Consider the following 112,137-nt stretch of genomic DNA (forward strand, 5'->3'; position numbering starts at 1 on the left):
GCGCTCCTCGGCGTGGTCGACGATCGGCAGCGGGTACCCGTCGGGGACGCCGTCCGGCGCGAGCCACGGCTCGTGCACGTACCGGGTCGGGACGTCGCGCAGCTCGGGCACCCACCGCCGCACGTAGGCACCGTCCGGGTCGTACTCCCTGCCCTGACGGACGGGGTTGAAGACGCGGTGGTAGGGCGAGGCGTCCGTGCCGGTGCCGGCGACCCACTGCCACCCGTGGTTGTTGCTGGCCAGGTCGCCGTCGACCAGGTGGGCGAGGAAGTACCGCGCGCCGCGCCACCAGTCGACGTGCAGGTCCTTGACCAGGAACGACGCCACGACCATGCGCACGCGGTTGTGCACCCACGCCTCGCCGAGCAGCTGCCGCATCCCGGCGTCGACGATCGGGTACCCGGTGCGACCGGCCGCCCAGGCGGCGAACCGCTCGTCGGCGTCCGGGCCGGTGTCGTACGCGAGCGCACGCATCCGCCGGTCGAAGGCCTCCCGGTGCGTCTCGGGGCGGTGCCACAGGACGTCGGCGTAGAACTCCCGCCACGCCAGCTCGTCGACGTAGCTCGCCGCCGACTCGCCGGCCTCCTCCGCCAGGTCGGCCAGCAGCGTGCGGGGGTGGAGGCAGCCGTACTTCAGGTACGCCGACAGCCGGCTGGTGCCGTCGGTGCCCGGGGTGTTGCGGGTGTCGCGGTAGCCGGCCAGCCGCTGGTCCAGGAAGCGCCGCCACGCGGCCCGGGCGGCGGCCTCACCGGCGGGCGGCAGGACGACGCCGTCCAGCGGCGGGGCCTGAGGGGGCGGCTCGGAACGGACGCCGGTGCACCAGCGGGCCGACCGTGGCCGCGGCGCCGGTGCGCGCCACCCGTGCGCGCGCCAGGCCCGGGCGAAGGGGGAGAACACGCGGAACGGCGTCCCGTCGCCCTTGGTCACCCGCCCCGGCGTCACCGCGTACGGCGAGCCGGTCCGCACCAGCGGCACCTCGCCGAGGGCGTGCTCCACGGCGGCGTCCCGCCGGCGGCCGTAGGGCCCGGCGTCGGCGGAGACGTGCACGCTGCCGGCGGCGACCTCGCGGGCCAGCGCGGGGACCACCCGCGCCGGGTCGCCGGAGCGCAGCACGAGCGCTCCGTCGACCGCCGTCCCCAGGTCGGCGAGGCAGTCGAGCAGGAACCTCCGGCGTGGGGCCCCGGCGGGGTCCCACAGCCGGGGATCGATGACGAAGACGGGCAGGACGGCGCCGTCGGGACCGGCCGCGTCGCGCGCGGCCAGCAGTGCCGGGTGGTCACCGAGCCGCAGGTCGCGACGGAACCACAGCATCGCGGTCGGCACCCGCGCCAGCGTAGGGAGCCGCCCGCGGCTCCGCAGGTCAGCGGGCGGCCGTCTCCAGGCCGAAGTGTGGACGCTCGTCGTCGGCGACGAGGTCGAGCTCCTCGGGGTGCTGCTGGATGTAGTGGCGGACGAAGGAGCAGTAGGGGAGCACGTGCAGGCCGCGCTCACGGGCGGCGGCGAGGACGCCGGCGACCAGCACCTTCCCGATGCCACGCCCGCCGACGGAGGGATCCACCTCGGTGTGCGGCAGCGCCATGGTGCCGTTCTCGACGTGGTAGCTCGCCAGACCGACGACCCGGCCGTCGAGCAGCACCTCGAAGCGCCCCCGATCGGGGACGTCGACCACGCTCGTCTCCATGCTCGTGTTCCACCTCCGCTCGCCCTGGCGCCGTTGCCGGGGCTCGACATGCGTACTGGAACGGTAACGCCTCGGAGCCCCCGAGTGTTTCGCCGCGCCGGGCTCCCCCCGGCCGCGTGACCGGCGGTGGCGGCCTCCTCACGGTCGGGGGCGGGGGTCGGTCCGCGTCCAGCGCCGCTCGTCCCGGCGGGCGCCCTGGGCCGCCCGGCAGCGGCGGCACACGGCCTGGACACCCTCCGCGTGCCGGCCCGACTCCGGCTGGACGTCGGCCCAGCTGACGTGCGGGAAGCGGGTCAGCCGTGACTTGCTGAGCGACAGGCCGCAGGCCGTCTCGTTGCGCCCGCGCTCCCACGCGTGGACCTCGCCGGCGGGGTAGCGGATGCCGTCGTCTGGGTCGGTCCACTGGTCGGCGGCGGCCACCGCTGCACTGCGCGTTCCCATGGGACACCGGTACCCGCTCGCCGGTGGGAAGTGCGCATGCGCGCCGTCGCCCACCACCGCGACTGACGCGTCATCAGGGCCGCAGGCTCCCGGCGGCCGCGACCACGCGGTCGGACGCGGCCACCAGCAGGTCGCGTACCGCGTCGCACCGGCCGCCTGCGTCATCTGCCCCCGGACCGCCGACGTCGAGCCACAGGAGCTGGTTGTTCGGCTCGATCACGCGTTGGAGCGTCGCCTGGCCGGGCAGGAAGCTGCCGCCGGGGACGCGCTCCCAGGGGTGGCGGTCCTCGAGCAGAGCGCTGTTGGCGAAGGCCTCCTCGTGGAACTCGACCGCGGTGGCGCCACCGACCTCTGCTGCGGCGTCCTCGTCCTCGTAGGTCACGAAGAAGGGTCCGTAGCTGAAGTCCCGGATGGTCGCGTGGACCTGCGAGGCGCCGGTGACGCACCCCGGCACGGTGAACGGCTCCTCGCCCCGCGTGGTGAGCACGCAGGCGAGCGAGCTGGCCTCGCCGGGGATCTCCCGCACGGGCCCGGGGACCACGTCGAACGGCCCGGCCACCGGTCGTCCGGCAGCGGCCGACAGTCCCCGGTGCACGGTGTCGGGCTGGAGGGCGCTGCAGAGGGCTGCACTGCGCTGCGTGTCAGCGGCGGTCGTGACCTCCGCGGCCCGGCCGGGGATCTGCACCGCGGTGCAGCCGCTCAGTGCCGCCACCACGAGGGCGCACGAGACGGCCTGGACCGTTCTCGACATGGACCGCCCCCGCAATCGGCTCCGATGACGGTGGCGGGCCGCGCCCGCCGCTGTGGCTGGTGTACCAGGCGGGGAGCCGCGTCGGGATCGGTGCCCCTCGAAGGAGGGAGGGTGCCCCCGGCAGGATTCGAACCTGCGACACACGGTTTAGGAAACCGATGCTCTATCCCCTGAGCTACGGGGGCTCGTCGGCGGACCGACCGGGGCGTACCCGAGGAGGTTAGCGGGCGCGGGGCGAGGTCCCCCCGGGGCGGCCCCGGCGAACTACCGTCAGCGCATGGTGGTCGCGCTGGCCGAGCTCACCCTCCTGGTGCTGCTGGCCGCCCTGCTGCTGTACGCGCTGGGCACCTGGTCCACCCGGCCGGTGCTGCGCACGGGCGCGGGCCAGACCCGGTTGCCCGCCCGTGCGAAGTCCGAGATCGCCGCCGCCGTCGCCCAGGCCCGCTGGGCGCCGGCCCACGACGAGGTGGACGGTGTCACGCGGGTGCTGCTGCGGCGTTCCTACACCGGGCTCGACGGGCTGCCGGTGGTGCTCGAGGACCGCGTGTTCGAGACCTTCCCGGCGGCCGACCCGGCGTGGGAGGCGCGGTTCACCGAGGCGATGTCCGGTGCCCGGTTCCGCTGCGCCTACCTCAACGCCGAGGAGAGGCCCGGCGGCTGACGCCCCGCTGCTGACGGCCGGTCAGGCGACGGCGCGCAGGCGCTCGGGCTCCCGGCGTCCGGCGGTCTCCGACACCAGGCGGGCGATCGTCGCCGGCCGGTCGGACTGCGGGGCGTGGCCGGCCATCATCAGCGGGCTGAAGCGCGAGCCGGGGACCAGCGGCAGGTAGCGCACGGTCTGGCCCGAGGCGACCCAGTCCCCGACGCCCTGCACGAGGGTGACCGGACACGCGATCCGGTCCAGGCCGCGGGGGACGTCGAGCATCAGGGCCCACAGCACGGTGCGCCAGAAGTCGCGGGACTCCGCGAACCCCTCCCGCGCGCCGACGGCCTCCTCCGGGGAGGTGCTCCACGGGCGGGCCTTCAGCGGCGCCAGCAGCGCGGCCCGCCCGACGGCCGAGCGGGAGACGGTCTCGATCAGCGGCTGGGCCACCCGCATGGCGATCCGCGCCGTGCCCATGCCGAGGCCCTGGTGGACGCGCTCCTGCGGCACGTTGAGGCCCGACGGGGAGATCGCCACCACCGACAGGGCACGGCCGCGGACGGCGAGCTCGAGGGCGATGCGGGCGCCCAGCGAGTTGCCCAGCACGTGCACCCGGCCGAGGCCCTGGGCGTCCAGGGTCTGCTCGACGGCGTCGGCGATCGCCGCGACGGTGGGGCGCTGCTCCAGGTGCGGTGAGCGCCCGATGCCGGGCAGGTCGACGTTGACCACGTCGAAGTGCGCGCGCAGCTCGGGCAGGACGGCGGTGAAGTCGCGCCGGGAGCTGCCCATGCCGTGCAGGAGCAGGAGCGGCTCACCGGAGCCGGAACGGGTGAGGGACAGCGGAGCGGTCACCCGTCCGTGGTACCCGGCCCCGGCGGCGGGCGGTCGTGAGATCGGTCACCCGGGGTCCGTGGGGCACGCGGGTCGCGCGCCCCACGGACGACGGGTCAGCCCCGCGCGCCGACCGGCGTCGGGGCGCCCGTGCGGGACAGCCCCATCGACAGGGCGATGGCGACGACGATGCCGATCACGGGCGGGATGCCGATGCCGAGCTCGCCGCTGAGCCACGCCAGGAAGGCGGCCACCGCGTAGGCGAGGAGGTTCGGCCACCGGACGGCGGGCGGGACGGTGTCGGCGGGGATGCCGCGCCGCCGCCAGCGGGCGAGGAAGTCGCCGATGATCACGCCGCCCAGCGGCGGGATGAAGGTGCCGAGCAGGACCAGGTAGTCGACCAGGTGGTTCTGCACCCCGGTCAGGGCCAGCACGGTGGCGATGATCGACCCGCCGATGACGAACGGCGCCTTGCTGGGCCGGTTGAACAGCTCCGCGCCGGCCACGCCGAAGGCGTAGGCGGTGTCGGCGTTGCTCTTCCAGAGGTTGCCGAACAGCAGCACCAGGCCCCAGCCGACCAGCCCGAGCTGGTACAGCACGAGGACGAAGTCGCCCTCGCCGAAGGTCAGCGCCCCGACCGCGCCGAAGAAGATCATCAGCCCGTTGCCGACGAGGAACCCGATGATGCAGGCCCACACCGCGTGCGAGCCGCGCCGGGCGAACCGCGTCCAGTTGGGCGCCTGGGTGCCGGCCGACACGAAGGTCCCGACCACGGTGGTGACGGCCACGGCGAGCGCCATGGACGTCGTCGGCTCGACCCCGGCCAGGCCGCCGAACCCGCCGACCTCCTGCAGTGACCGGGCCAGCACCCAGAAGGCCAGGATCAGGATCAGCGGCGTGGAGACCAGGGACACCCAGTACATGCCGTGGTAGCCCCAGTAGGCGGTGGCGCACATGAGCGCGCTGGTCACGATCATGATCGCGGCCCGGGCCCCGTAGGAGTTCCAGCCCGTGGCCTCGGCGGTGAGGTCGCCGATCGTCCCGACGACGACGGCGTACCAGCCGATCTGCGTGCCGCCGAGCAGCACCGAGGCGAGCTTCGCGCCGCGCGAGCCCAGCGTGTAGCGGGCCATCACGACGGTGGTCAGCCCGGTCCGCGCGCCGATCCAGCCCATGACGGCGACGTAGGCCCCGAGGATCGCCGAGCCCAGGCCGATGACCACCAGCAGGCTGCCGAAGGAGAACGCCGGCCCGAGTGCGGCGCCGGCCAGCATCGTGGGGGTGAAGACGGTGAACCCGAGCAGCACGACGGCCACCGAGAAGAACGACTTGCGGGCGTGCGCCGGGACCGGCGTGACCGGGTAGTCGGGGTCGACCACCTCGGTCCCGCTGGCCGCGGGGGCGGACCGCTCCGGGGCGGTCACGACTCCTCCCCGATGTCCTCGAGCCACAGCTCCGGCCGCTCGGCCAGCATCCGCTCCATGAGCGCGACGCACTCGGCGTCGTCCAGGACGTCGACCTGCACACCCTTGGACCGGAGCAGCTCCTCCGACGCCTGGAAGTTGCGGTTCTCCCCGACGACGATGCGCGGGATGTCGTAGAGGAGCGCCGTCCCCGCGCACATGAAGCAGGGGGAGAGGGTCGTGTAGAGCGTGCTGCGGCGGTAGACCGACGCGGGCAGCCGGCCCGCCTGCTCGATGCAGTCGGTCTCGCCGTGCCGGATGGCGCTGCCCATCTGGACGCGGCGGTTGCGGCCGACGGCCAGCACCCGGTCGCCGTCGACCAGCGCGGCGCCGATCGGTACCCCGCCCTCCTCCCAGCCGATCCGCGCCTGGTCGATCGCGAGACCGAGGAAGAACCGGTCACGGTCGGCGGGATCGAGGTCAGGGGGGACGACGGGCAGGGCGGGTGTGGTCACGGGGGCTCCTCGCGGGTGGGTGGCGCGCGCTGACGTCGGCAGCGAACCGCCGGTGCGGGGTACCCGACAAGGGACACGACGTCTCCTCGGCAGGGTCCTGTGCTTGACGCGGTGCCCCGCGCCCCGGAGGCTGCTGCGCCGTGCTGCCAACCGTGTCCGAGGTGCTGGAGCTGCCGTCGCTGCGCGCGGCCGGCCCGGAGGTGCTGGCCGGGGACCCGCACGCCGCCGTCGTCCGCTGGGTGCACTCCTCCGAGGTCTACGAGATGGGCGGGCTGCTGGCCGGGGGCGAGCTGCTCCTGACCACCGGCCTCGGGCTGCACGGCCGGTCCGCGCAGCAGGTCGTCGACTACGTGGAGATGCTGGCCGACGCCGGGTGCGCCGCGCTGGCGCTGGAGGTGGGACGCACCTTCTCCGTCGTCCCGCCGGAGCTGGTCACGACCGCCCGGCGGCGCGGGGTGGTCCTCCTCGCGCTGCGCGAGGTGGTGCCCTTCGTCCGCATGGTCGAGGACTTCCACGACCTGCTGCTGCGCCGCAAGCTCTCCTGGCGGCACGCCGGAGAGCCGGTCTGGCAGGAACTGCTCGGCCTGGTGGTCTCCGGGCAGGGGCTCGCCGCGGTGCTCGACGCCGTGGCCCGGATGGCCGACTGCCCGGCCGAGCTGGTGGACGTCGACGGCCGGGTGGTCGAGCGCAGCCGCCTCCCCGGCACCGCGCACCCCACCGACCGGACCGTGGCCGAGGTGCGCGGCCAGCACGGGCCGGTCGGCCGGCTGGTCCTGCTGGGCCGGCGCACCGCCCGGCGCACGGGGGTCGCCGACCGGGCCGCGGTCGCCGTCGCGCTGGAGCTCGGCCGGCACCCGGACGTCGGCTCCCGGCCGTCGCTCGCGCAGGCCGTGGTCACCGACCTCGTCGCCGGCGTGCTGGCCTCCGAGGGCGAGCTGCGGGCCCGCCTGTCCGCCGCCGGGTGGGTGCCCGCCCCCGGCGTGCCGGTCCTCGTGGCCGCGGTCGAGTTCGACCGCCGCACCCCCACCAGCGAGGCGGTGCCCGCGGTGCGGCAGGCCGCCGAGGAGGTCCTGGGGCAGTGCCTCGTCGGCGCCGCCGGGAGCGCGGTGCTCGTGCTGGCGCGGGGCCGGCCGCGCCCCGAGCTCCGGCAACAGCGGGAGGCCGTGGCCGCCCTGCGCACCCGGCTGTGCGCCGGCCCCTTGGGCAGCGTCATCCGCACCGTCGGCGTGGCCGACGCGGTCGGCGCGCTGGCCGACGTCCCGGCCGCCGTGGCCGAGGCGCGCGAGGTGGTGGCGCTCAGCCGGCGGGTCGGCAGCCGGGAGCCCGTGGTGCTCGCCCGCGACGTCGCCGTCCACCGGCTGCTGGCCGCCGGCGCCTCGCCGGTGGAGGTCAGCCGGTTCGTCACCGGCCAGCTCGGGCCGTTGGTCGACCACGACGCCGCGCACGGCACCGAGCTGCTGCGCACCCTCGACGCGCACCTGGCCACCGGGCTGAGCAAGACGCGCACCGCGGCGGTCCTGGGCATCCGCCGGCAGTCCCTGTACGCCCGGCTCGACCGCATCGAGCAGCTGCTCGGCGCGCCCGTGGAGGACCCGGCGCAGCACGTCGGGCTGGGTGTGGCGCTGGCCGCCTGGCGGATGCGGACCGGGCTGGACCCGCAGGCGGTGCCCGGTCCCACCCGCGGCTGACGGGGGTGGGCAGGATGGGGTCCATGGGACAGGTCGTGGCCACCGCCGAACACGTCGTCAGCGCTTCCTCGGAGCGGGTGATCGCCGCCCTCGCCGACTACACCGAGACCCGGCGGAAGGTGCTGCCCGAGCAGTTCAGCGACTACCGGGTCGAGGCCGGCGGGCAGGGTGCGGGCACCCGCGCCGCCTGGCGGTTCGCCGCCACCTCCAAGCGGGTGCGCGACCAGCTGGTGGAGGTGACCCAGCCGGACGCCTCGACGCTCGTGGAGACCGACACCCGCTCGTCGATGGTGACCACCTGGACGGTGCACCCCGCCGACGCCGGCAGCAGCACCGTGCGGGTCCGCACCACCTGGAACGGCGCGGGCGGCATCGGCGGCTTCTTCGAGCGCACCTTCGCCCCCAAGGGCCTGCGCCGCGTGTACGAGGACCTGCTGGGCCGGCTGGACCGGGAGGTGGCCGCCGGCTGAGCCGGCCCCGCTTCGCGCCGCCGGCTGAGCCGGCGGCGCGAACCGGGTTCGGAGGGGACGATGGCCCGGTGACCGCACTGCCCACCGTCGTCGAGCCCCCGGCCCTCGACCCGGCGGCCCTCGACGACCTCGCCGCGCTGGTGGACGACGGCGACGTCGTCGTCCTCTCCGGCGCGGGGCTGTCCACCGACTCGGGCATCCCCGACTACCGCGGTGCCACCGGCTCGCTGCGCCGGCACACGCCGATGACCTACCAGACCTTCCTGCGCGACCCCCGCGGCCGGCACCGCTACTGGGCGCGCAGCTTCGTCGGCTGGCGGCAGATCCGCGCCGCCCGGCCCAACGCCGGGCACCGCGCGGTCGCCGACCTGCAGGCCGCCGGCCTGGTCACCGGCGTCATCACGCAGAACGTCGACGGGCTGCACCAGGCGGCCGGGGCGCGCGACGTCCTGGAGCTGCACGGCGGCCTGGACCGCACGGTCTGCCTCGCCTGCGGGGACGTCGCGGACCGGGCCGCGCTCGACGAGCGGCTCCGGGCGGCCAACCCGCACTTCGGACCGCACGCCGACGAGGTCAACCCCGACGGCGACGCCGAGCTGCCCGACGAGGTCCTCGACGGGTTCGTGATGGTCGACTGCCTGGCCTGCGGGCGCGGGCCGCTCAAGCCCGACGTCGTGTTCTTCGGCGAGACCGTGCCCCGCGACCGGGTCGACACCTGTTTCGCGATGGTCGAGCACGCCGGTGCCCTGCTGGTCCTCGGCTCCTCGCTGACCGTCATGAGCGGCTACCGGTTCGTGCTGCGGGCGGAGAAGCTCGGCATCCCGGTGGGCCTGGTCAACCTCGGCCCCACCCGCGGGGACGCGAAGGTCGACGTCCGGGTCGACGCCCCGCTCGGCACCGTCCTGCCCGATCTGGCCCGCCGCCTGGTCGCGTGAGCCGCGAGGCCGGCCGCACCGCCGGCGGTTGGCCCCACGCCGGCCCGGGAAGGACCGACGGCGATGCAGACCTTCCTGCCCGTCGCCGACTTCGAGGACAGCGCCCGGCTCCTGGACTCGCCCCGCCTCGGCAAGCAGCGGGTCGAGACCCTGCAGGTGCTGCGCGCCCTCGAGCTGCCCGACTACGGCTGGGTGTCGCACCCCGTCGTCCGGATGTGGCGGGGGCGGACGCCGGCGCTGGTCGCCTACGGGCTGGCGATGGTCCGGGTGTGGCGCGAGCGCGGGTTCGCCGACAGCACGTACTCGCTGATCTCGGAGTTCGCGCCCGACGTCGCCGGCGTGCCCCAGGCGGAGCTGGCCGGCGCCGGGTTGCTGCCGTCGTGGGTGGGGGACGAGGCGCTGCACCTCTCCCACCGGTCCAACCTGCTGGCCAAGGAGCCGGACTTCTACCGGCCGCGGTTCACCGAGCGCTTCGGTCCGGAGCCGGACGACCTGCCCTACGTCTGGCCCGAGCCGGACGACGTCCCGCCGGCGCCCGCACCGCAGGGCGTCCGGGTCTGGGTGGTGCGACCCCGGGCGCACAACGAGCTCGGCGCGTGCCTGGCCGCCGGGGTCGTGGGGCTGGGCACCCAGTCCGGCATCGACGTCGACGCCACCGGTCTCACCCCGGCCGAGCTGCGGGCGCTGTCGAAGGAGATCTCCGGGCGGCGCCCCGCCAAGGACCTGCGCCAGCTGTCGGCCTTCCTCGACGAGGTCCGCCCCGGCGACCGGGTCGGCCTGCCGATCGAGCACGGCGCCGGCCTGCTGCTCGGGGAGGTGGTGGGGGAGTACCTCTTCCAGGGACGGGAGCTGCTGCCGCACCGCCGTCCGGCTCGCTGGGACCGTGTCGTCCCGCGGTCGGCGGCCCGCCCGCCGGCCACCCTGCAGGACCCCCGCGCGCTGTTCGAGGTCGTCCTCGACCCCGCGCACGTGCCCGCGTAACCGGGCGGCACGTCCCGGCCCGCCGTGCCAGGGTGCGCGCGTGGCCAGCCCCTCCGTGCTCACCAGCCAGTCCGCCGACTTCCCGCGGTGGTACCAGGACGTCGTCGCGAAGGCGGAGCTGGCGGAGAACGGCCCCGTCCGCGGGACGATGGTGATCCGGCCCCACGGGTACGCCATCTGGGAGCGGCTGCAACGCGAGGTCGACGACCGCATCAAGGACGCCGGCGCCCGCAACGCCTACTTCCCGCTGCTGATCCCGGAGCCGTACCTGCGCCGCGAGGCCGAGCACGTGGAGGGGTTCAGCCCCGAGCTCGCGGTGGTCACGCACGCCGGCGGCACGGAGCTGGAGGTCCCCGCCGTCGTGCGGCCGACCAGCGAGACGGTCATCGGCGAGTACATGGCCAGGTGGGTGCAGAGCCACCGCGACCTGCCGCTGCTGCTCAACCAGTGGGCCAACGTCGTCCGGTGGGAGCTGCGGCCCCGGTTGTTCCTCCGCACGACCGAGTTCCTGTGGCAGGAGGGCCACACCGCGCACGCCACCGAGGCCGACGCCGCCGCCTACGCCCGGCGGGTCCTGCGCGAGGTCTACGCCGACGTCATGACCGGGGTGCTCGCCATCCCGGTCGTGCCGGGGCGCAAGACCCGTCGGGAACGGTTCGCCGGCGCGGTCAACACGCTGACCGTCGAGGCGATGATGCGCGACGGCAAGGCCCTGCAGATGGGCACCAGCCACGAGCTGGAGCAGAACTTCGCCCGGGCGTTCGGCATCGACTTCCTGGGTGCCGACGGCGAGCGGCGGCTGGCCTGGACGACGTCGTGGGGTTCCTCCACCCGCATGGTCGGCGGGCTGATCATGAGCCACGGGGACGACGCGGGCCTGCGGCTGCCGCCCCGGCTGGCACCGGTGCAGGCAGCCGTGGTGGTGGCCCGCCCCGGGGAGGGCGTGACCGAGGCCGCCGGGGCACTCGCCGGCGACCTCCGGGCGCGCGGCGTGCGGGTGGAGGTGGACGACCGGGTCGACGTCCCCTACGGGCGCCGGGCCGTCGACTGGGAGCTCAAGGGCGTCCCGGTGCGCATCGACCTCGGCCCGCGGGACCTCGCCGAGAGGCGGGCCGTCGTCGTCCGCCGGATCCCCGGCACGTCCACGCCGGCCCCGCTGGCCGACGTGCCCGAGGTCGCCCTCCGCGCGCTCGGGGAGGACCAGGCGCGGCTGCTGGACGAGGCCCGCGCCCGGCTCGCCGAGCGGACGGCGGACGTGGCGACGGCCGAGGAGGCCCTCGCCGCCGCCCGCGACGGGTGGGCCCGCATCGGCTGGGACCGGCTCGGCCCGGAGGGCGAGGCACGGCTGGCCGAGCAGGGTGTCACCGTCCGCTGCCTGGTCCGGCCGGACGGCGGGCTGCCGGGCGACGACGAGCCGGGCTCCCTGGCCGTCGTCGGCCGCGCCTACTGAGCCGGCCGGCGGGCAGGGGCCGGGTGGCTCACCGCTGGGACGGCGCCCGCCGCCGCTCCTCCTGGTCCAGCCGGCCCTGCACCCACAGGATCAGGCAGCGCAGGGCGGCGTGTCCCTCGGGGGAGGCGAAACCCTGCTCGAACCTGGCGGCCTCGACCAGCTCGCCGCTCCGGACCGTGCCCCCGCTGTGGAACCGGTCGAGGACCTGGCCGGTCAGCGAGGGACTGCGGAAGAGCCCCGCGATGCCGAGCGCCACGGAGTCCGAGACGGTCATGCTCACCGGGGGGTGCGGCAGCGCCGCTCGCCGCTCCAGCAGCCGGGTCACCTCGGCGGCGACCTGCAGGTCCGGGGCGGGGCGCGCCCGCACGGTGATCATCACGTGGAGCTCCCTCCCGGTCCGGTACGTGCTCACCGAGCATCCGTGGCCGAGCGGGATCGCGGAAGACGACGCGGGGGTGGCGCCCTCCGAACGGGTGGAACGGCGGGGGACGGGCCGGTGCTCACGCGTCCGGCAACGGCACGTTCTGCAGCCGCACCTGACCACGGGCGACCAGCTTGCCGTCGGCGCGGGTGAGCAGCACCTGCCACAGCTGCTGCGTGCGGCCCTGCTGGACCGGTTCCGCGACGACGTCGAGCCGCTCCTCGGTGCAGGCGCGCAGGAAGTCGGTGTTGTTGTTGACCCCGACGGCGAACTGGCCGCGGTCGACCACCGCCGCGCTCGCGCCGATGCTGGCGGCGGACTCGACGACGGTGCAGTACAGCCCGCCGTGGACCACGCCCCACGGGGTGTGCTGGTCCGGCCCCACCTCCACCGTGCCGGTCACCCGGGTGCCGCTGACCTCGTCCACGGTGAAGCCGGTCGCGGCGACGAACCGGCTGGCGGAGGTCAGGTCGACGGCGGGCAGCTCGGCGCTCACGCGTCCCACACCAGGCAGAAGGGGTGGCCCACCGGGTCGGCGTAGACGCGGAAGTCGCCGCCGCTGCCGGGCAGCCTCCGCGCGCCGAGCGCCAGCGCCTTCGGCTCGGCCTCCTCGATGTCGGCCACGCGGACGTCGAGGTGGAACTGCTGGGGCCGGTCGGGGTCGGGCCAGTCCGGCGGCTGCAGGTCGGGCGCCTGCTGGAACGCCAGGCGGTGGCCCTGCCCGGTGACGACCACCCAGTCGTCGCCCGGCCGGCCCTTGCTGACCTCCATGCCGAGCAGCTGCGCGTAGAAGGTGGCGAGCGCGTGGGCGTCGGGTGCGTCGATGACGACGGAGTGCAACTGGCCGATCATGACCCCATCCTGACCGGCTGTCCCGGCTCCGACCAGCGCGGTTCCGGCCCGTTGCCGCCGTGATCCGGCCAGCGGGGCAGGATCGGGGGCGTGGCCCCGTCTCCCTCCCCCGCCCCGCAGCTGGGCTCCCTGACCTGGCTCCCCGCCGCCGACCGCCCCGATCTGCTCGCCGCCCCGGTCGCCGCGGCGCTGGGAGACCTGGCCGCGCCGTCCTGGGTGGCGGAGATCGACGACGCGCTCGCCGACACCGCCGCGTTCACCGAGGCCTACGGGGTGCCACTGGAGGCCTCGGCCAACTGCGTGGTGGTCGCGGCCCGCCGGGCCGGTCAGACGATGCTGGCCGCCTGCCTGGTGCCGGCCAGCACGCGGGCCGACGTCAACGGCCTCGTGCGCCGCCACCTCGGGGCGCGGAAGGCCTCGTTCGCACCCCAGGACGTCGCGGTCGCCGAGAGCGGCATGGCCTACGGCGGGATCACGCCGATCGGCCTCCCGCCGTCCTGGCCGGTGCTGGTCGACCCGCTGGTCGTCGCCGCGGACGTGGTCGTGGTGGGGTCCGGTACGCGCGGCAGCAAGCTGGCGCTGCCGGGAGCGGCGCTGGCCGCGCTGCCGGCCGCCGTGGTGCTCGACGGGCTGGGCCGTCCGCCGGTCGAGCCGCCCCCGCCGGCCGCCGCGGCCCGCACCGAGCGGGCGCCGGACGACCGGGACGTCGGCTGGGGCGAGCGGCCCGACGACCGCTCCGCGGACGACCGGCGCTACCTGGAGGACCGCCCTCCGCACTGGGGCAGCGTCTGACCGGTCACAGCTGCCCGGGCAGCGTGGTGGTGCCGGGGCCGGAGGGATCGGAGCCGGGGCCGGCGCCCTGCTGGGCGCGCAGCAGGTCGCGGATCTCGATCAGCAGCTCCACCTGGGTCGGCTCGGCCGGCCCGGCCTCCTCGCCCCTCTTGCGCCGCTCGATGATCGTCTTCATGGGCAGCACCACGGCGAAGTAGACGACGGCCGCGGTGATCGCGAACGTGATGACCTGGCTGAGGAACGCGCCCCAGGTGAACGTCTGACCGTTGACCTCCAGGGAGCCGCCGAGTTCCCCGCCGCCACCGACCAGGCCGATCAGCGGGGTCAGGAACGAGTCGGCGAACGAGGCCACCACCGCGGTGAAGGCGGCGCCGATCACCACCGCGACCGCGAGGTCGACCACGTTGCCGCGCAGCAGGAAGTCCTTGAAGCCCTTCAGCATGGCTCCCATCCAGCCACAGGGACGCGGTGGCGGGCGTCAGGCCGCGTCGGCGCGTCCGGGGCGCGGGCCGCGGTGGCGGCCGGTGGGTGGGCTCACGCCGGCGGGAGGCTGAGGGTGAGCGTCGCGCTGCTCGCCGCGGCGGCCAGGAGGGCGGCGGTGGCGTCGTCCACGGCGAGCAGGAGCAGACCCTCGCCGGTGCCGTCGGGCCCCGGGGCCGCCAGGACCAGCGCGCCGGCGGCCACGACGGCGGCGCGCTCGGCCCCCGGGGTGGTGGCCAGGACGTCGACCCGGTCACCGGGGCGGACGAGGGCGCTGACCGCGAGGTCGGCCGGCCGCACCGGCGCGGCCACCTGACCGCCGGAGAGCAGTGCGGTGAGGCCCGCGCCGACCAGGCGGGCGTCGGTGACCGGCTCGCCGGCCCGCAGCCCCGCCGCGAGGGTCGCGCCGACGAGGCCCTCCGGGCCGGCCGCGGCCCCGCCCGGTCGCAGCGCGGGTGGATAGCGCGCCAGCGTCAGGTCGCCGGCGGTGAGCACGGCCCCCGGCGGCAGGTCGTCGGCCGCCACGACCACCGGGACGGTGGCCGGCGGGCCGGCTGCCGCAGGCTCGGGGGCCGGCCGCAGCGCCAGGACCAGGGCGGTGCCCGCGAGCAGAGCGGCGAGCAGCTGCCGGGCGGCGTGCAGGAGGGAGCGGGGACGGCGGAGGCGGACCATGCACACACGCTGACGGCGGCCGGGCCGCGGAGGACCGGCTACCGGGCGGTTGTGGAGGAGCGGTCGGCCTGTGGACGGCGCCCTCGCGGGATCAGCCGGCGGCGGCCTTGCTGGTGGAGGCGCCGGAGGACGACGAGCTGCCCGACGTCGAGCTGCTCGAGGAGCTGCCGGACGACGAGGCTGCCGCGGCAGGCTCCTTCTTCGACGAGCTGCCGGCCGACTCGCCGGCCGAGGAGCCGGACCGGCTGTCGGTGCGGTAGAAGCCCGAGCCCTTGAAGACCACGCCGACCGAGCCGTAGACCTTCCGCACCGGGCTGCCGCACTGCGGGCACTCGCTCAGCGCGGGGTCGGTGAAGGACTGCACGACCTCGAACTCGTGCCGGGTCTCGGCGTTGGTGCAGGCGTACTGGTAGGTGGGCACGGCGGAGCGCTCCTCGTGGGACGGGCCGGGCTGGCACTCGTGCCCGGCGACTGCCAATGATGCGCGCCGATCCGCCGTCCGTCCACGTCTGCCGGCGAGCGTCACGATCGCGCCACCCGAGGGTGTGGGTGCCGCCCGGGGCTCGGCCCCTGTGCTCCGCCCCTGTGCTCGGCTACGAGGCCAGGGACCCCTCGGCCGGCTCGTCGATCGCGGCGAGCCGCTCCAGGGGCAGGTCCAGTGCCCGGGCCAGGGCCGCGACGGTGAAGAACGCCGGCGTCGGGACCCGGCCGGTCTCGATCTTGCGCAACGCCTCGAGGCTGACTCCGGAGACGGCGGCGATCTCCGCGGGGCTGCGGTCGCCCCGCGCCGTCCGGAGCAGTGCACCCAGCCGGCGTCCGCGCTCGCGTTCGGCTGCCGTCAGCGGCGGTCGCACCATGGCCGTGATAGTAATACCGGGATAGGAATACCAACCCGAGGAGTCGGTCATGGTCGAGCTGCGCACGCCGGGCGAGATCGAGGCGATGCGGGCGGCGGGCGCGGTCGTGGCGCGCGTGCTCGCCGCCGTGTGCGCAGCCGCGGCGCCGGGGGTGCGGCTGCGCGAGCTCGACGAGGTGGCCCGGCAGGTGCTCGCCGAGGCGGGCGCGGGGTCGCCGTTCCTGCACTACCGGCCGCACCGCTCGATGCCGCCGTACCCGGGGGTCGTCTGCACGTCGGTGAACGACGTCGCGCTGCACGGCATCCCGACCGCGCGGCGGCTGGCCGACGGCGACCTGCTGAGCGTCGACGCCGGCGCCACCCTGGACGGCTGGGTCGGGGACTCGGCGGTCTCCCTGACCGTGGGCGCCGGCCGCGCGGAGGACGAGGCGCTGATCGACACCACCGAGCGCGCGCTGGCGGCGGGCATCGCCGCGGCCGTGCCCGGCGGCCGGCTGGGCGACGTCTCCGCCGCGACCGCCGCCGTCGGCCGCGCCGCGGGGGTCGGCATCGACACCACGCACGGCGGGCACGGCGTCGGCCGCCGCATGCACGAGGAGCCGCACGTGCCCAACGAGGGCCGGGCGGGGCGGGGGCTCCGGCTGCGCCCGGGGTTGGTCATCGCCATCGAGCCGTGGTTCATGGCCGGCGGCGACGACACCTCGTGGACCGACGACGACGGCTGGAGCATCCGCACCGCCGACGGCAGCCGCGCCGCGCACGTCGAGCACACGGTCGCCGTCACCGAGGACGGCCCGCGCGTGCTCACCGCGCCCCTCCGCGCGGCGACGACCCCGGGTCATCGCTGAGCGAGTCGCCTCGTCTGCTCCCTGACCGCGGCCAGGAAGGTGTCGAGCGCGGGGGCGGTGGGCTGGTCGCGGGTGAGGACCACCAGCCGGCGGCCGACGACGGCGCCGGCGACGTCGCGGACGGCCAGGGCGGGATCTGCGGCCGGGAGCGTGAGGGCGGGCATCAGCGCGACGGCCCCCGCCGTGCGCACGAGCTCGAACTGGACGTCGGCGTCGTTGGAGCGGTGCCGCAGGTCGGGCTCGTAGCCGCCGAGGGAGCGGCAGGCGCCGACGACGAGGGCGTGGTGGCCGGTGCCCGCGGCCGCGGAGACCCAGACGTCGTCGCGCAACTCGGCCACCGCGACGGGTCCGCCGTGCCGGGCGCAGGGATGCGCGGCGGGGAGCACCAGCTTCAGCGGCTCCTCGTGCAGCAGCTCGGACCTGATCCCGGCCGGCCGCGGTCGCGGGTGGCCGTCGTACTCGTCGCTGATGACGACGTCGAGCGTGCCCAGTCGCAGCTCGGGCAGCGCCTGCTCGAGTTCCAGCTCGGAGATCTCCACCCGTACCCGGGGGTGGTCGGCCAGCAGGCGGACCACGGCGGGGATCAGCATGCGGCGGGTCGCCGACTGCAGGCCGCCGGCACGCACCGTGCCGCGGACCTCCCCGGTCAGGGACGCCAGGTCCGTCTGTGCCGCCTCGGCGGCCGACAGGAGGACGTCGGCGTGCCGGGCGAGCAGGCGGCCGGCGTCGGTCAGCCGCACCCCGCGGCCGGCCTTCTCCAGCAGTCGCGCCCCTGTCTCCCGCTCCAGGACGGCGAGCTGTTGCGACACCGCGGAGGGGGTGTAGCCGAGGGCCGTGGCGACCGCGGCGAGGGTGCCGCGTTCGGCCAGCTCGCGCAGCATCCGCAGGCGGCGGAGGTCGAGGCTGACCATGCAGCAACGCTAACGTGTCAGGTCCAGAAACCGTCACTGGACGTGAACGATGAGGACGTCGAGTCTCACGTCGTGGGTCCCGCACTGTGCCTGCTCTCGGCGGCGTGCTTCGGCGCCATGGCGGTCTTCGGCAAGTTCGCCTACGCCGCCGGCGTCTCGCCCGACGCGTTGCTGCTGCTCCGCTTCACCTCCGCGGCGGTGCTGCTCGGCGGCGTCCTGCTGGCGCGACCGGAGCTGCGGTCGGACCGCGAGGCGCCGGCGTCCGGGGCGCTGACCCGGCGGTTCGTGCTGACCGGTCTGGGGCTCGGGGTGTTCGGCTACGCCACGCAGGCGACGCTGTTCTTCGCCGCGCTGGAGCGGATCGACGCGTCACTGGTGGCGTTGGTCCTCTACACCTACCCGGCGCTGGTCACCGTGGCCGCCGTCCTGCTGGGGCGGGAGCGGCTGACCCCGGCGCGCGCCCTCGCGCTGGTCGTCGCGTCGGGCGGCGCGCTGCTCGTCCTGCTCGGTGCCGGCGCGCTGCGGTTCGACGCGCTCGGTGTCGGGCTGGCCCTCGGCGCCGCGGTCACCTACACCATCTACATCCTCGTCTCCGACACGGCGGTGCACCGCGTTCCGCCGGTGGTCCTGTCGGCGCTGGTGATGACCGGGGCCGCGGCGGCACTCGCCGGACGGGCCGCGGCGACCGGTGGCGTGGACCTCGGCTTCGGCCCGGGCGGGTGGCTGTGGGTCTGCTGCATCGCCGTGGTGTCCACCGTCGTGGCGATGCTCGCCTTCTTCGCCGGCCTGCGCCTGACCGGCGCGTCGACCGCGGCGATCCTGTCGACGCTCGAACCCGTCGTCACCACCGTGCTGGCCGCGCTCACCCTCGGGGAGTTCCTCACCCCGGTGCAGCTCCTCGGCGGCCTGCTGGTGCTGGCCTCGGTCGCCGTCGTCCAGCTCCGGCCCCGGCCCGCCGGCTCAGGGCCGGCCGACGTCCCGCCCCGCCCGCCGGACGCCTCTGACGCCTGGGCGGGCGGTCAGCGGCCCGTGCGCTCGCGGTAGCGCGCAGCCCGCTTGGCGGCGGCCGCGCGGCGGCGCTCGCTGTCGCGCAGGTCGCGCTGGTGGGCGGAGCGCTCGCGGTGGGCGGTGGCGGTGCCGACCGGGTAGCCGGCCTTCACGACCCGGTTCTCCGTGGTCTCCGGCATGTAGGCCAGCGAGTAGAGCAACCCGAGCGCGATGCCACCGCCGGCGACCGCGGCGCGCAGACCCAGCGGGGCCGGCAGGAAGACCACGATCAGCGCGATCGGGATCGACATCTGGACGAACGTCCGGGCGATGTGCCGCGCCCACCACGTGCCGGTGGTGGTGTCGAACAGCACCCAGCCGCGGTGGCGGGCGGGAAGTCCGCCACCGAAGGCGTACCAGAGCCAGCGGTGGGGAGCGGGCCGGACGACCGGCTCGGTCGTGTCCTGCTCGGGCGCTGTCATGAGGCCTGTGTGCTCCTGCTCGACGACGGTCACCCCATCATGGTCCCGCGAAACGATGGGTGTGCAAAGGGTTGGGGCACCAATCATCGGCGCCCCGGCCGTGCTCCTCGTCACGCAGCGGGCCGGCGTCAGGCGACCCCGGCCTCCGGTCCGGCCTGCCGGCCGGCGTCGGGGTGCGCCAGTGCCTGCTGGGAGGCCGCGATGACCTGGGTGAGCGCCTCGTGCAGGCTCATCAGCCGCTCGACCGGCATGCCGAGGCGCTCGACGATGCCGGCCGGGATCCGCTCGGCCTGCTCGCGCAGGGCCGTGCCCTTGTCGGTGAGCGCCAGTGCCAGGTTCCGCTGGTCCTTCGGGTCGCGCTCCCGGCGCAGCAGCCCCGCCGCCTCCAGCCGCTTGAGCAGGGGCGAGAGCGTCCCGGGGTCCAGTTGCAGGAGGCCGGACAACTCCTTGACGGAGAGGGTCCCGTGCTGCCAGAGCGCGAGCATGACCAGGTACTGCGGATGGGTGAGGCCCAGCGGCTCGAGCACCGGCCGGTAGACGGCGACCACGTTGCGGGCGGCCACCGACAGGGCGAAGCAGACCTGCCGGTCCAGGGCGAGCACGTCCTCGGGTCCGGGGAGGGCGGCGGGCGTCTGGCGGGTCGTCACCACCCCAGCCTAGGACTCGCGGCGCCCAATGGTTGGGCCACCAACCGTCGTCGGCCGACAGGGAGTGATCCGACCGGCGCCCGCACGGCGCACCGTTGTGTACGTTTGTTCTCATGAGCTCCCGGCCCGACGCGGGCGACTCCCGGGCCATGTGCGAGCGGATGCTCGCCGGCGACCTCTCCATCGCCGACGACCCGGAGCTCGCCGAGGCCGGCAGCCGCGCGCTGGACCTGGCCGCCACGCTGGACGCGTCCGGCCGGTGAGCGCCGTCCCCGCCCCGGCGCGCCGGGCCCGCCGGGCCCGCCGGCACGATCCGGGACGACGCGACCGGCTGGTCGACACCACCCTCGACGTCATCGCCGCTCATGGCGTCGCCGCCGCCACGCACCGGGCCATCGCCCGCGCGGCCGACGTCCCGCTGGGATCGCTGACCTACCACTTCGGCTCCCTGACCGAACTGCTCGCCGCGGCGTTCACCCGGCACGTCGACACCGTCGCGGAGCGCTTCGACGAGCGCATGCGCGCCGCACCGGACCGGGCCGCGGCGCTCGAGGCGCTGGCCGAGCACCTCACCGGCGACCTGCTCGGTTCCGGCCGCGACCTCGTGCTGGCCGTCGAGCTCTACGTCGCCGCGGCGCGCGACCCGGCGCTGCGCGCGGTCACCCAGGACTGGATGTGCCGCAGCCGCCGCAGCCTGGAGCGCCACCTCGACCCCGTCACCGCGCGGGAGGTCGACGCCCTGGTGGAGGGGCTCGTCCTGCACAGTGCGCTGTCCACCGACCCGATGGACGCCACCCAGATCCGTTCCGCCCTCACCCGGCTCGCCGGCTGAGGGACGACCCCGAGGACACCGTGCAGACCACCACGCCCGACGCCGCGCGCCTGCGCCGTGCCCGCGTCGCCGTCGCCGCCTGCTTCTTCACCAACGCCGTCTTCTACGCGGCCCTCGTGCCGCGCCTGCCGGAGGTGAAGGCGCAGCTCGGGCTGAGCAGCACGGCCCTCGGCGCGGCCCTGGCGGCCGTTCCGCTGGGCGCGCTGCTGGCCGGCCTGTCCTCGGCGGCGTTCATCCGCCGGTTCGGCTCCGGCCGGGTCGCCTCGTCCGGACTGGTGCTGCTCGGCGTCATGGTGTGGACGGTCTCGGTGGCGCCCAACTGGCTCGCCCTCGCCGCGGCGCTGCTGGTCATCGGCGCCCTGGACGCGATCGTCGACGTCGCCCAGAACGCCCACGGGCTGCGAGTGCAGCGGCTCTACCAGCGCTCGATCCTCAACGCCTTCCACGGCATCTGGAGCATCGGCGCGGTCGCGGGTGGCGTGCTCGGCTCGGTCGCCGCAGGGCTGGGCGTGCCGCTCGTCGCGCACCTCGCCGGCTCGGCCGTCGTCTTCGGTGCCCTCGCGCTGGTCGCCTCGCGGGCGATGCTGCCCGGGCGCGACGAGCCCGAGCCCACCGCCGACGAGCACCCGCGGGAGCGCCCCCGCCGGCGAGCCGCCCTCCCGGCCCTCGCGGTGCTCGGTGTGCTGGCCGCGTGCGGCGCGTTCGTCGAGGACGCCGGAGCCTCGTGGAGCGCCCTGTACCTGCGCACCGAGCTCGCGGCCGGCGCGGCCACGGCGGGGCTGGGCTTCGTCGCCCTGTCGGTGGCGATGACCGTCGGGCGGCTCACCGGCGACCGCGTCGTCGACCGGTTCGGCCAGCGCCGGGTGGCGCGGGCCGGCGGGGCCGTCACCGCGGCGGGGATGGGGCTGGCCCTGGCGTTCCCGTCGGTACCGACCACGGTGGCCGGGTTCGCCCTGGCCGGCCTCGGTGTCGCCACCCTGGTGCCGGCCGTCTACGCCGCCGCCGACGAGCTGCCGGGGCTGCCGCACGGGATGGGGCTGGCCGCGATCAACTGGCTCCTGCGGATCGGCTTCCTCGTCTCGCCCCCGCTGGTCGGTGCCGTCGCGGACGCCGTGAGCCTGCGCGCCGCCCTCCTCACCGTCGTCCTCGCCGGGATCGTCACGCTGGTGCTCGGGCGGGCCCTGCCGCGCCGGGCGGTCCTCGACCGGCCGGTGGCGGAGCCGGCGGCCGGCTGACGGGCCGTGTGCGGGACGGTGTCGATCCGATACTCATCGTTCCGACACGCGATCCGGCGAGGCGTCGGCGCAGGGACCTTTGTCCTGACTTTCCCGCGTGCTCTTTCGCAGGGTGTGAGCGCTCACCTCTCATGGTTGCGCGCTCCGACAACGGGGCCTGACCGCACGGGGGACTTCCTTGCCGCTCGCCGAGCTCGACCAGCCCAGTCCGCAGCACCAGTCCGTCGCCGTCGACCGGCGCACGCTCACGCCTCCCCGGGTGCTGGTGGTCGACGACCACCGCACCTTCGCCGAGATGCTCTGCATCGCCCTGCAGGCCGGCGGGATGGAGGTGGTCGGCACCGCGCACTCCGCCGCCCAGGCGGTCGCCATCGCGGAGGACACCCAGCCCGACGTGGTCGTCATGGACATCCAGATGCCCGGCCGGGAGGACGGCCTGTCGGCCACCCGCCGACTGCGTCAGGTGGCCCCGGACGCCGTCGTCGCGGTGGTCACGGCCCACCGGGACCCGGGATGGGTGGTGCGCGCCACCCAGGCCGGGGCGTCAGCCTTCATCCCCAAGGACGGCTCGCTGGCCGAGATGATCGACGTCCTGACCCGTGTGCAGCTCGGCCAGATGCTGGTCGCCCCCTCCACGTTCTCCGCCGCGCCGACCGCCGGCAGCACACCCGCGCAGGTGGCCGAGCCGCGCCCGCACCTGACCCGCAGGGAGCAGGAGGTGCTCGACTGCCTGGGCCGCGGCATGCAGGTCAAGTCGATCGCCCGCGTCCTCGGCATCACCGTGGAGACCTGCCGGGGCTACGTGAAGTCCCTGCACACCAAGCTCGGTGTCCGCTCGCAGCTCGAGGCGGTCGTCAAGGCCCAGGAGCTCGGCCTGCTGTCCACGTGAGCGCCCCGCGCCGGGGCGCGCCGCGCGACCGCCGGTAGTCGGCCCGGTCCGGACGGCTGCCGCGCGCCGGGCCCCGGGCGGACGCGCCGGCGACGGCGCCCGCGGGACGTCGTCCGGGCGCGGGCCGGACCACACTGCGCTCTCACGGGAGCCGGGCCGGAGACCGGAGAGGTGGGCCGGATCATGACCGAGACGCTGAGCGGCGGCATCGAGACACTGCGCTCCCAGGTGAGGGGCCCGGTGCTCGCAGCGGACGACGCGGGCTACGACGAGGCCAGGACGCTCTGGAACGCCGGCATCGACCGGCGGCCGGCCGTGATCGTCGAGTGTGCCTCGACGGCGGACGTCGTGACCGCCGTCCGCTTCGCCGAGGCGGAGGGCCTGGAGATCGCCGTCCGCGGTGGCGCACACAGCGTCCCCGGACACTCCTCGGTCGACGGGGGCCTGGTCGTCGACCTGCGGCGGATGAACGCGGTGACCGTCGACCCCGACGCCCGGCGGGCTCGGGTGCAGGGCGGCGCGCTGCTGCGGGACCTCGACCTCGCCACGCAGGCGCACGGGCTCGCCGTCCCGGCAGGCATGGTCAGCCACACCGGCGTCGGCGGGCTGACCCTGGGCGGCGGGATGGGCTGGCTGTCCCGGATGGCCGGCCTCAGCATCGACAACCTGGTGTCGGCCGAGGTCGTGGTCGCCGACGGCCGGGTGCTGCGGGCAGCGGAGGACGAGAACCCCGACCTGTTCTGGGCCCTCCGCGGTGGCGGCGGCAACTTCGGTGTCGTCACGGAGTTCGAGTTCCGGCTGCACGAGGTCGGCCCGACGGTGCAGTTCGGGCTGTTCTTCTGGGACCAGTCGCGGGCCGGCGAGGCGCTGCGGCTGATGCGGGACGTCCTGGCCGATCTGCCCCGCACGATGAACGCCCTCCCGGCGGTCGCGCTGACCGCCCCTCCGGCGCCGTTCGTGCCGGCCGAGCACCAGGGCACGCTGGGGCACGCACTCGTCCTGGTCGGCTTCGGTGACCCGGCCGAGCACGAGCAGGTGACCCGGCGCATCCGCCAGACCCTCCCGCCGCTGTTCGACGTGGTCGCGCCGATGCCGTACACGGGGCTGCAGCAGCTGCTGGACGAGGCGAACGCGTGGGGCTTCCACGCCTACGACAAGAGCGGCTACTTCGCCGAGCTCACCGACGACGTGATCGACGTGCTGACCGAGTACGCGCCCCGCAAGACCTCGCCGCTGTCGGTGCTGCTGTTCTACCGGCTCGACCAGGCCTACTCCGAGGTCGGTGAGGACGACACCGCCCTCAGTGGGGGGCGGACGCCGCGCTACACCGGGTTCTTCATCGGGCTGACCCCCACGGCGGACATGCTCCCCGCGGAGCGCGAGTGGGTCCGGTCCCTGTGGCAGGCGCTGCGCCCGCACATGATGAGCGCCGGTGGCTACGTGAACGCCGTCGAGGGCCGCGACGCCGCCGAGGTCGAGGTCGTCTACGGGCCGAAGTACCAGCGCCTGGTCGCCCTGAAGGCGAAGTACGACCCCCGCAACGTCTTCCACCGCAACGTCAACATCCCGGCGCCGAGCATCCCCACGCAGCGCGGCTGACGGCCGCGTTCCGGGGTGGCCCGTCCGCCGGGTGGGCGCAAGTACGGTCCCCCTCGTGGCGCAGGAGTGGCTGGACGAGGAGCAGCAGCGGACCTGGCGGGCGTGGCTGACCGCCGCCGAACTGGTGCCGCGGGTCCTCGACGCGCAGCTGCAGCGGGACGCCGGCATCAGTCACGCGGCGTACGTCGTCCTCGCGATGCTGTCGGAGGCGCCGGGCCGCAGCCGGCGGATGAGCGACCTCGCCCGCCGGGCCAACCAGTCGCAGAGCCGCCTGTCGCACACCGTCGCCCGGCTGGAGGAGCGGGGCTGGGTGCGGCGCGAGCGCTCGACGGACGACGGCCGGGGCAACCTCGCCGTCCTCACCGACGCGGGGTGGGACGTCGTCCGGTCGGTGGCTCCCGGTCACGTCGACGCCGTCCGGGCCGCGCTGTTCGAGCCGCTCACCCGCGAGCAGACCCGCGCCCTCGGCGAGGCGCTGGAACTCGTCGTCGACCGGCTGGACCCCGACCACAGCCTGCGCGTCGAGCACGGCGCGGACGCGTCCTGACCGGGGAAGGCCGGGCGCCCGGCGCGCGTTGCCGCCGGTGATGTCCGAGCCGCTGCCGCTGTCCGTCCTCGAGCTGGCCACCGTCGGCTCGGGGCAGTCCACCGCCGAGGCCCTCGCGGCCACCACCCGCGTCGCGCAGTCCGCCGACCGGCTGGGGTTCTCACGCCTCTGGGTGGCCGAGCACCACAACATGCCGGCGGTGGCGAGCACCAGCCCGCCGGTGCTGATCGCCCACCTGGCCGCGGTCACCGAGCGGATCCGGGTCGGCTCGGGCGGCGTCATGCTGCCCAACCACGCGCCGCTGGTCGTCGCCGAGCAGTTCGCCGTCCTGGAGGCCCTGCACCCGGGCCGGATCGACCTGGGCATCGGCCGCGCCCCCGGCACCGACCAGCAGACCGCGGCGGCGCTGCGGCGCGACCCCGCGGCGCTGTCGGCCGACGACTTCCCCCAGCACCTCATCGACCTGCTCGGCCTGTTCGGCGACCCGCGGGTCGAGGGCGGCCTCGCCGAGCGCTTCCGGGCCACCCCGGCGGCGGAGTCCGCGCCCGCGGTCGTGCTGCTGGGGTCCAGCAGCTTCTCCGCGCAGCTGGCCGGCCACCTCGGGGTGCCGTTCGCCTTCGCCCACCACTTCGGCGGCCCGAACGTGCTGACCGCCGTCGGCCTCTACCGCGAGACCTTCCGCTCCTCCCCGGTGCTGGAGGAGCCGTTCACCATCGTCACCGCGAACGTGCTGGCGGCCGAGACCGAGGAGGAGGCCCGCCGGCTCGCGCTGCCCGGTCAGCTCATGCGGCTGTCCCTGCGGATGAACCGGCCCCGGGCGCTGCCCAGCGTCGAGGAGGCCCAGGTCGATCCGGAGCGGGCCGCCGCCGAGGCGATGCCGAGCAACGCGGTCATCGGGGACGTCGCCGGCGCCGTGGCACAGCTGCGCCGGCTGGCCGCCGACACCGGCGCCGACGAGCTGATGCTGTCGGCGTCCACGCACGGGGTCGCGGAGCGGCTGCGCAGCCTGGAGCTCGTCGCCGCCGCGTGGGGCCTGGCGGGGGCGGAGAGCCCCGCGGCCTGACAGGACGGCGACGCCTCAGCGGCCGAGGTGGCGGTAGCGGTGCAGCCGGCTGCGGAAGCGCTCGCCGTCGTCCCGCCCGAGCAGGTTGGCCAGCTCCTCGCCGAGCACCCGCCCCAGCCGGCGGCAGAACTCCACCGGCTCGTCGGCGGCGTCGGGCCGCTCGGGCACCACGCGGTCGACGATGCCGGCCCGCCACAGGTCGGTGGCGCGCACGCCCTGGGAGGCGGCCATCTCACCGGCGCGGTCGACGGTGCGGTGCACGATCGCCGACGCGCCCTCCGGCGGCAGCGGGCCGAGCCACCCGTTGGCCGCGGCCAGCACCCGGTCGGCCGGCACCAGCGCCAGCGCCCCGCCGCCGGTGCCCTGGCCCAGCAGCACCGCCAGCGTCGGGGCCTTGAGCATCACGAGGTCCTGCAGGCACCGGGCGATCTCGGCGGCCAGCCCGCCCTCCTCGGCCTCCTTCGACAGCGCCGCGCCCGGGGTGTCGATGAGCGTCACCAGGGGCAGCCGCAGCTCGGCGGCCAGCCGCATGCCGCGCCGGGCCTCCCGCAGCGCCGCCGGGCCCAGCGGCGCGGTCAGCGACTGCCCGCGCCGGTCCTGCCCGAGCACCACGCAGGGCGCCCCGCCGAAGCGCGCCAGGGCCAGCAGCAGGCCGGGGTCCTTCTCGCCGGCGCCGGTCCCGGAGAGCCCGACGATGTCGGTCGCCGCCGTCCGCAGCAGCCGGCGGACGCCGGGCCGCTCCTCGCGCCGCGACGCGGTGACGACGTCCCAGGCGCTGCGGTGGTCCTCGGGGTCGTCGGCGTCGGTGCCGTCCTCGGGCCGGGGCCGCTCGGCGTCGCGGACGTCGAGGTGCCAGGTCTGCCGGGCGGCCAGCACCCGCAGCGCCCGGTCGGCGACGTCGGCGATCTCCTCGTGCGGCACGACCGCGTCGATGAGCCCGTGGGCGGCCAGGTTCTCGGCGGTCTGCACGCCCTCGGGGAACGGCTCGCCGTAGAGGGCCTGGTAGACCCGTGCGCCGAGGAAGCCGATCGAGGCCCCGGGCTCGGCGATGGTGACGTGCCCGGTCGAGCCCCACGACGCGAGGACGCCGCCGAAGGTGGGGTGCCGCAGGTAGACCAGGTAGGGCAGCCCGGCCTCCTTGTGCCGGGCGATCGCGGCGGTGATCCCGATCATCTGCAGGAAGGCGACGGTGCCCTCCTGCATCCGGGTGCCGCCGGACACCGGGGCGGCCAGCAGCGGCAGCCCCTCCTCGGTGGCCCGCTCCACGGCCGCGATGAGCCGTTCGGCGGCGGCCACCCCGATGGAGCCGGCGAGGAAGCCGAACTCCCCGGCGATCACCGCCACCCGCCGGCCGCGCAGCAGCCCCTCGCCGGTGATGATCGCCTCGTCCTGGCGGGTCTTCTCCGCCGCGCGGGCCAGCTCGTCGGCGTACTCGGGGGAGACGTCGCCCACCGTGATGGGGGAGTCCCACGTCTTCCACGAACCCGGGTCGAGGACGAGGTCCCGCAGCGATCGGGCGTCCAGCGGCTGGCTCACTGCTGGAGCCAGGCGCGGATCGCCTCGTTGGACGAGCCGAGCACGGGCGGCGCGCTGTGGTCGCGACGGGTGGTCTCGGTCTCGCCGTCCGGGCCGGGGGCGAAGAAGCGCAGCGGCGGGCCGGGCAGCTGGAGCCGGCCCAGGGTCTCGTGCTCGACGTCGACCAGCAGGCCCTGCGAGAGGGTCTGGTCCCAGGTGTAGACCTCGTCGATCGTGCGGACCTTCCCGGCCGGGATGCCGGCGGCGGCGAGCCGGCCCAGCAGCTCCTCGGGGGTGATGTCGGCGAAGGTGCGCTCCAGCAGCTCGATCACCTGCTGCCGGTTGCCCACCCGCTGGCCGTTGCTGGCCATCCCGGGCGCCTCGGGGTCCAGGTCGAACTCGGCGCACAGCTTGCGCCACAGGCCCTCCGAGCCGCAGGACAGCTGCACGCTGCCGCCCTTGCAGTGGAAGAGGCCGTAGGGGGCGATCGACGGGTGGTGGTTGCCCTGCGCGTGACCGACCTTGCCGGCCACCGTCCACGCCGTCCCCTGGAAGGCGTGCACGCCGACGATCGCGGCCAGCAGCGACGTGCGCACCACCTGCCCGCGGCCGGTCCGTTCGCGCTCGAGCAGCGCGGCCAGCACGCCGTAGGCGCCGTACATGCCGGCCAGCAGGTCACCGATCGGGACGCCGACCCGCTGGGGGTCCTCCGGGCCCGAGCCGGTCAGCGACATCAGCCCGCCCTCGCCCTGGGCGATCTGGTCGTAGCCGGCCCGGCCGCCCTCGGGGCCGTCGTGGCCGAACCCGCTGATCGACAGGGTGACCAGCCGCGGGTTGAGCGACTCCAGCACGTCGGTGCCGAAGCCCAGGCGGGCCAGGGTGCCGGGGCGGAAGTTCTCCAGCAGCACGTCGGCCCGGCGGATCAGCTCGGTGAGCAGCGCCTTGTCACCGTCGTCCTTGAGGTCGAGGGTGATCGACTCCTTGTTCTTGTTGGTCGACAGGAAGTAGGTCGACTCCCGCTCGCCCTGGGCCGGGTCGACGAACGGCGGGCCCCAGCCGCGGGTGTCGTCCCCGCTGCCGGGGTTCTCCACCTTGATGACGCGGGCGCCGAGGTCGCCGAGCATCATCCCGGCGTGCGGCCCGGCGAGGGCTCGGGTCAGGTCGACGACGAGGACGCCGTCGAGCGGTCCGGTCACGAGGGCTCCTCGCTGGCGCTCGTCGCACTCGCTCCCAGCGGTGCCGTGTCCTTGCACGACCTCGCGAGCTCGGTCATGGGCAGTTCTCCGTTCCGGTCAGAACCACGACGGGACGACGACGAACACCAGCCAGGCCAGCAGCGGCCCGACGGCGACGACGATCCCGGCGTAGGCGAGGATCTGCTTGTAGAAGCGGTCCTTGTCGACGTCCTGGGCGTTGGCCAGCACCAGCGCGCCGTTCGTGGAGAACGGGCTCACGTCGACGATGGTCGAGGACACCGACAGGGCCACCACGACGCCCACGGCGCCGATGGTCCCGGCCTGCAGGAACGGCACCGCCAGCGCGATGGCGACCCCGATGATCGCGACCGACGACGCGAACGCCGACACCACCGCGCCGATGTAGCAGAGCAGCAGGGCCACCAGCAGTGGCGCGCCCAGGCCGGTGACCGCCTCACCGACGTAGTCGATCGCGCCGGCCTCCTGCAGGACGAACACGTAGGTCAGCACGCCGGCGATGAGCAGCACGGTCGACCAGCTGATCTGGCTCACGGCGTTCTTGTGCCGCGCGGCGGCGAAGAGGGCCAGCAGAGTCGCGACGGTGATGGCGACGAACCCGATGTCGAGGTCGAACACCAGCGCCAGGACGGCGACGGTCGCCAGGCCGATGAGGGTGAGGATCTGGTCGAGCGTGACCTTCGGGGTCTCCTCCGGGGCGCCGCCCGCGCCGCCGCCGGAACCGGTCGTCCGCTCGCCGCCCGAGCCGCCGGAACCGGTCGTCCGCTCGTCGCCGGTGCCGCCGCCGACCGCGGGGCCGGGAGTCGCACCGTGCCCGCGGACGACGGTGGCCTCCGCGGGCTCGGCCTCCGCCGGCACCGTGGCGGCCACCTTCCGGCCGATGAGCTGGCGACCGCCGAGCACGAGGAAGAGGACGACGGCGATGGCGAGGTTGAAGAAGAGGCTGCCGAGGAAGACCGCGATCGGGCTGCTGGGCAGGCCCTCGTCGTCGACGATCGTGTTGACCGTGACGCCGTAGACGCTGATCGGCGAGAACCCGCCGCCCTGGGCCCCGTGGATGACCATCATGCCCATGAGCAGCGGGTTGATCCCGTGGCGGACGGCGAAGGTGAGCGCGATCGGGGCGATGATCGCCACCGCCGCGGGGGAGAGGGCGCCGATCGCGGTCAGCAGCGCGGTGACGAAGAACATGATCCAGGGGATCGCCGCGACGTGGCCGCCCACCAGGCGCACCGCACCTCTGACCAGCAGGTCGACGGTGCCGTTGTTCTGCGCGATCGCGAACAGGTACGTGACACCGATCAGCGTCACCACCAGCTCGGCGGGGAAGCCGGTCAGGATGTCGTCGGTGGTCAACCCGACCGACAGCGTCCCGACGATGAACGCCGCCGTGAAGGCCAGCGCGCCCATGTTGATGGGCAGGAACGTCGCGATCGCGAAGATCACGACGAGCGCGAGGATGGTGACGATCTCGGGTGACACGGGCGCTCCCGTGGCGTCGGTGGCGTGGGCGTGATCATGCTCTCAGGCCCCGAGCGGTACCGCCTCCCAGCCCCCTGACGGCGTCACCACCGCGGTCACCCGGTGGTCGTGCGGCTCGGCGGGCAGGTCGTCGACCAGCTCGTCGTCGAACACCAGCGCCACCAGCCGGGCGCCGGGACGGGCGTGCCGCAGCGCCCGGTCGTAGTAACCACCGCCGCGCCCCAGCCGCACCCCGTCCCGGGACACCGCCACCGCCGGGACGACGACGACCTCCGCGGTGCCGATCGCCGTCGGGCCCAGCCGGGGCCCCACCGGCTCCTGCAGCCCGAAGCGGCCGGGTGCCAGCCGGCCGGTGTCGACGGCCCAGGACAGCTCCCGGCCGGTGGCGGGCACCACGGGCAGCAGCACCCGCGCCCCGAGCCGGGTGTACGCCGCCGGGAGCCGGCCGGCGCCGGGCTCGGTGGGGTCGGGCACGAACGCGGCCAGCGTGTGGACGCCGGCCAGCCCGCGCAGCAGTGCGGTGGTGACCGCGGCCGCGGCGGCGGCGCGCTCGGCGGCCGGGCGGGCGGAGCGGCGGGCGAGCAGCCGCGTGCGGAACGCGGCCTTGCGGGCGGCCACGTCGTCCGCTGGGGTCACCGCCGCAGGCTAGCCACGCGAGCGGTGCGCCGCCCGGCGTCCCCCCGAGCGGCGTCCCGGCCGCTGGCTAGGCTCCCGCCATGCCGACTTCGAGCTCCCACCCGGCGCGCAAGGCCGTCATCCCGGTCGCGGGGATGGGCACCCGGTTCCTGCCGGCCACCAAGGCGGTGCCCAAGGAGCTGCTCCCGGTCGTCGACCGACCGGCGCTGCAGTACATCGTCGAGGAGGCCGCCCGCGCCGGGCTGGCCGAGGTGCTCATGGTCACCGGCCGCAACAAGGCCGCGATCGAGGACTTCTTCGACCGCCACCCCGAGCTCGAGACGGCGCTGGAGAAGAAGGGTGACGCCGGCCGGCTCGCCGCGGTCCAGGAGTCCACCGACGTGGCCCAGGTGCACTTCGTCCGGCAGGGCGAGGCGCGGGGCCTGGGCCACGCGGTGCTGCAGGCGGCCGCGTTCGTCGGTGACGAGCCGTTCGCCGTGTTGCTCGGCGACGACCTGATCGACGCCCGCGACCACCTCCTCGAGCAGATGCTGCAGGTGCAGGCCGAGCACGGCGGCTCCGTGGTCGCGCTGCTCGACGTCGGCCGGGAGAACATCGACAAGTACGGCGCCGTCGCCGTGGAGCCCGGTGGCACCGACGTGGTGACCATCACCGGCCTGGTGGAGAAGCCGCCGGTGGACGAGGCGCCGAGCAGCCTGGCGATCATCGGCCGCTACGTGCTGGCGCCGGAGGTCTTCGGCGTGCTGCGGGAGACCGCCCCGGGCCGCGGCGGGGAGATCCAGCTGACCGACGCGCTGGCCACGCTGGTCGAGCGCGGGGAGCCGGTGCACGGCGTGGTGTTCGACGGCCGCCGCTACGACACCGGCGACCGCCTGGACTACCTCAAGGCGGTCATCCAGCTGGCCGCCGAGCGCGACGACCTCGGCCCGCCGCTGCGGGCCTGGCTGACCGACTTCGTCGCCGACCTGCCCGCCGAGGGCGCGTCGCAGGGCTGAACCGAGCGCTTCAGGGGGGAGCATCGTCCTCCGTGGTGGACATGACCGGGGACGAGACGAGCGGAGCGCCCGCAGGGCAGCGCGACACCACGGCGATGGACCTGCGTCAGGGCACCGTGCTGCGCGAGGCACCGGCGGTGGTCCACGAGACCACGGCGATCGACCGTGGGCAGGTGCCACCGCCACCCGCGGCCGCCGAGCCGCCCGCGCCGCGCACGGTCGAGCAGCACCTCGACGAGATCCTCTCGGCCGTGCCGCAGCCGGACGCGATCGAGCTCGCCGTCCTCGACGCGCAGGGCCTGCTCTGCGCGGAGGAGGTCGTCAGCCAGCGCGCCCTGCCCGCCTTCGACCAGGCCGCGCTCGACGGCTACGCCGCCCGCGCTCTGGACGTGGAGGGCGCCTCCTTCGAGGAGCCGGCCCGCCTCGCGGTGGTGGGCGAGACCGTCGCGGGCCCGAGCGGCCCGTCGTCCATCGGCCCGGGCATGGCGCAGAAGGTCAGCGCGGGCGCGATGCTGCCCGCCGGTGCCGACGTCGTCGTCCCGGCGGTGTGGACCGACCGGGGCGTGGTCACCGTCGCCGTCCACGCGCCGGTCGAGCCCGGCGGCTACGTGCGTCGCGCGGGGGACGACGTCGCGCCGGGCACCGCCGCGGTGCAGGTGGGGACGCCGATCGGGCCGGCCCAGATCAGCCTGCTGGCCGCGGTGGGGCGCGACCGCGTGCAGGTGCGCCCGCGGCCCCGGGTCGCCGTCCTGTCCGCCGGGAGCGAGCTGGTCGACATCAGCACGCCGCCGGGCCCTGGGCAGGTCGTCGACGTCAACAGCTACGCGCTGGCCGCCGCGGCCCGTGACGCGGGCGCGGAGGCCTACCGGTCGGGGATCGTCCCCTCCGACCGGCGCCGCATGTCCGAGGTGCTGGAGAGCCAGCTGCTGCGCAGCGACCTGGTGCTCGTGTCGGGCACCTTCGCCACCGAGGGCGACGCGGTGCAGGAGGTCATGGCCGAGCTCGGCCGGATGCACTTCTCGCCCGTGACGATGCACCCGGGCCCGGTGCAGGCGTTCGGCCGGCTGGGCCGCGACTCGGTGCCGGTCATCTGCGTGCCGGGTGAGCCGGTCGCCGCGCTGGTGGCCTTCGAGGTGTTCGTGCGCCCCGCGATCCGGCTGATGCTCGGCAAGCGCCAGCTGTTCCGCCGCACCGTGCAGGCGATCGCCGCCGAGCAGCTCCTCTCGCCGCTCGGGTACCGCCAGTACCTGCACGGCCAGGTGATGCGCCACCCCGACGGCGGCTACGTGGTCGAGCCGCTCGGCGGCGGCGACGAGGCGATGCTCGCCCGCATGGCGCGGGCCAACTGCCTCATCGTGATCGACGAGGACGTCACCGAGGTGGCCGCCGGCGGGCTGGTCACCGTCATGCCCCTGCTGCTCGGCGGCTGACGGGACCCCGTGGCCGACCCCGCCCTGCACCCCGGCTGGCCCGCGCGGCTGGCGTGGGGTCCGGTGGAGCTGCTCCCACCGCGCCGCGGCGACGCCGACGAGTGGAGCCGGGTCCGGCTGGCCAACGAGTCCTGGCTGGCCCCGTGGGAACCCAGCGCCCCGTCGTCGTGGGCGGCCCGGCACTCGCCGCAGTCGTTCCGGGTGATGCGCCGCGCCGTGCTGCGCCGGGCCGCCGCGGGGACGACGCTGCCGTTCGTCGTCCACGTGGACGGGCGGCTGGCCGGACAGGTCACCATCGACAACGTCGTCCGCGGGGCGTTGCGCTCGGGGAGCCTGGGCTACTGGATCGACCGCGCCGTGGCCGGGCGGGGCGTCGCGTCACTGGCAGTGGCCCTGGCGTGCGACCACGCGTTCGGGCCGGCGCAGCTGCACCGGTTGCAGGCCGACATCCGGCCGGAGAACGGCCCGAGCCGGCGACTGGTGGAACGCCTCGGGTTCCGTCACGAGGGATTGCTGCGCCGCTACCTCGACATCGACGGCGACTGGCGGGACCACCGGTGCTACGCGCTGCTCGCGGAGGACGCCCCGGAGGGGGTCCTCGTGCGATGGCGTGCGGGTGTACCCCGCTGAGGCTCATACCATGCACGGGTCGCGTGGATGGGTGACTCTTTGTCGACACGCCGTCCCGACGGCACTCCAGTCACACAACACCTCAGTGACACGCCCGCGCGCCTCCCTCGAACGGGGTGGTCCAGGCCTTAACTTCGCCGGGCGAGTGACTCATGTGACGGGTGGTGTTCTGATGGGATCCGGCGTGCTTCTGGCCGCTCTGGTCGTGCTGTGGTTCGTCGTGCTGGTGCCGATGGTGGTGACCCGCGGTGACTCGCAGACCGTCCCCGCCGACGCGGGGCGGACGCTGCAGCGGCGGCGCGCGGTGGACCCCGTGCTCCACGCCGAGACCGAGCGGGTCTCCGTCGACCGGGCGGCGCTGCTGACCTCCGGCGAGCTCCGGGTCGACGTGCACGCCGTCCGGCGCCGCACCCTGGCCGGCCTGGTCGCCCTGACGCTGCTGGCGCTGGCCGGCGCGATCCTCTACAGCCCGTGGCTGTGGATCGCCCAGGGCCTGCTCGACGTGGCCGTCGTCGGCTACCTGATGGTGCTGCGCGCCGCCGCCCGTCGCGAGCGGCTGGCCGCCCGCCGCGCCGCGCGCGCCGCCGCCCGTGCCGCGCGCCGGCCGGCCGAGCGCCCCGCGGCGCGCCCGGTGCCGGCACCCCGTCCGGCGGTGGAGGAGGTCGAGGAGGCGCCCGTCGCCGAGGAGGTGCACCACACCGTCGGCCTGCCGCACCCGAGCCTGCCGCTCGCCCCGGTGCACCCGCTGCGCCCGGGCCGGGTGGTGGCGGCCCGCGCCGCGGCGCCCGCGGGCTGGCAGAACAGCGCGGTCGTGGGCCTCGACGACGACGACATCGGCTTCGCCGACATCGACGTCTACCAGCCCCGGAAGGTCGCCAACGGCTAGGGCGACGCTCCGGCGCCGCCCCCCGTGGCGGCGCCGGAGCACGCGGGCGGTAAGCTCTCCGTTCGTCAGGGGCTGTGGCGCAGACCGGTAGCGCACCTCGTTCGCATCGAGGGGGTCAGGGGTTCAAATCCCCTCAGCTCCACCCGACAGTCCAGCAGCCCCGCCCGGGTCCCCCCGGAGCGGGGCTGCTGCGTCTCTGCCGACCGCTGCGCGCCCGGGTGACCACGCACGGTGCCGCACCGCACGGGTCCCCGGGGTCCGCGTTTGTGGCGCGCCGACGCGTTGGGGGAGCGTCGCTGCCCATGAGCCGGCATCAGGCCCGTGCCACCGTCACGCACCTCGGCGTCGCGACGGCGGTCGTCCTCGGCACGTCCGTGGTGACCGCCGCCCCGGCCGCGGCCGTCCCGGTGCTGGCGCCGGGGTTCGTCGTCCAGGAGCTGCCGAGCGGGCAGGACGAACTGCTCACCGACTTCGCGTTCCTGCCCGACGGCAGCTACGTGACCACCGGCAAGAACGGCCGGGTGGCCTGGGTGTCGGCGGCGGGGGAGGCCCGCACCCTCGCCGAGCTGCCGGTCGTCACCCGCAACGACCTGGGCCTGGTGGCCGTCGCGCCCGCCCCCGACGGCGCCACGCTCTACACCGGCCGCGCGCTCGACGTGGACGGGCAGTGGATGCTGCGGCTGAGCGCCTGGACCCTCGTCGGCGGCCCGCAGCCGACCGGACTGGCCGACGAGCGGATCGTGCTCGAGCTGCCGGCGACGTCCGACGCGCACGGCCTCACGGGCCTGCTCGCCGCCCCCGACGGCACCCTGTGGGTGACCATCGGGGACAGCGCGGGCTACGTGGACGCCGACCCGCTGGCCCTGCGCGCCCTCGACCCCACCACCGGCTACGGCAAGCTCCTGCACGTCCTGCCCGACGGCAGTGGGGTGCCCGACAACCCGTTCTTCGACCCCGCCGACCCGTTCGCCTGGCAGAGCCGGGTCTACGCCGGCGGCTTCCGCAGCCCGTTCCGGCTGAGCCTCGACCCGGTCACCGGTGCGCCGGTCGTGGGCGACGTCGGCTGGACGGCGTGGGAGGAGGTCGACGTCGTCCGCCCGGGTGCCGGCTACGGCTGGCCCTGCTGGGAGGGGGAAGGTCCCACCCCCGGCTACGCCGAGCTGCCCGGGTGCCAGGGCGTGCCCAACACCGCCCCCCTGTGGACCTATCCGCACGGGCCGGCGGGCACCGCGGTCACCGGCGGCTTGGTCTACACCGGCACGGCCTACCCGCCGGAGTACCAGGGGGCGTACTTCTTCGGCGACTACTCGGCCCAGCGGGTCTACACCCTGCGCTCCGACGCGGCGGGCCAGCTCGTGCGCCCGCCCGAGGCCGACGGCTTCGCCGCGGAGCTCGGGGCGCCGGTCGCCTTCCGGCCGCACCCGGAGAACGGCGACGTCGTGTGGGCCGACATCCGGGGCAGCGTGCTGGACCGGCTCGTGTACGCGCCCGGCAACCGCCCCCCGACCGCGCAGGCCGCGGCCACGGTGGACGCCCCGACGCGCACCGTGACCTTCGACGGCAGCGGCTCCAGCGACCTCGACGGCGACCCGCTGACCGCGCGCTGGGACCTCGGCGACGGCGCCGTGGCCGACGGCCCGCAGGTCGTGCACTCCTACGCCGGCTCCGGGGTGGAGCCGTTCACCGCGACGCTGACGGTCACCGACCCCGGCGGGGCGCAGGACACCGCCACGATGACCGTCGTCCCGGGGAACAGCCCGCCGGTGCTGACGCTCAGCGCACCGCCGCCCGACCGGCGCTGGGTGCCGGGGGAGCTGGTGCAGGCGTCGGCGACGGCGGTCGACGCCGAGGACGGGCTGCTGACGGTCCGGTGGACCGAGGTGCTCGTGCACTGCAGCGGCGGAGGCTGCCACGAGCACCCGGGTGAGACGGTCGAGGGGCCGGACTACTCCCGGCCGTTCGTCGACCACGGCGAGGGCACCCGCATGGAGGTCACCGTGACCGCGACCGACAGCGCCGGTGTCCCGGCCTGGGAGGTCTTCGTCCTCGAACCGCAGTCGGCGGTCTGATCGGCGCTGCCGGAGGTCAGCCCATCGTCCGTGCCCGCACCCGTGCCGCGGCCGTCGCGCCTGCCCGCGTGGTCGTCGCGGCGAGTCGTCGGGCCACGAGCGACGCCTCGTGGACGCGCCGGGCCGCCCGCTCGGCAGCGGTCGGTGGCCGCGGTGCCCAGGGTCGCCGGGCCCAGAGCCGTCCGGTCCAGGTCACGTGTGCGAGCTGTCGCCGCGCCCGGGACCGCCGGACCACGGCGACGAGCGCCGCCAGGCCCGCGACCGCGCTGACCACCGGTACCGACCGGCGGCGGGCGGCGGGGGCCGCGTCGTCGACGCCGGATGGCGAGGCCGCTGCGGGGGCGCTCGTGTCGTCGGCCGGCAGCAGGCTCTCCGACGTCTGGCGCGAGTAGTCGATCCCGTAGTGCCGGTAGAGCTGTTCCTCCTGGGCCTCGGACAGCCGGCGGGTGTCGCCGACCGACGGCGCCCCGACGACCTGCGCGCGGTTCACGGTCACGCGCACCTGGTCTCCGGTCTCGGCCGCGTCGACGACCGGGACGACCGCGCTGGCCTCGTCGACCTCCACGTACATCCACTCCGGGAGCCCGGTGGCCTCGTCCGCCAGGACGGCGGTGCAGGGGCCGATCGGGGTGCCCTGGCGGTCGACGACCGTCCGCCCGACCCAGTTCCGTGCCGCGTCTCGTGCAGGTAGACCCATCGCTGCTCCCGGTGTCTGGGGCGCTCCCGTGGCCGCGGTGCGACGCCGGGCGCCTGCGGTCGGTGGCGCCCCTTCCCGATCCGGGACGCCGCGATCGGTGGTACCCGGGGCGCCGCCGGGGAACCCGCCGTCGTCGTCCCTGGACGGCGGTCGGCCGACCCGGGCTCAGGCGGTGCCGCGGAAGTCCGGCTGGCGCTTGTCGATGAAGGCACGCACGCCCTCCCGGCCCTCCGGGTCGGCGGCGGACTCGGCGATCAGCCGCGCCTCGTCGTCCAGCTGCTGCTCGAGGGTCCGGACGGCGGCCTGCCGCACCAGCGCGCGGGTGCGCACCATCGCCCGCACCGGGCCGGCCGCCACCGCGTGCGCCAGTGCGATCGCCGACTCGTGCACCTCCTCGTCCTCGACGAGGCGGGCGACCAGGCCGAACATGTGCGCCTCCGCCGCGGTCAGGGCGCCGTTGGTCAGCATGAGCTCCAGCGCCCGCGGGGCGCCCAGCGCGCGGGTCAGCGCCCACGAGCTGCCGCCGTCGGGGGAGTAGCCGATCGCCCCGTAGGCCGGGCGGATCTTGGTGGAGCGGGCACAGACGACGATGTCGCAGGCGCCCATGAGGCCGATCCCGGCGCCGGCCACCGCGCCCTGGACCCCGGCGACGACCGGGACCGGGCAGTAGAGCAGGGCCCGGATGACCTCGTGCCAGTCGTGCGCCAGCTGCCCGACGTAGCCGCCGGGGTCCTCCACCGAGGAGAACGCGCGCACGTCGCCGCCCACGCAGAACCGCTCGCCGTTGCCCAGCAGCAGCACCGTCCGGGCCGACCCGGGCCGCGCCTGCAGCGCGGCCGCGAGCTCCGCGGCCATCGCCGGGTCGATGGCGTTGCCGGTCTCCGAGCGGTCGAGGGTGATGCGCCAGACGTCGCCGTCGGCCTCGGCGAGCACCCGGGGTCGCTCCTGTGCGCTGGTCATCGCCGTCTCCTCCGTGCCGGTGCGTCGTCCTCGACCGTCACCGTACGGAGGATGCGGGGCTCAGGCGCGGGTGCGGACGGCCGCGGCCTGCAGTTCGGCGCCACCCGGTGTCAGAACCATGACGGGAACCACATGCGGTCCAGCCACTCCGCGTGCGTCAGCGGCTGCCCGCTGAGCACCGGGTGGAAGAAGACGAACGTCGCCGCGACGATCCCCACGTAGGTGGCCACCACGCCGAGCCCGAGCTGGCGGCGCCACGGCTCGGCGCCGGGCCGGCCGAGCACGTCCTGCAGCACCAGCACGACCGCGAGCACGAAGAACGGCACCACCGGCGCCATGTAGAAGATGAACATCGTGCGCTCGGGGTTGAGGAACCAGGTGCCCCACCCGGCGGCGATCGCGGTCGCCAGGACCAGCGCGGCGGGGTCCCGGCGGGCGACCAGCCGCCAGGCCAGCCAGACCAGCGCCGGTGCGAAGGCCAACCACAGCGTCGGGGTGCCCAGCATCAGGATGTAGCGGACCACCTGCTCACCCGCGGCGTCGGTGAGCCCCTGCGGGTTCCACAGCAGGATCGGCCGCCCGTCGACCAGCCACGACCACGGCCCGGACTCCCACGGGTGCGGCGTCGACAGGCTGTTGTGGAACCGCAGCCACTCGGCGTGCTGGTGCCACAGCGAGCGCAGCGCGTCGGGCACCCACGGGAACGCCGTCTCCGGGTTCTGCTGCGCCCAGACCTTGCCCTGCGACGTCTCGCCGAGGAACCACCCGGTGAAGCTGGCCAGGTAGGTGAGCACCGGCACCACCGCCAGCGCCCAGAGCGCCCCGGGCAGCCCGCGGCGGGCGGCCACGAGGGTGGGACGGCGGACGCTGGCCTCCCGCCAGGCCGCACGGTCCCAGAACACCGACAGGACGGCGAACAGCGCGAGGAAGTACACCCCGCTCCACTTCACCGCGCACGCGCACCCGAACAGGGCCCCAGCGGCCAGGCGCCAGCCGCGCGGGCCGAGCGCGAACCCCGCCGCCAGCCCGCCGGCCGCCCGGATGCGGGCGCGCACCCGGTCCCGGTCGACGACCAGGCAGGCGACCGCGCCGAGGACGAAGACCTGGAGGAAGACGTCGAGCAGGCCGATGCGCGACAGCGAGAACGCGAAGCCGTCCAGCGCCAGCAGCAGCCCGCCGATCAGGCCGAGCAGCGTGGAGCCGGTGAGCCGCCGTCCCAGCCGAGCGAGGACGACGACCGAGACGGTGCCCGCGACCGCCGACGGCACCCGCCAGCCGAACGAGTCGTAGCCGAACAGGTGGATGCCGCCGGCGATGAGCCACTTGCCCAGCGGCGGGTGGACGATGAACGTGTAGCCGCGGTTGTACTCGTGGCCCCACTCGAGCAGCTCCCGCGCCTCGGGCGGGTAGTAGGCCTCGTCGAAGAGCAGGTCGGACGGGTAGCCCAGGTCCCACAGCCGGCTGACCAGCGTCGCCCCGCCGAGCACCGCGGCCAGCGCCCAGGACAGCCACCGGTCGGGCGGCAGCGGCGGCGTCCGGTCGCGGCGCGGGCGCGGCAGTGGCCAGCGGCGGACGGGCGTCGGCCGGGGCTCGTCGGGCCCCCGGTCCGTGCGCTCGGGAGCCAGCACCGCCATGAGGGCCAGGGTAGTGAAAGGACCCCCCTGCCCCCCGGCACTCGCAGGCTCGCGCCGGGCCCCTGAGGGGGCCGACGGCACCCGCCGTGACAGGCTCGGACGTGTGAGTGGACGTCTGGTGCTCGGCGGCGCCCCCCTGGGACAGCCCGGCGACGTCGGCCCGCGACTGCGGGAGGTCATGGCCACCGCCGACGTCCTCGCCGTCGAGGACACCCGCCGGCTGCACCGGCTGGCCGCCGACCTCGGGGTGACGCTCGCCGGCCGGGTGGTGACGTTCCACGAGTCGGTGGAGCGCGCGCGGCTGCCCGGCCTGCTGACCGCGCTGACCTCCGGCGCGACCGTCCTGCTGCTCACCGACGCCGGGATGCCGTCGGTCTCCGACCCCGGCTACACCCTGGTGCGGGCGGCGATCGACGCCGGCGTCGAGGTCACCTCGGTGCCCGGGCCCTCGGCGGTGACGACGGCGCTGGCGGTCTCGGGCCTGCCGGTCGACCGGTTCTGCTTCGAGGGGTTCCTGCCGCGCAAGGGCGGGGAGCGACGGTCACGGCTGGCCGGGCTGGCCGACGAGCGCCGCACGATGGTGTTCTTCGAGTCCCCGCACCGGCTGGCCGACGCCCTGACCGACGCGGTCGCGGCGTTCGGCGCCGAGCGCGAGGCCGCCGTCTGCCGGGAGCTGACCAAGACCCACGAGGAGGTCCGCCGCGGTCCGCTGGCCGAGCTGGCCGCGTGGGCCGCCGAGGGCGTGAAGGGCGAGATCACCCTCGTGGTGGGCGGGGCGCCGGCCGGGCCGGTGTCGCTCACGCCGGCGGAACTGGCCGCGGAGGTCGCGGCGGAGGAGGCGGCGGGCGCCACCCGCAAGGACGCCATCCGCGCCGTCGTCGTCCGGACCGGGCTGCCCCGCCGCACCGTCTACGACGCCGTGGTCGCCGCGAAGTCCCCCTGACGGCTCGCGCGGGGCGGCCCCACGTTCTGTGCACGAACCGGCCTCTCGTGGGGGTGGGGACGACGATCTGTGCACACCCCGCGGGGTCCAGGTGCTCGCACCGCGACATGTGCACAGACCGTGCGCTCCGGGGCGCCCGGACGGCGATCTGTGCACAGCGCGCGGGCTGGGGACGCTCCCTGACTGCCGGTCGCCCAGCGCTGCGACGGTCGACGCATGCCCGTCGTCCCTCGTGTCCCGCCCCTGCTCGTGGGCAGGCCCTTCCGCGGCAGCGAGGCGGTCGCGCACGGTGTCGTGACGAGCAGCCGGCTGCGCGGTCCGGCGTTCCGCCGTCTCTTCCACGACGTCTACGTCGACGCGACCACGCCGGTCACGCACCGGCTGCGGTCCGTCGCCGCGGCCGGGCTGATCGTGCCCGGTGCCGTGGTGTCCGGGCCCAGTGCCGCAGTGCTGTGGGGCGTCGATCTCGCCGGCCCGGAGGACGACGTCGAGCTCACGGCGCCGCCGGGCTCCTCCGCCCGTCGCGTGGCCGGCCTGCGGGTCCGGCGGGCGCGCCTCGACCCCGAGGACGTGTGCTGCCGCGGGCGCGTCCGCCTGACCGGCCGCGTGCTCACCGCCGTCCGCGTCGCGTCGCTGCTGGCCGACGACGAGGCCGTCGTCGCGCTCGATCGCATGGTCGTCGCGGGGATGGTGGACCTCGCGGCCGTGCGTGACCGGGCGGCGCGCCCCGGGGCGGCCTCCCCGCGGGTCCGGCGGATCTGTGCGCGGGCCGACGGGCTCGCGGGGTCGCCGCAGGAGACCAGGGTGCGGCTGCTCATGGAGCGTGCCGGGCTGCCGGCCCCGGTCGCGCAGTACGTCGTGCGGCACGAAGGGCGCTTCGTCGCCCAGGTCGACTTCGCGTGGCCGGGGCTCCGGGTGGCGGTCGAGTACGACGGGCTCTGGCACGCCGAGGCGGGGCAGTTCGGCAAGGACCGCCGGCGGCTCAACCGGCTGCGCGAGGCCGGCTGGACGGTCGTCTTCGTGACCGCGGCGGACCTGCGCGACCCGCTGCGGCTGGTGGCGATGATCCGGACGGCGCTCGGCCGCTGACCACGGTTCGTGCGCAGATCGTGCTCACCGAGTCGACGAGAGCACGATCTGCGCACGAACCGTGCCCGGGTGGGCGGCCCCGGCACCGCCTCTTCAGAGCCAGCCGTTGCGCTTGAAGCCCCGGTAGAGCAGGACGCAGGCGCTGACGATCACCAGCAGCACCAGCGGGTAGCCGAAGCGCCAGTGCAGCTCGGGCATGAACTCGAAGTTCATCCCGTAGATGCCGGCGATGGCCGTGGGGACGGCGATGATGCCGGCCCACGCGGAGATCTTGCGCATGTCCTCGTTGTCGGCCTGGGAGGTCCGGGCCAGGGAGGCCTGCAGGATCGACGTGAGCAGTTCGTCCAGGGCCGCGATCTGGTCCCGCACGCGGATGGCGTGGTCCTCGACGTCCCGGAAGTAGGAGCGCATGGCCTCCGGGACGGCGTCGATGCGCCGCTCGGCCAGCTTCTGCAGCGGCACCTCCAGCGGGGAGACCGCCCGGCGCAGCGACATGAGCTCCCGCTTGAGCTGGTACAGCCGCCCGATGTCGTCGGTGCGCCGGTCGCTGAACACCGACGCCTCCAGCTCGTCGACGTCCTCCTCCACGGCGCTGGCCACGTCGACGAAGGTGTCGACCACGTGGTCGGCGACCGCGTACAGCACCGCCGCTGGGCCGTGGCAGAGCAGGTCCGGCTGCTCCTCCATGCTCCGGCGCAGGTCGGTCAGCCCGCCGTGCTCCCCGTGCCGCACGGTGATCACGTAGTGGGGACCGAGGAACACCATGACCTCGCCGGTGTCGACGACCTCGCTGGTCGCGGTCAGCCGGTCGTGCTCCACGTAGGTCGCGGTCTTGAGCACCATGAACAGTCCCTCGTCGTACCGCTCGAGCTTGGGCCGCTGGTGGGCGAAGACGGCGTCCTCGACCGCCAGCGGGTGCAACCCGTACCGGTCGGCGATCGACCCCAGCTCCACCTCCGTCGGCGCGTACAGCCCCAGCCAGACGAAGCCGCCGAGCGCGACCGCCTCGTCGAGCGCGTCGTGCGGGTGGACCGGTTCCTGGCGCTGACCGGCGACGTAGATCCCGCAGTCGACCACCGGGCTGACCCCGTCGGGCCGGGACGGCGTGGTGCGCGGCCGGCCCGCCGGGCGGGGACGCGGCGACGGCTCGGCCGGCATGCCCCCGGGGGTGCTGCGCGGGGTCTCGGTGCCGGTCATGCGCACTCCTCAGGCGGTCTGTCCGAGGTGTCAGCGTAGGCATGCGGGCTGATCGCGCCCGTGCGACGCTGCCGGGGGCGAGCAGTGCCGGCGGAGGTGCCGGCCCGCGAGGAGGGGACGCCGTGGCCGTCAACACGCGCCGGGTCAAGTCCGTCGAGGACTCCATCCGCGACACCGACGAGCCCGAACACCGGCTCAAGAAGAACCTGTCGGGCCTGGACCTCACGGTCTTCGGGGTCGGGGTGATCATCGGCACCGGCATCTTCGTGCTCACCGGCATCGTCGCCCGCGACCAGGCCGGCCCCGCGGTCGCGATCTCCTTCGTGATCGCCGGCGTGGTCTGCGGGCTCGCCGCACTCTGCTACGCGGAGTTCGCCTCGACCGTGCCGGTGGCCGGGTCGGCGTACACGTTCTCGTACGCGACCTTCGGCGAGTTCATCGCGTGGATCATCGGCTGGGACCTCGTCCTCGAGCTCGCCCTGGGCGCAGCCACGGTCTCGGTGGGCTGGTCGGGCTACCTCAACCAGCTGCTCGGCGACGTCGGCACACCGCTGCCGTCGTCGATCGCGGGAGAGACGGCGACGGTGAACATCCCGGCGATCGTGATCACGCTGGTGATGACCGGCGTCCTGATCCTGGGGATCAAGCTCTCCTCGCGGGTCACCGCGATCATCGTGGCCATCAAGCTGGCCGTCGTCCTTCTCGTGATCGTCGTCGGGCTCTTCTACGTGACGGCAGACAACTACTCGCCGTTCGTCCCGCCGGCCGAGCCCGCGCCCGCGGGGGAGGGCGGCTGGCTGCACACGCCACTGATCTCGGTGCTCACCGGGTTCAGCCCCGGCCTCTACGGCTGGGGCGGGGTCCTGGCCGGCGCGGCGATCGTGTTCTTCGCCTTCATCGGCTTCGACATCGTGGCGACCGCCGCCGAGGAGACCCGGGACCCCAAGCGGGACATGCCGCGCGGGATCCTCGGCTCGCTGGCCATCTGCACCGCCCTCTACGTGGCGGTCTCCCTGGTGGTCGTGGGCATGCAGAACTACACCGAGCTGAGCGCGACCGCACCCCTGGCGGGCGCGTTCTCGGCCAACGGGATGCCGGTCTTCTCGAGCATCATCTCGCTCGGCGCGTTGGCCGGGCTCACGTCGGTCGTCATGATCCTGATGCTCGGTCAGTCCCGGGTGCTGTTCGCGATGAGTCGTGACCACCTGCTGCCGCCCGGCTTGGCGAAGGTCCACCACCGGTACGGCACCCCGTACCGCATCACGATCGCCACCGGGATCGTGGTCGCGCTGCTCGCCGGGTTCGTCCCGCTCACCGCGCTCGCGGAGCTGGTGAACATCGGCACGCTCTTCGCCTTCTTCCTCGTGTCGATCGGCGTCTGGGTGCTGCGGCGCACCCGTCCGGACCTGCACCGGTCCTTCCGGGTGCCGTGGGTGCCGGTCCTGCCGATCGTCTCGGCGTTGGCCTCGCTGTGGCTCATGACGAACCTGCCCACCGACACCTGGCTGCGCTTCCTCGTCTGGATGCTGCTCGGCATCGGCATGTACTTCGTGTACGGCCGCCGACGCAGCCGGATGGCCACCGGAGAGCGGCTGCCGGCTGCCGAGAACATCGCCCGCCGCTGACTCCCCCGGAGGGGTGAGGCCCCTCCCCACGGGCGTTCAGCGGGCTCCCGCCCGCGCCGACCCGACCGGTGACCGTCGTCCCCGGCCAGGGAGAGCTGCACCGTGCCCGATCCGAGCACCACCCCCACGGCGCCCGTGCCCGGTCGGCCGCGGCCGCCGGTGGCGGTGCTGGCCGCCGCCGGGCTCGCCGGGCTGGAGGCCGTGGCGCTGGTCGCCGGTGCGCTGACCGGCCTCGACGGCCTCCTGCTCGTCGGCTCGCGGCCGTCCGGACCGGTGGTCGCCGCCGTGCTGCTGGGCCTGGCGACGTGGGTCGTGCTGTGCGCCGGCGGCGGGCTGCTGCTCGCCGACGGGTCCGGACGGCGCACGTACACGGGCGTGGCCACCGCCGAGATCGCCCTGGTCGCCGCCCTGCTGGTGCTGGCCCTCGGCACGCCGCTGCTCGACCCGCTGACGGCGTCGCTGCCACTGCTCCCGCTCGCGCTCCTCTTCCTCGGCGTGCCCGTGGGGAAGCTCCTGCTCGCCGGCGCACCGAGCGCCCTGGCGTGGTCGGCGACCGGGCCGCGCGCCGCCGCCTCCCGACCGGAGCCGGGGCCGGCCCGCCCCGTCCTGCGGGCGGCCACGCTGGGCGTCATCGGCCTGGCGCTGGTCGCGGTCGTCCTCGTCACACCGGTGCCGGGGACCCCGGCCGAGACCCCGGCGACGGCGGGCACCAGCCAGCCCTGAACCGGGTGGACGCCGCTTCCGTACTCTCGTCGGCGTGAGTGATCGGCACATCCTGACCGCCGTGGCCTGGCCCTACGCCAACGGTCCGCGGCACATCGGCCACGTCTCCGGCTTCGGCGTCCCCTCGGACGTCTTCAGCCGCTACCACCGCATGGTGGGGGACAGGGTGCTGATGGTCAGCGGCACCGACGAGCACGGGACGCCGATCACCGTCGCCGCCGACGCGGAGGGCATCACGCCGCGGGAGATCGCCGACCGCAACAACCGGATCATCGTCGGCGACCTGCAGTCGCTCGGGCTGAGCTACGACCTGTTCACCCGCACGACCACGGTCAACCACGCGCAGATCAGCCAGGAGATCTTCCTGGGGCTGCTGAAGAACGGCTACGTCTTCCCGCAGACGACGCTCGGCGCGATCAGCCCGTCGACCGGCCGCACCCTGCCCGACCGCTACATCGAGGGCACCTGCCCGATCTGCGGCTACGACGGCGCCCGCGGCGACCAGTGCGACAACTGCGGCAACCAGCTCGACCCGGTCGACCTGATCAACCCGGTCAGCCGGATCAACGGCGAGACCCCGAAGTTCGTCGAGGAGGAGCACTACTTCCTCGACCTGCCGGCGTTCACCCGGGCGCTGGGCGACTGGCTGGCCACCCGCACGAGCTGGCGGCCCAACGTCCTCAACTTCAGCGTCAACCTGCTCGACGACCTCAAGCCGCGCAGCTACACCCGCGACATCGACTGGGGCGTCCCGGTGCCCCTCGACGGCTGGCGCGACCGCCCCGACAAGCGGATCTACGTGTGGTTCGACGCCGTCGTCGGCTACCTGTCGGCGTCCATCGAGTGGGCCCGCCGCTCCGGCGACCCGGACGCCTGGCGGCAGTGGTGGCAGACGCCGGACTCCGACGCCTACTACTTCATGGGCAAGGACAACATCGTCTTCCACTCCGAGATCTGGCCCGCCCAGCTGCTCGGCTACAACGGCGAGGGCGACAAGGGCGGCACCCCGGGCTCGCTGGGCCGGCTCAACCTGCCCACCGAGGTGGTCTCCAGCGAGTTCCTGACGATGGAGGGGCGCAAGTTCTCCTCCTCCCGCCAGGTGGTCATCTACGTGCGGGACTTCCTGGCCCGGTACGACGCCGACGCGCTGCGCTACTTCATCGCCGCCGCCGGGCCGGAGACGCAGGACACCGACTTCACCTGGTCGGAGTTCCGCCGCCGCAACAACGACGAGCTGGTCGCGGGCTGGGGGAACCTGGTCAACCGCTCGGTCTCGATGGCGGCGAAGAACGTCGGCGCCGTCCCCACCCCCGGGGAGCTGACCGAGGCCGACCAGGCGCTGCTGGCGACGACGAAGGCCGCGTTCGGGCCCATCGGCGACCTGCTGGCCCGCAACCGGCAGAAGGCCGCCGCCGCGGAGACGATGCGGGTGGTCGGCGAGGCGAACAAGTACCTGTCCGACCAGGCGCCGTGGAAGCTCAAGGAGGACCCGGCCCGCCGGGACACCGTCCTGCACACCGCGCTGCAGGCGATCAGCGACTGCAACGCCCTGCTCACGCCGTTCCTGCCGCACTCCGCGCAGAAGATCCACGAGCTGCTCGGCGGCACCGGCGTGTGGTCGCCCGCGCCCCGGATCGACGAGGTCACCGACCTCGACGACGGCTCGCCCTACCCGGTCATCACCGGCGACTACGACGCCGCGCAGGCCGTGTGGGCGTCCCGGCCGCTGCAGCCGGGGACGCCGCTGGCGCCGCCCACCCCGGTGTTCAAGAAGCTCGACGAGTCGATCGTCGAGGAGGAGCTGGCGCGGCTGGAGGAAGGGTCGACGTGAGTCGCTCGGCCGCCTCCCGCGCCAACCGGCGGGGGGAGCCGCCGCCGTCCCCGGAGCCGCTCCCGTCGCCGGCGATCGACAGCCACACCCACCTCGACATCGCCCTCGACAGCGACCGGCTGCCGGACGCCGCCGCGGTGGACGCCGAGATCGCCGCCGCCGTGGCCGTCGGCGTCCCGCGGCTGGTACAGGTCGGGGTGGACGTCGGCTCCTCGCGGTGGTCGGCGGAGCTCGCGGCCCGGCACCCCAACGTGCTGGCCGCCGTCGCGCTGCACCCGAACGAGGCGGGCGCCGGCGCGGCCACCGACGACGCCCTGGCCGAGATCGACCGGCTCGCCGCGCTGCCGCGGGTGCGTGCGGTGGGGGAGACCGGGCTGGACCGCTTCCGCACCGGCCCCGAGGGCTGGGCGGCGCAGGAGGCCTCGTTCCGGGCGCACATCCGCATCGCCACGGAGCGCGGCGTCGCCCTGGTCATCCACGACCGCGACGCGCACGAGGAGATCCTCCGGGTGCTCGAGGACGAGGGCGCTCCCGAGCACACCGTCTTCCACTGCTTCTCCGGCGACGCCGCCTTCGCCAAGGCCTGCGTCGAGCGCGGCCACGTGCTCTCCTTCGCCGGCACCCTGACCTTCGGCAACGCCGGCTACCTGCGCGAGGCCGCCGCCCTGACCCCGCTCGACCAGCTGCTCGTCGAGACCGACTCGCCGTTCCTCACCCCGATGCCGCACCGGGGCCGGCCCAACGCCTCCCGGCTCGTGCCGCTCACCGTGCGGGCGCTCGCCGAGGTCACCGGGGTCGAGCTCGACCAGCTCTGCGAGGCCCTGACCAGGAACGCGGAGCGGGTCTTCGGCTCCTGGGACGACGGGATCCCCGCGCAGCCCTGACGCCGGGAGGACGGTCCTCCCGCTCCCAGCCGAAGCGTGGACACTAGGGGCGTGGGCCGCCTCATCGCCGTCGTTCTCTTCATCGCCGTGCTGGTCCCCGGTGTGCTCCTCGCCCGCGCGTGGGCGCTGGCCGCCGGTCGCCGCGCGGTCGCGGTCGCCGCCGTCGAGTTCGCCACTCCCACGCCGGAGGGCACCGCGACGCTGCAGCGCCAGGCGCAGCACGGACGGCGGGTGCGCGCGCTGGGCTGGCTGCTCGGGCTGGTCGGCATCGTGGTGAGCATCGTGCTGTTCGCCGAGGCCTCGGTGTTCCTCTGGGCCCCGGCCCTGCTGGTCGGCCTCCTGGTGGGCGTCGTGCTCGCCGAGACGACCCGGCCCCGGCCCCGCTGGCGGCTGAGCAGCCCGCCGCGCCGGCCGAAGTTCGCCGAGCAGGCCTCGCCCGTCCTGGTGTGGGCGATGCGCGTCATGGTCGCCGCCGAGGTGGTGGCCGCCGCCCTCATGTGGCAGCGCGACAACCTGCCCGCCTCCGTCGGGTGGGTCGCCCTCGTCGTCCCGCTGGCGACCTGGGTCCTCGCCGAGATCGCGCTGCTGCGCACCGTGGCGCGCCCCCTGCCGGCCGAGGGTGCCGACGTGCCCGTCGACGAGGCGCTGCGCACCTGGACCGCGCACCTGGTCACCGCCGCGACCAGCGTGCTGGCGCTCCTCCCGCTGGGGGCGCTGCTGCTGGCCGCCGGCATCGACCTGGGCGACCGCGTCACCGAGGGCGTCGACCTGCTGCCCGTGGCACTGGTCGCCGGTGGCTTCGCCGGGCTGGCCGCCGGGCTCGCCGTCGCTGTGTTCCTGCTCACCTGGCTGCGGCCGGTCCGCTCCACCGACCGCGCGCTCGCGCGCTGAGTCACTGCGGTCCTCCGGACCGCACCACGGCCACGTGCCGTGCCCCTGCTGCGCTGAGCCCTCCCCGTGTCCCGATCGGGAGCCCCTGCGGCGCCTCCGCGACCGGTCCACCCACGGTGCGGGCGGCCGCTCCTGCGGGGTCCCGTGTGCTCCTGCGGTGCTGTGACGCCGCGGAAGCGAGGAGGACACCGCAGGAGGCTCCCGAACCGGTCCGCCGGGTGACCAGGGGCCGGCCCGATCGTGTGCCCCGTCACCCCTCGCCGGTGCGCTGAGCGGCGCCGTTGCCCCGTCGAGAGGGCAGCCACACTGTGCGATTGGTCACCCCACCAGCCACACGCTGCGCACGCGTCCCACGCGTGGCAGCCCGGCACACAATCACTCGGTGTATCGGCGCGCCCACATGTCGCTACGTCGACCCGCTGGTTCACTGCTCACGCACCGTCGCCTGAGGTATCAGGTTCGTTATCGTGTCGTGACCAGCCGGGGTGGGGACCGACCCGGGCGGCACCGCGACCGGGAGCGATGAGCTCCCGGTCGACTGCCGTCCGAGCCGGGAACGCGCTCGGTGCCCACCTGCCGGTGGGTTCCTGCGCGGCCTCCTCTGCCCGGGTTCAGTGACCCCTGGAAGTGTCGTGTCCCGATCGCTGAAGCTCGCCCTCTACGCCCTCGTCCTGCTCGGACTCGTGGGCGGCACCCTGGCCTACTTCGCCGCCCAGAAGTCCCTGACGCTGACCGTCGACGGGCAGGCGCGTGAGGTCCGCACCTACGCCGACACCGTCGGCGAGGTGCTCGAGGAGGAGGGCCTGCAGACGCAGTCGCACGACGTCGTCCTGCCCGACGCCGAGGCCGGTGTCGAGGACGGCGACGCGGTCGTCGTCAACCGGGCCCGCCCCCTGCAGCTGACCGTGGACGGCGTGGCCAGCGAGGTCTACGTGACCGCGCTGTCGGTGGAGGAGGCGCTCGCGCAGCTGGGCTACCGCGCCGACGACCTCGTGCTCTCCGCCAGCCGCAGCGAGCGGCTCCCGCTCGACGGCATGGCGCTGTCGATCAGCACGCCCAAGGACATCACCCTGCTCGTCGACGGCACCGAGCGCGTGGTGACCACGACGGCCGCCACCGCCGGAGCCCTGCTGGCCGAGCAGGGCGTCACGCTGGGCCCGGACGACCGCACCAGCGTGTACGCCGAGCAGGCGCTGCTGGACCGCATGCGGATCCAGGTGACCCGCGTGCAGGTCAACGAGGTCACCGAGACCTCTGCCATCCCGCACGGCACGGTCGAGACCCAGAACCCCGAGGCCTTCGAGGGCGAGAAGACCGTCACCCAGAAGGGCGTGGACGGCGAGCAGGCCACCACCTTCCGGGTCACCGTCACCGACGGCGTCGAGACCGCGCGCGAGCAGCTGACCACCACCGTCACCCGCAAGCCGGTCGACGAGCAGGTCACGGTGGGCACGAAGGAGCGCCCGGCCGCCCCGGCGGTCGCCGGTGGTGGCGTCTGGGACCAGCTCGCCAAGTGCGAGGCGGGCGGCAACTGGGCCATCAACACCGGCAACGGCTACTACGGTGGCCTGCAGTTCAACCTCGGCACGTGGCGGGCCCACGGCGGCACCGGCCTGCCGAGCGACGCCAGCCGGGAGGAGCAGATCGCCGTGGGTGAGCGCGTCCAGGCCACGCAGGGGTGGGGCGCCTGGCCGGCCTGCGCCCGCAAGCTCGGTCTCCGCTGAGCACTCCCGAGCCGGCCTCCGAGCTGCTGGGCCCGGCCGCGATCCGCGACCTGGCCCAGCAGCTCGACCTGCGTCCGACCAAGACGCTGGGGCAGAACTTCCTGCACGACGCGAACACGATCCGGCGGATCGTGCGCACCGCCGAGGTGACCCCCGAGGACGTCGTCCTCGAGGTCGGTCCCGGACTCGGCTCGCTCACCCTCGGCCTGCTGCCGGCCACCGCGCGGGTCACCGCGGTGGAGATCGACCCCCGGCTGGCCGCGCTGCTGCCGCGCACCGTCGCCGAGCGGGCGCCCGCCCTCGCCGACCGGCTGACCGTCGTCGAGGCCGACGCACTGCGGGTCCATGAGCTCCCCGGGCCGCCGCCCACGGCGCTGGTGGCCAACCTGCCGTACAACGTTGCGGTGCCCGTGCTGCTGCACCTGCTGGAACTGCTGCCCACGCTGCGCCGCGCCCTGGTGCTCGTGCAGGCCGAGGTCGCCGAGCGGCTCGCGGCCGCGCCCGGCGCCCCGGCCTACGGCGTGCCGTCGGTCAAGGCCGCCTGGTACGGCGAGGTCCGCCGCGCCGGCAACGTGGGCCGGCGCGTCTTCTGGCCGGAGCCCAACGTCGACTCCGGCTTGGTCGCGCTGGTGCGCCGGCCGCCGCCGCCCGGGGACCGTGCCGCGACGTTCGCCGTCGTCGACGCGGCCTTCGGCATGCGGCGCAAGGGCCTGCGGGCCGCGCTGGCGCGGTGGGCGGGCAGCCCGGCCGCGGCCGAGGCCCGGCTGCGGGCCGCCGGCATCGAACCGGCCACCCGGGGCGAGCAGCTGTCGGTCACCGACTTCGCGCGGCTGGCCGCCACCCCGCCGGTGGAGCCGGGCGCATGAGCTGGTCGTCCTCCGGCGGGCCCGGGCGGATCGCCGGGGACGGCGCCGTGGTCGCCCGCGCGCCGGCCAAGGTGAACGTGCACCTGGCCGTGGGCCCGCTGCGCGCCGACGGCTTCCACGAGCTGCGGACGGTCTACCTCGCCGTCTCGCTGTTCGACACGGTGACCGTCCGCCCCGGCTCCGGGCTGGCGCTGAACGTCACGGGTGAGGGCACCACGGGCACCGGTCCGGACGCCGTCCCCACCGACCGCCGCAACCTCGTCTGGCGGGCCGCCGAGCTGCTCGCCGAGCGCGCCGGCGTGTCCCCGGACGCCACCATCACGGTCGACAAGTCCATCCCGGCCGCGGCAGGGCTGGCCGGTGGCAGTGCCGACGCCGCCGCCGCGCTGGTCGCCCTGGACGCCCTGTGGGGCACCCACGCCACCCGCGGCGAGCTCGCCGCCCTGGCCGCGCAGCTGGGCAGCGACGTCCCGTTCAGCCTGCACGGCGGGGTCGCGCTGGGCTCGGGTCGGGGCGAGCAGCTCTCCCCGGTGCTGGCCCGGCGGCGGTGGGACTGGGTGCTCGGCATCGCCGGCGAGGGCCTGTCGACCCCGGCGGTCTACGCCGAGCTGGACCGGCTGCGGGACGAGGGGCGGGTGCCCGACGGCGGCGAGCTGGCCTCGCCCGAGCCGGTGATCAGCGCGCTGCGCAGCGGTCCGGTGTCGGCGCTCGCCGCCGCGCTGGCCAACGACCTGCAGCCGCCGGCGGTGTCGCTGCGGCCGGCCCTGCGCCGCGCGCTGCGGGCAGCCACGGACGCCGGCGCGCCCGCGGCGATCGTCAGCGGGTCCGGGCCGACGGTGGCCGCGCTCGCCGACGACGAGGACGCCGCCGTCCGGCTGGCCGCCGAGCTGGCCGGGGTGGGCGTGTACCGCACCGTCCGCGCGGTGCACGGACCGGTGCCCGGGGCCCGCCTGGTCGGGTGACCCTCAGGCGCTGGGGAGCTCCGAGGGCCGGCTGACCAGGCGGGGAGCCGGCTCCAGGTGGGCCAGGCCGTTGTAGGACAGGTTGACCAGGTGCGCGGCCACCTCGCGCTTGCCCGGCGAGCGGGTGTCCAGCCACCACTGACCCACCAGCGCCACCATGCCGACCAGCGCCTGGCTGTAGAGCTCGGCGAGCCGGCGGTCGTAGCCGCGGGCGTCGAACTGCGCGGCGAGGATGTGCTCGACCTTGCGCGCCACCTCACCGATCAGCGACGAGTAGGTGCCCCCCGACGCGCCGCTGACCGGGGAGTCCCGGGACAGGACGCGGAAGCCGTCGGTGTCCTCCTCGATGTAGTCGAGCAGGACCAGGGCGGCCCGTTCCAGCAGCTCCCGCGGGGTGCCGCCGGCGGCCAGCGCGGAGGTGAAGCGGTCCAGCAGCCGCTGCATCTCGCGGTCGACGACGACGGCGTAGATGCCCTCCTTGCCGCCGAAGTGCTCGTAGACGACGGGCTTGCTGACGTCGGCGCGGGCGGCCAGCTCCTCGATGGAGGTGGCCTCGTAGCCGCGCTGGGCGAAGACCTCCCGGCCGACGTCCATCAGTTGCTGACGCCGCTGGGCGCCGGTCATGCGCACCCGGGGCCGAGCCACGCTGCTGGGCATGGCCCCCATGGTGCCCCGTGCCGCCCCCGCCGCGGGGGTCCTGTGCGGCGTCGGCGGCCCGGGTGGGGGACCGGCCGCCGTCAGGACGTGGCCGCGGCAGGGACCCGCCGCTTGGCGGCCAGCCGGACCGGGTCGGGCCACTTCACGCTGTGCGCCCAGCCGAGCTTCTCGAACACCCAGATGACGCGGGCGCTGATGTCGACCTGGCCGCGCAGCACGCCGTGGCGGGCGCAGGTGGGGTCGGCGTGGTGCAGGTTGTGCCACGACTCCCCACCGCTGAGCAGCGCCAGCGGCCAGAAGTTGGTCGCCCGGTCCCGAGAGGCGAACGGCCGGCTGCCGACGACGTGGCAGACGGAGTTGATCGACCAGGTCACGTGGTGCAGCAGCGCCACCCGCACCAGGCCGGCCCAGAAGAACGCCGACCAGGCACCGGCCCAGCTCTGCGTGACCAGGCCGCCGATCACCGCCGGCAGCGCCAGGCTGAGGAAGGCCCACACCACGAACAGCCGGCTGGTGCGCCGCAGGGCGACGTCCTTGAGCAGGTCGGGCGCATAGCGCTCGGGGTTGGTCTGCCGGCGGTCGAACAGCCAGCCGAGGTGCGCGTGCCACATGCCCTTGAGCAGTGCCCGCGCGTCGGTGCCGTAGCGCCACGGAGAGTGCGGGTCACCGGCGCGGTCGGAGAAGGCGTGGTGCCGACGGTGGTCGGCGACCCACTGCACCACCGGGCCCTGGATCGCCATGCACCCGGTCACCGCGAGCGCGATCCGCAGTGGGCGGTTGGCCTTGAACGACCCGTGGGTGAAGTGCCGGTGGTAGCCGACGGTGACCCCCAGCAGGGTCAGGTAGTAGAAGCCGACGGCGAGGCCCACGTCGAGCCAGGACAGCCCCCACCCCCAGACGGCGGGCACCACCGCGGCCAGGGCCAGGAACGGCACGATCACGAACACGTAGAGCGTGATCTGCTCCAGCGCGCCCTTCACCTCGCCCAGTGCGTTCGCCGGGAGGCCGGCGTCCGGGTCGGCGGAGCGCGGCGGTGCGGTGGGCCGGGTGAGTGCGGGCGCGGACAAGCGGCCTCCTGGTGGTGGGGGACCGGTGGGCACCGCGGCTCTGGGGTGCCGGGGAACCGGCCTGCGAGGCCGTAACCTACGTCACCGTAGGGAGTGCCGCCTGTCGGGACCACCCGGTCGGGCGGTGCCCGCGATCCCGGGGCGCCCTAGGCTTCCGGGGGACGCCGACCGGTGTCCGCGCCGCCGGTGCGCCGGTGACGCACGCAGTGGGGGATGGGGTAATCGGCAGCCCGCCGGCCTTTGGAGCCGGGAAGTCTCGGTTCGAGTCCGAGTCCCCCAGCAACGCCGTCCGAGCCCTAGGCACGAGGAGACCCGTGACCGTCCCACCCCCGCCGTCCGTCGCCGCCGTCGTCGTCCTCGCCGCCGGGCAGGGCACGCGGATGAAGTCGTCCACGCCGAAGGTGCTGCACACCCTGTGCGGGCGCAGCATGCTCGGGCACGTGCTGGCCGCGGCCGAGCCGCTGTCGGCCGGGCACACCGTCGTGGTCGTCGGGGCCGGCCGGGAGCAGGTCGAGGAGCACCTCGCCGCGGTCGCGCCCGCCGCGCGGCCGGTGTTCCAGGCCGAGCAGCGCGGGTCCGGGCACGCCGCCGCCGTCGCGCTGGACGCCGTCCCCGAGGTCGACGGTCCGGTGCTGATCGTCAACGGCGACGCGCCCCTGCTGCGCCCGGAGACGATCGCCGCGCTGGTCGACGAGCACCGCGCCGCAGGCAGCGTGCTCACGGTCCTCACCGCGGAGGTGGCCGACCCCACGGGCCTCGGCCGGATCGTGCGGGACGCCGAGGGTGCGGTGCAGGCCATCGTCGAGGAGCGCGACGCCACCCCCGAGCAGCGCGCCATCCGGGAGATCAACGCCGGCGTCTACGTCGGTGACGCGGCCGCGCTGCGGCGCATGCTGGGCTCCCTCGGCGAGGAGAACGACCAGGGCGAGCAGTACCTGACCGACGTCCTCGGCCTCCTCGTCGCCGAGGGCGCCCGGGTCGGCGGCGTGCGTGCCGAGGACCCCGACGACGTCCTCGGCTGCAACGACCGCCGCGAGCTGGCGGCCCGCCGGCGCACCCTCAACGACCGGGTGCTCGACGACCTCATGCGCGCCGGCGTCACCGTCGTCGACCCCGCGACCACCTGGGTCGACGTGACGGTCACGGTCGCCCCCGACGCGGTGCTCGAGCCCGGCGTCCAGCTGCAGGGGACGACGTCGGTGGCCACCGGCGCCGTCGTCGGGCCGGACACCACGCTGCGGGACACCGAGGTGGGGGAGGGCGCCTCCGTCGTCCGCTCGCACGTGCTGGGCGCCGTCGTCGGGCCCGACGCCACCGTCGGCCCGTTCAGCTACATGCGCCCCGGCACCCGGCTGGCCCGCGGGAGCAAGGTCGGCGCCTTCGTCGAGACGAAGAACGCCGAGGTCGGCATCGGCTCCAAGGTGCCGCACCTGTCCTACGTCGGCGACGCCACCATCGGCGAGGGCGCGAACATCGGGGCGGCGACGGTCTTCGTCAACTACGACGGCGTCGCCAAGCACCGGACGACGATCGGCGACCACGTGCGGATCGGCTCCGACACGATGCTCGTGGCACCGGTCACGGTGGGCGACGGCGCCTACACCGCGGCCGGGTCCGTGATCACCTCGGACGTGCCCCCGGGGGCGATGGCTGTGGCGCGGGCCACCCAGCGGAATGTGGCAGGCTGGGTGCGCCGCCGGCGTCCAGGGACGGCCGCGGCGAAGGCCGCGGAGGCGGCCGGGGGTGCGGAGGCCGCCGGCGCGGCCGACACTCGAACGCAGGCGTCCGAGTAGGCCGGTCGACGGCACGTTCCCAGAGACGACGACCACTAGGGGCAGTTGAGCCGATGAGCGCCATCCGGCAGACCACCAGCAAGAGCCTGATGCTGTTCTCCGGCCGGGCCTACCCGGAGCTGACCGACGAGATCGCCGGCCACCTCGGCGTGACCCCGACGCCGACGGCGGCGTACGAGTTCGCCAACGGCGAGCTGTTCGTGCGCTTCGAGGAGTCCGTACGCGGCTGCGACGCCTTCGTCGTGCAGAGCCACACCGCACCGATCAACACCTGGCTCATGGAACAGCTGATCATGGTCGACGCCCTGAAGCGGGCCTCGGCCAAGCGGATCACCGTGGTCGCGCCGTTCTTCCCCTACGCCCGGCAGGACAAGAAGCACCGCGGCCGCGAGCCGATCTCCGCCCGCCTCGTCGCCGACCTGTTCAAGACCGCCGGCGCCGACCGGCTCATGACCGTCGACCTGCACACCGCCCAGATCCAGGGCTTCTTCGACGGGCCGGTCGACCACCTCTTCGCCCTCGACCTGCTGGTCAAGCACGTGTGCGAGCGGTGGGGGGACCGCGACATCACCGTCGTCTCGCCGGACTCCGGCCGCGTGCGCGTGGCCGAGCGGTGGACCGACAAGCTCGGCGGCACCCCGCTGGCCTTCATCCACAAGACCCGCGACCCCATGGTCGCCAACGAGGTCGTGGCCAACCGCGTCGTCGGCGAGGTCGCCGGCCGGGTCTGCATCCTGGTCGACGACATGATCGACACCGGCGGCACGATCGTGAAGGCGGCGGAGACCCTCTTCGAGGCCGGCGCCGCCGACGTCATCGTCACGGCCACCCACGGCGTCCTCTCCGGGCCGGCGGTCGACCGGCTGAAGAACAGCCGGGTCAGCGAGGTCATCGTGACCAACACGCTGCCGATCGACCCGGCCCGCCAGTTCGACAAGCTCACCGTCCTCTCCATCGCGCCGCTGCTCGCGCGGGCGATCAAGGAGGTCTTCGAGGACGGCTCGGTCACGAGCCTCTTCGACGGCGCCTCGTGACCTGGGGCTGCTCGTGCGGGGGTTCCGCCCGCTCCTGCGGCGCTGCGGCACCGCGGGAGCGTGGCGGACGCCGCGGGAGCAGCCTCCTCTGCGTCGGGTACCCTCAGGTGGTTGCCCGGCGAGGGAGACGGCCCGTCCGTACTCCGTGATCGACGTGCGTGTGCCCCGGTCGGGGTGTGCCGCGCCGCGCGCCGGCCACCGACACCGACCCCTCCTGAGGAGCACACCACCGTGGCTGACTTCCGCCTCGTCGCCGAGGCCCGCACCGAGTTCGGCAAGGGCAGCGCCCGCCGCACCCGCCGGGCCGGCCGCGTCCCCGCCGTCCTCTACGGGCACGGCCAGGACGTCGTGCACCTGTCCCTGCCGGCCCGCGAGTTCGCCGCGGCGCTGCGCAACGGCGGCGCCAACGCCCTGCTCACCATCGTCCTGGACGGCAAGGAGGAGCTCGCGCTCACCAAGGCCGTGCAGCGCGACCCGCTGACCCGCCAGCACGAGCACGTCGACCTGCTCCTGGTCCGCCGCGGCGAGCGCACGACCGTCGACATCCCGATCGTCGTCGTGGGTGAGCCGGGCGTGGACTCCATCCCGAACCACCAGCTGAACACCGTCTCGATCGAGGCCGAGGCCACGCACCTCCCCGAGACCATCGAGGTGGACATCACCGGGCGCACCGCCGGCCAGAACATCGCCGCCGGCGACCTGGTCCTGCCGCGCGGCGCGACGCTGGTCACCGACCCGGAGGCCCTCGTCATCGGCTTCCTGGGCGCCCCGACCGCCGAGGCCCTCGAGGCCGAGCTCGCCGAGGCCGAGGCCGAGGCCGGCATCGAGCGCGAGGAGTCCGCCGAGCCCGCCGAGGAGGCCACCTCCGAGATCGAGGGTGCCGTCCCGGCCGACGCCGGCGAGAACACCGGCGTCCAGCCCTGAGCACCACCTCCGGGACGACCGGGGGCGCCGGCACTGCCGGCGCCCCCGGCTCGTCCGTGTCCGAGGGCCCCTTCCTGATCGTGGGCCTCGGCAACCCCGGCCCCTCCTACGCCGGGAACCGGCACAACGTGGGCGCGATGGTGCTCGACCTGCTCGCCGACCGCGCCGGCATCCGGCTCTCGCCCGGGAAGGGCAAGCGGGCACGGACGCTGATCGGTGAGGGCCGGCTGGCCGGCCGCCGGGTCGTGATGGCCCGCCCCACCAGCTACATGAACGAGTCCGGCGGCCCCGTCCGCGGCCTGCTGGACTACCACTCCATCCCGCCCACCGACCTCGTCGTGCTGCACGACGAGCTCGACATCCCCTTCGCCAGCGTGCGGCTCAAGCGCGGCGGCGGCGAGGGCGGCCACAACGGGCTCCGCTCGATCTCCCGCTCCACCGGGACCAAGGACTACCTCCGGGTGCGCGTCGGCATCGGCCGCCCGCCCGGCCGGCAGGACCCCGCCGACTTCGTGCTCAAGGACTTCTCCGCCACCGAGCGCAAGGAGCTCGACCTCCTGCTCGTGGAGGCGGCCGACGCGGCCGAGGAGCTCCTGACCCGCGGTCTCGAGGCCGCGCAGAACGTCGTCCACCCCCGGAGCTGATGCGTCCCCCCAACCGGTGACGCGCCGGGGGACCCGCTCTCCTATCGGGTGAATGGGCCTGCTCCGCGTTGACCCCGTCAATGACGCTCTGTGATGGTTCCTCCGACGCCGAGCGGAGCTGGCGGGGAAACGTCCTGGTGACGGAGCTGTCCCATCCCCTGCCCAAGTGACCTCGGCTACAGGCTGTCACGCGCGCTCGGGGGAAACCGTGCTTCTCGACCACACGAGGGTCCGGCTGGGAACAGCCGCCCGGCCGCCCGTCGCGGACGCCGCGCCACGGCTGCGGCCCCGCTCCGGAACGCCGGCGTGGGTGCGGCGGTACTCCCTCGCGCTCACGGTCTTCGAGGTGCTCGCCGCCCTGGTGGCCGCGACCGCGGTCCTCGCCAGCCACCCGACCGGGTTCGCGCCCGGCACCGCGCTGTTCTGGGCCGCCGCCGCGCTGACCGTGGCATGGCCGATGCTGCTGCAGGCGACGGGTGCGCACGCCGAGCGGGTCTTCGGCACCGGCAGCGACGAGTACCGCGCCGTCGGCAAGGCCGGCTTCCTGCTGCTCGCCGCCGCGGGCTTCATCTCCTACGCCGCCCACCTGGACCTGAGCCGCGCGCTGGTCGTCGTCGCCGTCCCCGCCCTGACCCTCGGCACCCTGCTCGGCCGCTTCGCCGCCCGCTGCACCCTGCGCGCCCTGCGGGCCCGGGGGCGGTGCACCAAGCGGGTGGTGGTCGTCGGCCGGGGGACGGCCGTCCTCGAGCTGGTGGAGCGGCTGCGCCGCCAGCAGTTCGCCGGGCTGGACGTCGTCGCCACCTGCGTGCCCGCGGTCGACCGGGAGCGGGTGGCCGGAGCGGCCGACCTGCCCGTGGGCAGCATGGACGAGGTCGTGGCGCTCGCCGCCCGGCTGGGGGCCGACACCATCGCCGTCACCTCCGCCAGCGAGACCGCCGCCCAGTACCTGCGCCAGCTGTCGTGGCAGCTGGAGGGCACCGGCATCGAGCTGCTGGTCGCCCCCGGCCTGATAGAGGTCGCCGGCCCGCGGCTGCACATCCGTCCGCTGGAGGGGCTGCCCCTGCTCACCGTCGAGCAGCCGCGCTTCGAGGGCTGGCGGCGCGTGGTGAAGGGCGGCCTCGACCGCGCCGCCGCCGGGTTCGCCGTCGTCCTGATGGCGCCGGTGCTGCTCACCATCGCCGCGGCCATCAAGCTCACCAGTCCGGGGCCCGTCCTGTACCGCCAGGAGCGGGTGGGCGTGAACGGCCAGGCGTTCACCATGCTCAAGTTCCGCAGCATGGTCGTCGACGCCGACCGCCAGGTCGCCGACCTGATGGCGCAGAACATCTCCGACGGGCTGCTGTTCAAGATGCGCTCCGACCCCCGGGTCACCCCCGTGGGGCGGCTGCTGCGCCGGCTGTCGCTGGACGAGCTGCCGCAGCTGTTCAACGTGATCGGCGGCTCGATGTCGCTGGTCGGGCCGCGGCCGCCGCTGCCTGGCGAGGTCGCCCGCTACGACACCTCGGTGCACCGCCGGCTGCTGGTCAAGCCGGGGCTCACCGGCCTCTGGCAGGTCTCCGGCCGCAGTGACCTCCCCTGGGAGGAGGCCGTGCGCCTGGACCTGCGCTACGTGGAGAACTGGTCGCTCGCGATGGACCTGCTCATCCTCGCCAAGACCGTCCGCGCCGTCGTCAGTCGGTCCGGGGCGTACTGACCGTCACCGCCCTCCTCCCCGCGTGACCCCTGCGGGTGAGGGCGTCCGCTCTGCACTCGCCGCGGCGACGGTCGGCGGTGATCCTCACCAGGAGCGACGACACGACTGCGTCCTGCGCGCGACTCGTGTCGTCCCCGTTGCTGTGATCGGAGGCCAGGTGGACCGCTTGAGCATCGCCCTCGTGGGCACGCGCGGCGTGCCCGCGCACTACGGCGGGTTCGAGACCGCCGTCGAGGAGATCGGCCGCCGGCTGGCCGACCGCGGGCACCGGGTCGTCGTCTACTGCCGCACCGTGCCCGGCGCCGAGGGGTCGCCCCCGGCGGAACACCTGGGCATGGAGCTGGTGCACCTGCCGGCCGCCCGGAAGCGGTCCCTGGAGACCCTGAGCCACACCGCGCTGTCGGTGAAGCACCTGCTCGCCCACCGGACGGACGCCGCGATCGTGTTCAACGCGGCCAACTCGCCGCTGCTGCCGGCCCTCCGCGCGGCCCGCATCCCGGTCGCCACCCACGTCGACGGGCTGGAGTGGAAGCGGGCGAAGTGGGGTCGCGCCGGCCGCCGGTACTACCGCGTGGCCGAGGCGCTCGCCGTCCGCTGGTCCGACGCGCTCATCGCCGACGCCCAGGGCATCGCCGACTACTACCGCGACGCCTTCGCCGCGCCGACCACGCTGCTGACCTACGGTGCCCCGCGCATCGCCCCCGGCTCGCACCGGCTGGCCGAGCTCGACCTCGAGCCGCGCGGCTACCACCTGGTCGTGGCCCGGTTCGAGCCGGAGAACCACGTCGACCTCATCGTCGAGGGCTACGCCGGCAGCGAGGCGGCCCGGCCGCTGGTCGTCGTCGGCTCCGCGCCCTACGCCGACGACTACACCCGCCAGGTGCACGCCCTCGCCGACCGGCGGGTGCGCTTCCTCGGCGGCGTCTGGGACCAGGAGCTGCTCGACCAGCTCTACGCCAACTGCTGCACCTACCTGCACGGGCACTCGGTGGGCGGCACCAACCCCTCGCTGCTGCGCGCGATCGGGGCGGGCGCCGCGGTCATCGCCTTCGACGTCGACTTCAACCGTGAGGTCGTCGCCGACGCCGGCCGGTTCTTCCGCACCGCGGACGACGTCGCCCGGCAGATCGGCGCGGCCGAGGCCGACCCGGAGGGGACCGAGCGCGCCGGGCAGCGGGCCCGCGAGCTGGCCGCCGGCTACGACTGGGACGAGGTCGCCGCAGGCTACGAGGAGCTCGCCCGCGCCCTCGCCGGACGCCGCTTCCCGCGGCGCCGGCCCTCCGGACGACGGCGGCCCACCGCCGCCGACGCCCCGCTGCCGCGCGTGTCGACCGTGCCGGCCGTGGACGCGGACGCGGCCGTGGTCGTGCCCGCGCCGGCTCCCGCGCCCGCGGAGGAGAACCTCCGGGCAGGCCAGCAGTGACCGCCACGGTCGAACGGCCGGGCCGCCCCGCCGGGGAGAGCCTGCGCGACACCATCGGCCGTCTCTCGGCCGCGCAGAAGGGCGCCGCCGGGGCGCCGGCCTACTCGCGGTTCGTCAACCGCAAGCTGGGCCGGGTGTTCGCGGCGCTGGCCTTCCACGCCGGCCTCACGCCGAACGCGGTCACCGGCATCAGCGCCGTCTTCACCGCGACCGGCATCGCGCTGCTCGCGCTCGTCCCGCCGTCCCTGCCGATGGGGCTGGCCGTCGCCGCGTGCCTGGTGCTCGGCTACGCCCTCGACGCCGCCGACGGGCAGCTGGCCCGGTTGCGCGGCGGCGGCTCGCCGGCGGGGGAGTGGCTCGACCACATGGTCGACGCCGCCAAGGCCTCGAGCCTGCACCTGGCGGTGCTGATCGGCGCCTACCGCTTCGGCACGGCCGATGAGGCGTGGCTCCTCATCCCCCTCGGCTACTGCGTCGTCGACGCCGTCACCTACTTCGGAACGATGCTCAACGAGGCGCTGCGCGCCCAGCACGGCGTCGCGACCCGCGCCCAGCGCACGGGCCAGCGGGTCGGCGTGGGCCGCTCGCTGCTGACCCTCCCCACCGACTACGGCCTGCTGGCCTGCGTGTTCGTCCTGTTCGGCGCCCCGTCGCTGTTCGTGCCCACGTACACCGTCCTGTTCCTGGCGGCGGCGGCCTTCCTGGCTCTCGCCTCCGTCAAGTGGTTCCGCGAGATGGGCAGGTTGCCGCGATGAGCACCGACACCGATCCCGGGCGCAGCGCACCCGCACCCGCGCCGGTGCGCCGCCGGCTGCTGCTGGCAGCCGCCGCGGCGGTGCTCGTCGCCGTCCTGGTGGTGCTGTTGGTCCTGCTGGGGGACGACGAGGCGACGTCGGCACCGCCGGCCGGGTCGGCTCCCGCGACGCCCACCGCGGCGTCCGACGAGCCGGTCCCGTCGCCGCTGCCGACGCCCGAGCCCACCGGCCCGACCGAGGACGTCGACGAGGCGCCGGAGTCGCTGCCCGAGGTGCCGCTCGACGCGGAGGCCGCGGTCGGCAACGGCATCGTCGCCACCCTGCCGTCGATCGAGGCGATCGAGGGCACCGCCGTGGGGCCGGGCAACATCGCCGGACCGGCGCTGCGGATCACCGTGCGGATCGCCAACGGCACGGCCGAGCCGGTCGCGCTGGGCGGTGTCGCGGTGAACCTCTCCCACGGTCCGGACGCCACCCCCGCCTCGCCGCTGGACGACCCGTCCCGGGCGCCCTTCGCCACGGTGGTGCAGCCGGGTGAGTCGGCCGAGGGCGTCTACGTCTTCACGGTGCCGGCCGACGCCCGCGACTCGATCACCGTCGAGGTCGGCTACGAGGCGGGCGCCCCGCTGCTGCTGTTCACCGGCCCGGCGGCCTGACCCGGTGACCGCTGCCGCGACCCGCCCGTCCCTGCTCGTCGTCCACCCCGGCGCGGAGCTCTACGGCGCCGACCGGGTGCTGCTGGAGTCGGCGACGGCGCTGTCGAGCGCCTTCGACGTCACCGTCGCCCTGCCCTGCCCGGGGCCGCTGGTGGCGGAGCTCGAGGCGCGCGGCGTCCGGGTCGAGCTGTGCCCGATGCCGGTGCTGCGCAACTCGGCGCTGCGCCCGCGGGGTGCGCTGCGGCTGCTGGCCGATGCCGTGCGCGGCGTCGTGCCGGCGCTGCGGCTGCTGCGGCGGCACGGCGAGGCGGGGGTGTACGTCAACACCCTCACCCTGCCGTCGTGGCCGCTGCTGGCCCGGCTGGCCGGACGGCGGTCGATCTGCCACGTGCACGAGGCCGAGCGGTCCGCGCCCCGCCTGCTGCGCCGCGGGATGGCGCTGTGCCCGGTGCTGGCCGACCGCGTGGTGGCCAACAGCCGGTTCACCCTCGAGGTGCTGGCGGAGGTGGCGCCGCGCGTGCGGAGGCGCAGCACGGTCGTGCTCAACGCCGTCCGCGGGCCGGCGCTCGCCGCTCCCGCGCGGGCGGACGTCGACGGGCCGCTGCGGCTGCTGTTCGTCGGCCGGCTGTCCCCGCGCAAGGGACCGCAGGTCGCCGTCGCCACGCTGCAGGAGCTGCTGGTGCGCGGGGTCGACGCCCGGCTGACGGTGGTCGGCGCGGTCTTCGAGGGCTACGAGTGGTTCGAGGACGAGCTGCGGCGGAGCGTGTCGGCCGCCGGTCTCGACGACCGCGTCGAGTTCCTGGGCTTCCGGTCCGACGTCTGGCCGCACCTGGCCGCCGCCGACGTGGTGCTCGTGCCGTCGGTGCAGGAGGAGTCGTTCGGCAACACCGCGGTCGAGGCGGTGCTGGCGGCCCGCCCGCTGGTGGTCAGCGCGCACAGCGGGCTGCGCGAGGCGGCCGCCGGCTACGCCAGCGCCCAGGCGGTCGAGCCCGGCGACGCGGTCGAGTGGGCGGACGCCGTCGCGCGGGTGGCGAAGGACTGGGCCGTGTTCCGGGAGGCGGCACAGGCCGACGCGGCAGCGGCCCGCCGCCGGTCGGCGCCCGAGCGCTTCGCGCGGGAGCTGGTGGCCGCGGTCGCCGCGCTGGATCCGCGTGCCGACGACCTGGCGGGTGCGGCGGGGTGACCCAGCGTCACCCGAACGGTGGTTGCAGTGCTGGTCACGGCCACGTTCGGGTGACGAGCCCCTTCCGGGGGATGACGGTGAGTGACGACTGCTGGTGGAGTGGCAGTTCACTCATCGTCCACGGGGGGAACACAGACGTGCCAGTGATCGGCTATGCGCCCGGCGCCTACGACCTCTTCCACATCGGGCACCTGAACATCCTCAAGCACGCGGCCGCGCACTGTGACCGGCTGATCGCCGGGGTCGTGTCCGACGAGATGCTGCTGCTGACGAAGGGCCGGGCACCGGTCATCCCGCTGGCGGAGCGCATGGAGATCGTCGGCAACCTCCGCTGCGTCGACGCCGTCCACGCAGAGGTCGTGCCGGACAAGATCGACACCTGGCGCGAGGTCGGCTTCGACGTGATCTTCAAGGGCGACGACTGGCGGGGCACCGCCAAGGGCACCAAGCTCGAGCAGGACTTCGCCGCCGTCGGCGTGGAGGTCCGCTACTTCCCGTACACGATGCACACCTCGAGCACCGTCCTGCGCCGGGCGCTGGCCGCCATCGAGGCGCAGGCGCCGGCCGAGACGGGCGCCCCCGTGCTCGCCGACGCCGCCCGCCGCCGGTGACCGCCGCCCCGGCGCGGCAGGTACGCCTGCACGTGCCGCCGGTGCTCATGTACCACTCGATCAGCCCGTCGGCCGAGCCCGACCCGCACCGGCTGCGGGTGCACCCGGACCGACTGGACCGGCACCTGCGGCTGCTGCGCCGGCTCGGGCTGCGCGGTGTCTCGCTGACCGAGCTGGTACGCGCGGTCGACCGCGGGGAGGCCGACCGCCTGGTCGGGCTGACCTTCGACGACGGCTACAGCGACTTCCTCGACCACGCCGTCCCGGTGCTCCAGCGCCACGGCATGACCGGCACCGTCTACGTCGTCGCCGGCCGCATGGGCGGGCAGAACGAGTGGGACACCGGGCCGCGCTTCGACATCATGGACGCCGCCCGCGTGCGGGCCGTCGCGGCCGCCGGCCAGGAGGTCGGCAGCCACACGATGACCCACGCCCGCCTCGCCGGCGCCGACCCGGCGACGCTGGCCGCGGAGGTCGGGGACAGCAAGCGGGTGCTGGAGGACGTCCTCCAGGCCGAGGTGCCCAGCTTCTGCTACCCGTACGGCAGCTACGACGAGGCCGCGGCGGACGCCGTCCGGGCCGCCGGCTACGACAACGCCTGCGTCACCGGCGACTACGCTCCGGGGAACCGGGTCACCCTGCCGCGCTGCTACGTCAGCCCCGGGGACACGCGCGCGCACATCGTCGCCCGCCTGGCGCGGCACGTCGTCCGCCAGCGCCGCGCCGAGGCGTCGTCACGGGGCTGACCTCGTGACGTCGCGGGTGCTGGACCTGCTCCGCCGCCGGGCCGTGGCCGCGGTCGTGGGGCAGGGGACGCAGGCGGTCGCGGGACTGGCGCTGCAGGTGGCCGCCGCGCGTGTGCTCGGGGCCGGCGGGCTGGCCGTCTTCGCCCTCGTCTACGGCACGCTCGTGCTCGTCACCGCCGTCTGCAGCGGGCTGGTCGGCGACTCGCTGACCGTGCTGGACCGCACGGACCGCGGCGTGCGCGCCGGGCTGCACGTGTGGACGCTCGTGGTGTCCGCCGGGGCCGGCCTGGTCGGCGCCGTCGCCGCCCTGGTCAGCGGGCTGGTGCCGGTGTGGGCCGGGCTGCTGCTCGGCCCGGCCTGCGCCGCGTTCATCGTCGAGGACACCCTGCGCCGGCTGCTCATGGCCACCGGGCGGTACTGGTCCCTGGCCGTGGTCGACACGACCAGCCTGGTCGGCGCCATGACCGCGCTCGGCCTGGCGGGCGCGACCGGCGGGATCACGCTGAGCTCCTTCGTCGTCGCCCTGCTGGCCGGGCAGAGCGCCGCCGCCGTCGTCGCCTGGTGGCTCGTGCCGGCCGACGAGCGCCCGCGCGGCCCCTGGCGGCGGCCGGCGCTGCGCACCGTCGCCTCCTTCGGGGTGTGGCGGGCGGCGGCGCAGACGATCCGCCCCGGGTCGCTCACCCTGCTGCGCGTGCTCGTGGTGGCCGTGGCCGGCGCCGCGGCGTACGGGCCGCTGGAGGCCGCGCGGGTGTACACCGCGCCGACGCTGACGCTGCTGGCCGGCCTCGGGTCCTTCCTGCTGCCGCACTTCGTCGGCCTGCGGTCCGGCCCGATGGCGGCCGGCCTCCGCGTCGCCGACCGCGCCGCGCTCGGCATCGGCCTGGCCGTGGCGGTGATCGGCGCCGTCGGGCTGCTGGCGCTCCCGTGGCTCGGCCCGCTGCTGACCGGTGGCGACTACGCCGTCCCCGCCGAGGCCGTCGCCGGCTGGGCGGCCTACGCGGTCGCCGGTGCGGCGCTGCTGCCGTACTCCTCGCTCGCCTCGGTCCACGGCGGGCAGCGCCGCGTGCTGGCGCTGCGCTCGCTGGAGTTCGCGTCGCTGGGCGCCGTCGCGCTGCTGGTGCTGCTGGTGCCCGCCGGGACGCCGTGGGCGCCGCTGGCCCTGGCCCTCGGCCCGGCGCTGGCCGCGGTGGCGGTGCGGCAGTCGGTGGTGGTGCCGATGGTGAGACGCAGCTCGCCGGTGCCGGTGCGGGAGCCCGTGGCGGCCTGAGCGGGCGGCCTTTGCGGGCGTTCTCCGCGCTCTGCGGGTACTGCAGCGCCCGCAGAGCGCGAGTTCCACCCGCAACGGGTCTCACTCGTCGCGCGACGGGCGGGCGGACCTCCTCTTGTGCCGGCGGACGCGCTCCGTGCGCGCCAGCACGGCTACCAGCAGGCCGGCGCCCGCCAGGAGGAACGCGGCCAGGTAGGGCCGGATGCCAGGTGTGCTCAGGCGGACCTCGTCCAGGGCGGCGACCCCGCCGAGGAGCACCAGGATCCCGAGCACCAGGACCGCCTGGACGACACGGCTCGTCGCCCGGTCCGGCGTCTCCTCCACCGGCCGCCACCAGCGCGGGCTCATCCCGTGGCGTCCCCCATGCCGCTGATCCTCACGGATGCCGCGACGCGGCGCCTCAGCGGCGCGGGTGCGATGCCGCTCGGTCACGTGCGGGCGTCCGCGCCGTCCTCGCACCCCGTGGACACGACGCCGTTCGGGGGACACCCTGCACCACCCTGGGGTGACGGCGCGGAGGAGCGGCCATGGCACGCAACGGGATCGGGGTGCTCGCGGTGCTGGCCGTGGCCGTCGTGGGCTGCGGGCAGACGGACTACTCCGGGGGGCTGGAGCAACCGCCCACCGAGGGTGTCCCGACGGCGGGGCCCGGGTCCGGCGAGAGCATCGCGGCGCACCTGCACTACACCATGCAGAGGAACAACCCCGAGACGCTGTTCGAGGACCCGGACTGCCCCGACGTCCCGGAGGCCGTGCCAGGCGCCGAGGTCACCTGCCAGATGACGGTCGGCGCGGACGAGCAGGAGCGGCGGGACTTCCTCCTCCGCATGGACGCCGCGGGCCTCTGGCAGGTCGTGGAGGGATGACGCAGCCTCGCGCGCTCAGCGGCGGCGGAACTCCGGGACCAGCGCGGCGTCCTCCGCCAGCCGCTGCCGTGAGGCGCCCTCGCAGAGCGCCGAGATCGCCAGGAAGAAGAGGAACGCGGGGGTCGCGTCGAACAGGCCGCTCTCCACGACGCTGCGCCCCACGATGAACACCAGCAGGCCGAGGAAGAGCACCCGCAGCGGGTGCGGGGCGTGCAGCGCGCCGCGGAACACCCACAGCGCCCACAGGCCGGCCACGACCATCCCGAGGACGCCGGCCTGCACCAGCAGCGACACCCAGCTGCTGTCGAGGGGCTGGGTGTCCCACCACTGGCCGCGGACCGGGATGATCTTCATCGCGAGCCCGGCGCCGAAGGTTTCCTGCCACCAGGACGCCGGCAGGTCGACCGCGGCCCGCCAGGCGATGAACCGGGACTCCAGCGTGCTGGCGCCGTCCCCGTCGCGCTCCAGGAACGAGGTGACGACGCCGGTCGCGACGGCCGCGATGACCGCGAGCGCACCCAGCACGAGCGCGCTCACCACCAGGCCGACCCGCGGCCGGCGGATCTGCACGGCCATCACCGCGATGGCCACCAGCAGCATGAGCAGGCCGGTGCGGGACTCCGTCAGCCAGATGACCCCGAGGAACCCGGCCCCGGCGACCATCGCCCCGAGGCTGGCCTCCCCGAGGACCGCGCGCCAGGCCAGGAAGGCCACGGCGATGCCCGCCAGCAGCGACATCTCGTTGGGGCTGAGCGCCGGCACGCCACCGGCCAGCCGCCCGTCGGCCAGGGTGGGCAGCCCGGTGACCGCGGCGACCACGGCCACGGCGCCGCAGGCGGTCGCCAGGCTCGTCAGGACCTGCAGCCCGGGGGCGGCCCGGAGCAGGAAGTGCACGGTCGCGCCGAGGATCGCGACGCGGGCCGCGACCACGCCGCCGGAGACCAGGTTGCCGGTGGCCAGCGCGCCGAACATCGAGCAGCCGAGGACGACGCCGAGCCACCACAGCGACGCGCTGCCGACCCGGTGCCGGTGCTGCCCCGCCGACTGGGCGAGCAGGAACGCCAGGCCCATCGCCAGCAGGCAGACGGCCGCCTTGGCCGCGACGACCGGGTCGACCGACCCGGTGAAGTACTCACCCCGCCGCCAGCCCACCGTCGCGGCGACCAGCAGGAACGCGATGAGCAGCACGCTGCGCCGGTGCCGGCCGGCCGCGGGCGACCCCGCCGGCGCGGCGGTCGGGACGGGCGCGCCCACGCTCAGCGGGCGACCGTCAGGGGCTCGGCCGCCCCGTCCGCCACCTTCGCCGCCGCGGCCGCACCGGATGCCGAGGCCGGACGGCGACGGCGGACGGCGCTCACGACCACGGCGAGCGCCGCGACACCGGCACCGGCCAGGATCGACCGCAGCTCGGCCAGCTCGGCCCGCTCGACCCGGCCCGGGGCGACGACCGGGACGACGCCGTCGAACTCCTCGGCGACCTGCTTCCACGTGCGGAGGCTGAGCAGCGAGGAGCCGAGCACCAGGCGGACGCGAGCGGAACCCTCGCGCGGGACGGCGGGCAGCCGGGTGGGGTCCTCGGAGGGGCCGGTCACGATCGTGGCCACGCCGCGTGCGCGCAGCTCCTGGGCGACCTCGTCGGCGAACGCCCCCGGCACGAGCGCCGGGCTGGGGGACGGGGACAGCAGCAGCACCCGCACGGGCCGGTCCTCGGTGAGTGCCTCGATCCGGCGGGCCAGCCGGGCGGCGGGACGGCCGATCAGCGCGCTGCGGCGGGCGTGGCCGGAGGGCCGGGTCAGCAGCGGCGGCAGGTCCCCGTCGCCCCACGCCGCCCGGACGTCGTCGGGACCGTGCACGGTCGTGTCCATCCGGCTGCGGACGACGGCCAGGGCGGCACCCAGGGCCAGCCCGACCGCCAGGCCGAGGCCGAGCAGCAGCGTCGTCTGCGGGGAGTCGGGGCTGCTCGGGACGGTGGCCGGGTTGGTCACCGTGAGGTCGACCGGGGAGACGCCGCCCTCCGGCCGTTCGAGGTCCTCCACCACGACGCGGAACTCCTCGGCGATGGCGTTGGCCACCTCGGTGGCCTCGGTCGCGTCGTGGCCGGTGACGGCGATGTCGATCTGGGAGGTGTCCGGCGGGTTGACGGCCTCGACCCGGGCGCGCAGGTCGGCGAACGACCCGGTCAGGCCGAGGTCCTCGATGACCGGCCCGAGGACGGCGCGGCTGCGGGCGACGTCGGGGTAGCTGGTCACACGCTGGTTGACGAACTGGGACCCGCTCGTGCCCTCTCCGGTGCTCGCCACGAACACCTGGGCCGTGGCGCGGTAGCCGGCCGGCGTGGCCAGGACGACGACCAGCGCGGCCAGCACACAGGCCAGCGTCACGCCGAGGGCCGCCGCCCAGTGGCGGCGCAGCGCCACCGCGTAGTCCTGCAGTTCCATTCTCGACTCCCCGTTCTCGCCGGCCGACGAGGGCGGGGTGGCACACGTGGAGCGACCCGTCCCCCGCCCATCGCAGGTACTCCGGGGGCGACAGTAGGTCCGGGGCGCCTCCGGGCAGGTCGCCCGGACGGGGAGGCTCACTCGATCGGGCGTGCGCCGTGGTGACGCCCCGTGACGGCGGCGGGGGTGCGGTCCCGGGACTAACCTGGGGGTCCGGCCCCCCGCGCACCCGGCGCGACGTGCGTGGCCCGAAGTCTCAGGAGACGGTCTCGTGACCTTGCGCGGCGTGCTCGACGTCGTCCTCACCGACCCCGGCATGGCCCGCGTGGTGGCCGCCGCGGGGAACGCCGAACTGGCGGTCACCGCCCCGCCGCCGGTGCAGCCGCTGGTCGCCGCCGCGCTGGCGGCGGCGGGCGGGGAGGGCGGCGTCCCCGTCCTGGTCGTGACGGCGGGGGAGCGGGACGCCGACGCCGTCGCCGACCAGCTGCGCTGCTTCCTCCCGGACCGGCGCACCGAGGTGTTCCCCGCCTGGGAGACGCTGCCCCACGAGCGGCTCTCCCCGCGCGCGGACACCGTCGGCCGCCGGCTGGCGGTGCTGCGCGACCTCACGCACCCGGGCGTGGGCGGCGCGATCGACGTGCTGGTCGCGCCGGTGCGCAGCGTGCTGCAGCCGCTCGCGCCGGGGCTGGGCGACCTCGTCCCGGTGGAGCTGGAGCCGGGGGACTCCGCGGAGCTCGACGACGTCGCGCAGGCGCTGACCGACGCCGCGTACACCCGCGTCGAGCTGGTCGAGAAGCGCGGCGAGTTCGCCGTCCGGGGCGGGCTGGTCGACGTCTTCCCACCGACCGAGCCGCACCCCGTGCGCGTGGAGTTCTGGGGCGACGAGGTCGAGGAGCTGCGCTATTTCTCCGCGGCCGACCAGCGCTCCCTCGACGAGCGGCCCGAGCGGCTGTGGGCCCCGCCGTGCCGCGAGCTGCTGCTCACCACCGAGGTGCGTGAGCGGGCGGCCGCGCTGGCCGTGGAGCACCCCGGGCTGCTGGAGATCCTCGGCAAGCTCGCCGAGGGGATCGCCGTCGAGGGCATGGAGTCGCTGACCCCGGCCCTGATCGGCGGCCAGCACATGGACCTCCTCACCGACCTCGTGCCGCGCGGCACCCACGTGCTGGTCTGCGACCCCGAGCGGGTGCGCAGCCGTGCCGCCGACCTGGTCCGCACCGCCGAGGAGTTCCTCGCCGCGTCGTGGGCCACCGCCGCCGAGGCAGGGGAGGCGCCGCTGGACCTCGGTGCGTCGTCCTTCCGCGACCTGGCCGACGTCGAGACCGCCGCCCGCGGCCGGGGCCTGCCGTGGTGGAGCACCGGCGCGTTCACCCTGGCGATCGAGGACGACGACACGCACGTCACCCTCGACGCGACCACCGTCGACCGCTTCTCCGGCGACGTGCCGCGCGCCATCGACCAGCTGCGCACGTGGTCGCGGGCCGGCTGGCAGCTGGTCGTCACCTTCGCCGGCCCGGGCCCCGCCCAGCGCGCCGCCGACCAGTTCGCCGAGGCCGACCTCGGCGCCCGGCTGGTGCCCGACATCGCGACCGCCCCCGAGCCGCGGCTGACCCACGTCACCCAGGGCAACCTGGAGGCCGGGTTCACCTTCCCCGGCGTGGGCCTCGCGCTGCTCACCGAGCACGACCTCACCGGGCAGCGCGGCACCTCGATGCGCGACGCGGTCAAGATGCCGGCCCGCCGGCGCAACGCCGTCGACCTGGTGCAGCTGCAGCCCGGCGACCTCGTCGTCCACGAGCACCACGGCATCGGCCGCTACATCGAGATGGTCAGCCGCACCGTCAACGGCGGGCAGCGCGACTACCTGATCGTCGAGTACGCGCCGTCCAAGCGGAACCAGCCGCCGGACCGGCTGTTCGTGCCCACCGACGCCCTCGACCAGCTGACCCGCTACGTCGGCGGCGAGGCCCCGGCGCTGTCCAAGCTCGGCGGCGCCGACTGGCAGAAGACCAAGGGGCAGGCGCGCCGGGCGGTCAAGCAGATCGCCGCGGAGCTGATCCGGCTCTACTCGGCGCGGATGGCCACCCAGGGGCACGCGTTCGGCCCGGACACGGTCTGGCAGCGCGAGCTGGAGGACGCCTTCCCGTTCCACGAGACCCCCGACCAGCTGGCCGCGATCGACGAGGTCAAGGCCGACATGCAGAACCCGGTCCCGATGGACCGGATCATATGCGGCGACGTCGGCTACGGGAAGACCGAGATCGCCGTCCGGGCGGCGTTCAAGGCGGTGCAGGACGGCAAGCAGGTCGCCGTCCTCGTGCCGACGACGCTGCTGGCCAACCAGCACTTCAAGACCTTCTCCGAGCGGATGGCGCAGTTCCCGGTGACGGTGAAGGTGCTGTCCCGGTTCCAGTCCGACGCCGAGAGCGCCGAGACGCTGCGCCAGCTGGCGGCCGGGGAGGTCGACGTCCTGGTCGGCACCCACCGGCTGCTGCAGCCGACCACCCGGTTCAAGGACCTCGGCCTGGTCATCGTCGACGAGGAGCAGCGCTTCGGCGTCGAGCACAAGGAGTACCTGAAGACGATGCGGACGGCGGTCGACGTCCTGTCGATGTCGGCCACCCCGATCCCGCGCACCCTGGAGATGTCGCTGACCGGCATCCGCGAGATGTCGACGATCCTGACCCCGCCGGAGGAGCGGCACCCGGTGCTGACCTACGTCGGCGCCTGGGACGACAAGCAGATGGCCGCGGCCATCCGCCGCGAGCTGCTGCGCGACGGCCAGGTGTTCGTGATCCACAACCGGGTGCAGTCGATCGACAAGGCCGCGGCGAAGATCCGCAACCTGGTGCCCGAGGCCCGCGTCGCCGTCGGCCACGGGCAGATGAAGGAGCACGAGCTCGAGCGGATCATGGTCGGCTTCTGGGAGAAGGAGTACGACGTCCTGGTCGCGACGACGATCGTCGAGTCGGGCCTGGACATCCCCAACGCCAACACCCTGATCGTCGACCGCGCCGACACCTTCGGCCTGTCCCAGCTGCACCAGATCCGCGGCCGCGTCGGCCGTGGCCGCGAGCGGGCCTACGCCTACTTCACCTACGACCCGTCGCGCCCCCTGACCGAGACGTCCGTGGACCGGCTGACCACGATCGCGCACAACACCGACCTGGGCGCCGGCATGGCGGTGGCGATGAAGGACCTCGAGATCCGCGGCTCGGGCAACCTGCTCGGTGGCGAGCAGTCCGGGCACATCGCCGGCGTCGGGTTCGACCTGTACGTGCGGCTGGTCGGCGAGGCGGTGGCCGACTACCGCGCCCAGGTCACCGGCGAGGAGGCCCCGGCGGAGCCGGCCGAGGTGCGGGTGGACCTGCCGGTGGACGCGCACCTGCCGCACGACTACGTGCCCGGCGAGCGGCTGCGGATGGAGGCCTACCGGAAGGTCGCCTCCGTCCAGTCCGACGAGCAGGCGCAGGCGGTGCTCGACGAGCTGACCGACCGTTACGGCGCCCCGCCCGCGCCGGTGCTCAACCTGATGGCCGTCGCCCGGTTCCGCGCCGCCGTGCGGAAGTGGGGGATCACCGAGGTGTCGATGCAGGGCCGGGCGATCCGGATCTCGCCGGTGCCGCTGCGGGAGTCCCAGCAGATGCGGCTGGCCCGGCTGGCCGACGGCGCGACCTACAAGTCCACCGTCGACACGATCTCCCTCAAGGTGCCGGTCGGCCCGGACCGGCGGACGCCGCTGCGCGACGTGGCGCTGCTTGAGAACCTGCACTCGCTGCTGGCCGCCGTCCTCGAGCAGCCCGTCGCCGCCTGACAGCCGCGGGAGCATCGCAGCGAGCGCCAGCGAGCGAGGAGCGGACCGGGGCGTGGAAGGCGGCTGTGTCGTCGCCGCCTGACAGCCGCGGGAGCATCGCAGCGAGCGCCAGCGAGCGAGGAGCGGACCGGGGCGTGGAAGGCGGCTGTGTCGTCGCCGCCTGACAGCCGCGGGAGCATCGCAGCGAGCGGAGTCGGTCGAGTGCGGAACCGCACTCGACCGACTCCGCCTGCGTCGTGCGTCACAGGCGGTGTGGCACCCTCGGCCGCGTGCAGAGCCGTCGCCTGACCGCATCGCTGGCCCTCGGTGTCGTCGCCCTGGCCGGGGTGGCCGGCTGCCGCACGTCGCCCAACGTCGCGGCCTACGTCGGCGACGAGCGGGTCACCGTGGCGCAGCTGCAGACGGCGGTGGACGAGCGGCTGGCCGACCCGGCGCTCGCCGCGGCCACCGAGGGCCGCGAGGACGAGTTCACCCGGCTCGTGCTCACCCGGATGGTCCAGGCCGAGGTCTACGCGCAGGCCGCCGAGGCGTACGGGGTCACGCCGTCCGACGCCGAGGTCCAGACGTTGCTCGACGAGCTGATCGGCGACCAGGACCCCGAGGCGCTCTACAGCCAGGCCGCCGCCCAGGGCGTGGGGCGGACCGACATCTTCGAGACCGTCCGGCAGCAGCTGGTGCGCCAGCGCATCGCGGTGGAAGAAGGGCTCGACGCGGGGCTGACCGAGGAGCAGCTGCGCGCCGACTACGAGGAGGCGCTGCCCTCCCTCTCGCAGGTCTCGCTCGGCTACGTGACCGTGCCCGACCAGGCCGCCGCCGACGCCGCCGTCGCCACGCTGCAGGCCGACCCCTCCGCCTACCCGGCCCTCGCCGCCCAGTACCCGTCGAACACCACCCTCCCGCAGGTGACGCCGCGCGCGGCCGACCAGGTGCCGACCGCGATCGCCGACCAGGTCACCGCGGCCGCCCCGAACAGTGCGTTCACCGTCGCCGTCCCCGAGGTGGGCGGCGTGCTCGTCGTGTTCGTCGGGCAGCCGGTGGCGCCGAGCTTCGAGGAGGCGCGGGGCGACCTGGAGGACGCCGCCGCCTCCGAGGTCGACGACGCCGCGCAGCAGCTGGTCGTCGACGTCCGCGACGACCTCGACATCACCGTCAACCCGCGCTACGGGACGATCGAGGACGGCCAGATCGTCCCGGCCGACGACGGCGTCGTCGACGTCCTCGACGCCGCGGGCGGCACCGGCCCGGCCACCGGTCCGGCGGCTCCCGGAGACTGACCGGGTGCCCGTCGCGCTCGCTGTCACCGTCAGCCCCTCCCTCCCCGGACTGCTCGGTCCCGCCGGCTGGCGGGCGGTGACCGGCGAGCGCGCCGTCGTGGCGCTGCCGGGTGCCGCGGCTGCCGCCGCCGCGCTGCGCGCGGCCGGCTGGGCAGTCGAGGACCTGCCCGACGCCGCCGCCGCGGCGGCCCGCCCCGACGACGTCGTCGCCCTCGTGGCGGGGGAGGACGTCGGCGCCGCCGAGGTGGTCGAGGGAGCGCCCGAGCCGCCCGGCACCCGGCTGCTCGACGTCGTCACCGTGATGGACCGGCTGCGCTCACCCGGCGGCTGCCCGTGGGACGCCGAGCAGACCCACGCCTCGCTGCGCGGTTACCTGCTGGAGGAGGCGCACGAGGCCTACGACGCGATCGTGGACGACGACGCCGCGGCGATGCGCGAGGAGCTCGGCGACGTGCTGCTGCAGGTGGTGTTCCACGCCCGGGTGGCCGCCGAGGCCGGGGCCGACCGCCGGTTCACCGTGGACGAGGTTGCCGGCGACCTGGTCGACAAGCTGGTCCGCCGGCACCCGCACGTGTTCGGGGACGTCGGGAGCGCGGGGCCTCGCCCGGACACAGCGCAGGTCGAGGCCGGCTGGGAGGAGATCAAGAAGGCGGAGAAGCAGCGCCGGTCACCGACCGAGGGCGTCTCCCGCTCCCAGCCGGCCGCGGCGTGGGGCGCGGCGCTCGTGCGCCGGGCCGGCCGGGCGGGGCTGCCCGTCCCCGAGCCGGCCGAGCTGTCCGCCCGCAGCCCGGAGGAGCTGGGGGAGCGGCTGCTGGCCGTGGTGAGCGGCGCTGCCCAGCGCGGGTGGGACGTCGAGGACGCGCTGCGCGAGGCGGTGCGCCGGTACGCGGGCGAGCTGGACGCGGCGGCGGAGGAACGCACCCGGGGATGAGTGCCGGTTTCGACCGGCGGGACGGCGCGTCCGGCGGGATCATCCAGGGGTGGTCACCTCCGGCCGGCCGGGAGCGGGCGTGTCCCGGCACCGCACGTGGATCGCCGTCGCGGTCTTCGTCTGGCTGGTCGGCGGGATCGTCGTGGGTGAGTTCGTCGACGGGCCGTTCGACCCGGTCCGGGTGCTGGTCCACCTCGTGCTCGCCGGCCTGGTGGCCTGGTTCATCGGCTGGCTCTTCCGGGGAGCCGACCGGGACGGGGGCTGACCCGCCCGACCGGGACGGGCGCTGGCCCGCCCCGGTCGGACCCGGTCAGCCGGCGGCCGGCCCGTAGGTCAGGTGCGCCACCCCGTTGCTCAGGCCCTCGGCGCCGCGCAGGGACAGCGGCGTCCGCGGGGCGCCATCGGGGAACAGCCGGATGCCGGTGCCGACGGCCAGCGGGTACACGTACAGGTGCAGCTCGTCGACCAGCCCGTCGGCCAGCAGGGCCCGCACCAGCGTGGCGCTGCCGCTCACGTAGAGGTCGCCGTCCACCTCGCCCTTGAGCGTGCGCAGGCGCTCGGCGTCGTAGCCCCCGACCACCGTGGAGTTGCGCCACACCGACTCGGCGTCGGACAGCGTGGACGAGACGACGTACTTCTGCGTGTCGTTGAAGAAGGGCGCGCCCTCGTCCTCCTCCACGGTCCGGGTCGACCAGGCCGGCGCGAACATCTCGAAGGTGGTGCGGCCCAGCAGGATGCCCGAGGCCGTGCCGGTGAGGGCACCGATCGAGGCGGCGAGGTCCTCGGGGAAGCCGTAGTCCATCGTCCACATGGGGGCGTCGACCACCCCGTCGACGGTGGTGAACTCGTGGACCTTGATCGCGCCCAATGTCTTCTCCTCAGTTGGTCGTCGGCTCTGCGCCGCCGGAACGGTGTCGGAGGAGAGACGATGCCCGACGCCGGTACTCATCGGTGCGGCGACACAGCGTCAGCGGGCCGTGGCGCCGGGGCAGGGCGGCGGGGGCGTCCACGCGCGGCGGGTGAGCGCTCCCGGGGTGGCTGGCTAGGCTGCCCCCGTGCCCAGCATCGACGCCGTAGGCGCGCGGGAGATCCTCGACTCGCGCGGAAACCCCACCGTGGAGGTCGAGGTCGCCCTCGACGACGGGACGATCACGCGGGCCGCGGTGCCCAGCGGCGCCTCCACCGGCGCGTTCGAGGCGGTGGAGCTGCGCGACGGCGGTGAGCGCTACGGCGGCAAGGGCGTGACCAAGGCCGTCGACGGCGTCCTCGACGTCATCGGCCCGGAGCTGGTCGGCTACGACGCCAGTGAGCAGCGGCTGGTGGACCAGCGGCTGCTCGACCTCGACGGGACGCCGGACAAGTCCCGCCTCGGCGCCAACGCGCTGCTCGGGGTGAGCCTGGCGGTGGCCAAGGCCGCCGCGGAGTCCGCCGGGCTGCCGCTGTTCCGCTACGTCGGCGGGCCGTCGTCGCACCTGCTGCCGGTGCCGATGATGAACATCCTCAACGGTGGCGCCCACGCCGACAGCAACGTCGACGTGCAGGAGTTCATGATCGCCCCCATCGGCGCGGCGACCTTCGCCGAGGCGCTGGCCGTGGGCACCGAGACCTACCACGCCCTGAAGTCGGTGCTGAAGGGTCGCGGGCTGTCCACCGGCCTGGGTGACGAGGGCGGCTTCGCCCCCGACCTGCCCAGCAACCGCGACGCGCTGGACCTCATCGCCGAGGCGGTCGAGAAGGCCGGCTACAGCCTGGGAACCGACGTCGCCCTGGCGCTGGACGTGGCCGCCACCGAGTTCCACGCCGACGGCGGCTACGACTTCGAGGGGCAGACCCGCTCGGCGGAGTACCTCACCGACTACTACCGCGAGCTGGTCGACGCCTACCCGATCGTCTCGATCGAGGACCCGCTGTCCGAGGAGGACTGGGACGGCTGGATCGCGCTGACCGCCGCGCTCGGCGACCGCGTGCAGCTGGTCGGCGACGACCTGTTCGTCACCAACCCGGCGCGGCTGGCCGACGGCATCGCCCGCAAGGCGGGCAACGCGCTGCTGGTGAAGGTCAACCAGATCGGCACGCTCACCGAGACCCTCGACGCGGTCAACCTGGCCCACCGCAGCGGCTACCGCTGCATGATGAGCCACCGCTCCGGCGAGACCGAGGACACCACGATCGCCGACCTCGCCGTCGCCACCGACTGCGGGCAGATCAAGACCGGCGCCCCGGCGCGCAGCGAGCGGGTGGCCAAGTACAACCAGCTGCTGCGCATCGAGGAGGAGCTCGACGACGCGGCCCGGTACGCGGGTGCGGCGGCGTTCCCGCGGCTGACCGCCCGATGAGGTCCGCCCGCCGATGAGCGCCGCGCGCGCCCGCCGGGGCGGGCCCGCGCCCGCCGGGCGCCGCTCGACCGGGCGGCCGATCACCCATGCCGCCTCCCGACCGGTCCCGGCCGGCTCCCGCTCCGGCGCGGGCAGCCGGCCGGAGGCGCGGCGACCGGGTCGCCGCACCCCGCGGACCGCGGCGGCGCCGGGCACGCCCCGGCGGCCGCTGTTCACCGGCCGGGCGGTGGTGCTCGGCGGGCTGGTGCTGCTGCTGGCCCTCACCCTCGCCGGGCCGGTCCGCCAGTACCTCGCCGGGCGGGCGGAGCTGACCCGGCTGGCCGGCGAGGGCGTCGAGCTCGACCAGCGCATCGAGGACCTGCAGGACCAGCTCGAGCGCCAGGCCGACCCGGCCTTCATCGCGCGCGAGGCACGGGAGCGGCTGACCTACGTGCTCCCTGGCGACCGCCTCGTCGTCGTGGTGGACGGCGACGCGGTCGAGGGGGACGCCGGCACCGTGCCCGAGCCGGACGACGGCGAACGGCCCTGGTACGACGCGCTGCTGCAGTCGGTCGCGGAGGCCGACGGCGACGAGGAGTCGAGCGAGTGAAGGAACCGGTCACCCCGGCGGAGCGGGAGGTCGTCGCCCGCCAGCTGGGCCGGCCGCCGCGTGCGGTGCACGCCGTGGCCCACCGCTGCCCGTGCGGGCAGCCCGACGTCGTGGAGACCTCCCCGCGGCTGGAGGACGGCACCCCGTTCCCGACGCTGTACTACCTGACCTGCCCGCGGGCCAACGCCGCCGCCAGCCGGCTGGAGTCGGCCGGCCGGATGCGGGAGTGGCAGGACGAGCTGGCCACCGACCCGGAGCTCGCCGCGCGGTACCGCGCCGCCCACGAGGCCTACCTCGCCGAGCGCGACGCCCTGGGCGTGCTGCCCACCCGCAACACCGCCGGCGGCATGCCCGACCGCGTCAAGTGCCTGCACGCGCTGGCCGGCCACGCGCTGGCCGCCGGGCCGGGCGTCAACCCCATCGGCGACCGCGCGGTGGCCGAGATGGGGGAGTGGTGGGCGAACGGGCCCTGCGCGCAGGATCGCGAGGACGACGGCCGAGCGAGCATCGCAGGGAGCGCCAGCGACCGAGGAGCGGAACGAGCCAGGAGTCGAGCCACGGGCGAGGAGTCGCGGTGACCCGGGTCGCCGCGATCGACTGCGGCACCAACTCCATCCGCCTGCTGGTCGCCGACGTCCCCCCGGAGGGGCCGCACACCGACCTGCTGCGCCGGATGGAGGTGGTCCGCCTCGGCCAGGGCGTCGACGCCACCGGCCGGCTGGCGCCCGAGGCGATCGAGCGCACCCGCGTCGTGCTGGCCGAGTACGCGGCCGAGGCGCGCGAGCTGGGCGCCACGGCGGTGCGGATGGTGGCGACCAGCGCCAGCCGGGACGCCGCCAACCGCGAGGACTTCGAGGCGATGGTCATCGCCACCCTCGGCCAGCTGCCCGACGTCGTCGCCGGGGACGAGGAGGCGCGGCTGTCGTTCCTGGGGGCCACCGCCTCGCTGGACGCCGCGGTCGCCGCGCACGGCCAGCCCGCGCCGCACCCGCCGTACCTGGTGGTCGACATCGGCGGCGGGTCGACCGAGTTCGTGCTCGGCGACGCCGGCGGGGTGCGCGCGGCCCGCTCGGTCGACGTCGGCTGCGTCCGGCTCACCGAGCGGCACCTGCACGGTGACCCGCCCACCGCGGACGAGATCCAGCGCGCGGAGGCCGACATCCGCGCCGCACTGGCCGACGTCGTCGCCACGGTGCCGGTGCACGAGGCGGCCACGCTGGTCGGGCTGGCCGGCTCGGTGACGACGGTCGCGGCGCTGGCGCTGCGCCTGCCCGCCTACGACCCGGTGGCCATCCACGGCTCGCGGATCCCGGTGGCCGGCGTCCGCTCGGTGACCGCCGGCCTGCTCACCGCCACCCGGGAGCGGCGGGCCCGGGAGGCGGTCATGCACCCCGGCCGGGTCGACGTCATCGGCGCCGGCTCACTCATCCTGCGGGTGATCATGGACGCCTTCGCCCTCGACGACGTCGTGGTCAGCGAGCACGACATCCTCGACGGCATCGCCCTGCAGGTGGCCCGCGGCTGAACCGGGCTCAGGTGGTGCCCTGGTTGATCCCCGGGGGCAGCTTGCCGGTCAGCTTCTCGTAGCTGGCCGCGGCGCCGCGGGCGGCCGCGAGGCGCCCGGCGGCGACGGCGAGCCCGGAGACGCCGGCCCAGGCCAGCGCCTCGGGCCAGCTGACCCCCGGCGCCGCGGGGTTCTTGGGCGGTGTCGTCCCGCGCACGCCGAACCAGGCGGCGTCGGTGAGCTTCCGGACGGCGATCCCCGCCGGCACCGCGAAACCCGCCGACAGCAGCTTCCAGCTGAGCGGGGCCTTCTGCTTCTTCTTCCTGGCCACGACGGTGATCATGCCGGGGTCGGCGTCGGCACGCAGGGCGCGGGTGGTTCCCTGACGGGGTGGCGACCGACCCGGCCGGCTTCCCGGTGACCCGAACCCCCGCCGGCGTCGCCCGTTCGGCGCGCAGCACCCGCGACCTCGCCGTCCTCGACGCCCGGGTCTCCGGCTGCCGGGCCTGCCCCCGTCTGGTGGCCTGGCGGGAGGAGGTCGCCCGGGTGAAGCGGGCGTCGTTCCGCGACGAGGACTACTGGGGCCGTCCGGTGCCGGGGCTCGGCCCGGCGGACGCCCGGATCGCCGTCGTCGGGCTGGCGCCGGCCGCGCACGGCGGCAACCGCACCGGCCGGGTGTTCACCGGCGACCGCAGCGGGGACTGGATCTTCGCCGCCCTGTGGCGGGCGGGGCTGGCCAGCCAGCCGACGTCCACGCACGTCGGCGACGGGCTCGAGCTGACCGGCGTCCGGGTGGCCGCGGCCGTGCGCTGCGCGCCGCCGGCGAACGCGCCGACGCCGGAGGAGCGCGACACCTGCTCACCGTGGCTGGCGCGGGAGCTGGCGCTGCTGCCGGAGCTGCGGGTCGTCGTCGTGCTCGGCGGGTTCGGCTGGACGGCGCTGTGGCCGGTGCTGGCCGAGGCCGGCTACCGGCTGCCGCGGCCCCGGCCGGCGTTCGGGCACGGGGTCGAGGTGACCCTCGAGGGGCCGCGCGGCCCGCTCACCCTGCTGGGCAGCTACCACGTCAGCCAGCAGAACACCTTCACCGGCAAGCTCACCGAGCCGATGCTCGATGCGGTGCTCACCCGGGCCACCGAGCTCGCCGAGGCCCTGCCGGGAGAGGTGCCGCGGCCCTAGGCTCCCTCCATGGCGCAGCGTCCGGTCGTCCTGGTCGTGGGTGGCGGTTACGTCGGCCTCTACACCGCCCTGCGGCTGCAGAAGAAGCTCTCCCGCGGGAGGGCGGAGATCGTCGTGGTCGATCCGCAGCCGCACATGACCTACCAGCCGTTCCTCCCCGAGGCGGCGGCCGGCTCGGTGGAGCCGCGGCACGTCGTGGTGCCCCTGCGGCGCACGCTGCCGCGCTGCCGGGTGATCACCGGCGCGGTCACCGGGCTCAGCCACGCCGAGCGGCGGGCCCGGGTCGCGCCGCTGGAGGGCGATCCGTTCGAGCTCTGCTACGACGTGCTCGTCATGGCGGCCGGGTCGGTGGCGCGCACCCTGCCCATCCCGGGGCTGGCCGAGCACGGCATCGGCTTCAAGAACGTCGGCGAGGCCATCTACCTGCGCAACCACGTGCTCGCCCGGCTGGACGCGGCCAGCTCCACCGACGACCCCGAGGTCCGCCGCCGGGCACTGACCTTCACCTTCGTGGGCGGCGGGTACGCGGGTGTGGAGGCGTTCGCCGAGCTGGAGGACATGGCCCGTTACGCCGTCGAGCACTACTACCCGCGGCTGTCGCCGGCGGACATGCGGTGGGTGCTGGTCGAGGCGATGGGGCGGATCCTGCCCGAGGTCGACCTGGACATGGCCGCGTGGACGGTCAAGCAGCTGACCGCCCGCGGCATGGACGTCCGGCTCAACACCCGCCTGGAGTCGGTGACCGACTGCCACGTCCGGCTCAGCGACGGCGACGAGTTCGACAGCGACACCCTCGTGTGGACGGCGGGCACCAAGCCCAACCCGATGCTGGCCGAGACCGACCTGCCGCTGGACGGCCGCGGCCGGGTCGTCTGCGAGCCGACCCTGCAGGTGCACGGGATGCCCGAGGCCTGGTCGGCCGGCGACCTCGCCGCCGTCCCGGACCTCACCAAGGAGGCCCCGGACGCGACGACGGCGCCCAACGCCCAGCACGCCGTCCGGCAGGCCAAGCGGCTGGCCGACAACATCGTCGCCGTCCTGAACGGCCAGCAGCCGCAACCCTACCGGCACTCCTACGCCGGCTCGGTGGCCAGCCTCGGCCTGCACAAGGGCGTGGCCCAGGTCTACGGGGTGAAGCTCAAGGGCTGGCCGGCCTGGTTCATGCACCGCACCTACCACGTGAGCCGGGTGCCCACCTTCAACCGGAAGGCCCGTGTGGTGGCCGACTGGACCCTCGCCGCGGTGTTCCGCCGCGAGGTCATCTCCCTCGGTCAGCTGCAGGACCCGCGGCGGGAGTTCGTCGCCGCCGCCAGCACCGGACGGGCCGGCTCGCTGCCGCCGCCGTCGGCGGCCGACCGCGCGCAGTCCCGCCCGGCCCAGGCGTCCTGAGGTCGGTGCCGGTCGGGCTACCGTGCGCTGCGGGCCCCCGTAGCCCAATCGGCAGAGGCAGGCCCCTTAAAAGGGTCCGAGTGTCGGTTCGAACCCGACCGGGGGCACAGCGTGACGACGTGCGCCGCGCGAGTTCCGGAACGCGGGCCCGTCGCCGGTGGCGTCCGGACGGCGGTTGACGCCTGCCGGACACCGGGTCCACGTTCGCGCTGCCCTGAGCTCATCGGGGCCGATGTCGAGCCGAGAGCGAGGCCAGGTCATGGCCCGATCGCGCCCCTCCGACGTCCTCCGTGGTCGGGGGAGGCCCTGAGATGCGCCGGGCAGCGACCCTCGCGGCGGCACTCGCCGCGACCGTGCTGGCGACCTCCCCGGCCACCGCCGCGGACGACGGCGGCGCCGGGCTCGTCAGCGGCGTCGAGGGGACCAAGGCCGCCCTCGTCCGCATCGAGACGTCGGTGATCGCGGAGATCGTGCACATCAACCACTCGACCGGCGAGGTCGACCTGGTACGCGGCCGCTACACCGTCCCGCTGGGTACCGGGACCGGCGTCTTCACCTCCGCGGACGGCGTCATCGTGACCGCCGGTCGCACCGTGGAGGTCGATCCGGACGTGGTGTCCGTGTCGGCGGCCAACCAGCTGTTCACCGACCAGCTGGGCCTCACGCTCGTCGGCAACGACGGGGACACGGCGCGGCGCGCGACCGCCACCGACCAGTTCTGGAACGCCCACCTGCAGCACTGCTACGACCGCGTCGAGCACTGCGTCCAGTTCACCGTCACCGAGTACACCGTCATCCCGCACACCGGCACCCCGACCCGCGCCCAGGCCGACCTGATCGGTCAGCCCGACGGGCCGGGCGGCGTCGCCGTCCTGCGCATCAGCGGCGGTGGCGGGACGCCGACCGCGGAGCTCGCCGCCGACGACGAGAGCGCACCGGCCGACGCCCTGCTCGCCGGGTTCGACCAGCCGCCGGCGCCGGACCAGTCGGCCGCCACCATGCCGGTGCGGGCCGAGGAGGGCACCGACCGGCTGACCGCGGAGGGCGACCTCGCCGCGGCGCTCGCGGCCGGGATGGGCGGCGGCCCGGTCACCGACCCGGACACCGGCCGGCTGGTCGGCCTGGCCACGACCGCGGACGACGGGACGCCGACCCTCGTCCCGGCCGCCGCCGTCCGGACCGCTCTGGACGCCGCCGCGGCACCACCGAGCGCGTCGGCCTTCGACGCCGTGTTCCGCCGCGGGGTCGACCACCTCGCCGGCGGGGCGTCCGGTGGTGCGGCGACCAGCGCGTTCGAGGAGTCACTGACCTACTACGACTCCGCCCTGGCCGCCCAGCACCTGCAGACCGCCCGGGCGCAGGCACCCGGGGAGGGCGGCACCGACGCCAGCGGCGACGACGAGGGGCTGCTCGCCGGCACCACCGGGTGGCTGGTCCTCCTGGGCGCGCTGGTGGTCGCCGCCGTCCTCGCCGCCCTCCTGGTCCGCCGCGGCCGGACCCGGCGACCCGCCGCGCGGCGTCGCGGAGGCGGGGCCGGGCGACCGGCCCGCACCGGCCGGGACGAACCGGCGCTGCCCGCCACGGCGGCCGCGATGCCCGCCACGACGGCCGACGGTCAGGTGGCGCCCACCACGGCGGCCGCCACTCCGCGCAGCGGGCGGGGCGCGGGGTCCGACGGGGGGAGCCGGTCACCAGCCGCGGACGCCACGACCGCGGTGCCGCGCGCCACGCCGCCACGGATCGCGCCGGTGGCCGTGCCGCCGCCGGCCCGCGCCGGCAGTGAACCACCGCAGGCGGCCGCGGGCGCGGGCGCCGCCAGGGCCCGGGCGGCCGCGCCGGCGGTCGTGGACGCACCGGGCTTCTGCTCCGACTGCGGGAAGGGACTGCGCGCCGGAGCCCGGTTCTGCGGTGCGTGCGGTGCCCGGGTCGGATGAGATGGCTCTGCCGGAGTCCCTGCTGGAACCCGGCGGGCACTTCGGGAGCTACCTGATCGAGTCGATCGTCGGCCGGGGCGGGATGGGCGTGGTCTACCGGGCCCGCGACACCCGGCTCGACCGGCCGGTGGCGCTCAAGCTGCTGGCGCCCGAGCTCACCGTCAACAGCAACTTCCGCAGCCGGTTCGTCCGGGAGTCACGGCTGGCCGCCGCCGTCGACCACCCCAACATCATCCCGATCTACGAGGCCGGGGACGCCGGGGGCCGGCTGTACCTGGCGATGCGGTTCGTCCGCGGGGTCGACCTGCGCACCGAGCTGGACCGGCGTGGCCCCCTCCCGCTGGACGAGGCGCTGGACGTGCTCGGCCAGACGGCGGCGGCCCTCGACGCCGCCCATGAGGCAGGCCTGGTCCACCGCGACGTGAAGCCGGCCAACATCCTGCTGGCCGAGGCGCCGCCCGGAGGCCACCGGCACGTCTACCTAACCGACTTCGGGCTCACCAAGCGCTCCGCGTCGGAGTCCGGGCTCACCGCCACCGGCCACTTCCTCGGCACGCTGGACTACGTCCCCCCGGAGCAGATCCGGGGAGAGCAGGTGGACGCGCGCGCCGACGTGTACGCCCTCGCCTGCGTCGCCTACGCCGTGCTGGTCGGTCACCCGCCGTTCGACCACGAGGACGAGGCCGCGGTGCTGTGGGCGCACATGTCGACCGAGCCCCCGCCGCCCAGCGCGGAGCGGCCGGACCTCCCGGCCTCGGTCGACCGTGCGCTGGCGGCCGGGCTGGCGAAGGACCGGGACGACCGGCCGGCCACCTGCGGTGAGCTCATGGCCCTCCTGGAGGCCGCCCCGGAGGAGCGGCCGGTGCGGGAGCGGTCCCGTCCGCCGCTGCCGCCGGAGGACCGCGACGGGTCCCGGTGGCCGAGGCGGTCGGTGCTCCTGACGGTGGCCGCGGCGCTGGTGCTCGCCGTGGCCGCCGTGGCCGTCGTCCTGCTGCGCGGCGAGCGGGCGTGGACGACGTTCACCGACCCCGGCGTGCCCTACTCCCTCGACGTCCCCGGGGACTGGGTCGCCCGCACCGACGGCGCCGGGGACAGCACCGTCACGGTCCTCTCGCCGGCGGACCTGTCCGGGCTGTTCGCCGACGACCCCGCCGCGATGGAGGCCGCCGCGGCCGGTGCCGCGGACGACCCGGGGTCGGTCGTCGGGCTGGCCGTCTACCACCGCCCCCGGCTGGGCGGTGGGTCGGCGGCGGTGGTGCTGGAGTCCGCCCGCGCCCTGCTGCCGGGGCAGCAGGCCACGCTGACCCCGCGCGGGACGACGGAGGCCGGCGACCTCGGCGGGCAGCTCATGACCGGCCAGTTCGGGCTCACCGAGGACGCAGCGCTGCAGGTGCGCGTGCTGGTGGTCGACTCCACGCCCCAGCAGTTGCTGGTCTTCTTCGCGCCGCCGTCGGAGTTCGCCGCGCAGTCGGCGACCTTCGACCGGGTGCTCCGATCGCTGCGCAGCACCGGCTGACCCGGAGGCAGGCATGACGCGGACCCCCCACCGACCGACGCAGGACGTCCTGGAGGTCGCGGGCGCGGGCGGGGTGTGGACGTTCCCCCGGTCGCAGCCGGTGGTCGTCGGCCGGGACCCGCGATGCGACGTCCACGTGACCGACGAGCGGGTCAGCGGCATGCACCTGGCCCTGCGCTACGACGCCGACGGCTGGGCGCTGCGCGACCTCGGCAGCCGCAACGGCACGTGGGTCGACGGCGTTCCGCAGCAGCGGGCGCGGGTCGGCCCCGGGCGCGAGGTGAGCGTCCGGGTCGGCGGCGCGGACGGCACCGAGCTGCGGCTGCGTTGCGTGCCGCCCGGCGCGCCCGGCCGTGCGGACGACGGCGCCGGTCGGCGGGTCCTGGTCATCGGTCGCGACCCCGGTTGCGACGTCGTCGTCGCGGACGACCCCGTCCTGTCCCGGCGGCACGCGGCCGTGGACGTCCCGGAGGACGGCACCACCGCCGTCCTCCGGGACCTCGGCAGCTTCAACGGCACCTACCTCAACGGCCGCCGGATCCACGGGGCCGAGCCGGTGCGGCCGGGGGACCGGATCGGCGCCGGCGGGAGCACGTTCGGCTGGGACGGGCGCACCGTCACCCTGCCGGCATCGCGGCGTCCGGCCCTCGACGCCCGGCACCTGACCGTCACGACCCCGCGCGGCACCCGCCTGATGGACGACCTGAGCCTCACGGTGCGGGCGGGGGAGCTGGTGGCGGTCATCGGGCCGTCGGGAGCGGGGAAGTCCACCCTGCTGGGGGCGCTGACGGGGCTGCGTCCCGCCGGTGCCGGCCGGGTGACGTGGGACGGCCGAGACCTCTACGACGAGTACGAGCAGCTGCGGTTCCTGATCGGGCTGGTGCCGCAGGAGGACATCCTGCACCGCCAGCTCACCGTGCGGCGGGCCCTCGACTTCGCCGCCCGCCTGCGACTGCCGCCCGACACCACCGCCGACGAGCGGGCGCAGCGGGTCGGGGAGGTGCTCGAGGAGGTCCGGCTCACCGCGCAGGTCGACCAGCGGATCGACTCGCTGTCCGGCGGGCAGCGCAAGCGGACGTCGATCGCCCTCGAGTTGCTGACCGCGCCGCAGATGCTCTTCCTCGACGAGCCGACCTCCGGCCTGGACCCCGGTCTGGACCGGCAAGTGATGGACGGCCTGCGCGCCCTGGCCGACGCCGGCCGGGTCGTGCTGGTCGTCACGCACAGCGTGCTGGCCCTCGACCGGTGCGACCGGGTCCTGTTGCTCGCGCCCGGCGGCCGGGTGGCGTTCTTCGGGCCCCCCGACCGGCTGCTGCCGTTCTTCGGCGTCCGGGACCACCCGTCGGTCTTCGCCGCCCTCGAGGATCCCGGCTGGGTGGAGCGGTTCGCCGAGTCGACGCTCAAGCACCGCTACGTCGAGCCGACCAGCGAGGGCGTGACGCCGTGCCCCGCCGGCACCGCACCGGTGCCGCCGCGGCCGGCACCGCTGCGGCAGCTGGCCACCCTGGTCCGCCGCAACCTGGCGGTCGTGGCCGCGGACCGGTTGTTCCTTGCCTTGCTCGTGGGCATGCCCGTCGTCCTCGCGGTCATGGCGCACGCCTTCCCGGGGGAGGGCGGCCTGTCGATGTCGGCGGCCGGTGGGGACCCGGCGGAGGCACAGCAGCGGATCATCGTGCTGGTCGTCGGTGCCGCCCTGATGGGCTCGGCCCTGGCGGTGCGGGAGCTGGTGGGGGAGCGGCCCATCTACCGCCGCGAGCACGCCGTGGGGCTGTCCCCGACGGTCTACCTGACGGCCAAGGTGCTGGTCGTGGGCGGCTGCGTGACCCTCCAGTCGGTCGCGTTCTGCCTGCTCGCGCTGCTGGGCCTGCCCGGCCCGGACGACGGGCTCCTCCTGCCGTGGCCGCGGCTGGAGGTGGCCGCCGCGGTCGCCGCGGTGGGCGTCACCATGACGATCGCCTCGCTGGCGGTGTCGGCGTTCGCGCGGTCGGCCGACCAGACGATGCCGGCGCTGGTGGCGCTGGTCATGGGGCAGCTGGTGTTCTGCGGGGGGCTGTTCCCGCTGGCCGGGCGGACCGGCCTGGAGCAGTTCTCGCTGGTGCTGCCCGCCCGGGCCGGCTACGCGGCGATGGCGGCGACGGTGGGCCTGCAGCCACTCGACGGGCCGCAGCCGGACCGCCTGTTCCGGCCGACCGCCGGTCAGTGGGGGCTGGACATGGGCCTGCTGGCCGCACAGTCGGCGGTGTTCCTGGCCCTGGCCGCCTGGGGGCTGTCCTGGACCATCCGGCACACCGGCGACGGGCGGTGAGGCCCGCGCTCAGAGGTCGCGATCCCGGACGACTCCGCTCTGCAGTGCCCGCTGGACCAGCCGCAGCCGCTTCTGGTTGTGGGGGAGGTCCTCGACGCCGAACTTGGCGAACAACGTCCGCAGGTGGGTCTTCACGGCGTCCGCGCTGAGGAACAGCTCCGCGGCGATCTGCTGGTTGGTCGCCGGCACGGCGTAGGCGCTGCCGTGCTTGAACGGCCGGCACAGCGCCAGCAGCACCCGGCGCTGGGTCTCCGACAGCGAGGCCGGGGTGGGCAGGACGGCGGCCGCCCGCGTCGACTCGTCACGACGCGGCTCGTATTCCCGGTACTGCAGCAGGGAACCGCCGACCCGGATGCCGTCCCCGGCCCGCAACGTGCACCGCCCGGTCAGCCGTTCGCCGTTGACGTAGGTGCCGTTCCGCGAGAGGCCGTCGTCGGTGATCGTCCAGCGCCCGGCGATCTGCTCCACCGTGGCGTGCAGGCGGGACACCTCGGCGTCCCACGGCAGGGCGAGGTCGTTCTCGGGCGCCCGGCCCACCGTCAGCCGCCGCGCCTCGCCGGTCAGGAGCAGTTCCCGCGTGCGGCCGTCGGCGTCGGTGTACCGCAGCAGTGGGCAGGCCCTGGGCCCCTCGTGCACCGGCACATCGTGCGGTGAGCCGTGCGGCAGGACAAGGGCACGCGGTCCGGCCGGAGGACGCCGGTGTCCTCCGGCCGGCAGGTGGGGTCACAGGGAGCACGCGGTGTCCTGCGAGTTGCCGAAGGCGCCTTCGGTCCAGTACTCGCTGAGCCACTCGCCGACGACCAGCCAGCCGCCGGAGGCGTCCTGCCAGATGTACTCGACGTAGACCGCGTACCGCCCCGCCGGGAAGGCGGCCTGGTAGGTGGCGAAGCCGGAGGTCTGGTCGCCCACGACCAGGGGGTCGAGCAGCAGGTCGCTGGCCAGTTCCCGCCCGGTCGTGAGGTCCCGGACGTGGATCCGGCCGATGGCGCCCGGGACCGGGGACGCCTGCACCCGGACGTCGTGGAGGATCGGGTCGCAGATGGCCAGGGAGTGGACCTGGGTGCCGTGGGGCGTGAGCACGTCCGCACTGGCCGGGGTGGCCGCGCCCAGGAGCCCGGCGGTGACGGCAGCGGCCGCCGCCGCGCGGGCCAGCAGGCGGGGGCGACGACGCCGCCGGGCGGTGCGGGTGGTCGTCGCGTCGTCCGTCGTGGTGCGGGGGGCGGAGGGGGTGCGGTGGAGGCTCATCGGGTTCTCCTCGGGTCCGGGCGGTCGTTCGATCCGCTGCGACCAGCGTCGGGGCCGCCGACGCGCCCCACGAGCACCCCTGGGGGTGGGATCCGCCCACCCTGCGGTGCCGGTCGGGCACCCTTGCGGTCCCGGGTCCCGGGTCCCGGGTCCCGGGTCCCGGTGCTGGCGCAGCCGACGGACAGCCCCGGTTCGCCCCGTCCGGGTGCCCTGCCGGGGATCAGGAACGCAACGCGCCCTCCAGGCGTTGACCTGCTCGAGTGGGTGCAGCACCGTTGGGCCCACGAACCGCCAGGTCACCTCGAGGAGATGACGATGCCCAGCCACAACCCGGTCTTCGGACGGGGCTTCGCGAACGCGGGCGCCGGCAACGGCCAGCAGTCCGCCCAGTGGGGTGCCCCCCAGTACGGCGCGCCGCAGTACGGTGCGCCGCAGTACGGCGCCCCGACGCAGGACCCGTACGCCGCCCCGGCGCCGTACGCCCGTTCGCCGTACGCGCCGACGACGACCCGCTACATGACGATGGACGACGTCGTCCAGAAGACGGGTCTGTCCTTCCTGGTGACCGTCCTGGCCGCCGCCGCCGTCTGGGCGATGCCCGGGCAGGCCGCGTGGGGTCTGGCGCTGCCGGCCGTCCTGGTCGCGTTCGTCCTCGGCCTGGTGATCTCGTTCAAGCAGATCGCCAACCCGGCCGCCACGCTGGCCTACGGCGCGCTCTACGGTGTCGCGCTCGGTGCCATCAGCGAGGCGTTCAACACGATCTACCCGGGCATCGTCGTCCAGGCGCTGATCGGCACCTTCGGTGTCTTCGCCGGCATGCTCGTCGTCTACAAGACCGGCGCCATCCGGGTCACCCCGAAGCTGACCCGCTGGATCGTCGGTGCGATGTTCGGTGTGCTGGCGCTGGTGCTGGTCAACCTGATCGCCGGTTTCTTCACCCCCGGCGGACTGGGCCTGCGCGACGGCGGCCCGCTCGCCATCCTGTTCAGCGTCGTCGTGATCGGTGTCGCGGCGTTCACGCTGCTGCTGGACTTCGACACGGCTGACGAGGCGATCCGCCGCGGCGCCCCGGCGAAGTTCGCCTGGTTCATCGCCTTCGGTCTGCTCGTGACCGTCGTCTGGCTGTACCTGGAGATCCTGCGGCTGCTGTCCTACCTCCAGGACAACTGAGCACGGGCCCCGCTCCGGCGGGGCCAGCACGAGGCAGTGGCCCGGTCCCCCGTGAGGGGGCCGGGCCACTGGCCGTTGGTGGGGCCGTCGCCCCTCGCCGCGATCATGGCGCCGTGACCACCTCGGGAGCCCGTCGGTGGTCACGGCGCCATGATCGTCGGGTCAGCCGGTCAGGAGAGCCGCTCCAGCACCATCGCCATGCCCATGCCACCACCGACGCACATGGTCTCCAGGCCGAAGGTCTTGTCCTCGGTCCGCAGGCCGTTGATCAGCGTGCCGGTGATGCGGGCGCCGGTCATGCCGAACGGGTGGCCGACGGCGATCGCCCCGCCGTGCACGTTGAGCCGGTCGATGTCGATGCCCAGGTCGCGGTAGCTCGGGATGACCTGCGCGGCGAACGCCTCGTTGATCTCGACCAGGTCGATGTCGCCGATGCTCATGCCGGCCCGCTGCAGCGCCAGCTTGGAGGCGTCGACCGGCCCGTAGCCCATGATCTCCGGCGACAGGCCGGTGACGGCGGTCGACACGATGCGGGCCAGCGGGGTCAGGCCCAGGTCACGGGCCTTGGTGTCGCTCATGACCACGACCGCGGCCGCGCCGTCGTTGAGCGGGCACGCGTTGCCGGCGGTGACCCGGCCGTCGGGGCGGAACACCGGCTTGAGGGCGGAGATGCCCTCCAGCGTGGTGCCCGGCCGCGGGCCGTCGTCGGTGCTGACGACGGTGCCGTCCGGCGTCGTGACCGGGGTGATCTCCCGCTCCCAGAAGCCGCTCGCGATCGCCTGCTCGGCCAGGTTCTGGCTGCGGACGGCGAACTCGTCCATCTCCTGTCGGGAGACGTCCTTGAGCAGCGCCAGGTTCTCGGCGGTCTGACCCATCGCGATGTAGATGTCGGGGATCTCGCCGTTCTCCCGAGGGTCGGTCCAGGAGTCGGCGCCGCTCTCGGCGGTCTTGGCGACCCGCGCCTCGGCGTCGGTGAACACCGGGTTCTTGGTGTCCGGGTGCGAGTCGCTGCTGCCCTTGGCGAAGCGCGACACCATCTCCACGCCGGCGGAGATGAAGACGTCCCCCTCGCCGGCCTTGATCGCGTGCATCGCCATCCGGGTGGTCTGCAGCGACGACGAGCAGTAGCGGGTGACGGTGGTGCCCGGCAGGTGGTCCATGCCGAGCAGCACGCTCACCACGCGGCCCATGTTGTAGCCCTGCTCGCCGCCGGGCAGGCCGCAGCCGAGGATGAGGTCGTCGATGTCGGTCGCGTCGAGCGCGGGCACCTGGTCCAGCGCCGCGCGCACGATGGTGGCGGTGAGGTCGTCGGGGCGCAGGTCCTTGAGCGAGCCCTTGAAAGCGCGGCCGATGGGGGAGCGGGCGGTCGCGACGATGACGGCTTCGGGCATGGGTCCTCCACGATGAGGCGGATCCGACGGTGACGCCGGACGTCGGGTCGGCCCCGAACCTACTCCCCGGTAACGGCCGCTGGGGGCCGCGTCAGCCGACGGTCGCCTGCTCGGCGCGCTCGGCCTGCTCGGCCGTCGGGATCTCCGGCGGGCGGCGCCGGCGCAGCCGTGCCCAGGGCCCGCGGGGACCGGTCTCGGAGCCGCGGACCTCGGTGGCCTGGACCTCGGTGCCGGTCCGGCCGGCGGCGTGCGCGGCGGCACGGGCGACCGGGCGGACGGTGTCGCGGCGCAGGTTGCGCAGCCCGCGGTCGGCGGTGGCCGGCCAGACGCCGAGGGCGTCGGCCACCGAGGGCAGCAGGACGGCGGCCGCCGCGGCGTACCCGGCGGCGCTCGGGTGGAACTCGTCGACGCTGAACAGGCCGCGGTCCTTGGCGAACGTCGGGCCCAGCACCGACCCGAGCGACACGGTGCGACCGCCGGCCTCGACCACGGCGATGGTCTGCGCGGCGGCCAGTTGCCGGCTCCAGCGGCGGGCCAGCAGGCGCAGCGGCTGCGCGATGGGGCGGATGGTGCCGAGGTCGGGGCAGGTGCCGACGACGACCTCCGCGCCGCCCTCGACCAGCCGGTGGACGGCGTCGCGCAGGTGGCGGACCGAGACCGACGGCCGGGTGCGGCTGGTCACGTCGTTGGCACCGATCATGATCATCACGACGTCGGGGTGCTCGACCAGCGCCTTGTCGACCTGCTCCTCGAGCTCCCACGACTCCGCGCCGGAGACCGCGAGCCGCACCAGCCGCACCGGCCGCTCGGCCAGCTCGGCAAGGGCGGCGGCGAGCAGGACGCCGGGGGTCTCCGCGGAACGCTCCACGCCGAGCCCCACGGCGCTGGAGTCGCCCAGGACGGCCAGCACGATCGGCTTGCCCCGGCCCCGGCCGTAGATGCCGTTGCCCGACGGCGGGTCGCCCTTCGACGTCCGCGACTCCACGCGACGCCGGGCGGACCGGGCCTGCGCGCGGAGGAGGGCCACCATCGCCGCCCCGGCCAGACCCACCCCGCCGCTGCCGTAGGCGGCGCCGGTGGCCAGCCGCCATGCCGTGCTCGCTCGAGTCACCGCCGTCCGACCTCCCCAGCTGCGTGGATCTCTGTCCCGCAGGTTAACCGCCGCCTACGGTCGCCCCGTGACAGATTCCCCCGCAGGGGTCACCGCGGGACCAACGGACGGTGAACGCAGTCAGGTGATCGTCGACGTGCTGGTCGACGCCTTCTCCGAGCTGATGACCGCCGACGCCGACGCGTTCCGCACCAAGTTCCGCAAGATGGCCGCCGACCCGTTCGCGTTCTACCGGGGCAGCGCCTGTCTCTTCTACGCCGACATGGCGCAGCTGGAGGACCGCTGGAGCGACGAGCGCACCGGCCGGGTGTGGATCCAGGGCGACCTGCACGCGGAGAACTTCGGCACCTACATGGACGGCGGCGGGCGCATCGTCTTCGACGTCAACGACTTCGACGAGGCCTACCTGGGCCACGTCAGCTGGGACCTGCGCCGGTTCGCCGCCAGCTTCGCCCTGCTGGCCTGGCGCAAGGCGCTCGGCGACGACGTCATCGCCGACCTGCTGCGCGGCTACCTCGGCGCCTACCTGGACCAGGTGGCGGCCTTCACCCGGCTCGACGACGACAAGTCCTTCGCGCTGGTGCGGGAGAACACCGAGGGCGCGGTGCACGACGTGATCATGCAGACCAGCGCGCGCAGCCGGCTGGCGCTGCTGGACCGGATGACCGTCGTCGAGCGCTACGAGCGGCGGTTCGCCGAGGGGCCGCGCAACCGCCGGCTGGACGGCGACGAGCGGGAACGGGTGCTGGCCGCGCTGGAGCGCTACCGCGGGACCGTCTTCCCCCCGCGCCGCCGCCGCGACGTCGCCTTCGACGTGAAGGACGTGATCGCCACCGGCGGGTTCGGCATCGGCAGCGCCGGGCTGCCGGCCTACAACGTGCTGATCGAGGGCTACGACCAGGCGCTGGAGAACGACGTCGTCCTCTCGCTCAAGCAGGGCAACGTCCCGGCGCCCAGCCGGATCGTGCGCGACCCGGGGATCCGCGGCTTCTTCGAGCACGAGGGGCACCGGACGGCGATCTCGCAGCGGGCACTGCAGGCCAACGCCTCGCAGTTCCTCGGACACACCGAGATCGACGGCGTCGGGTTCGTCGTCCAGGAGCTCTCGCCCTACGAGGTGGACCTGGACTGGGACGACCTCACCGAGCCCGAGGAGATCGCCCCGGTGATGGCCCAGCTGGGCCGGGCCACGGCGAAGATGCACTGCGTCGGGGACGCCGACAGCGACCACACGCTGGTGCCGTTCCAGACCGAGGACGCGATCACCGCCCTGGTCGGCGACCGTCGGGAGGAGTTCACCGCGGACCTCGTCGACTTCGCGCACTCCTACGCCCGGGCCACCCAGCGCGACCACCGGCTGTTCGTCGACGCCTTCCGTGCCGGGGCGATCCCGGGGATCAGCTCGAGCGGGGCGCAACCGGTACGCCGTTGACCCGTCCGGGCAGGTAGCCGGCGAGGTCGGCCGCCCGCCAGCGGTGCCCACTGCCGGGCACCACCGCACGCTCGGCGGTGGCCAGCGCGCCGACGATGGGGGCGGCGGCGTCGGCCGTGAACGGGACGGTCACGTACTCGGTCGTGCCGGTGCAGACCCCCCGCCGGCCGCGGAACTCAGCGCCCGGCCGGCTCCCGCAGCATCCCCAGGTGCGGCCCGATGCCGGGCTTGTCGTAGGGGCCGGCGACCACCGTGAAGCCGTGGCGCTCGTAGAAGCCCGCGGCCGTGGTCCGCGCGTCGCACCACAGCAGGTCCCCGCCCCGCTCGGCCACCAGGGCGAGCGAGGCCTCGACCAGCGCCCGGCCGACGCCTGCCCCGCGCACCGCCGGATCGGTCGCCATGCCCCGCAGCTGCCACGGGGCACCGGCGTGCGGCCGCCACGGGCAGGGCGCCGGCCCCAGCCGGGCCACGCCCACCACTCGGCCGTCGGCGTCGCGGGCGGCCAGGTGGACCGTCGCCGGGTCGTCGTCCCCCGGCATGCCGGCCGGGCCGCCGCCGCGCAGGACGGTGCTGCGCAGCGGCAGGACGACGTCGACGCCGACCTGCTCGATCGCCACGCCGCTCGGCTCGGTGGTCGGCGCACTCGGTTCGGCGGTCACCGGCGCAGTCTGCCGGTGGCCGGCGGCCCCTCTGCAGGGTCCCGACGCGGGCTTGCGAGTGGTGGGGGGCAGAGGGGTCCTCCTTCAGCGTGCCCGACGGCCCCGGCGGGTGCGCAGGTAGTCGGCGACGACGTACTCGCCGAGCCGCTCGCTGTCGGGGGTGAACACCCGCCCGCCGGCCCGCTGGGTGATGTCGTGGACGAAGTGCACCAGCCCCGGCTCGGGGTCGAGGGCGAACACGTTCATCGTCGCGCCGGACCGCGCCACCCGCTCCACCTCGGCGACGGTGCGGGCGATCGTCTCGGGCATCGGCGGCCAGCAGAAGAACGGCGTGCCGTCGTCCTCCAGGTGGGCGGTGGGCTCCCCGTCGGTGACCACCAGGACCACCGGCTCGGCGTCCCGGTGCCGGGCGAGGAACCGCCGGGCCAGCATCAGCCCGTGCTGCAGGTTGGTGCCCTGCAGCGTGTCCACCGACAGCTCCGCGAGGGTCTCCGGCCGCAGCACCTGCGCGGTGGAGGAGAACCCGATGATCTGGATCGCGTCCTGCGGGAAGCGGGTCGTGACCAGCGAGTGCAGCGCCATCGCCGTCGACTTGGCCGCGCCCCACGTGCCGCGCAGCGCCATCGAGTAGGAGAGGTCGACCAGCAGGGCCACCGCCGCGCCGGTGCGCCGCTCGGTCTCGACGACCTCGAAGTCCTCGACGGCGATGCGGACGGCGCGCCGGCCCTCGACGTGCGGCTCGTGTGCGGTGCGCAGGACGGCGTTCTTCACCGTCCGGACGACGTCCAGCGGCTGCTCGTCGCCGAACCGCCACTCCCGTGAGCTGCCGGTGAGCTCCCCGGCCGAGCCCGCGTCGGTGACGTCGTGCTCGCCCCGGCCGGTGGCGTCGAGCTTGGCGAACACCCGCCGCAGCGCGGTCGCCCCCAGCCGGCGGACCGCCTTGGGGGAGAGCTCGAGCTTGCCGTCGGAGCGGTTGAGGTAGCCCTGCCGCTCCAGCTCGCGCTCCATCTGGCGCAGGGCGGCGAGGTCGTCGACGGCCGGCCGGCCCAGCGCCCGCTCCAGCAGCTCCTCGTCGACGTCGGACAGCGAGGCGCCGGCGTAGCCCTGGGAGAGCTGGTTGGACAGCGACTCCAGGTCGGCGAGCTCGGCCACGGCGCTGGTCGCGTCGCCGAGGCCCAGGGACTGCTCGCCGTCGGGCACCTGGCCGCGCTGGCCCCACGGCAGGTCGGGGCGCGCCTGGCGCAGGGCGTCCTGCAGGTGCGCCATCTCGCTGGCCAGGCCCATGTCGGCCATCGTCTGGGCCATGAGGTCGGCCAGCTCGGCCCGCTGCTCCGGCGAGAGACCGGCCATCATCCGCTCCTGCGCGGCGGCCCGGCGGGCGAGGGAGTCGATGAGCTCCTCGACCGACTGCGGGTCGTCCGGGAAGAACTGGCCGTGCTTCTGCATGAACTGCTCGAACCGCTCGTCGGTGTCCTCGCCGCGGTTGTGCGCGTCGATGAGCTGCGAGAGGTCGGCGACCATGTCCTTGACCGCCTGCATGTCCTGCTCGGTGGCGTTCTCCAGCGCCTGCTTCATCGAGGCGAAGGAGCTGTCGAGCACCTCCCGGCGCAGCAGGTCCTGGATCTGCTCGTAGGCCTGGCGCGCCTCGTCCGACCGCCACGCGTAGTCCTTGAGCGCCCGGACCGCGCCGGCGGTGTCCTCCGGGAGGGCGTCGAGCTCGGACTCGGCCAGCCGCGCCGCGTCGTCCGGGTCCGGGAACAGCTCCCGCCGCTCGGCCTCGACGGCCCGGTCCAGCAGCTCGCGGACCTCCTGGAGCGTGCCGTCCATCCGCCCGGCGGTGCGGGCCTGGCGCAGCCGCTCGCGCACCGACCGGCGCAGCTCGTCGAGACCGCGGCGGCCGTCCATGCCGCGCCGCAGCAGCTCGCGCAGCGCCTCGCGCACCCCGCTGCCGCCGAGCACGGAGTCGCCGATCTCGTCGACGGCGCTGCCGAGGTCGTAGGGCGGGGCCAGCGGGTCGGGCCCGCCCCGCCAGCGCCCGTACCGGTAGCCCTTCCCGGGCCGCCTCACCATGTCAGGCCCCGTACACCGTGCGGGTGCCGTCGGTGTCCTTGGCCAGCCGGCGGGTGAGGTACAGCCCCTCGAGGGCGAACTCCACCGCGGCGGCGGCCTGCTCGGCCGACTGCTCGCCCTCCGGCACGCCGAGCCGGCCCAGCAGCTCGGCGAGCTTGGGGATGGTGCCGAGCTGGCCCAGCAGCGCCGCGGCCGGCACCAGCTCGCCGGACTCGACGGTCTCCCCGCCGGTGAAGTGCTCCTGCAGGCCGGTCAGGTCCAGGCCGGCGCAGCGGGCGCGGAAGGTCTGCGCGGTCGCCTGGCGCAGCAGGTGCTCGAGGATCTCCAGCTCCCGCTCGTCGTCCGGGTCGGCCCCGGAGTCGGCGAACTCGACCTTGCCGCGGCTGGCCGGGACGACGCTGGGCAGGTCGACCACCCGGGCCACCGGCCGCGTCTCCCCGGCGACCGCGGCGCGGCGGACGGCGGAGGCGGCGACGGTCTCCAGGCCCGCGATCGCGAACCGTGCGCTGACCCCGGAGCGCTGGTCGACGTGGCTGGACTCGCGGACCAGCCGGGTGAACCGGGCGATGATCTCGGCCAGGTGCTCGGGGACGACCGGGGTGTCGAAGTGCCCGTCGCCGGCCACCGCACCCAGCCAGCTGGTGTGCGCCTCCTGGTGCAGCAGCCGGATCTCGTCGGCGAGCTCGATCGGGTAGTGGGTGCGGACCTCGGCGCCGAAGCGGTCCTTGAGCGGGGTGATGATCCGCCCGCGGTTGGTGTAGTCCTCGGGGTTGGCGCTGGCCACCAGCAGGAGGTCCAGCGGCAGCCGCACCCGGTAGCCGCGGATCTGGATGTCGCGCTCCTCCAGCACGTTCAGCAGCGCGACCTGGATGCGCTCGGCGAGGTCGGGCAGCTCGTTGACGCTGAAGATGCCGCGGTTGGTGCGCGGCACCAGGCCGTAGTGCACCGTCTCCGGGTCGCCGAGGGTGCGGCCCTCGGCGACCTTGATCGGGTCGACGTCGCCGATCAGGTCGCCGACGCTGGTGTCGGGCGTGGCCAGCTTCTCGCCGAAGCGCTCGCCGCGGTGCAGCCAGCCGACGGGCGTGGCGTCGCCGTGCTCGGCGATCTGCCGGTGCGCCCAGACGCTGATCGGGTGCAGCGGGTGCTCGTTGAGCTCGCTTCCGGCCAGCACCGGCGTCCACTCGTCGAGCAGACCGACCAGCGTGCGGATCAGCCGGGTCTTGCCCTGGCCGCGCTCGCCGAGCAGGACGAGGTCGTGGCCCGCGATGAGGGCCCGCTCGACCTCGGGGACGACGGTGTCCTCGAAGCCCACCATGCCCGGCAGGCTGGGCTCGCCGGCACCGAGCCGGGCGAGCAGGTTGGCGCGGATCTCGGCCTTGACCGGCCGGAAGGCGGCCCCGCTGTCGCGGAGCTCGCCCAGGGTCGTGGGAGCGGGGGGAGCGGAGGCGAAGGCGCCAGGGTCCGTCACCCCCGACACGGTACGACGAGGGTGCGACCCTCGGCACCCGTCCGGGGACGCTCGCCGGCACTCCTGCCTGGGAGGATCCGGGCATGGTCGCGGACGAGGTGCCCCTGCTCGCCGGGGCTGACGTCGCCGCCGCGGCGGCGCTGCTCGGCGGCGTCGTGCGCCACACGCCGCTGGAGCACTCCCGGGCGCTGGCCGAGCGGGTGGGCGGGCCGGTGTGGCTCAAGTGCGAGAACCTGCAGCGCACGGGCTCGTTCAAGATCCGCGGCGCGTACACGCGGCTGGCCCGGCTGACCGCCGAGGAGCAGGCCCGCGGGGTCGTCGCCGCCAGCGCGGGCAACCACGCCCAGGGGGTGGCGCTGGCCGCGCAGCTGCTCGGCATCCGGGCCACGGTGTTCATGCCGGAGTCCGCCCCGCTGCCGAAGGTCGCCGCGACCCGCGGGTACGGCGCCGACGCGCGGCTGGTGGGGCACGACCTCACCGAGGCCATGGCCGCGGCCGTCCAGCACGCGGAGCGCACGGGTGCGGTCTTCATCCACCCGTTCGACCACCCCGACGTCATCGCCGGGCAGGGCACGGTCGGGCTCGAGGTGCTCGACCAGTGCCCCGACGTCGCCACGGTCGTGGTGTGCACCGGCGGCGGCGGCCTGGTCTCCGGGGTGGCGGCCGCGGTCAAGGACCGCCGTCCCGACGTCCGGGTGGTCGCCGTCCAGGCCGCGGAGGCCGCGGCGTTCCCCGGCTCCCTGGCCGCCGGGCACCCGGTCGCGCTCCAGGGGATGGCGACGATGGCCGACGGCATCGCCGTCGGCGCGCCGGGTGAGCTGACCCTCGCGCACGTCCGCGACCTGGTCGACGAGGTGCGCACGGTCACCGAGGAGGACCTCTCCCGCGCCCTGCTGTTCTGCCTGGAGCGGGCCAAGCTCGTCGTCGAGCCGGCGGGCGCCGCGGCGGTGGCCGCCGTCCTGGCCGACCCGGCGGCGTTCGCACCGCCGGTCGTCGCCGTCGTCTCCGGCGGCAACATCGACCCGGTCCTGCTGCTCAAGGTCGTGCAGCACGGCATGGCCGCGGCCGGCCGCTACCTGCGGCTGCGGCTGCGGGTCCCCGACCGGCCCGGGTCGCTCGCGGCGGTGCTCACCGAACTGGCCGACGTCGGCGCCAACGTGCTGGAGGTCGAGCACGAGCGGACGGCGACCCGCCTGGACCTCGGCGAGGTGGAGGTCTTCGTCGTCCTGGAGACCCGCGGCCCCGAGCACGCGCGGGAGGTCCTCGCCCGCCTGGACCGCGCCGGCTACGCGGTGACCACCGGCTGAGCGACGAGTTCCGGCCGTCGCCGCCGTCTCCACTGCGTGCCCCGCACCTGGCGGGGTCGTGGACGAGGGAGCGACGTGGACCAGCCGTCAGTGGACCGGGACCCCCGGGCCGGAAAACCAGTCGGGAACCGTCGGTGCCCCGTCCTAGCGTTCCGAGCATGACCGACGCGATTGTCGTCGAGGGGCTGGTGAAGCGCTTCGGCGCGACGACGGCGCTCGACGGGGTGGACCTGACCGTGGCCGAGGGCTCCGTCCTCGGGCTCCTCGGTCCGAACGGCGCGGGCAAGACGACGGTGGTGCGCATCCTCACCACGCTGTTGCGCGCGGACGCCGGGCGGGCGGAGGTGGTCGGCCTCGACGTCGTGCACGAGGCCGACGCGGTGCGCGCCTGCATCGGGCTGACCGGCCAGTACGCCGCCGTCGACGAGTACCTCACCGGGTTCGAGAACCTGGAGATGGTGGGCCGGCTGTACCGGCTCGGCCGGCGTGAGGCCCGGTCGCGCGCGGGGGAGCTGCTGGAGCGGTTCGACCTGACCGCTGCGGCCGACCGCCCGGCCAAGACCTACTCCGGCGGCATGCGCCGCCGGCTGGACATCGCCGCCTCGCTGATCGCCCGCCCGCGGGTGCTGTTCCTCGACGAGCCGACCACGGGCCTGGACCCGCGCAGCCGGCTGTCGATGTGGGAGTTCATCGCCGACCTCGCCGGTGGCGGGACGACCATCCTGCTGACCACGCAGTACCTGGAGGAGGCCGACCGGCTGGCCGACCGGATGGTGGTCATCGACCACGGCCGGGTGATCGCCCGCGGCACCGCCGACGAGCTGAAGGCGCAGGTCGGCGGCCAGCGGCTGGAGCTGACCGTCGGCGACGCCGGGGACCTCAAGGAGGCGGCCGGCCTGCTGCGCCCGCTCGCGGTCGACGAGCCGCGGCTGGACGAGTCGACCCGCCGGCTCTCGCTGCCGGTCAGCGGCGGCACCGACGACCTCGCCGAGGCGCTGCGGCTGTTGGCGGGCACAGCGGTGCAGGTGCTCGACATCGGGCTGCGTCGTCCCGACCTCGACGACGTGTTCCTCACCCTCACCGGCCACGCGGCCGAGGAGACGACCAGCGGCCCGGACGGCGACGCCGGTGCCGGAGACCGGACGCCGGTGCGCGCCGGGGGAGGTGCCCGATGAGCAGCACGCTCGCGCAGACGCTGGCCGACAGTGCCACCATCACCCGGCGCAACCTGATCAAGGTCAAGCGCGTGCCCGACCTGCTCGTGTTCGCGACGCTGTCGCCGATCATGTTCGTGCTGTTGTTCCGCTACGTGTTCGGCGGCGCGATCCAGGTGCCCGGCGGGGTCAGCTACGCGGAGTTCCTGCTGCCGGGCATCTTCGCCCAGACCGTGGTCTTCGGCAGCACCATCACGGGGGCCAGTCTCGCGGAGGACCTGCAGAAGGGGCTGATCGACCGGTTCCGGTCGCTGCCCATGTCGCGCTCGTCGGTCCTGGTGGGGCGCACGGTCGCCGACCTCGGGCTCAACGTCATCTCCATCGCGGTGATGGCGCTGACCGGTCTGGTGGTCGGGTGGCGCATCCACACCTCGGTGCTGGAGGCGCTCGGCGGCTTCCTCGTCCTCCTGGTCTTCGCCTTCGGCATCTCCTGGCTCATGGCGCTGGTCGGGCTGCTGGTCCGCACGCCCGAGGTGGTCAACAACGCGAGCTTCATCGTGATCTTCCCGTTGACCTTCATCGCCAACACCTTCGTGCCGCTGGAGACCTTCCCGCCGGTGCTGCGCACCTTCGCGGAGTGGAACCCGGTGTCGGCGGTGGTGCAGGCCGCCCGCGACCTCTTCGGCAACACCGTGCCGGGGACGCCGGTCCCCGACGCCTGGTCCCTGCAGAACCCGGTGCTGTACACGCTGATCTGGACGGTCGTGATCCTGGCGGTGTTCGTGCCGCTGTCGGTCCGGGCCTACATGCGCACCGCCAGCCGCTGACGGGGAGCGGCTCGCGTCGGGGTCCCCGGGGCGAGCCGCCGTCCCGACTCGCGGGCTGTCGCGGGCAGGGGCTCCGCGCAGCCGGAGACGGCACCTGCCCGCGGTGCGGTCCGGTGGGAGCTCAGTGACACAGTGGGCGGCGATGAGCGCCACCGAGACCACCGCCACCGCCGTCCCGTCCGCCGACAACCCGCTGCTCGAGCCGTCCGAGCTGCCGTTGCAGCTGCCGCCGTTCGCGGCGATCACCCTGGAGCACTGCCGCGAGGCGCTGCTGGCGGGCATGGCCGAGCAGCGGGCCGAGGTCGCCGCGATCGTCGCGTCCGCCGGGGCGCCGACCTTCGAGGACACCGTGGTGGCGCTGGAGCGCTCCGGCCGGCTGTACCGCCGGGCCGGGGCGGTGTTCCACAACCTGGCGTCGTCGGTGTCCTCCGACCAGCTGCGGGAGATCGAGCGCGAGCTCGCGCCGCTGGAGTCGGCGCACGCCGACGCGCTGCGGCTGGACCCGGCGCTGTTCGCCCGCATCGACGCCGTCCACGCCGGCCGGCACGAGGCCGGGCTCGACGCCGAGGCGGTGCGGCTCGTCGAGCGCTACCACCTGGACTTCGTGCTCGCCGGCGCCCGGCTCGACGACGCCGGGCGGGCGAAGCTGTCGGAGCTCAACCAGGAGCTCTCGGCCCTGTCGACGACGTTCGGGCAGAACCTGCAGCTGGCCACCGAGGCCGCCGCGGTCGTGGTGTCCGACGCCGACGAGCTCGACGGACTCGGCGACGAGGAGGTCGCGGCGGCGGCCCGGGCCGCCGCCGACCGCGGCGTCGACGGCTTCCTGCTCCCGCTGCTGCTGCCCACCGGTCAGCCGGTGCTCGCCAAGCTGCGCAACCGGTCGCTGCGGCAGCGGGTCTTCGAGGCGTCGGTGGCCCGCGCCTCGGCCGGCGAGCACGACAACGGCCCCGTCGCGGCGCGGATCGCATTGCTGCGCGCCGAGCGGGCCCGCCTGCTCGGCTTCGCCACCCACGCCGACCTGGTGCTCGCCGACTCGACCGCGCGGACCACCGAGGCCGTCGATGCGATGCTCGCCTCGATGGTGGGTCCCTCACTGGCCAACGCGCAGGCGGAGGCGGCCGCGCTCGCCGAGGTCGCCGCCCGCGACGGGGTGACCGACCTCGCGCCGTGGGACTGGGCCTTCTACAGCGAGCGGGTCCGGGCCGAGCGCTACGCCGTCGACACCTCGGCGTTGCGGCCGTGGTTCGAGCTGGACCGTGTCCTGGTCGACGGCGTCTTCCGCGCCGCCGAACTGCTCTACGGCTACCGGTTCACCCCGCGCGCGGACCTCGTCGGCTACCACCCCGACGTCCGGGTCTGGGAGGTCACCGACGCCGACGGGCAGACCATCGGTCTCTACCTCGGCGACTTCTACGCCCGCGAGGGCAAGCGCGGCGGGGCGTGGATGAGCTCCTTCGTCACCCAGTCGCGGCTGCTCGGCACGCGGCCGGTGGTCGTGAACAACCTCAACGTCACCCGCGCTGCCGACGGCCGCCCGACCCTGCTCACCCTCGACGAGGTCGACACGCTGTTCCACGAGTTCGGGCACACGCTGCACGGGCTGAGCTCCTCGGTCACCTACCCGCGCTTCGCCGGCACCGCCGTCCCCCGGGACTTCGTGGAGTTCCCCAGCCAGGTCAACGAGATGTGGGCGCTGTGGCCCGAGGTGCTCGGCGGCTACGCCCGGCACGTCGAGACCGGCGAGCCCCTGCCGGCCGACGTCGTCGAGGCGATCGAGGCGGCCCGGCTGTGGGGTGAGGGCTTCGCGACCCTGGAGTACCTCGCCGCGACCCTGCTCGACCAGGCCTGGCACCGGATCACCCCGGAGACCGAGGTCGGCGACCCCGGGGAGTTCGAGCGGGCGGCGCTGGAGGCCGCCGGCGTCGCCTACGACCTGGTGCCCCCGCGGTACCGGACCACGTACTTCCAGCACGTGTTCGCCGGGGGCTACGCGGCCGGCTACTACTCCTACATCTGGTCGGAGGTGCTCGACGCCGACACCGTGGAGTGGTTCCGCGAGAACGGGGGCCTGCGCCGGGAGAACGGCGACGTCTTCCGGGAGCGGCTGCTGTCGGTCGGCGGGTCGGTCGACCCGATGGAGGCCTTCCGCGCCGTCCGGGGCCGGGACGCCGACCCGACGCCGCTGCTGCGCCGCCGCGGGCTGCTGAAGACGACCTGAGCGACGACGCGGGCAGAGTGTCACAGGCGTTCCCGCGCCGTGACACTCCGCCCGCGTCAGGGGCTCACAACCAGGGCAGCCCGAGGACGACGTCGAGGTCGTCGGGGCCGTCGCCCTCGCGGACCAGCCGGTTGGGCTGGCGGTGGCCGCACGCGGTGCAGCGGTGGACCACCTGCCAGCCCTTGCCCGACTTCTCCACCAGGCCGATCGGCTCCATGGGCGCCCGGCACTCGCTCGCGCGGTCGCCGGGGAGGTCGTCGACGTGCAGCGACCACAGGCACACGGGGCAGTGGTTGCGGTAGTGCCCGTCGGTGTTGGCCGGCACCGGGCAGCCGCAGTGCACGCAGGCGAACCCGGTGTTCTCCGCCCGCCGGGAGCGGGCGGGGCGGGTCACGGCGGAGCCCCGGTCAGGGGACGAAGGGCTCGACCGCGACGACCTCGACGGTGATGTCCCGGCCGTTGGGCGCCTGGTAGGTCACCGTCGTCCCCGGCGCGGCGCCGAGGATGGCCGACCCGAGGGCGGACTCGGGCGAGTAGACCTGCAGCCCCGTGGTGCCGGCGATCTCCCGGGAGCCGAGGAGGAACTTCTCGGTCTCGTCGTCGCCCTGGAAGCGGATGGTGATGACGGTGCCGGTCGCGGCATGGGTGGCCGTCGTCGGCGCGGCGCCGACCTTCGCGGTGCGCAGCAGGTCGGTCAGCTGGCGGATGCGGGCCTCCTGCTTGCCCTGCTCGTCCTTGGCGGCGTGGTACCCGCCGTTCTCCCGGAGGTCGCCCTCCTCGCGGCGGGCGTTGATCTCGGCGGCCATCGCCGGACGGCCCGCCACCAGCTGGTCGAGCTCGGCCTTCAGCCGGTCGTGGGCCTCCTGGGTCAACCAGACGCCCTGGTGCTGCTCGTCAGTCGGGGTGGACACGGCGCTGCTCCTGAAAATGTCGGTGGCCGCCCCCCGTCAGGGGAACGGCCGCGTTCAGAACGGTCAACGTAACACCGTCGGACGGCGGGGTGTTCCTCCGCACACCGACGGGAAGCGGAACGGTACCGTCTCGGCAGGTGACGAGCACCACGTCCACCCGATCGGTGGGTCCGGGAGCGGCGGGGCCCCCTCCGGACGGGGGATGATGTCCCGGTGACCGAAGCAGACCCGTTGCGCCTGCTCGCCGTGCACGCCCATCCCGACGACGAGTCGAGCAAGGGCGCCGCGACGATGGCGAAGTACGTCGCGGAGGGCGTCCGCGTGATGGTGGCCACCTGCACCGGGGGCGAGCGCGGCTCCGTGCTCAACCCGGCGCTCGACCGGCCGGAGGTCTGGGAGCGGTTGCCGCAGATCCGGGTCGAGGAGATGGACCGGGCGCGGGAGATCCTCGGCGTCGAGCAGGAGTTCCTCGGCTTCGTCGACTCCGGGCTGCCCGAGGGCGACCCGCTGCCGCCGCTGCCGGAGGGCTGCTTCGCGCTGGTGCCCACGGAGGAGGCCGCGGCGCCGCTGGTGGAGCTCATCCGCCGGTTCAAGCCGCACGTCATCACGACCTACGACGAGCGGGGCGGCTACCCGCACCCGGACCACATCAAGACCCACGAGATCTCCGTGCACGCGTTCGACGCAGCCGGGGACCCGGACCGGTACCCCGAGCTGGGAGAGCCGTGGCAGCCGCTGAAGCTCTACTACCACATGAGCTTCACGCTGCCCCGCACGCGGGCGCTGCACGAGGCCATCATCGCCTCTGGCCACGAGTCGCCCTACGCCGAGTGGCTGGAGAACTGGGACCCGGACCGCGACATGTCCCACCGGGTCACCACCCGGGTGCACTGCGCGGAACAGTTCGCCGTGCGGGACGCCGCACTCATCGCGCACGCCACCCAGATCGACCCCAACGGCCGCTGGTTCGCCTGCCCGCTGGAGGTCCAGCAGAAGGTGTGGCCGACCGAGGACTACGAGCTGGCCCGGTCGGTCGTCGACTCACCCGTGCCCGAGGACGACCTGTTCGCCGGCGTCCGCAGTGAGGTGACCGTTCGATGAACGCCGCGCTCGTCACCGTCGTGCTCGCCGCCAACGACGACCAGCTGCCCTCCGACGTCGGCAAGTCCGGCCCGCTCGGGTTGCTGTTGATCGTGCTGCTGCTCATCGCCACCGCGCTGCTGGTGAAGTCGATGAGCCGGCACCTCAAGCGGCTGCCCCGCAGCTTCGACCCCGCGGACGACGGCCCGCGGGTCGCCGTCCCCGACACCCCGGCCGAGCTGCTCGAGGAGCGCACCGAGCCGGGTCAGGAGCTGCTGGACACCCTGCGCCGGGCGCCCCTGGCCATCGAGCCGCCGCGCCGGGACGACGACGGCCGGCCGGAGGCCCCGCGGGGCTGACCGGCCGGCCGTCGCGCGGACCTACCAGCGGTGCGCGACGTCGATCACGAGCCGGTCGACGCGGCTGGAGCCGCCCTCGAGGATGAACGCGCGGAACGGCAGCCGCGCCCGCGTGCCGACGCCGACCTCCGACTGGCCCTCGAACGAGCCCAGCCAGGCCACCTGGCGCAGCGTGCGGAACCCCGCCACGTCGGCCGCCTCGAGCGGGTCGGCCGGCGAGTAGGTCGCCCGCCCCGCGTCGTCGTAGCCGACGGCGCCGAAGGTCACCTGCAGCGCGGCGCCGCCGCGGAGGTCGACCGCTTCGCCGCTGCCGTCCCGCCGCACCACGGGTACGTAGCGGATGTCGTAGGAGTCGAAGTGGTCGACCTCGGCGACGTCGACCACCACCCGGTCGTAGCAGGTGTGCTGACCGGCGCGGACGTCCTGGACGAGGTCGCCGCCCGGTTGGTACGGGTTCAGCGTCTTCGCCCCTGAGCCCCAGGTGATGCCGCAGTAGGGCGCGGCGCTGGCCGAGGCGGGTGCGACGAGGCCCAGGGCGGCCAGCGCGGAGACGAGGGTGACGAGGATCCGGGAGCGGGTCATGGCGACCTCCAGGTGGTGTGTGCCCCGTCGTGAGAATCCGCCGACGCGCCGAACGGGCACCAGAGTCGTCGGCGTCTGCTCTCGACGAACCCATCCCGGTCGCATGGTCACAGTTCCACCATGATCCGGCGCGCCTGCTCGCCTCGTCGGGCAAGGTGTGCTCTCGGTGACGACGGCGGTGGAGCGTGTCCGGCCGCTACGGGCGGCGCCGGACGAGGGCCTTCCAGGCCGGACGCCGGGGGATCCGCTCGCGGATGCGCTCGCGCGGCAGGCCCGCGTCCCGCGCGTCCTGCCGACCGCCCGGGCCGGTGGCGGTGGACCGGACCGCCGCGCGCCAGCCGGTGCTGTCGTCGTACATGCGCCACGCGTGCTGCACGCCGGGCCACCAGCGTCCGGCCGACCGGACCTCGACCTGCCGTGGCGGGTCGATCCGGCGTTCAACGAGGACCTGTCCGTCGTGCACGAGGCGGAGAGTCAGTTGCGTGACCCGGTCCACATGAGGGCCGACCCGGATCCCGGGGCCCGTTCGCGCGCGCACCGGGGAGGGAAGGGGAGGGGCATGCCGAACCGTCTCGCCCGTGCGACGAGCCCGTACCTGCTGCAGCACGCGGAGAACCCGGTCGACTGGCGCGAGTGGGGGGACGAGGCGTTCGCCGAGGCCCGCGAGCGCGACGTCCCGGTGCTGGTCTCGGTCGGCTACGCCGCCTGTCACTGGTGCCACGTCATGGCGCACGAGTCGTTCGAGGACGACGCGACCGCGGCGCAGATGAACGCCGACTTCGTCTGCGTGAAGGTCGACCGCGAGGAGCGGCCGGACGTCGACGGCGTCTACATGACCGCCACCCAGGCGCTGACCGGCTCCGGCGGCTGGCCGATGACGGTGTTCACGACGCCCGACGGGCGGCCGTTCTACTGCGGCACCTACTTCCCGCCGCGGCCGGCGGGCGGCATGCCCGCCTTCCGGCAGGTGCTCGCCGCGGTCACCGACGCCTGGCGCACCCGGCGGGAGGAGCTGGAGTCGGCGAGCGCCCGGATCGTCGAGGCGATCTCCGCGCGCCTGGAACTCGGCCCGCCCGCCCCGCTGTCGGCCGCGGACCTCGACGCCGCCGTGACCGCCCTGGCCGACAGCTACGACGAGCGGTGGGGCGGCTTCGGCGGGGCGCCGAAGTTCCCGCCGTCCATGGTGCTGGAGTTCCTGCTCCGTCACTCCGCCCGCACCGGGGACGCCGAGGCGCTGCGCATGGCCCGCGGCACGCTCGAGGCCATGGCCCGCGGCGGCATCCACGACCAGCTCGCGGGCGGCTTCGCCCGGTACTCCGTCGACGAGCGGTGGATCGTGCCGCACTTCGAGAAGATGCTCTACGACAACGCGCTGCTGCTGCGGGCGTACGTGCACCTGTGGCGGGCGACGGGGGAGTCCTGGGCCCGCGAGGTCGCCGACGCGACGGCCGCCTTCCTGGTCCGTGACCTGGGCACCGCCGACGGCGGCTTCGCCTCCGCGCTGGACGCCGACACCGAGGGCGTCGAGGGGCTCACCTACGTCTGGACCCCCGCCCAGCTCGTCGACGTCCTCGGCGAGGACGACGGCCGGTGGGCCGCCGGGGTGTTCGAGGTGACCGCGCACGGCACGTTCGAGCACGGGACGTCGACCCTGCAGCTGCTCCGGGACCCCGAGGACACCGCCCGGCTGGCCTCGGTGCGTGACCGGCTGGCTGCGGCGCGTGCCCGCCGTCCGCAGCCGGCCCGCGACGACAAGGTGGTGACCGCGTGGAACGGGCTGGCGATCGCCGCGCTGGCCGACCACGGCGTCCTGACCGGCGACGGGAGCTCCGTCGCCGCCGCCCGCCGCGCGGCCGGACTGCTCGCCGATGTGCACTGGGTCGACGGGCGGCTGCGGCGGGCCTCGCGGGACGGCGTCGCCGGCGCCCCCGCCGGTGTGCTCGAGGACTACGCGGACCTCGCCGAGGGGCTGCTCGCGCTGCACCAGGCGACGGGGGAGGGGCGCTGGCTGGAGCTCGCCGGAGACCTGCTCGACGTCGTCGCCGAGCAGTTCATCGACGTCGAGGGCTGGCACGACACCGCCGCCGACGCCGAGGCGCTCGTGCACCGGCCGTTCGACCCCGCCGACGGCCCCACCCCGGCGGGGATGGCGGCGGCGGCCGGCGCCCTCGTCACCTACGCCGCGCTGACCGGGTCGCCGCGGCACCGGGAGCTGGGTGAGGCGGCCGTCGGTTCCCTCGCACCCCTGGTCACCCGGGCGCCGCGCGCGGCCGGGTGGGCCGCTGCCGTGGGCGAGGCGCTGCTGGCCGGTCCGGTGGAGGTCGCGGTCAGCGGCCCGGCGGGTCCGGCCCGGGATGCGCTGGAGGCGGCGGCGCGCGCGGCGACCAGCCCCGGCGCGGTCGTCGTCGCCGGCGAGCCGGGCGCACCGGGTGTGCCGCTCCTGGCCGGCCGGCCGCTGGTGGAGGGGAGGCCGGCGGCCTACGTCTGCCGGGGCTTCGTGTGCACCGCACCGGTGACCGACGTGTCCGCTCTGAGCGCAGCCCTCGCACCTTCCTGATCACGACACCGCGGCTTACGCTGCAAGCGTGTAATCACAGACGCGCCTGGAGGTCGTCGTGCACGGACACCACTCCCGCTTCTCCGACTCACCCAACCCCTTCATGCGTGGCTTCCGCGGGCGGGGTCCCGGCGGCCGTGGCCGCGGGCCCGAAGCGCCGCCCCCCGTGGAGCGCACCGAGGTGGCCGGGTGGTTCACCGGCCGGCTGCCCGACGGCTGGTTCACCGGGCCGGTGGAGCTGACCGTCGACCGCGACGAGATCACCGTCGTCGGCACGCTGCCCGAGCCGGCCCCGGGCGAGGGCGACGCGGCGGCCGCCCGCGCCGGCCGGATCGCCCGCTTCCGCGAGGAGACCCGCGAGCAGCGGATGGCGATCGCCGATGCCGCGCAGGCCCGCTACGGCCGCTCGGTGGCCTGGGGCGCGGCCTGCGGCGACGCCCGCGAGCTGTTCACCAACCTGTCGGTGCCGGTGATGACCCGGCTGCGGCAGCCGGAGCGCCTCGTGCTCGACACGCTCGTCGACGCGGGGGTCGCCCGGTCGCGCTCCGAGGCGCTGGTCTGGGCGGTCCGCCTCGTGGGCGAGCACGCCGAGGCGTGGCTGGCCGAGCTCCGCGACGCGATGGCCGCGGTGGAGGAGGTCCGCGCGCGCGGTCCCCGCACCGAGTGAGCTCTGCCAGGCTGGCCCGGTGCCCGACCCGGTCGACCTGCTGCGCACCGCCTACACCGACCTCGCGGAGGAGGTGCGCCACCTGACCGCGGCCGGCCGGGCGTGGACGCCGACCGGCTGCACGGGCTGGGTGGTCGGCGACCTCGCGTGGCACCTGCTCGCGGACGCCCGCCGGGCGCTCGTGGCCCTCAACAGCCCCACCGGCGGGCCTGCCGACACGGACGCGGTCAGCTACTGGCGGGGGTGGCGCCCGCCGGGGCCGGGCGACGAGGTCGAGCTGCGGCGCACCCGCGCCGTGGCCAGCCTCATGGCGCCGTCGGCCGACCTCGGGGAGCTGTACGCCGAGACCGCGGCCGCCGTGGTCGTGGCCGCGGGCAGGGTGGCCCCGACCGACCGCGTGTGCACGCAGGGCCAGGTGCTGACTGCCGGGGAGCTGCTGTCCACGCTCGTCGTCGAGGCCGCCGTCCACCACCTCGACCTGGTCCTGCACCTGGACCGGCCGGGGCCGGCCGCGGCGCCGCTCGCGGAGGTCCGCCGCGTGCTGGAGGGGTTGCTGGGCGGCCCCCTGCCGGCCGCGTGGGACGACGCCACCGCGGCCCGGCGCGGCACCGGACGCGAGCCG

Annotated in this window: 111 protein-coding genes, 4 tRNA genes and 1 pseudogene (2 of these 116 only partly in view); 71 read left to right on the forward strand and 45 right to left on the reverse strand. The window is 75.1% G+C overall.

From position 1 onward, the window contains the following. From ACI78Q_RS01685 to ACI78Q_RS01705, 5 genes and pseudogenes are all read right to left on the reverse strand, one after another. Nucleotides 1-1,323 carry the 5' portion of a cryptochrome/photolyase family protein gene (locus ACI78Q_RS01685; protein WP_456921578.1) on the reverse strand. It extends 42 nt beyond the left edge of the window, so the window shows 1,323 of its 1,365 coding nt (coding positions 1-1,323); the start codon lies at nt 1,321-1,323; the stop codon falls past the left edge of the window. Between the two features lie 37 nt (nt 1,324-1,360). Beyond that, a pseudogene (locus ACI78Q_RS01690) lies at nt 1,361-1,690 on the reverse strand (GNAT family N-acetyltransferase); the annotation flags it as partial. 129 nt (nt 1,691-1,819) lie between these two features. Further along, nucleotides 1,820-2,122 (reverse strand): hypothetical protein, encoded by a 303-nt coding sequence (locus ACI78Q_RS01695; protein ID WP_456921579.1) that lies wholly within the window; start codon nt 2,120-2,122, stop codon nt 1,820-1,822. A 73-nt stretch (nt 2,123-2,195) separates the two neighbouring features. Then, nucleotides 2,196-2,873 carry a hypothetical protein gene (locus ACI78Q_RS01700; protein WP_456921580.1) on the reverse strand — a complete coding sequence of 226 codons (678 nt, stop codon included), beginning with the start codon at nt 2,871-2,873 and terminating at the stop codon, nt 2,196-2,198. A 112-nt stretch (nt 2,874-2,985) separates the two neighbouring features. Then, nucleotides 2,986-3,058, reverse strand: a tRNA-Arg gene (locus ACI78Q_RS01705). 92 nt (nt 3,059-3,150) lie between these two features. On the opposite strand from ACI78Q_RS01705, the gene ACI78Q_RS01710 reads away from it, so the two are divergent. Continuing rightward, on the forward strand, nt 3,151-3,534 hold the full coding sequence (locus ACI78Q_RS01710) for a hypothetical protein (protein ID WP_456921581.1): 384 nt from the start codon (nt 3,151-3,153) through the stop codon (nt 3,532-3,534). A gap of 21 nt (nt 3,535-3,555) precedes the next feature. Here ACI78Q_RS01710 and ACI78Q_RS01715 read toward each other — a convergent pair whose 3' ends face one another. The 3 genes from ACI78Q_RS01715 to ACI78Q_RS01725 all read right to left on the reverse strand — a co-directional run bounded on the left by ACI78Q_RS01715 (nt 3,556) and on the right by ACI78Q_RS01725 (nt 6,265). Continuing rightward, nucleotides 3,556-4,368, reverse strand: a complete 813-nt coding sequence (locus tag ACI78Q_RS01715) for an alpha/beta fold hydrolase (protein ID WP_456921582.1) — start codon at nt 4,366-4,368, stop codon at nt 3,556-3,558. A gap of 95 nt (nt 4,369-4,463) precedes the next feature. After that, entirely contained in the window at nt 4,464-5,771 is a 1,308-nt protein-coding gene (codB, locus tag ACI78Q_RS01720) for a cytosine permease (protein ID WP_456921583.1), read from the reverse strand. Continuing rightward, nucleotides 5,768-6,265, reverse strand: a complete 498-nt coding sequence (locus ACI78Q_RS01725) for a nucleoside deaminase (RefSeq protein ID WP_456921584.1) — start codon at nt 6,263-6,265, stop codon at nt 5,768-5,770. The genes codB and ACI78Q_RS01725 overlap by 4 nt, the downstream gene beginning before the upstream one ends. 140 nt (nt 6,266-6,405) lie before the next feature. On the opposite strand from ACI78Q_RS01725, the gene ACI78Q_RS01730 reads away from it, so the two are divergent. The 5 genes from ACI78Q_RS01730 (at nt 6,406) to proS (ending at nt 11,789) form a co-directional block, all read left to right on the forward strand. Continuing rightward, nucleotides 6,406-7,953, forward strand: a complete 1,548-nt coding sequence (locus ACI78Q_RS01730; RefSeq protein WP_456921586.1) for a PucR family transcriptional regulator ligand-binding domain-containing protein — start codon at nt 6,406-6,408, stop codon at nt 7,951-7,953. A 23-nt stretch (nt 7,954-7,976) separates the two neighbouring features. After that, nucleotides 7,977-8,423 carry an SRPBCC family protein gene (locus ACI78Q_RS01735; RefSeq protein ID WP_456921587.1) on the forward strand — a complete coding sequence of 149 codons (447 nt, stop codon included), beginning with the start codon at nt 7,977-7,979 and terminating at the stop codon, nt 8,421-8,423. Nucleotides 8,424-8,491: 68 nt separating this feature from the next. After that, nucleotides 8,492-9,358, forward strand: coding sequence for an NAD-dependent protein deacetylase (locus ACI78Q_RS01740; RefSeq protein WP_456921588.1), 867 nt, complete (start codon nt 8,492-8,494; stop codon nt 9,356-9,358). A gap of 63 nt (nt 9,359-9,421) precedes the next feature. Beyond that, nucleotides 9,422-10,339, forward strand: coding sequence for an MSMEG_6728 family protein (locus tag ACI78Q_RS01745; protein WP_456921589.1), 918 nt, complete (start codon nt 9,422-9,424; stop codon nt 10,337-10,339). Between the two features lie 40 nt (nt 10,340-10,379). Then, on the forward strand, nt 10,380-11,789 hold the full coding sequence (gene proS / locus ACI78Q_RS01750; RefSeq protein ID WP_456921590.1) for a proline--tRNA ligase: 1,410 nt from the start codon (nt 10,380-10,382) through the stop codon (nt 11,787-11,789). Between the two features lie 28 nt (nt 11,790-11,817). On the opposite strand, the gene ACI78Q_RS01755 is transcribed toward proS, so the two are convergent. The 3 genes from ACI78Q_RS01755 to ACI78Q_RS01765 form a co-directional block, all read right to left on the reverse strand. After that, nucleotides 11,818-12,201: a hypothetical protein gene (locus ACI78Q_RS01755; RefSeq protein ID WP_456921591.1), complete on the reverse strand. Its 384-nt coding sequence runs from the start codon at nt 12,199-12,201 to the stop codon at nt 11,818-11,820. 88 nt (nt 12,202-12,289) lie between these two features. Next, entirely contained in the window at nt 12,290-12,706 is a 417-nt protein-coding gene (locus tag ACI78Q_RS01760) for a PaaI family thioesterase (RefSeq protein ID WP_456921592.1), read from the reverse strand. Then, nucleotides 12,703-13,062, reverse strand: coding sequence for a VOC family protein (locus tag ACI78Q_RS01765; RefSeq protein WP_456921593.1), 360 nt, complete (start codon nt 13,060-13,062; stop codon nt 12,703-12,705). Before ACI78Q_RS01765 ends, ACI78Q_RS01760 begins: the two co-directional genes overlap by 4 nt. A gap of 90 nt (nt 13,063-13,152) precedes the next feature. On the opposite strand from ACI78Q_RS01765, the gene ACI78Q_RS01770 reads away from it, so the two are divergent. After that, entirely contained in the window at nt 13,153-13,854 is a 702-nt protein-coding gene (locus ACI78Q_RS01770; RefSeq protein WP_456921594.1) for a YbaK/EbsC family protein, read from the forward strand. A 4-nt stretch (nt 13,855-13,858) separates the two neighbouring features. Here ACI78Q_RS01770 and mscL read toward each other — a convergent pair whose 3' ends face one another. The 4 genes from mscL to ACI78Q_RS01790 form a co-directional block, all read right to left on the reverse strand. Continuing rightward, nucleotides 13,859-14,305 carry a large conductance mechanosensitive channel protein MscL gene (mscL, locus tag ACI78Q_RS01775; protein WP_456921595.1) on the reverse strand — a complete coding sequence of 149 codons (447 nt, stop codon included), beginning with the start codon at nt 14,303-14,305 and terminating at the stop codon, nt 13,859-13,861. Between the two features lie 83 nt (nt 14,306-14,388). Next, entirely contained in the window at nt 14,389-15,006 is a 618-nt protein-coding gene (cpaB, locus tag ACI78Q_RS01780; RefSeq protein ID WP_456921596.1) for a Flp pilus assembly protein CpaB, read from the reverse strand. A gap of 91 nt (nt 15,007-15,097) precedes the next feature. Next, the gene (locus ACI78Q_RS01785) at nt 15,098-15,427 is read right to left on the reverse strand and encodes an FmdB family zinc ribbon protein (protein ID WP_456921597.1); all 330 of its coding nucleotides are present in this window, start codon (nt 15,425-15,427) and stop codon (nt 15,098-15,100) included. Nucleotides 15,428-15,599: 172 nt separating this feature from the next. Next, nucleotides 15,600-15,863, reverse strand: coding sequence for a helix-turn-helix domain-containing protein (locus ACI78Q_RS01790; RefSeq protein WP_456921598.1), 264 nt, complete (start codon nt 15,861-15,863; stop codon nt 15,600-15,602). A 49-nt stretch (nt 15,864-15,912) separates the two neighbouring features. On the opposite strand from ACI78Q_RS01790, the gene map reads away from it, so the two are divergent. Further along, complete coding sequence (gene map / locus ACI78Q_RS01795) at nt 15,913-16,710, forward strand: type I methionyl aminopeptidase (protein ID WP_456921599.1); 798 nt, start codon at nt 15,913-15,915, stop codon at nt 16,708-16,710. Here map and ACI78Q_RS01800 read toward each other — a convergent pair. Continuing rightward, nucleotides 16,701-17,621, reverse strand: a complete 921-nt coding sequence (locus tag ACI78Q_RS01800; protein ID WP_456921600.1) for a LysR family transcriptional regulator — start codon at nt 17,619-17,621, stop codon at nt 16,701-16,703. The two genes, map and ACI78Q_RS01800, sit on opposite strands and share 10 nt — an antisense overlap. A 72-nt stretch (nt 17,622-17,693) precedes the next feature. Between ACI78Q_RS01800 and ACI78Q_RS01805 the strand changes: the two genes are divergently transcribed. Beyond that, on the forward strand, nt 17,694-18,665 hold the full coding sequence (locus ACI78Q_RS01805) for a DMT family transporter (RefSeq protein ID WP_456921601.1): 972 nt from the start codon (nt 17,694-17,696) through the stop codon (nt 18,663-18,665). On the opposite strand, the gene ACI78Q_RS01810 is transcribed toward ACI78Q_RS01805, so the two are convergent. Continuing rightward, nucleotides 18,641-19,090, reverse strand: coding sequence for a DUF5313 family protein (locus tag ACI78Q_RS01810; RefSeq protein WP_456921602.1), 450 nt, complete (start codon nt 19,088-19,090; stop codon nt 18,641-18,643). The genes ACI78Q_RS01805 and ACI78Q_RS01810 overlap by 25 nt on opposite strands. Before the next feature lie 128 nt (nt 19,091-19,218). After that, on the reverse strand, nt 19,219-19,737 hold the full coding sequence (locus tag ACI78Q_RS01815) for a MarR family winged helix-turn-helix transcriptional regulator (protein ID WP_456921603.1): 519 nt from the start codon (nt 19,735-19,737) through the stop codon (nt 19,219-19,221). A 113-nt stretch (nt 19,738-19,850) separates the two neighbouring features. On the opposite strand from ACI78Q_RS01815, the gene ACI78Q_RS01820 reads away from it, so the two are divergent. The 7 genes from ACI78Q_RS01820 to ACI78Q_RS01850 all read left to right on the forward strand — a co-directional run bounded on the left by ACI78Q_RS01820 (nt 19,851) and on the right by ACI78Q_RS01850 (nt 25,902). Continuing rightward, complete coding sequence (locus tag ACI78Q_RS01820) at nt 19,851-20,000, forward strand: hypothetical protein (protein ID WP_456921604.1); 150 nt, start codon at nt 19,851-19,853, stop codon at nt 19,998-20,000. Then, nucleotides 19,997-20,569: a TetR/AcrR family transcriptional regulator gene (locus ACI78Q_RS01825; RefSeq protein WP_456921605.1), complete on the forward strand. Its 573-nt coding sequence runs from the start codon at nt 19,997-19,999 to the stop codon at nt 20,567-20,569. The genes ACI78Q_RS01820 and ACI78Q_RS01825 overlap by 4 nt, the downstream gene beginning before the upstream one ends. A gap of 20 nt (nt 20,570-20,589) precedes the next feature. Beyond that, nucleotides 20,590-21,804, forward strand: coding sequence for an MFS transporter (locus ACI78Q_RS01830; RefSeq protein WP_456921606.1), 1,215 nt, complete (start codon nt 20,590-20,592; stop codon nt 21,802-21,804). A 178-nt stretch (nt 21,805-21,982) separates the two neighbouring features. Next, entirely contained in the window at nt 21,983-22,693 is a 711-nt protein-coding gene (locus tag ACI78Q_RS01835; RefSeq protein ID WP_456921607.1) for a response regulator transcription factor, read from the forward strand. 183 nt (nt 22,694-22,876) lie between these two features. Beyond that, on the forward strand, nt 22,877-24,292 hold the full coding sequence (locus ACI78Q_RS01840) for an FAD-binding oxidoreductase (RefSeq protein WP_456921608.1): 1,416 nt from the start codon (nt 22,877-22,879) through the stop codon (nt 24,290-24,292). A gap of 55 nt (nt 24,293-24,347) precedes the next feature. Beyond that, the gene (locus ACI78Q_RS01845; RefSeq protein ID WP_456921609.1) at nt 24,348-24,839 is read left to right on the forward strand and encodes a MarR family winged helix-turn-helix transcriptional regulator; all 492 of its coding nucleotides are present in this window, start codon (nt 24,348-24,350) and stop codon (nt 24,837-24,839) included. A gap of 40 nt (nt 24,840-24,879) precedes the next feature. After that, nucleotides 24,880-25,902, forward strand: a complete 1,023-nt coding sequence (locus ACI78Q_RS01850) for an LLM class flavin-dependent oxidoreductase (protein WP_456921610.1) — start codon at nt 24,880-24,882, stop codon at nt 25,900-25,902. Between the two features lie 15 nt (nt 25,903-25,917). Here ACI78Q_RS01850 and ACI78Q_RS01855 read toward each other — a convergent pair whose 3' ends face one another. The 4 genes from ACI78Q_RS01855 to ACI78Q_RS01870 form a co-directional block, all read right to left on the reverse strand. Further along, a complete protein-coding gene (locus ACI78Q_RS01855) occupies nt 25,918-27,438 on the reverse strand; it encodes a carboxyl transferase domain-containing protein (RefSeq protein WP_456921611.1) in 1,521 nt (506 codons plus the stop codon). Further along, on the reverse strand, nt 27,435-28,613 hold the full coding sequence (locus ACI78Q_RS01860) for a CaiB/BaiF CoA transferase family protein (RefSeq protein ID WP_456921612.1): 1,179 nt from the start codon (nt 28,611-28,613) through the stop codon (nt 27,435-27,437). The genes ACI78Q_RS01855 and ACI78Q_RS01860 overlap by 4 nt, the downstream gene beginning before the upstream one ends. A 96-nt stretch (nt 28,614-28,709) precedes the next feature. Beyond that, nucleotides 28,710-30,113 carry an SLC13 family permease gene (locus tag ACI78Q_RS01865; RefSeq protein WP_456921613.1) on the reverse strand — a complete coding sequence of 468 codons (1,404 nt, stop codon included), beginning with the start codon at nt 30,111-30,113 and terminating at the stop codon, nt 28,710-28,712. A gap of 42 nt (nt 30,114-30,155) precedes the next feature. Then, the gene (locus ACI78Q_RS01870) at nt 30,156-30,749 is read right to left on the reverse strand and encodes a 5-formyltetrahydrofolate cyclo-ligase (protein WP_456921614.1); all 594 of its coding nucleotides are present in this window, start codon (nt 30,747-30,749) and stop codon (nt 30,156-30,158) included. A gap of 80 nt (nt 30,750-30,829) precedes the next feature. Between ACI78Q_RS01870 and galU the strand changes: the two genes are divergently transcribed. The 6 genes from galU (at nt 30,830) to ACI78Q_RS01900 (ending at nt 36,759) form a co-directional block, all read left to right on the forward strand. Beyond that, complete coding sequence (galU, locus tag ACI78Q_RS01875) at nt 30,830-31,744, forward strand: UTP--glucose-1-phosphate uridylyltransferase GalU (RefSeq protein ID WP_456921615.1); 915 nt, start codon at nt 30,830-30,832, stop codon at nt 31,742-31,744. A 41-nt stretch (nt 31,745-31,785) separates the two neighbouring features. Next, nucleotides 31,786-33,174, forward strand: a complete 1,389-nt coding sequence (glp, locus tag ACI78Q_RS01880; protein ID WP_456921616.1) for a molybdotransferase-like divisome protein Glp — start codon at nt 31,786-31,788, stop codon at nt 33,172-33,174. A gap of 9 nt (nt 33,175-33,183) precedes the next feature. Then, complete coding sequence (locus ACI78Q_RS01885; RefSeq protein WP_456921617.1) at nt 33,184-33,804, forward strand: GNAT family N-acetyltransferase; 621 nt, start codon at nt 33,184-33,186, stop codon at nt 33,802-33,804. 184 nt (nt 33,805-33,988) lie between these two features. Next, nucleotides 33,989-34,690, forward strand: coding sequence for a divisome protein SepX/GlpR (gene sepX / locus ACI78Q_RS01890; RefSeq protein WP_456921618.1), 702 nt, complete (start codon nt 33,989-33,991; stop codon nt 34,688-34,690). Between the two features lie 68 nt (nt 34,691-34,758). Continuing rightward, nucleotides 34,759-34,832: transfer RNA gene (locus ACI78Q_RS01895), tRNA-Ala, on the forward strand. 160 nt (nt 34,833-34,992) lie between these two features. Continuing rightward, nucleotides 34,993-36,759 (forward strand): PQQ-dependent sugar dehydrogenase, encoded by a 1,767-nt coding sequence (locus ACI78Q_RS01900; RefSeq protein ID WP_456921619.1) that lies wholly within the window; start codon nt 34,993-34,995, stop codon nt 36,757-36,759. Between the two features lie 16 nt (nt 36,760-36,775). On the opposite strand, the gene ACI78Q_RS01905 is transcribed toward ACI78Q_RS01900, so the two are convergent. The 3 genes from ACI78Q_RS01905 to ACI78Q_RS01915 form a co-directional block, all read right to left on the reverse strand. Next, nucleotides 36,776-37,456: a hypothetical protein gene (locus ACI78Q_RS01905; protein ID WP_456921620.1), complete on the reverse strand. Its 681-nt coding sequence runs from the start codon at nt 37,454-37,456 to the stop codon at nt 36,776-36,778. Nucleotides 37,457-37,621: 165 nt separating this feature from the next. Then, complete coding sequence (locus ACI78Q_RS01910) at nt 37,622-38,416, reverse strand: enoyl-CoA hydratase/isomerase family protein (RefSeq protein ID WP_456921621.1); 795 nt, start codon at nt 38,414-38,416, stop codon at nt 37,622-37,624. A 110-nt stretch (nt 38,417-38,526) separates the two neighbouring features. Beyond that, on the reverse strand, nt 38,527-40,050 hold the full coding sequence (locus ACI78Q_RS01915) for a dolichyl-phosphate-mannose--protein mannosyltransferase (RefSeq protein WP_456921622.1): 1,524 nt from the start codon (nt 40,048-40,050) through the stop codon (nt 38,527-38,529). Between the two features lie 103 nt (nt 40,051-40,153). On the opposite strand from ACI78Q_RS01915, the gene rsmI reads away from it, so the two are divergent. Further along, nucleotides 40,154-40,993 carry a 16S rRNA (cytidine(1402)-2'-O)-methyltransferase gene (gene rsmI / locus ACI78Q_RS01920; protein ID WP_456921623.1) on the forward strand — a complete coding sequence of 280 codons (840 nt, stop codon included), beginning with the start codon at nt 40,154-40,156 and terminating at the stop codon, nt 40,991-40,993. Nucleotides 40,994-41,209: 216 nt separating this feature from the next. Continuing rightward, a complete protein-coding gene (locus tag ACI78Q_RS01925) occupies nt 41,210-42,082 on the forward strand; it encodes an endonuclease domain-containing protein (RefSeq protein WP_456921624.1) in 873 nt (290 codons plus the stop codon). Between the two features lie 93 nt (nt 42,083-42,175). On the opposite strand, the gene corA is transcribed toward ACI78Q_RS01925, so the two are convergent. Then, a complete protein-coding gene (corA, locus tag ACI78Q_RS01930) occupies nt 42,176-43,279 on the reverse strand; it encodes a magnesium/cobalt transporter CorA (protein WP_456921625.1) in 1,104 nt (367 codons plus the stop codon). Between the two features lie 122 nt (nt 43,280-43,401). Here corA and ACI78Q_RS01935 point away from each other — a divergent pair, with 122 nt between their 5' ends. From ACI78Q_RS01935 to ACI78Q_RS01970, 8 genes are all read left to right on the forward strand, one after another. Further along, a complete protein-coding gene (locus tag ACI78Q_RS01935; protein WP_456921626.1) occupies nt 43,402-44,904 on the forward strand; it encodes an amino acid permease in 1,503 nt (500 codons plus the stop codon). A gap of 102 nt (nt 44,905-45,006) precedes the next feature. Further along, on the forward strand, nt 45,007-45,627 hold the full coding sequence (locus ACI78Q_RS01940; protein WP_456921627.1) for a hypothetical protein: 621 nt from the start codon (nt 45,007-45,009) through the stop codon (nt 45,625-45,627). A gap of 34 nt (nt 45,628-45,661) precedes the next feature. Beyond that, nucleotides 45,662-47,458, forward strand: a complete 1,797-nt coding sequence (gene metG, locus ACI78Q_RS01945) for a methionine--tRNA ligase (RefSeq protein ID WP_456921628.1) — start codon at nt 45,662-45,664, stop codon at nt 47,456-47,458. Next, nucleotides 47,455-48,342, forward strand: coding sequence for a TatD family hydrolase (locus ACI78Q_RS01950; protein WP_456921629.1), 888 nt, complete (start codon nt 47,455-47,457; stop codon nt 48,340-48,342). The genes metG and ACI78Q_RS01950 overlap by 4 nt, the downstream gene beginning before the upstream one ends. 51 nt (nt 48,343-48,393) lie before the next feature. Further along, the gene (locus tag ACI78Q_RS01955) at nt 48,394-49,233 is read left to right on the forward strand and encodes a hypothetical protein (RefSeq protein WP_456921630.1); all 840 of its coding nucleotides are present in this window, start codon (nt 48,394-48,396) and stop codon (nt 49,231-49,233) included. Nucleotides 49,234-49,865: 632 nt separating this feature from the next. Continuing rightward, nucleotides 49,866-50,957 (forward strand): ubiquitin-like domain-containing protein, encoded by a 1,092-nt coding sequence (locus ACI78Q_RS01960; protein WP_456921631.1) that lies wholly within the window; start codon nt 49,866-49,868, stop codon nt 50,955-50,957. Next, nucleotides 50,912-51,823, forward strand: coding sequence for a 16S rRNA (adenine(1518)-N(6)/adenine(1519)-N(6))-dimethyltransferase RsmA (rsmA, locus tag ACI78Q_RS01965; RefSeq protein WP_456921632.1), 912 nt, complete (start codon nt 50,912-50,914; stop codon nt 51,821-51,823). The genes ACI78Q_RS01960 and rsmA overlap by 46 nt, the downstream gene beginning before the upstream one ends. Next, nucleotides 51,820-52,785, forward strand: a complete 966-nt coding sequence (locus ACI78Q_RS01970) for a 4-(cytidine 5'-diphospho)-2-C-methyl-D-erythritol kinase (RefSeq protein WP_456921633.1) — start codon at nt 51,820-51,822, stop codon at nt 52,783-52,785. Before rsmA ends, ACI78Q_RS01970 begins: the two co-directional genes overlap by 4 nt. Nucleotides 52,786-52,788: 3 nt before the next feature. Here the strand turns inward: ACI78Q_RS01970 and ACI78Q_RS01975 are convergent, their stop codons facing one another. Next, entirely contained in the window at nt 52,789-53,442 is a 654-nt protein-coding gene (locus ACI78Q_RS01975) for a TetR/AcrR family transcriptional regulator (RefSeq protein WP_456921634.1), read from the reverse strand. An 80-nt stretch (nt 53,443-53,522) separates the two neighbouring features. Continuing rightward, nucleotides 53,523-54,509 carry an acyl-CoA desaturase gene (locus ACI78Q_RS01980; protein ID WP_456921635.1) on the reverse strand — a complete coding sequence of 329 codons (987 nt, stop codon included), beginning with the start codon at nt 54,507-54,509 and terminating at the stop codon, nt 53,523-53,525. A 207-nt stretch (nt 54,510-54,716) separates the two neighbouring features. On the opposite strand from ACI78Q_RS01980, the gene ACI78Q_RS01985 reads away from it, so the two are divergent. The 13 genes from ACI78Q_RS01985 (at nt 54,717) to ACI78Q_RS02045 (ending at nt 67,238) form a co-directional block, all read left to right on the forward strand. Then, nucleotides 54,717-54,789 (forward strand) — tRNA-Gln (locus ACI78Q_RS01985). Nucleotides 54,790-54,823: 34 nt separating this feature from the next. After that, nucleotides 54,824-56,302, forward strand: coding sequence for a bifunctional UDP-N-acetylglucosamine diphosphorylase/glucosamine-1-phosphate N-acetyltransferase GlmU (gene glmU / locus ACI78Q_RS01990; RefSeq protein WP_456921636.1), 1,479 nt, complete (start codon nt 54,824-54,826; stop codon nt 56,300-56,302). Nucleotides 56,303-56,355: 53 nt separating this feature from the next. Continuing rightward, entirely contained in the window at nt 56,356-57,336 is a 981-nt protein-coding gene (locus ACI78Q_RS01995; RefSeq protein ID WP_456921637.1) for a ribose-phosphate diphosphokinase, read from the forward strand. 231 nt (nt 57,337-57,567) lie between these two features. Next, a complete protein-coding gene (locus ACI78Q_RS02000; RefSeq protein ID WP_456921638.1) occupies nt 57,568-58,260 on the forward strand; it encodes a 50S ribosomal protein L25/general stress protein Ctc in 693 nt (230 codons plus the stop codon). Between the two features lie 56 nt (nt 58,261-58,316). Next, entirely contained in the window at nt 58,317-58,904 is a 588-nt protein-coding gene (gene pth, locus ACI78Q_RS02005; RefSeq protein ID WP_456921639.1) for an aminoacyl-tRNA hydrolase, read from the forward strand. A gap of 310 nt (nt 58,905-59,214) precedes the next feature. Further along, the gene (locus ACI78Q_RS02010; RefSeq protein ID WP_456921640.1) at nt 59,215-60,597 is read left to right on the forward strand and encodes a sugar transferase; all 1,383 of its coding nucleotides are present in this window, start codon (nt 59,215-59,217) and stop codon (nt 60,595-60,597) included. 157 nt (nt 60,598-60,754) lie between these two features. Then, nucleotides 60,755-62,020 (forward strand): DUF1972 domain-containing protein, encoded by a 1,266-nt coding sequence (locus tag ACI78Q_RS02015; RefSeq protein ID WP_456921641.1) that lies wholly within the window; start codon nt 60,755-60,757, stop codon nt 62,018-62,020. After that, entirely contained in the window at nt 62,017-62,775 is a 759-nt protein-coding gene (locus ACI78Q_RS02020) for a CDP-alcohol phosphatidyltransferase family protein (protein WP_456921642.1), read from the forward strand. The genes ACI78Q_RS02015 and ACI78Q_RS02020 overlap by 4 nt, the downstream gene beginning before the upstream one ends. Next, nucleotides 62,772-63,431: a hypothetical protein gene (locus ACI78Q_RS02025; protein ID WP_456921643.1), complete on the forward strand. Its 660-nt coding sequence runs from the start codon at nt 62,772-62,774 to the stop codon at nt 63,429-63,431. Before ACI78Q_RS02020 ends, ACI78Q_RS02025 begins: the two co-directional genes overlap by 4 nt. Nucleotides 63,432-63,435: 4 nt before the next feature. Continuing rightward, nucleotides 63,436-64,614 carry a glycosyltransferase gene (locus ACI78Q_RS02030; protein WP_456921644.1) on the forward strand — a complete coding sequence of 393 codons (1,179 nt, stop codon included), beginning with the start codon at nt 63,436-63,438 and terminating at the stop codon, nt 64,612-64,614. 137 nt (nt 64,615-64,751) lie between these two features. Next, nucleotides 64,752-65,225, forward strand: coding sequence for an adenylyltransferase/cytidyltransferase family protein (locus tag ACI78Q_RS02035; protein ID WP_456921645.1), 474 nt, complete (start codon nt 64,752-64,754; stop codon nt 65,223-65,225). Next, nucleotides 65,222-65,971 (forward strand): polysaccharide deacetylase family protein, encoded by a 750-nt coding sequence (locus tag ACI78Q_RS02040; protein ID WP_456921646.1) that lies wholly within the window; start codon nt 65,222-65,224, stop codon nt 65,969-65,971. Before ACI78Q_RS02035 ends, ACI78Q_RS02040 begins: the two co-directional genes overlap by 4 nt. Nucleotides 65,972-65,975: 4 nt before the next feature. After that, the gene (locus ACI78Q_RS02045; RefSeq protein WP_456921647.1) at nt 65,976-67,238 is read left to right on the forward strand and encodes an oligosaccharide flippase family protein; all 1,263 of its coding nucleotides are present in this window, start codon (nt 65,976-65,978) and stop codon (nt 67,236-67,238) included. An 81-nt stretch (nt 67,239-67,319) separates the two neighbouring features. Here ACI78Q_RS02045 and ACI78Q_RS02050 read toward each other — a convergent pair whose 3' ends face one another. Continuing rightward, on the reverse strand, nt 67,320-67,586 hold the full coding sequence (locus ACI78Q_RS02050; protein ID WP_456921648.1) for a hypothetical protein: 267 nt from the start codon (nt 67,584-67,586) through the stop codon (nt 67,320-67,322). A 179-nt stretch (nt 67,587-67,765) separates the two neighbouring features. On the opposite strand from ACI78Q_RS02050, the gene ACI78Q_RS02055 reads away from it, so the two are divergent. Beyond that, nucleotides 67,766-68,104: a hypothetical protein gene (locus ACI78Q_RS02055; RefSeq protein ID WP_456921649.1), complete on the forward strand. Its 339-nt coding sequence runs from the start codon at nt 67,766-67,768 to the stop codon at nt 68,102-68,104. Nucleotides 68,105-68,119: 15 nt separating this feature from the next. Here ACI78Q_RS02055 and ACI78Q_RS02060 read toward each other — a convergent pair whose 3' ends face one another. Together ACI78Q_RS02060 and ACI78Q_RS02065 are read right to left on the reverse strand one after the other, a co-directional pair. Then, the gene (locus ACI78Q_RS02060; RefSeq protein ID WP_456921650.1) at nt 68,120-69,358 is read right to left on the reverse strand and encodes a hypothetical protein; all 1,239 of its coding nucleotides are present in this window, start codon (nt 69,356-69,358) and stop codon (nt 68,120-68,122) included. Nucleotides 69,359-69,360: 2 nt separating this feature from the next. Then, entirely contained in the window at nt 69,361-70,542 is a 1,182-nt protein-coding gene (locus ACI78Q_RS02065) for a YveK family protein (RefSeq protein ID WP_456921651.1), read from the reverse strand. A gap of 271 nt (nt 70,543-70,813) precedes the next feature. On the opposite strand from ACI78Q_RS02065, the gene mfd reads away from it, so the two are divergent. The 4 genes from mfd to ACI78Q_RS02085 all read left to right on the forward strand — a co-directional run bounded on the left by mfd (nt 70,814) and on the right by ACI78Q_RS02085 (nt 76,823). After that, nucleotides 70,814-74,353, forward strand: a complete 3,540-nt coding sequence (mfd, locus tag ACI78Q_RS02070; protein ID WP_456921652.1) for a transcription-repair coupling factor — start codon at nt 70,814-70,816, stop codon at nt 74,351-74,353. 269 nt (nt 74,354-74,622) lie between these two features. Continuing rightward, on the forward strand, nt 74,623-75,627 hold the full coding sequence (locus ACI78Q_RS02075; RefSeq protein ID WP_456921653.1) for a SurA N-terminal domain-containing protein: 1,005 nt from the start codon (nt 74,623-74,625) through the stop codon (nt 75,625-75,627). Nucleotides 75,628-75,631: 4 nt separating this feature from the next. Beyond that, complete coding sequence (locus tag ACI78Q_RS02080; protein WP_456921654.1) at nt 75,632-76,558, forward strand: MazG family protein; 927 nt, start codon at nt 75,632-75,634, stop codon at nt 76,556-76,558. 79 nt (nt 76,559-76,637) lie between these two features. Next, entirely contained in the window at nt 76,638-76,823 is a 186-nt protein-coding gene (locus tag ACI78Q_RS02085; protein WP_456921655.1) for a hypothetical protein, read from the forward strand. A 45-nt stretch (nt 76,824-76,868) separates the two neighbouring features. Here the strand turns inward: ACI78Q_RS02085 and ACI78Q_RS02090 are convergent, their stop codons facing one another. Next, nucleotides 76,869-77,426, reverse strand: coding sequence for a dihydrofolate reductase family protein (locus ACI78Q_RS02090; RefSeq protein ID WP_456921656.1), 558 nt, complete (start codon nt 77,424-77,426; stop codon nt 76,869-76,871). Between the two features lie 187 nt (nt 77,427-77,613). Between ACI78Q_RS02090 and eno the strand changes: the two genes are divergently transcribed. The 4 genes from eno to ACI78Q_RS02110 are packed head-to-tail and all read left to right on the forward strand — an operon-like array spanning nt 77,614 to nt 81,008. Then, nucleotides 77,614-78,894 (forward strand): phosphopyruvate hydratase, encoded by a 1,281-nt coding sequence (gene eno / locus ACI78Q_RS02095; protein WP_456921657.1) that lies wholly within the window; start codon nt 77,614-77,616, stop codon nt 78,892-78,894. A gap of 13 nt (nt 78,895-78,907) precedes the next feature. Next, the gene (locus ACI78Q_RS02100; RefSeq protein ID WP_456921658.1) at nt 78,908-79,483 is read left to right on the forward strand and encodes a septum formation initiator family protein; all 576 of its coding nucleotides are present in this window, start codon (nt 78,908-78,910) and stop codon (nt 79,481-79,483) included. Then, nucleotides 79,480-80,061 (forward strand): DUF501 domain-containing protein, encoded by a 582-nt coding sequence (locus ACI78Q_RS02105; protein WP_456921659.1) that lies wholly within the window; start codon nt 79,480-79,482, stop codon nt 80,059-80,061. Before ACI78Q_RS02100 ends, ACI78Q_RS02105 begins: the two co-directional genes overlap by 4 nt. Continuing rightward, nucleotides 80,058-81,008 carry a Ppx/GppA phosphatase family protein gene (locus ACI78Q_RS02110; RefSeq protein ID WP_456921660.1) on the forward strand — a complete coding sequence of 317 codons (951 nt, stop codon included), beginning with the start codon at nt 80,058-80,060 and terminating at the stop codon, nt 81,006-81,008. The genes ACI78Q_RS02105 and ACI78Q_RS02110 overlap by 4 nt, the downstream gene beginning before the upstream one ends. A 7-nt stretch (nt 81,009-81,015) precedes the next feature. On the opposite strand, the gene ACI78Q_RS02115 is transcribed toward ACI78Q_RS02110, so the two are convergent. Then, nucleotides 81,016-81,318, reverse strand: coding sequence for a DUF4235 domain-containing protein (locus ACI78Q_RS02115; RefSeq protein WP_456921661.1), 303 nt, complete (start codon nt 81,316-81,318; stop codon nt 81,016-81,018). Nucleotides 81,319-81,377: 59 nt separating this feature from the next. Between ACI78Q_RS02115 and ACI78Q_RS02120 the strand changes: the two genes are divergently transcribed. The 6 genes from ACI78Q_RS02120 (at nt 81,378) to ACI78Q_RS02145 (ending at nt 89,307) form a co-directional block, all read left to right on the forward strand. Continuing rightward, nucleotides 81,378-82,163: a uracil-DNA glycosylase gene (locus tag ACI78Q_RS02120; protein ID WP_456921662.1), complete on the forward strand. Its 786-nt coding sequence runs from the start codon at nt 81,378-81,380 to the stop codon at nt 82,161-82,163. Nucleotides 82,164-82,172: 9 nt separating this feature from the next. Beyond that, nucleotides 82,173-83,552, forward strand: a complete 1,380-nt coding sequence (locus ACI78Q_RS02125; protein ID WP_456921663.1) for an NAD(P)/FAD-dependent oxidoreductase — start codon at nt 82,173-82,175, stop codon at nt 83,550-83,552. 33 nt (nt 83,553-83,585) lie between these two features. Next, a tRNA-Leu gene (locus ACI78Q_RS02130) sits at nt 83,586-83,659 on the forward strand. A 204-nt stretch (nt 83,660-83,863) separates the two neighbouring features. After that, nucleotides 83,864-85,486, forward strand: a complete 1,623-nt coding sequence (locus ACI78Q_RS02135) for a zinc ribbon domain-containing protein (protein WP_456921664.1) — start codon at nt 83,864-83,866, stop codon at nt 85,484-85,486. A 1-nt stretch (nt 85,487) separates the two neighbouring features. Further along, nucleotides 85,488-87,002 (forward strand): serine/threonine-protein kinase, encoded by a 1,515-nt coding sequence (locus ACI78Q_RS02140; RefSeq protein WP_456921665.1) that lies wholly within the window; start codon nt 85,488-85,490, stop codon nt 87,000-87,002. Nucleotides 87,003-87,015: 13 nt separating this feature from the next. Continuing rightward, nucleotides 87,016-89,307, forward strand: a complete 2,292-nt coding sequence (locus tag ACI78Q_RS02145) for an FHA domain-containing protein (protein WP_456921666.1) — start codon at nt 87,016-87,018, stop codon at nt 89,305-89,307. Between the two features lie 9 nt (nt 89,308-89,316). Here ACI78Q_RS02145 and ACI78Q_RS02150 read toward each other — a convergent pair whose 3' ends face one another. Next, nucleotides 89,317-89,943, reverse strand: a complete 627-nt coding sequence (locus tag ACI78Q_RS02150; RefSeq protein ID WP_456921667.1) for an FHA domain-containing protein — start codon at nt 89,941-89,943, stop codon at nt 89,317-89,319. Between the two features lie 87 nt (nt 89,944-90,030). Continuing rightward, nucleotides 90,031-90,552, reverse strand: coding sequence for a hypothetical protein (locus ACI78Q_RS02155; RefSeq protein ID WP_456921668.1), 522 nt, complete (start codon nt 90,550-90,552; stop codon nt 90,031-90,033). Between the two features lie 315 nt (nt 90,553-90,867). On the opposite strand from ACI78Q_RS02155, the gene ACI78Q_RS02160 reads away from it, so the two are divergent. Continuing rightward, a complete protein-coding gene (locus ACI78Q_RS02160; RefSeq protein WP_456921669.1) occupies nt 90,868-91,722 on the forward strand; it encodes a Bax inhibitor-1/YccA family membrane protein in 855 nt (284 codons plus the stop codon). A gap of 170 nt (nt 91,723-91,892) precedes the next feature. Here ACI78Q_RS02160 and ACI78Q_RS02165 read toward each other — a convergent pair whose 3' ends face one another. Together ACI78Q_RS02165 and ACI78Q_RS02170 are read right to left on the reverse strand one after the other, a co-directional pair. Further along, nucleotides 91,893-93,113, reverse strand: coding sequence for an acetyl-CoA C-acetyltransferase (locus ACI78Q_RS02165; RefSeq protein ID WP_456921670.1), 1,221 nt, complete (start codon nt 93,111-93,113; stop codon nt 91,893-91,895). 91 nt (nt 93,114-93,204) lie between these two features. Then, nucleotides 93,205-94,224, reverse strand: coding sequence for an SGNH/GDSL hydrolase family protein (locus ACI78Q_RS02170; protein WP_456921671.1), 1,020 nt, complete (start codon nt 94,222-94,224; stop codon nt 93,205-93,207). A 124-nt stretch (nt 94,225-94,348) separates the two neighbouring features. Here ACI78Q_RS02170 and ACI78Q_RS02175 point away from each other — a divergent pair, with 124 nt between their 5' ends. Continuing rightward, nucleotides 94,349-95,656 (forward strand): DUF2252 domain-containing protein, encoded by a 1,308-nt coding sequence (locus tag ACI78Q_RS02175; protein WP_456921672.1) that lies wholly within the window; start codon nt 94,349-94,351, stop codon nt 95,654-95,656. On the opposite strand, the gene ACI78Q_RS02180 is transcribed toward ACI78Q_RS02175, so the two are convergent. The 4 genes from ACI78Q_RS02180 to ACI78Q_RS02195 all read right to left on the reverse strand — a co-directional run bounded on the left by ACI78Q_RS02180 (nt 95,622) and on the right by ACI78Q_RS02195 (nt 99,853). Next, nucleotides 95,622-95,789, reverse strand: a complete 168-nt coding sequence (locus tag ACI78Q_RS02180) for a hypothetical protein (protein WP_456921673.1) — start codon at nt 95,787-95,789, stop codon at nt 95,622-95,624. The two genes, ACI78Q_RS02175 and ACI78Q_RS02180, sit on opposite strands and share 35 nt — an antisense overlap. A 43-nt stretch (nt 95,790-95,832) precedes the next feature. Then, nucleotides 95,833-96,315 (reverse strand): GNAT family N-acetyltransferase, encoded by a 483-nt coding sequence (locus ACI78Q_RS02185; RefSeq protein WP_456921674.1) that lies wholly within the window; start codon nt 96,313-96,315, stop codon nt 95,833-95,835. Nucleotides 96,316-96,399: 84 nt separating this feature from the next. Beyond that, nucleotides 96,400-98,385: a VWA domain-containing protein gene (locus ACI78Q_RS02190; RefSeq protein ID WP_456921675.1), complete on the reverse strand. Its 1,986-nt coding sequence runs from the start codon at nt 98,383-98,385 to the stop codon at nt 96,400-96,402. 1 nt (nt 98,386) lies between these two features. Further along, nucleotides 98,387-99,853 (reverse strand): sigma 54-interacting transcriptional regulator, encoded by a 1,467-nt coding sequence (locus ACI78Q_RS02195; RefSeq protein WP_456921676.1) that lies wholly within the window; start codon nt 99,851-99,853, stop codon nt 98,387-98,389. 83 nt (nt 99,854-99,936) lie between these two features. Here ACI78Q_RS02195 and ilvA point away from each other — a divergent pair, with 83 nt between their 5' ends. The 4 genes from ilvA (at nt 99,937) to ACI78Q_RS02215 (ending at nt 105,359) form a co-directional block, all read left to right on the forward strand. Continuing rightward, the gene (gene ilvA, locus ACI78Q_RS02200) at nt 99,937-101,160 is read left to right on the forward strand and encodes a threonine ammonia-lyase (protein ID WP_456921677.1); all 1,224 of its coding nucleotides are present in this window, start codon (nt 99,937-99,939) and stop codon (nt 101,158-101,160) included. Between the two features lie 158 nt (nt 101,161-101,318). Further along, complete coding sequence (locus tag ACI78Q_RS02205) at nt 101,319-102,335, forward strand: ATP-binding cassette domain-containing protein (protein WP_456921678.1); 1,017 nt, start codon at nt 101,319-101,321, stop codon at nt 102,333-102,335. Beyond that, the gene (locus tag ACI78Q_RS02210; protein ID WP_456921679.1) at nt 102,332-103,141 is read left to right on the forward strand and encodes an ABC transporter permease; all 810 of its coding nucleotides are present in this window, start codon (nt 102,332-102,334) and stop codon (nt 103,139-103,141) included. Before ACI78Q_RS02205 ends, ACI78Q_RS02210 begins: the two co-directional genes overlap by 4 nt. A gap of 142 nt (nt 103,142-103,283) precedes the next feature. Next, nucleotides 103,284-105,359 carry a M3 family metallopeptidase gene (locus ACI78Q_RS02215; protein ID WP_456921680.1) on the forward strand — a complete coding sequence of 692 codons (2,076 nt, stop codon included), beginning with the start codon at nt 103,284-103,286 and terminating at the stop codon, nt 105,357-105,359. Between the two features lie 64 nt (nt 105,360-105,423). Here ACI78Q_RS02215 and ACI78Q_RS02220 read toward each other — a convergent pair whose 3' ends face one another. After that, nucleotides 105,424-105,753 carry an RNHCP domain-containing protein gene (locus ACI78Q_RS02220; RefSeq protein ID WP_456921681.1) on the reverse strand — a complete coding sequence of 110 codons (330 nt, stop codon included), beginning with the start codon at nt 105,751-105,753 and terminating at the stop codon, nt 105,424-105,426. Between the two features lie 13 nt (nt 105,754-105,766). Continuing rightward, on the reverse strand, nt 105,767-106,270 hold the full coding sequence (gene greA / locus ACI78Q_RS02225) for a transcription elongation factor GreA (protein WP_456921682.1): 504 nt from the start codon (nt 106,268-106,270) through the stop codon (nt 105,767-105,769). A gap of 213 nt (nt 106,271-106,483) precedes the next feature. Between greA and mca the strand changes: the two genes are divergently transcribed. Next, on the forward strand, nt 106,484-107,371 hold the full coding sequence (gene mca, locus ACI78Q_RS02230; protein ID WP_456921683.1) for a mycothiol conjugate amidase Mca: 888 nt from the start codon (nt 106,484-106,486) through the stop codon (nt 107,369-107,371). Next, nucleotides 107,368-107,709, forward strand: a complete 342-nt coding sequence (locus ACI78Q_RS02235; RefSeq protein WP_456921684.1) for a hypothetical protein — start codon at nt 107,368-107,370, stop codon at nt 107,707-107,709. Before mca ends, ACI78Q_RS02235 begins: the two co-directional genes overlap by 4 nt. A gap of 21 nt (nt 107,710-107,730) precedes the next feature. Here ACI78Q_RS02235 and ACI78Q_RS02240 read toward each other — a convergent pair whose 3' ends face one another. Both ACI78Q_RS02240 and ACI78Q_RS02245 read right to left on the reverse strand, forming a co-directional pair. Then, entirely contained in the window at nt 107,731-108,291 is a 561-nt protein-coding gene (locus ACI78Q_RS02240) for an AMIN-like domain-containing (lipo)protein (RefSeq protein ID WP_456921685.1), read from the reverse strand. A 196-nt stretch (nt 108,292-108,487) separates the two neighbouring features. Beyond that, nucleotides 108,488-108,754 (reverse strand): hypothetical protein, encoded by a 267-nt coding sequence (locus ACI78Q_RS02245; protein WP_456921686.1) that lies wholly within the window; start codon nt 108,752-108,754, stop codon nt 108,488-108,490. A gap of 96 nt (nt 108,755-108,850) precedes the next feature. Between ACI78Q_RS02245 and ACI78Q_RS02250 the strand changes: the two genes are divergently transcribed. The 3 genes from ACI78Q_RS02250 to ACI78Q_RS02260 form a co-directional block, all read left to right on the forward strand. After that, nucleotides 108,851-110,848 (forward strand): thioredoxin domain-containing protein, encoded by a 1,998-nt coding sequence (locus tag ACI78Q_RS02250; protein WP_456921687.1) that lies wholly within the window; start codon nt 108,851-108,853, stop codon nt 110,846-110,848. Nucleotides 110,849-111,014: 166 nt separating this feature from the next. Continuing rightward, nucleotides 111,015-111,515 carry a hypothetical protein gene (locus tag ACI78Q_RS02255; protein WP_456921688.1) on the forward strand — a complete coding sequence of 167 codons (501 nt, stop codon included), beginning with the start codon at nt 111,015-111,017 and terminating at the stop codon, nt 111,513-111,515. 19 nt (nt 111,516-111,534) lie between these two features. Next, nucleotides 111,535-112,137 carry the 5' portion of a maleylpyruvate isomerase N-terminal domain-containing protein gene (locus tag ACI78Q_RS02260; protein WP_456921689.1) on the forward strand. Its footprint extends 63 nt past the window's final position, so the window shows 603 of its 666 coding nt (coding positions 1-603); the start codon lies at nt 111,535-111,537; the stop codon falls past the right edge of the window.

It is taken from the genome of Geodermatophilus sp. SYSU D00705 (genome assembly GCF_054050135.1).

What these genes read in the sequence shown, in the direction of transcription:
- ACI78Q_RS02235 (WP_456921684.1), top strand. Translation starts at nt 107,368, where the DNA reads ATGAACGCCGCGCTCGTCACCGTCGTGCTCGCCGCCAACGACGACCAG.
- ACI78Q_RS01735 (WP_456921587.1), top strand. Translation starts at nt 7,977, where the DNA reads ATGGGACAGGTCGTGGCCACCGCCGAACACGTCGTCAGCGCTTCCTCG.
- ACI78Q_RS02100 (WP_456921658.1), top strand. Translation starts at nt 78,908, where the DNA reads ATGAGCGCCGCGCGCGCCCGCCGGGGCGGGCCCGCGCCCGCCGGGCGC.
- ACI78Q_RS02205 (WP_456921678.1), top strand. Translation starts at nt 101,319, where the DNA reads ATGACCGACGCGATTGTCGTCGAGGGGCTGGTGAAGCGCTTCGGCGCG.
- ACI78Q_RS01905 (WP_456921620.1), bottom strand. Translation starts at nt 37,456, where the DNA reads ATGGGTCTACCTGCACGAGACGCGGCACGGAACTGGGTCGGGCGGACG.
- ACI78Q_RS01745 (WP_456921589.1), top strand. Translation starts at nt 9,422, where the DNA reads ATGCAGACCTTCCTGCCCGTCGCCGACTTCGAGGACAGCGCCCGGCTC.
- ACI78Q_RS02140 (WP_456921665.1), top strand. Translation starts at nt 85,488, where the DNA reads ATGGCTCTGCCGGAGTCCCTGCTGGAACCCGGCGGGCACTTCGGGAGC.
- mscL (WP_456921595.1), bottom strand. Translation starts at nt 14,305, where the DNA reads ATGGGAGCCATGCTGAAGGGCTTCAAGGACTTCCTGCTGCGCGGCAAC.
- ACI78Q_RS02135 (WP_456921664.1), top strand. Translation starts at nt 83,864, where the DNA reads ATGCGCCGGGCAGCGACCCTCGCGGCGGCACTCGCCGCGACCGTGCTG.
- ACI78Q_RS02190 (WP_456921675.1), bottom strand. Translation starts at nt 98,385, where the DNA reads ATGGTGAGGCGGCCCGGGAAGGGCTACCGGTACGGGCGCTGGCGGGGC.
- ACI78Q_RS01810 (WP_456921602.1), bottom strand. Translation starts at nt 19,090, where the DNA reads ATGACAGCGCCCGAGCAGGACACGACCGAGCCGGTCGTCCGGCCCGCT.
- cpaB (WP_456921596.1), bottom strand. Translation starts at nt 15,006, where the DNA reads ATGGTCCGCCTCCGCCGTCCCCGCTCCCTCCTGCACGCCGCCCGGCAG.
- ACI78Q_RS01995 (WP_456921637.1), top strand. Translation starts at nt 56,356, where the DNA reads ATGAGCGCCATCCGGCAGACCACCAGCAAGAGCCTGATGCTGTTCTCC.
- galU (WP_456921615.1), top strand. Translation starts at nt 30,830, where the DNA reads ATGCCGACTTCGAGCTCCCACCCGGCGCGCAAGGCCGTCATCCCGGTC.
- map (WP_456921599.1), top strand. Translation starts at nt 15,913, where the DNA reads ATGGTCGAGCTGCGCACGCCGGGCGAGATCGAGGCGATGCGGGCGGCG.
- ACI78Q_RS02125 (WP_456921663.1), top strand. Translation starts at nt 82,173, where the DNA reads ATGGCGCAGCGTCCGGTCGTCCTGGTCGTGGGTGGCGGTTACGTCGGC.
- ACI78Q_RS02240 (WP_456921685.1), bottom strand. Translation starts at nt 108,291, where the DNA reads ATGACCCGCTCCCGGATCCTCGTCACCCTCGTCTCCGCGCTGGCCGCC.
- ACI78Q_RS01700 (WP_456921580.1), bottom strand. Translation starts at nt 2,873, where the DNA reads ATGTCGAGAACGGTCCAGGCCGTCTCGTGCGCCCTCGTGGTGGCGGCA.
- ACI78Q_RS02025 (WP_456921643.1), top strand. Translation starts at nt 62,772, where the DNA reads ATGAGCACCGACACCGATCCCGGGCGCAGCGCACCCGCACCCGCGCCG.
- ACI78Q_RS02215 (WP_456921680.1), top strand. Translation starts at nt 103,284, where the DNA reads ATGAGCGCCACCGAGACCACCGCCACCGCCGTCCCGTCCGCCGACAAC.
- ACI78Q_RS01925 (WP_456921624.1), top strand. Translation starts at nt 41,210, where the DNA reads ATGCCCGTCGTCCCTCGTGTCCCGCCCCTGCTCGTGGGCAGGCCCTTC.
- ACI78Q_RS01790 (WP_456921598.1), bottom strand. Translation starts at nt 15,863, where the DNA reads ATGGTGCGACCGCCGCTGACGGCAGCCGAACGCGAGCGCGGACGCCGG.
- ACI78Q_RS01765 (WP_456921593.1), bottom strand. Translation starts at nt 13,062, where the DNA reads ATGATCGGCCAGTTGCACTCCGTCGTCATCGACGCACCCGACGCCCAC.
- ACI78Q_RS02165 (WP_456921670.1), bottom strand. Translation starts at nt 93,113, where the DNA reads ATGCCCGAAGCCGTCATCGTCGCGACCGCCCGCTCCCCCATCGGCCGC.
- ACI78Q_RS01970 (WP_456921633.1), top strand. Translation starts at nt 51,820, where the DNA reads ATGAGCTGGTCGTCCTCCGGCGGGCCCGGGCGGATCGCCGGGGACGGC.
- ACI78Q_RS01695 (WP_456921579.1), bottom strand. Translation starts at nt 2,122, where the DNA reads ATGGGAACGCGCAGTGCAGCGGTGGCCGCCGCCGACCAGTGGACCGAC.
- corA (WP_456921625.1), bottom strand. Translation starts at nt 43,279, where the DNA reads ATGACCGGCACCGAGACCCCGCGCAGCACCCCCGGGGGCATGCCGGCC.
- ACI78Q_RS02065 (WP_456921651.1), bottom strand. Translation starts at nt 70,542, where the DNA reads ATGGAACTGCAGGACTACGCGGTGGCGCTGCGCCGCCACTGGGCGGCG.
- ACI78Q_RS02050 (WP_456921648.1), bottom strand. Translation starts at nt 67,586, where the DNA reads ATGAGCCCGCGCTGGTGGCGGCCGGTGGAGGAGACGCCGGACCGGGCG.
- glp (WP_456921616.1), top strand. Translation starts at nt 31,786, where the DNA reads ATGACCGGGGACGAGACGAGCGGAGCGCCCGCAGGGCAGCGCGACACC.
- ACI78Q_RS02055 (WP_456921649.1), top strand. Translation starts at nt 67,766, where the DNA reads ATGGCACGCAACGGGATCGGGGTGCTCGCGGTGCTGGCCGTGGCCGTC.
- ACI78Q_RS02155 (WP_456921668.1), bottom strand. Translation starts at nt 90,552, where the DNA reads ATGAGCCTCCACCGCACCCCCTCCGCCCCCCGCACCACGACGGACGAC.
- ilvA (WP_456921677.1), top strand. Translation starts at nt 99,937, where the DNA reads ATGGTCGCGGACGAGGTGCCCCTGCTCGCCGGGGCTGACGTCGCCGCC.
- ACI78Q_RS02160 (WP_456921669.1), top strand. Translation starts at nt 90,868, where the DNA reads ATGCCCAGCCACAACCCGGTCTTCGGACGGGGCTTCGCGAACGCGGGC.
- ACI78Q_RS01800 (WP_456921600.1), bottom strand. Translation starts at nt 17,621, where the DNA reads ATGGTCAGCCTCGACCTCCGCCGCCTGCGGATGCTGCGCGAGCTGGCC.
- ACI78Q_RS01820 (WP_456921604.1), top strand. Translation starts at nt 19,851, where the DNA reads ATGAGCTCCCGGCCCGACGCGGGCGACTCCCGGGCCATGTGCGAGCGG.
- ACI78Q_RS01910 (WP_456921621.1), bottom strand. Translation starts at nt 38,416, where the DNA reads ATGACCAGCGCACAGGAGCGACCCCGGGTGCTCGCCGAGGCCGACGGC.
- ACI78Q_RS01915 (WP_456921622.1), bottom strand. Translation starts at nt 40,050, where the DNA reads ATGGCGGTGCTGGCTCCCGAGCGCACGGACCGGGGGCCCGACGAGCCC.
- ACI78Q_RS01900 (WP_456921619.1), top strand. Translation starts at nt 34,993, where the DNA reads ATGAGCCGGCATCAGGCCCGTGCCACCGTCACGCACCTCGGCGTCGCG.
- ACI78Q_RS01975 (WP_456921634.1), bottom strand. Translation starts at nt 53,442, where the DNA reads ATGCCCAGCAGCGTGGCTCGGCCCCGGGTGCGCATGACCGGCGCCCAG.
- ACI78Q_RS02210 (WP_456921679.1), top strand. Translation starts at nt 102,332, where the DNA reads ATGAGCAGCACGCTCGCGCAGACGCTGGCCGACAGTGCCACCATCACC.
- ACI78Q_RS01850 (WP_456921610.1), top strand. Translation starts at nt 24,880, where the DNA reads ATGTCCGAGCCGCTGCCGCTGTCCGTCCTCGAGCTGGCCACCGTCGGC.
- ACI78Q_RS02145 (WP_456921666.1), top strand. Translation starts at nt 87,016, where the DNA reads ATGACGCGGACCCCCCACCGACCGACGCAGGACGTCCTGGAGGTCGCG.
- ACI78Q_RS01840 (WP_456921608.1), top strand. Translation starts at nt 22,877, where the DNA reads ATGACCGAGACGCTGAGCGGCGGCATCGAGACACTGCGCTCCCAGGTG.
- ACI78Q_RS01710 (WP_456921581.1), top strand. Translation starts at nt 3,151, where the DNA reads ATGGTGGTCGCGCTGGCCGAGCTCACCCTCCTGGTGCTGCTGGCCGCC.
- ACI78Q_RS02250 (WP_456921687.1), top strand. Translation starts at nt 108,851, where the DNA reads ATGCCGAACCGTCTCGCCCGTGCGACGAGCCCGTACCTGCTGCAGCAC.